87 protein-coding genes, 1 tRNA gene and 2 pseudogenes (1 of these 90 running past the window's edge) are annotated in these 115,343 nt (G+C 68.5%); 52 read left to right on the top strand and 38 right to left on the bottom strand.

Annotated features, from left to right (window positions below):
- The 11 genes and pseudogenes from ACFWZ3_RS00515 to ACFWZ3_RS00565 all read left to right on the top strand — a co-directional run.
- Window positions 1-2,554, top strand: partial view of a TonB-dependent receptor gene (locus ACFWZ3_RS00515; protein WP_439705837.1) — the 3' portion only. It extends 164 nt beyond the left edge of the window; only the last 2,554 of its 2,718 coding nucleotides appear in the window; its start codon lies beyond the left edge, outside the window; the stop codon is at window positions 2,552-2,554.
- 124 nt (window positions 2,555-2,678) lie between these two features.
- Window positions 2,679-5,000: a beta-N-acetylhexosaminidase gene (locus ACFWZ3_RS00520; protein ID WP_439705838.1), complete on the top strand. Its 2,322-nt coding sequence runs from the start codon at window positions 2,679-2,681 to the stop codon at window positions 4,998-5,000.
- Between the two features lie 59 nt (window positions 5,001-5,059).
- On the top strand, window positions 5,060-6,133 hold the full coding sequence (locus ACFWZ3_RS00525; protein WP_439705839.1) for an acyltransferase family protein: 1,074 nt from the start codon (window positions 5,060-5,062) through the stop codon (window positions 6,131-6,133).
- Window positions 6,134-6,214: 81 nt separating this feature from the next.
- Window positions 6,215-6,425 (top strand): annotated as a pseudogene (locus ACFWZ3_RS00530) (glycerophosphodiester phosphodiesterase family protein); the annotation flags it as partial.
- A 286-nt stretch (window positions 6,426-6,711) separates the two neighbouring features.
- On the top strand, window positions 6,712-9,774 hold the full coding sequence (locus tag ACFWZ3_RS00535; protein WP_439705840.1) for a TonB-dependent receptor: 3,063 nt from the start codon (window positions 6,712-6,714) through the stop codon (window positions 9,772-9,774).
- A gap of 174 nt (window positions 9,775-9,948) precedes the next feature.
- Entirely contained in the window at window positions 9,949-11,241 is a 1,293-nt protein-coding gene (locus ACFWZ3_RS00540; RefSeq protein WP_439706197.1) for a sterol desaturase family protein, read from the top strand.
- A gap of 291 nt (window positions 11,242-11,532) precedes the next feature.
- Complete coding sequence (locus ACFWZ3_RS00545; RefSeq protein ID WP_439705841.1) at window positions 11,533-13,086, top strand: amino acid permease; 1,554 nt, start codon at window positions 11,533-11,535, stop codon at window positions 13,084-13,086.
- A 211-nt stretch (window positions 13,087-13,297) separates the two neighbouring features.
- Window positions 13,298-15,196 (top strand): M61 family metallopeptidase, encoded by a 1,899-nt coding sequence (locus ACFWZ3_RS00550; protein WP_439705842.1) that lies wholly within the window; start codon window positions 13,298-13,300, stop codon window positions 15,194-15,196.
- 155 nt (window positions 15,197-15,351) lie between these two features.
- A complete protein-coding gene (locus ACFWZ3_RS00555) occupies window positions 15,352-17,250 on the top strand; it encodes a M61 family metallopeptidase (protein ID WP_439705843.1) in 1,899 nt (632 codons plus the stop codon).
- Window positions 17,251-17,531: 281 nt separating this feature from the next.
- Window positions 17,532-17,608, top strand: a tRNA-Arg gene (locus tag ACFWZ3_RS00560).
- A 405-nt stretch (window positions 17,609-18,013) separates the two neighbouring features.
- Complete coding sequence (locus ACFWZ3_RS00565; protein WP_439705844.1) at window positions 18,014-21,304, top strand: PAS domain S-box protein; 3,291 nt, start codon at window positions 18,014-18,016, stop codon at window positions 21,302-21,304.
- Between the two features lie 64 nt (window positions 21,305-21,368).
- Here ACFWZ3_RS00565 and ACFWZ3_RS00570 read toward each other — a convergent pair whose 3' ends face one another.
- The 3 genes from ACFWZ3_RS00570 to ompR form a co-directional block, all read right to left on the bottom strand.
- Window positions 21,369-23,561 carry an ATP-binding protein gene (locus tag ACFWZ3_RS00570; RefSeq protein WP_439705845.1) on the bottom strand — a complete coding sequence of 731 codons (2,193 nt, stop codon included), beginning with the start codon at window positions 23,559-23,561 and terminating at the stop codon, window positions 21,369-21,371.
- 93 nt (window positions 23,562-23,654) lie between these two features.
- Window positions 23,655-24,971 carry an ATP-binding protein gene (locus ACFWZ3_RS00575; RefSeq protein ID WP_439705846.1) on the bottom strand — a complete coding sequence of 439 codons (1,317 nt, stop codon included), beginning with the start codon at window positions 24,969-24,971 and terminating at the stop codon, window positions 23,655-23,657.
- The gene (gene ompR, locus ACFWZ3_RS00580) at window positions 24,968-25,684 is read right to left on the bottom strand and encodes an osmolarity response regulator transcription factor OmpR (RefSeq protein ID WP_439705847.1); all 717 of its coding nucleotides are present in this window, start codon (window positions 25,682-25,684) and stop codon (window positions 24,968-24,970) included. Before ompR ends, ACFWZ3_RS00575 begins: the two co-directional genes overlap by 4 nt.
- Window positions 25,685-25,880: 196 nt before the next feature.
- On the opposite strand from ompR, the gene ACFWZ3_RS00585 reads away from it, so the two are divergent.
- Window positions 25,881-26,558, top strand: a complete 678-nt coding sequence (locus ACFWZ3_RS00585) for a hypothetical protein (RefSeq protein WP_439705848.1) — start codon at window positions 25,881-25,883, stop codon at window positions 26,556-26,558.
- 18 nt (window positions 26,559-26,576) lie between these two features.
- A complete protein-coding gene (locus ACFWZ3_RS00590) occupies window positions 26,577-27,530 on the top strand; it encodes an alpha/beta hydrolase (RefSeq protein ID WP_439705849.1) in 954 nt (317 codons plus the stop codon).
- On the opposite strand, the gene ACFWZ3_RS00595 is transcribed toward ACFWZ3_RS00590, so the two are convergent.
- Window positions 27,514-28,074, bottom strand: coding sequence for a DUF488 domain-containing protein (locus tag ACFWZ3_RS00595; protein ID WP_439705850.1), 561 nt, complete (start codon window positions 28,072-28,074; stop codon window positions 27,514-27,516). The genes ACFWZ3_RS00590 and ACFWZ3_RS00595 overlap by 17 nt on opposite strands.
- 149 nt (window positions 28,075-28,223) lie before the next feature.
- On the opposite strand from ACFWZ3_RS00595, the gene ACFWZ3_RS00600 reads away from it, so the two are divergent.
- The gene (locus ACFWZ3_RS00600) at window positions 28,224-28,670 is read left to right on the top strand and encodes a PA2169 family four-helix-bundle protein (RefSeq protein ID WP_439705851.1); all 447 of its coding nucleotides are present in this window, start codon (window positions 28,224-28,226) and stop codon (window positions 28,668-28,670) included.
- Between the two features lie 443 nt (window positions 28,671-29,113).
- Here ACFWZ3_RS00600 and ACFWZ3_RS00605 read toward each other — a convergent pair whose 3' ends face one another.
- From ACFWZ3_RS00605 to ACFWZ3_RS00615, 3 genes are all read right to left on the bottom strand, one after another.
- Window positions 29,114-29,707: a hypothetical protein gene (locus ACFWZ3_RS00605; RefSeq protein ID WP_439705852.1), complete on the bottom strand. Its 594-nt coding sequence runs from the start codon at window positions 29,705-29,707 to the stop codon at window positions 29,114-29,116.
- Between the two features lie 99 nt (window positions 29,708-29,806).
- On the bottom strand, window positions 29,807-30,631 hold the full coding sequence (gene queF / locus ACFWZ3_RS00610) for an NADPH-dependent 7-cyano-7-deazaguanine reductase QueF (protein WP_439705853.1): 825 nt from the start codon (window positions 30,629-30,631) through the stop codon (window positions 29,807-29,809).
- A 199-nt stretch (window positions 30,632-30,830) separates the two neighbouring features.
- Window positions 30,831-31,823, bottom strand: a complete 993-nt coding sequence (locus tag ACFWZ3_RS00615; protein WP_439705854.1) for an aldo/keto reductase — start codon at window positions 31,821-31,823, stop codon at window positions 30,831-30,833.
- Between the two features lie 117 nt (window positions 31,824-31,940).
- Here ACFWZ3_RS00615 and ACFWZ3_RS00620 point away from each other — a divergent pair, with 117 nt between their 5' ends.
- Complete coding sequence (locus ACFWZ3_RS00620) at window positions 31,941-32,855, top strand: LysR family transcriptional regulator (RefSeq protein ID WP_439705855.1); 915 nt, start codon at window positions 31,941-31,943, stop codon at window positions 32,853-32,855.
- Between the two features lie 63 nt (window positions 32,856-32,918).
- On the opposite strand, the gene ACFWZ3_RS00625 is transcribed toward ACFWZ3_RS00620, so the two are convergent.
- Entirely contained in the window at window positions 32,919-33,662 is a 744-nt protein-coding gene (locus ACFWZ3_RS00625; protein ID WP_439705856.1) for a glutathione S-transferase family protein, read from the bottom strand.
- A gap of 142 nt (window positions 33,663-33,804) precedes the next feature.
- Here ACFWZ3_RS00625 and ACFWZ3_RS00630 point away from each other — a divergent pair, with 142 nt between their 5' ends.
- On the top strand, window positions 33,805-36,129 hold the full coding sequence (locus tag ACFWZ3_RS00630) for a DPP IV N-terminal domain-containing protein (protein WP_439705857.1): 2,325 nt from the start codon (window positions 33,805-33,807) through the stop codon (window positions 36,127-36,129).
- A 122-nt stretch (window positions 36,130-36,251) separates the two neighbouring features.
- Here ACFWZ3_RS00630 and ACFWZ3_RS00635 read toward each other — a convergent pair whose 3' ends face one another.
- From ACFWZ3_RS00635 to ACFWZ3_RS00650, 4 genes are read right to left on the bottom strand one after another with little or no spacing between them, the layout of a single operon-like run.
- Window positions 36,252-37,868 carry an NAD(P)/FAD-dependent oxidoreductase gene (locus ACFWZ3_RS00635; RefSeq protein WP_439705858.1) on the bottom strand — a complete coding sequence of 539 codons (1,617 nt, stop codon included), beginning with the start codon at window positions 37,866-37,868 and terminating at the stop codon, window positions 36,252-36,254.
- A gap of 58 nt (window positions 37,869-37,926) precedes the next feature.
- Window positions 37,927-38,724 carry a glycosyltransferase family 2 protein gene (locus ACFWZ3_RS00640; RefSeq protein ID WP_439705859.1) on the bottom strand — a complete coding sequence of 266 codons (798 nt, stop codon included), beginning with the start codon at window positions 38,722-38,724 and terminating at the stop codon, window positions 37,927-37,929.
- Window positions 38,721-39,518: a beta-ketoacyl synthase chain length factor gene (locus ACFWZ3_RS00645; RefSeq protein ID WP_439705860.1), complete on the bottom strand. Its 798-nt coding sequence runs from the start codon at window positions 39,516-39,518 to the stop codon at window positions 38,721-38,723. Before ACFWZ3_RS00645 ends, ACFWZ3_RS00640 begins: the two co-directional genes overlap by 4 nt.
- Window positions 39,515-40,720, bottom strand: coding sequence for a beta-ketoacyl-[acyl-carrier-protein] synthase family protein (locus ACFWZ3_RS00650; RefSeq protein ID WP_439705861.1), 1,206 nt, complete (start codon window positions 40,718-40,720; stop codon window positions 39,515-39,517). Before ACFWZ3_RS00650 ends, ACFWZ3_RS00645 begins: the two co-directional genes overlap by 4 nt.
- Window positions 40,721-40,871: 151 nt before the next feature.
- Between ACFWZ3_RS00650 and ACFWZ3_RS00655 the strand changes: the two genes are divergently transcribed.
- Window positions 40,872-41,591, top strand: a complete 720-nt coding sequence (locus ACFWZ3_RS00655) for an ElyC/SanA/YdcF family protein (RefSeq protein ID WP_439705862.1) — start codon at window positions 40,872-40,874, stop codon at window positions 41,589-41,591.
- A gap of 169 nt (window positions 41,592-41,760) precedes the next feature.
- Window positions 41,761-42,678 (top strand): oxygen-dependent coproporphyrinogen oxidase, encoded by a 918-nt coding sequence (gene hemF / locus ACFWZ3_RS00660; RefSeq protein ID WP_439705863.1) that lies wholly within the window; start codon window positions 41,761-41,763, stop codon window positions 42,676-42,678.
- 68 nt (window positions 42,679-42,746) lie between these two features.
- On the opposite strand, the gene ACFWZ3_RS00665 is transcribed toward hemF, so the two are convergent.
- Window positions 42,747-43,391: a hypothetical protein gene (locus tag ACFWZ3_RS00665; RefSeq protein WP_439705864.1), complete on the bottom strand. Its 645-nt coding sequence runs from the start codon at window positions 43,389-43,391 to the stop codon at window positions 42,747-42,749.
- Between the two features lie 135 nt (window positions 43,392-43,526).
- On the opposite strand from ACFWZ3_RS00665, the gene gpmA reads away from it, so the two are divergent.
- Window positions 43,527-44,270, top strand: a complete 744-nt coding sequence (gene gpmA, locus ACFWZ3_RS00670; RefSeq protein WP_439705865.1) for a 2,3-diphosphoglycerate-dependent phosphoglycerate mutase — start codon at window positions 43,527-43,529, stop codon at window positions 44,268-44,270.
- 198 nt (window positions 44,271-44,468) lie between these two features.
- The gene (locus ACFWZ3_RS00675) at window positions 44,469-44,990 is read left to right on the top strand and encodes a DUF1453 domain-containing protein (RefSeq protein ID WP_439705866.1); all 522 of its coding nucleotides are present in this window, start codon (window positions 44,469-44,471) and stop codon (window positions 44,988-44,990) included.
- A gap of 70 nt (window positions 44,991-45,060) precedes the next feature.
- Here the strand turns inward: ACFWZ3_RS00675 and glnK are convergent, their stop codons facing one another.
- Window positions 45,061-45,399, bottom strand: coding sequence for a P-II family nitrogen regulator (gene glnK, locus ACFWZ3_RS00680; protein WP_091338139.1), 339 nt, complete (start codon window positions 45,397-45,399; stop codon window positions 45,061-45,063).
- A gap of 174 nt (window positions 45,400-45,573) precedes the next feature.
- On the opposite strand from glnK, the gene ACFWZ3_RS00685 reads away from it, so the two are divergent.
- The 3 genes from ACFWZ3_RS00685 to ACFWZ3_RS00695 all read left to right on the top strand — a co-directional run bounded on the left by ACFWZ3_RS00685 (window position 45,574) and on the right by ACFWZ3_RS00695 (window position 49,752).
- On the top strand, window positions 45,574-45,831 hold the full coding sequence (locus tag ACFWZ3_RS00685; RefSeq protein WP_439705867.1) for an accessory factor UbiK family protein: 258 nt from the start codon (window positions 45,574-45,576) through the stop codon (window positions 45,829-45,831).
- 255 nt (window positions 45,832-46,086) lie between these two features.
- A complete protein-coding gene (locus ACFWZ3_RS00690) occupies window positions 46,087-47,589 on the top strand; it encodes a YifB family Mg chelatase-like AAA ATPase (RefSeq protein ID WP_439705868.1) in 1,503 nt (500 codons plus the stop codon).
- A gap of 369 nt (window positions 47,590-47,958) precedes the next feature.
- Complete coding sequence (locus ACFWZ3_RS00695; RefSeq protein ID WP_439705869.1) at window positions 47,959-49,752, top strand: cation:proton antiporter; 1,794 nt, start codon at window positions 47,959-47,961, stop codon at window positions 49,750-49,752.
- Window positions 49,753-49,883: 131 nt separating this feature from the next.
- Here the strand turns inward: ACFWZ3_RS00695 and aceA are convergent, their stop codons facing one another.
- Together aceA and aceB are read right to left on the bottom strand one after the other, a co-directional pair.
- Window positions 49,884-51,179, bottom strand: a complete 1,296-nt coding sequence (aceA, locus tag ACFWZ3_RS00700; RefSeq protein WP_439705870.1) for an isocitrate lyase — start codon at window positions 51,177-51,179, stop codon at window positions 49,884-49,886.
- Between the two features lie 94 nt (window positions 51,180-51,273).
- Window positions 51,274-52,893, bottom strand: a complete 1,620-nt coding sequence (gene aceB / locus ACFWZ3_RS00705) for a malate synthase A (RefSeq protein WP_439705871.1) — start codon at window positions 52,891-52,893, stop codon at window positions 51,274-51,276.
- 257 nt (window positions 52,894-53,150) lie between these two features.
- On the opposite strand from aceB, the gene ACFWZ3_RS00710 reads away from it, so the two are divergent.
- Window positions 53,151-54,035, top strand: coding sequence for a LysR family transcriptional regulator (locus ACFWZ3_RS00710; RefSeq protein ID WP_439706198.1), 885 nt, complete (start codon window positions 53,151-53,153; stop codon window positions 54,033-54,035).
- Here the strand turns inward: ACFWZ3_RS00710 and ACFWZ3_RS00715 are convergent.
- On the bottom strand, window positions 54,001-54,738 hold the full coding sequence (locus tag ACFWZ3_RS00715) for a TetR/AcrR family transcriptional regulator C-terminal domain-containing protein (protein WP_439705872.1): 738 nt from the start codon (window positions 54,736-54,738) through the stop codon (window positions 54,001-54,003). The genes ACFWZ3_RS00710 and ACFWZ3_RS00715 overlap by 35 nt on opposite strands.
- A 61-nt stretch (window positions 54,739-54,799) precedes the next feature.
- On the opposite strand from ACFWZ3_RS00715, the gene ACFWZ3_RS00720 reads away from it, so the two are divergent.
- Complete coding sequence (locus ACFWZ3_RS00720; protein WP_439705873.1) at window positions 54,800-55,936, top strand: dipeptidase; 1,137 nt, start codon at window positions 54,800-54,802, stop codon at window positions 55,934-55,936.
- A gap of 202 nt (window positions 55,937-56,138) precedes the next feature.
- Here the strand turns inward: ACFWZ3_RS00720 and ACFWZ3_RS00725 are convergent, their stop codons facing one another.
- From ACFWZ3_RS00725 to ACFWZ3_RS00770, 10 genes are all read right to left on the bottom strand, one after another.
- Window positions 56,139-56,726, bottom strand: coding sequence for a hypothetical protein (locus ACFWZ3_RS00725; RefSeq protein WP_439705874.1), 588 nt, complete (start codon window positions 56,724-56,726; stop codon window positions 56,139-56,141).
- Window positions 56,723-58,162, bottom strand: coding sequence for a T6SS phospholipase effector Tle1-like catalytic domain-containing protein (locus ACFWZ3_RS00730; RefSeq protein WP_439705875.1), 1,440 nt, complete (start codon window positions 58,160-58,162; stop codon window positions 56,723-56,725). Before ACFWZ3_RS00730 ends, ACFWZ3_RS00725 begins: the two co-directional genes overlap by 4 nt.
- Window positions 58,163-58,183: 21 nt before the next feature.
- Window positions 58,184-58,762 carry a hypothetical protein gene (locus ACFWZ3_RS00735; RefSeq protein ID WP_439705876.1) on the bottom strand — a complete coding sequence of 193 codons (579 nt, stop codon included), beginning with the start codon at window positions 58,760-58,762 and terminating at the stop codon, window positions 58,184-58,186.
- Between the two features lie 228 nt (window positions 58,763-58,990).
- Entirely contained in the window at window positions 58,991-59,584 is a 594-nt protein-coding gene (locus ACFWZ3_RS00740) for a 1-acyl-sn-glycerol-3-phosphate acyltransferase (RefSeq protein WP_439705877.1), read from the bottom strand.
- A complete protein-coding gene (gene arfB, locus ACFWZ3_RS00745) occupies window positions 59,581-60,003 on the bottom strand; it encodes an alternative ribosome rescue aminoacyl-tRNA hydrolase ArfB (protein ID WP_439705878.1) in 423 nt (140 codons plus the stop codon). The genes ACFWZ3_RS00740 and arfB overlap by 4 nt, the downstream gene beginning before the upstream one ends.
- A gap of 127 nt (window positions 60,004-60,130) precedes the next feature.
- Window positions 60,131-60,832 (bottom strand): pseudouridine synthase, encoded by a 702-nt coding sequence (locus tag ACFWZ3_RS00750; protein ID WP_439705879.1) that lies wholly within the window; start codon window positions 60,830-60,832, stop codon window positions 60,131-60,133.
- A 146-nt stretch (window positions 60,833-60,978) separates the two neighbouring features.
- The gene (gene ubiB / locus ACFWZ3_RS00755; RefSeq protein WP_439705880.1) at window positions 60,979-62,625 is read right to left on the bottom strand and encodes a ubiquinone biosynthesis regulatory protein kinase UbiB; all 1,647 of its coding nucleotides are present in this window, start codon (window positions 62,623-62,625) and stop codon (window positions 60,979-60,981) included.
- Window positions 62,622-63,269: a ubiquinone biosynthesis accessory factor UbiJ gene (locus tag ACFWZ3_RS00760; protein WP_439705881.1), complete on the bottom strand. Its 648-nt coding sequence runs from the start codon at window positions 63,267-63,269 to the stop codon at window positions 62,622-62,624. The genes ubiB and ACFWZ3_RS00760 overlap by 4 nt, the downstream gene beginning before the upstream one ends.
- Window positions 63,270-63,385: 116 nt before the next feature.
- The gene (gene trmL, locus ACFWZ3_RS00765; RefSeq protein WP_439705882.1) at window positions 63,386-63,853 is read right to left on the bottom strand and encodes a tRNA (uridine(34)/cytosine(34)/5-carboxymethylaminomethyluridine(34)-2'-O)-methyltransferase TrmL; all 468 of its coding nucleotides are present in this window, start codon (window positions 63,851-63,853) and stop codon (window positions 63,386-63,388) included.
- Between the two features lie 61 nt (window positions 63,854-63,914).
- Entirely contained in the window at window positions 63,915-64,121 is a 207-nt protein-coding gene (locus ACFWZ3_RS00770; RefSeq protein ID WP_209620214.1) for a hypothetical protein, read from the bottom strand.
- A gap of 252 nt (window positions 64,122-64,373) precedes the next feature.
- On the opposite strand from ACFWZ3_RS00770, the gene ACFWZ3_RS00775 reads away from it, so the two are divergent.
- From ACFWZ3_RS00775 to ACFWZ3_RS00785, 3 genes are all read left to right on the top strand, one after another.
- Window positions 64,374-67,235 (top strand): M16 family metallopeptidase, encoded by a 2,862-nt coding sequence (locus tag ACFWZ3_RS00775; protein WP_439705883.1) that lies wholly within the window; start codon window positions 64,374-64,376, stop codon window positions 67,233-67,235.
- 135 nt (window positions 67,236-67,370) lie between these two features.
- Window positions 67,371-67,775 carry a DUF4156 domain-containing protein gene (locus ACFWZ3_RS00780; protein WP_439705884.1) on the top strand — a complete coding sequence of 135 codons (405 nt, stop codon included), beginning with the start codon at window positions 67,371-67,373 and terminating at the stop codon, window positions 67,773-67,775.
- A gap of 230 nt (window positions 67,776-68,005) precedes the next feature.
- Window positions 68,006-70,240, top strand: coding sequence for an NADP-dependent isocitrate dehydrogenase (locus tag ACFWZ3_RS00785; protein ID WP_439706199.1), 2,235 nt, complete (start codon window positions 68,006-68,008; stop codon window positions 70,238-70,240).
- A 212-nt stretch (window positions 70,241-70,452) separates the two neighbouring features.
- On the opposite strand, the gene ACFWZ3_RS00790 is transcribed toward ACFWZ3_RS00785, so the two are convergent.
- Both ACFWZ3_RS00790 and ACFWZ3_RS00795 read right to left on the bottom strand, forming a co-directional pair.
- Window positions 70,453-71,406, bottom strand: a complete 954-nt coding sequence (locus ACFWZ3_RS00790; protein WP_439705885.1) for an aldo/keto reductase — start codon at window positions 71,404-71,406, stop codon at window positions 70,453-70,455.
- Between the two features lie 152 nt (window positions 71,407-71,558).
- A complete protein-coding gene (locus ACFWZ3_RS00795; protein WP_439705886.1) occupies window positions 71,559-71,729 on the bottom strand; it encodes a hypothetical protein in 171 nt (56 codons plus the stop codon).
- 132 nt (window positions 71,730-71,861) lie between these two features.
- On the opposite strand from ACFWZ3_RS00795, the gene ACFWZ3_RS00800 reads away from it, so the two are divergent.
- The 6 genes from ACFWZ3_RS00800 to ACFWZ3_RS00825 all read left to right on the top strand — a co-directional run bounded on the left by ACFWZ3_RS00800 (window position 71,862) and on the right by ACFWZ3_RS00825 (window position 77,193).
- Window positions 71,862-72,776 carry a LysR substrate-binding domain-containing protein gene (locus tag ACFWZ3_RS00800; RefSeq protein ID WP_439705887.1) on the top strand — a complete coding sequence of 305 codons (915 nt, stop codon included), beginning with the start codon at window positions 71,862-71,864 and terminating at the stop codon, window positions 72,774-72,776.
- Between the two features lie 71 nt (window positions 72,777-72,847).
- On the top strand, window positions 72,848-73,960 hold the full coding sequence (locus tag ACFWZ3_RS00805; RefSeq protein ID WP_439705888.1) for an S-(hydroxymethyl)glutathione dehydrogenase/class III alcohol dehydrogenase: 1,113 nt from the start codon (window positions 72,848-72,850) through the stop codon (window positions 73,958-73,960).
- Window positions 73,961-74,270: 310 nt separating this feature from the next.
- Window positions 74,271-74,933, top strand: coding sequence for an NYN domain-containing protein (locus ACFWZ3_RS00810; protein ID WP_439700277.1), 663 nt, complete (start codon window positions 74,271-74,273; stop codon window positions 74,931-74,933).
- Window positions 74,934-74,967: 34 nt separating this feature from the next.
- Window positions 74,968-75,846: a class I SAM-dependent methyltransferase gene (locus tag ACFWZ3_RS00815; protein WP_439705889.1), complete on the top strand. Its 879-nt coding sequence runs from the start codon at window positions 74,968-74,970 to the stop codon at window positions 75,844-75,846.
- Between the two features lies 1 nt (window position 75,847).
- Window positions 75,848-76,381, top strand: coding sequence for a pseudouridine synthase (locus ACFWZ3_RS00820; RefSeq protein WP_439705890.1), 534 nt, complete (start codon window positions 75,848-75,850; stop codon window positions 76,379-76,381).
- Window positions 76,382-76,446: 65 nt separating this feature from the next.
- A complete protein-coding gene (locus ACFWZ3_RS00825) occupies window positions 76,447-77,193 on the top strand; it encodes a class I SAM-dependent methyltransferase (RefSeq protein WP_439705891.1) in 747 nt (248 codons plus the stop codon).
- A 1,339-nt stretch (window positions 77,194-78,532) separates the two neighbouring features.
- Here the strand turns inward: ACFWZ3_RS00825 and ACFWZ3_RS00830 are convergent.
- Window positions 78,533-79,318, bottom strand: coding sequence for a TatD family hydrolase (locus tag ACFWZ3_RS00830; RefSeq protein ID WP_439705892.1), 786 nt, complete (start codon window positions 79,316-79,318; stop codon window positions 78,533-78,535).
- 273 nt (window positions 79,319-79,591) lie between these two features.
- Between ACFWZ3_RS00830 and ACFWZ3_RS00835 the strand changes: the two genes are divergently transcribed.
- The 16 genes from ACFWZ3_RS00835 to ACFWZ3_RS00910 all read left to right on the top strand — a co-directional run bounded on the left by ACFWZ3_RS00835 (window position 79,592) and on the right by ACFWZ3_RS00910 (window position 101,534).
- On the top strand, window positions 79,592-81,547 hold the full coding sequence (locus ACFWZ3_RS00835; protein WP_439705893.1) for a S8 family peptidase: 1,956 nt from the start codon (window positions 79,592-79,594) through the stop codon (window positions 81,545-81,547).
- A 299-nt stretch (window positions 81,548-81,846) separates the two neighbouring features.
- Window positions 81,847-83,433 carry a M4 family metallopeptidase gene (locus ACFWZ3_RS00840; RefSeq protein WP_439705894.1) on the top strand — a complete coding sequence of 529 codons (1,587 nt, stop codon included), beginning with the start codon at window positions 81,847-81,849 and terminating at the stop codon, window positions 83,431-83,433.
- Window positions 83,434-83,537: 104 nt separating this feature from the next.
- The gene (locus tag ACFWZ3_RS00845) at window positions 83,538-86,051 is read left to right on the top strand and encodes an ESPR-type extended signal peptide-containing protein (RefSeq protein ID WP_439705895.1); all 2,514 of its coding nucleotides are present in this window, start codon (window positions 83,538-83,540) and stop codon (window positions 86,049-86,051) included.
- 208 nt (window positions 86,052-86,259) lie between these two features.
- Window positions 86,260-87,990, top strand: a complete 1,731-nt coding sequence (gspE, locus tag ACFWZ3_RS00850) for a type II secretion system ATPase GspE (RefSeq protein ID WP_439705896.1) — start codon at window positions 86,260-86,262, stop codon at window positions 87,988-87,990.
- Window positions 87,991-88,220: 230 nt separating this feature from the next.
- A complete protein-coding gene (gene gspF / locus ACFWZ3_RS00855; RefSeq protein ID WP_439705897.1) occupies window positions 88,221-89,438 on the top strand; it encodes a type II secretion system inner membrane protein GspF in 1,218 nt (405 codons plus the stop codon).
- A 38-nt stretch (window positions 89,439-89,476) separates the two neighbouring features.
- Window positions 89,477-89,884 (top strand): type II secretion system major pseudopilin GspG, encoded by a 408-nt coding sequence (gene gspG, locus ACFWZ3_RS00860; RefSeq protein ID WP_439706200.1) that lies wholly within the window; start codon window positions 89,477-89,479, stop codon window positions 89,882-89,884.
- Between the two features lie 101 nt (window positions 89,885-89,985).
- Complete coding sequence (locus tag ACFWZ3_RS00865) at window positions 89,986-90,423, top strand: type II secretion system protein (RefSeq protein WP_439705898.1); 438 nt, start codon at window positions 89,986-89,988, stop codon at window positions 90,421-90,423.
- Window positions 90,420-90,968, top strand: coding sequence for a type IV pilus modification PilV family protein (locus ACFWZ3_RS00870; protein ID WP_439705899.1), 549 nt, complete (start codon window positions 90,420-90,422; stop codon window positions 90,966-90,968). The genes ACFWZ3_RS00865 and ACFWZ3_RS00870 overlap by 4 nt, the downstream gene beginning before the upstream one ends.
- A 119-nt stretch (window positions 90,969-91,087) precedes the next feature.
- Window positions 91,088-91,771 carry a prepilin-type N-terminal cleavage/methylation domain-containing protein gene (locus ACFWZ3_RS00875; RefSeq protein WP_439706201.1) on the top strand — a complete coding sequence of 228 codons (684 nt, stop codon included), beginning with the start codon at window positions 91,088-91,090 and terminating at the stop codon, window positions 91,769-91,771.
- Window positions 91,768-92,616: a general secretion pathway protein GspK gene (locus ACFWZ3_RS00880; protein WP_439705900.1), complete on the top strand. Its 849-nt coding sequence runs from the start codon at window positions 91,768-91,770 to the stop codon at window positions 92,614-92,616. The genes ACFWZ3_RS00875 and ACFWZ3_RS00880 overlap by 4 nt, the downstream gene beginning before the upstream one ends.
- On the top strand, window positions 92,613-93,779 hold the full coding sequence (locus tag ACFWZ3_RS00885; protein ID WP_439705901.1) for a PilN domain-containing protein: 1,167 nt from the start codon (window positions 92,613-92,615) through the stop codon (window positions 93,777-93,779). The genes ACFWZ3_RS00880 and ACFWZ3_RS00885 overlap by 4 nt, the downstream gene beginning before the upstream one ends.
- A complete protein-coding gene (gspM, locus tag ACFWZ3_RS00890) occupies window positions 93,776-94,438 on the top strand; it encodes a type II secretion system protein GspM (RefSeq protein WP_439705902.1) in 663 nt (220 codons plus the stop codon). Before ACFWZ3_RS00885 ends, gspM begins: the two co-directional genes overlap by 4 nt.
- The gene (locus ACFWZ3_RS00895) at window positions 94,435-95,268 is read left to right on the top strand and encodes a hypothetical protein (protein WP_439705903.1); all 834 of its coding nucleotides are present in this window, start codon (window positions 94,435-94,437) and stop codon (window positions 95,266-95,268) included. The genes gspM and ACFWZ3_RS00895 overlap by 4 nt, the downstream gene beginning before the upstream one ends.
- Window positions 95,269-95,271: 3 nt before the next feature.
- Window positions 95,272-97,896: a type II secretion system secretin GspD gene (gene gspD / locus ACFWZ3_RS00900; protein WP_439705904.1), complete on the top strand. Its 2,625-nt coding sequence runs from the start codon at window positions 95,272-95,274 to the stop codon at window positions 97,894-97,896.
- A gap of 163 nt (window positions 97,897-98,059) precedes the next feature.
- On the top strand, window positions 98,060-100,675 hold the full coding sequence (gene hrpB / locus ACFWZ3_RS00905; RefSeq protein ID WP_439705905.1) for an ATP-dependent helicase HrpB: 2,616 nt from the start codon (window positions 98,060-98,062) through the stop codon (window positions 100,673-100,675).
- Window positions 100,676-100,850: 175 nt separating this feature from the next.
- The gene (locus tag ACFWZ3_RS00910; RefSeq protein ID WP_439705906.1) at window positions 100,851-101,534 is read left to right on the top strand and encodes an ArsR/SmtB family transcription factor; all 684 of its coding nucleotides are present in this window, start codon (window positions 100,851-100,853) and stop codon (window positions 101,532-101,534) included.
- Between the two features lie 304 nt (window positions 101,535-101,838).
- Here the strand turns inward: ACFWZ3_RS00910 and ACFWZ3_RS00915 are convergent, their stop codons facing one another.
- The 5 genes from ACFWZ3_RS00915 to ACFWZ3_RS00935 form a co-directional block, all read right to left on the bottom strand.
- Window positions 101,839-102,819 carry an alpha/beta fold hydrolase gene (locus ACFWZ3_RS00915; RefSeq protein ID WP_439705907.1) on the bottom strand — a complete coding sequence of 327 codons (981 nt, stop codon included), beginning with the start codon at window positions 102,817-102,819 and terminating at the stop codon, window positions 101,839-101,841.
- A 128-nt stretch (window positions 102,820-102,947) separates the two neighbouring features.
- Window positions 102,948-104,804, bottom strand: coding sequence for a M1 family metallopeptidase (locus ACFWZ3_RS00920; protein ID WP_439705908.1), 1,857 nt, complete (start codon window positions 104,802-104,804; stop codon window positions 102,948-102,950).
- A 573-nt stretch (window positions 104,805-105,377) separates the two neighbouring features.
- Window positions 105,378-107,990 carry a glycerol-3-phosphate 1-O-acyltransferase PlsB gene (gene plsB, locus ACFWZ3_RS00925; protein WP_439705909.1) on the bottom strand — a complete coding sequence of 871 codons (2,613 nt, stop codon included), beginning with the start codon at window positions 107,988-107,990 and terminating at the stop codon, window positions 105,378-105,380.
- 34 nt (window positions 107,991-108,024) lie between these two features.
- Window positions 108,025-108,936: a hypothetical protein gene (locus ACFWZ3_RS00930; RefSeq protein WP_439705910.1), complete on the bottom strand. Its 912-nt coding sequence runs from the start codon at window positions 108,934-108,936 to the stop codon at window positions 108,025-108,027.
- A gap of 279 nt (window positions 108,937-109,215) precedes the next feature.
- Window positions 109,216-110,076: a 5'-nucleotidase, lipoprotein e(P4) family gene (locus ACFWZ3_RS00935; protein WP_439705911.1), complete on the bottom strand. Its 861-nt coding sequence runs from the start codon at window positions 110,074-110,076 to the stop codon at window positions 109,216-109,218.
- 106 nt (window positions 110,077-110,182) lie between these two features.
- On the opposite strand from ACFWZ3_RS00935, the gene ACFWZ3_RS00940 reads away from it, so the two are divergent.
- Entirely contained in the window at window positions 110,183-111,217 is a 1,035-nt protein-coding gene (locus tag ACFWZ3_RS00940) for an AI-2E family transporter (protein ID WP_439705912.1), read from the top strand.
- 111 nt (window positions 111,218-111,328) lie between these two features.
- On the opposite strand, the pseudogene ACFWZ3_RS00945 reads toward ACFWZ3_RS00940, so the two are convergent.
- The 3 genes and pseudogenes from ACFWZ3_RS00945 to ACFWZ3_RS00955 all read right to left on the bottom strand — a co-directional run.
- Window positions 111,329-111,583: pseudogene (locus tag ACFWZ3_RS00945) on the bottom strand (REP-associated tyrosine transposase); the annotation flags it as partial.
- A 12-nt stretch (window positions 111,584-111,595) separates the two neighbouring features.
- The gene (locus ACFWZ3_RS00950; RefSeq protein WP_439705913.1) at window positions 111,596-111,763 is read right to left on the bottom strand and encodes a hypothetical protein; all 168 of its coding nucleotides are present in this window, start codon (window positions 111,761-111,763) and stop codon (window positions 111,596-111,598) included.
- Window positions 111,764-111,924: 161 nt separating this feature from the next.
- A complete protein-coding gene (locus ACFWZ3_RS00955) occupies window positions 111,925-113,904 on the bottom strand; it encodes a UvrD-helicase domain-containing protein (protein ID WP_439705914.1) in 1,980 nt (659 codons plus the stop codon).
- Window positions 113,905-114,015: 111 nt separating this feature from the next.
- Here ACFWZ3_RS00955 and ACFWZ3_RS00960 point away from each other — a divergent pair, with 111 nt between their 5' ends.
- The gene (locus ACFWZ3_RS00960; protein ID WP_439705915.1) at window positions 114,016-115,314 is read left to right on the top strand and encodes an NAD(P)/FAD-dependent oxidoreductase; all 1,299 of its coding nucleotides are present in this window, start codon (window positions 114,016-114,018) and stop codon (window positions 115,312-115,314) included.
- The last annotated feature ends 29 nt before the right edge of the window (window positions 115,315-115,343 follow it).

Here is a 115,343-nt window from a genome sequence, read left to right on the forward strand (position 1 = left end):
GGTCACTGTCACGGGTATCCGCGGCTCGGTGGAGAAGGCGCTCGATATCAAGCGCGACTCCAACTCCACCATGGAAGTGGTCACCGCCGAGGATATCGGCAAGCTGCCGGCGCACAACGTGGCCGACACCCTGCAGCGCCTGCCGGGCGTGAACATCAGCTCCTCCAGCGCCGACGAGGGCGGTTTCGACGAAGCCGACCGCGTCAGCCTGCGCGGCACCAGCCCCAGCCTGACCCAGACGCTGATCGACGGCCACGGCGTGGGTTCGGCCGACTGGTTCGTGCTGAGCCAGGGCAACAACGTCGGCCGCAGCGTGAGCTACACGCTGCTGCCGTCCGAACTGGTCAGCCGCGTGGAAGTGCACAAGTCGTCCGAAGCGCGCTTCCAGGAGGGCGGCACCACCGGCAACGTCGACATCATCACGCGCAAGCCGCTGGACTTCGAAAAGCAGGTTTCCGGCGCTCTCAGCCTGGGTGGCGTCTATGCCGACGGCCCGGGCAAGACCGACCCGCAGTTCTCCGGCCTGTTCAACTACAAGAACGACCAGAACAACTTCGGCGTGATGGTGCAGGCGTTCAAGCAGAAGCGCCACCTGCGCCGCGAGGCCCAGGAAATCCCCGGCGGCTTCGCCGTGATCGACCCGACCTCCGCGCTGGCGCAGAGCAATCCGGACCTGGCCGGCGTGTCCGTGCCCGGCCTGCTGGGTTCGACCCTGTTCGAGCAGGTGCGCGACCGCAAGGGCGGTCTGGTCGAGGTGCAGTTCCGTCCGAGCGACGACCTGACTATTGGCGCGAGCGGCTTCTACTCGAAGATGGAAGCGAACAACTACAACCGCAACTTCATGTTGTGGGGCGGCAACTTCGCGACCAGCCAGGCGCCCGAGCCCGGCTACACGGTCGAAAACGGCGTGCTGACCAACGCCACCTACGCGGGCGTGCCCGGCACGAATTACGTCGTGTACGACATGATCTACCGCGAGGCCTCGTCCAAGACGCAGTACTACACGCTGGATGCCGACTGGAACATTTCCGACAACGTGACGGCCAAGTTCCAGGCCGGCACCACCAAAGGCGTCGGCGAAACCCCGCGCCAGTTCATCGCCGAAGTGACGGCCGCCAACGGCGGCGGCGCCAGCTGGACCACCCACGGCAACAGCGCGCCGGTGGACTGGAGCGTGGGCGGCGACATCAGCCCGGCCGGCGTCACCGGCTTCGGCACCTGGGGCAACCAGGAAGTGCGCGCGGTGGACAAGGAGAACTGGTTCACCGCCGACTTCACCCAGTACTTCAACGCCGGCGTCGTGCAATCGTTCGATTACGGCGTGCGCTACGCCAAGCATGACCGCGAGGCGCAGTCGCCCGAGGGCGCCTCGCCCGGCGACATCTGGTCGGCACTGCAGAACGGCCAGACCGCCAACTACCCAGGCAACTTCGCCGAGGGCATCGGCGGTACGTTCCCGCGCGACCTGTGGTACTTCACCCCGGATGCGCTGAAGCAGGCGATCATCGCCAACTCCACCTGGTTGTCCGACAACGACGGCCCCACCGGCCGGCACAACTACGGCGCCGAGTGGAGCGTGGACGAGAAGAACCTCGCGGCCTACTTCCAGGTGAACTTCGAGGGCGAGAACTGGAGCGGCAACGCCGGCCTGCGCTACGTCCACATCAAGCAGGGCATCGACACCTACTTCGCCGACACCGTCAACCCCGACGTGAGCAGCCTGTTCGGCGCCTGGGACCGTCGCCACTATGACAACAGCTACAGCCGCGTGCTGCCCAGCGCGAACCTCAAGTTCAACATGGCCCAGAACCTGGTGTTCCGCTTCGCTGCCTCGCAGACGCAGACCCTGCCCGATTACTCCGCGCTGGGTGCGTCCTCCTATGGCTCGGATCTCAATCGGACCGGCGGCGGCGGCAACCCGAACCTCAAGCCGGTGGTCTCGACCAACCTCGATGCCGGCCTGGAGTGGTACTTCATGCCGCGCGGCCTGCTGTCGGCCACCGCGTACTCGATGAACATGAAGGACTACGTCGCCTACGGCGTGCAGACGCAGATGCTGTTCAGCGAGCTGACCCACCAGCTGGAGGCCTACCAGGTGTCGATGCCGATCAACGCCGACGCCAAGGTCACCGGCGTGGAGCTGGCGTACGACCAGCCGATCGGCGAGCACTTCGGCATCAATACGAACTACACCTACGCCGATGGCAGTTCCGACTACACCTGGGCCGATGGCAGCAACCATCTGCTGGGCACTTCGAAGAACACCTACAACGTCGGCGCCTACTTCGAGAACGACACCTTCGGCGCCCGGGTCAGCTACACCCGCCGTTCGTCGTTCCTGATCGGCCTGTCCGGCACCCACCCGTACTACCAGGACAGCTTCGGCACGTTGTCGGCCTCGCTCAGCTACAAGGCGACCGACTGGCTGAGCTTCAGCCTGGATGCGCTGAACCTCAACAACCCGACCATCAAGTACTACCAGAGTGCGGCGATCCCGACCTCGTTCTACGAGAACGGCCGCCAGTACTACCTGAACGCGCACCTGAGCTTCTGATCCACCGATTGAAGCAGGCCACGGATGGCCTGCACTCCCCGCCGGGCCCGGTCTGCATGTTTCGGGCCCTTTTTTTTGCGCAGGCCGCGGCGATGGCATGCTGGGCCGTCGATGGAGCTTGCCGATGTTGCGACGAACCTCCTTTTTCCTGTGCGCCTGCCTGCTGTGGGCCGTCGCCCTGTTGCCCTCGCGCGCGGCGTTCGCCGGCGCCGCGGCGACTCCCTCGCTGATTCCGTTGCCCGCAAAGGTCCAGCTGCAGCCGGGCCACCTCGTCGTGGATGCACGCACGCCGGTGGTATTGGCGAGCGACGATGCGGCCACGCGGCAGACCGCGCAGTACCTCGTCGACCTGCTGGCGCGCACGCGCGGCCTGCACCTGGCCGTTGCCGGGCAGCGCAGCGGCGTGCCGGCGATCGTGCTGCGGCGTGACCCGCGTGCCGCGGTGGCGCAGGAGGGCGGCTATACGCTCAAGGTTTCCGCCCGCGGTATCGAGGTGGCGGCCCGCGACGACGCGGGACTGTTTCATGGCACGGTCACGCTCTACCAGCTGCTGACACCCGACGCCGGGCAAGGCGCGGTGCAGGTGCCTGCGCTCGCCATCAAGGACTGGCCGCGCTTCGCCTGGCGCGGGCTGATGCTCGATTCGGCGCGGCATTTCCAGAGCGTGGCCGAGGTCGAACGCCTGATCGACCAGATGGCCCAGCACAAGCTCGACGTGCTGCACTGGCACCTCACCGACGACCAGGGCTGGCGGATCCAGATCAAGCGCTATCCGGAGCTGACCCGGGTCGGCGCGTGGCGCACGCCTCCACACGCCGGCCAGGACGGCGAGCCCAAACGCTATGGCGGTTTCTACACGCAGGACGAGATCCGCCGCGTGGTCGCCTACGCCGCCGCGCGCCACGTCACCATCGTGCCGGAGCTGGACATGCCCGGGCACGCGCAGGCGGCGGTGGCCTCGTATCCGCAGATCGGCGTCACTGGCAAGCGGCCGGCCGTATCGGTGGACTCCGGCGTCAATCCCTGGCTGTACAACGTCGATGAGGACACTTTCACCTTCATCGACAACGTGCTCGACGAGGTGCTGGCGTTGTTCCCGTCGACGTACATCCATGTCGGCGGCGACGAGGCGATCAAGGACCAGTGGCAGGCCTCGCCCGCGGTGCAGGCGAAGATGCGCGAGCTCGGCATCACCAGCGAGGACGCGCTGCAGGGCTGGTTCATCGGGCGCATCGGGCAGTATTTGGAAAAGCACGGCCGCAAGCTGATCGGCTGGGACGAGATCCTTGAAGGCGACAACCTGCCGGCGGGCGCCACGGTGATGTCCTGGCGCGGTATCGATGGCGCGATCAAGGCGGCGCTGCTCGGCCACGACGTGGTGATGTCGCCCTCGCCGGACCTCTACCTCGACCACGTGCAGAGCGACCTGCCCGGCGAATACGCCAGTCGCTACGGCGTGGAGTCGCTCAGGGACGTGTACGGGCTGCAGGTCGTTCCCGGCGTGCTCGACGCGGCGCAGGCGAGGCACGTGCTGGGGGTGCAGGCCAACGCCTGGACCGAGCACATGCCGACCATGGCGCACGTGGAGCACCAAGTCTTTCCGCGGCTCGATGCGCTCAGCGAGGTGGCGTGGTCACCCGCCGGCCGCTCCGATTGGCCGGGCTTCCTGGCGCGCCTGCCCGCGCAGATGGCGCGCTACCGCGCTCAGCACGTCAATGTGGCCGACGGTGCCTTCGCAGTGGCCATCGACACCGATCGCAACGTGGCGCTGGCGACAGGCAAGGCAACGGTCCGGCTCTCCAACCAGGCCGACTTCGGCGCGATCCACTACACCCTGGACGGCAGCGCGCCGACGCTGGCGTCGCCGCGCTACCAGGCGCCGCTCAACGTGACCCTGCCGACCACCGTGCGCGCCGCCAGCTTCGCCGACGACGGCATCGCGTTGGCCGCGCCGCGCGAGCGCGTGCTGGACCGCGCCAGCCTGCTTTCGCTGCCCGGAACGGCATTGGCGAACTGCCCGGGCAGCGACTTCCGCCTGCTGCTGCAGCCATCGCCCGATGCGACGAGTACCCAGCCGGTGTATGCGGTCAACCTGTTCGACAGTTGCCAGCAATTCCCTCCGACGCTGATGGAAGGCGTCGGCGCGATCCGGGTCGACGCGGTGCGGTTGCCGCGCAACTTTGCGCTGGCGCACGAGCAGAAACTGGTGGTGTCGCGCCCGCACGCCACGCCGTTCGGCGAGCTCGTGGTGCATGCCGATCGCTGCGACGGCCCGGTCCTGGCCAGCATGGCGCTGCCCGACCCGGCGCACAGCCCGCGCCAGTTCGAGCTCGATGCGAAGCTGCCCGCGCAGGCGGGCGAACACAGCCTGTGCCTGGTCTACACCGCGCCCGTCGACGGTCCGCTGTATGCGCTCGGTCGCGTGTCGCTGGAGGCGAAGCCCTGAGCAACCACGGCCGCGACATCACCAGCGGGGCCGCGCCCATGCCGCCGCGGGGCAGCGGCATGCGTGCCCCTGGCGGTCGCTTCGCTTCGCTCGACGCCCTGCGCGGTTGCACCGTGGCGGCGATGCTGCTGGTCAACGACCCGGGGGACTGGGGTCACGTCTACTGGCCGCTGGAGCATGCCGCCTGGCATGGCTGCACGCCGACCGACCTGGTGTTCCCGTTCTTCCTGTTCGTGATGGGCGTGTCCGTGGCCCTGGCGATCCTGCCGCGGCTGGAGCAGGGGGCTGCGCCCGCTCAGCTGCGCCATGCGGCGTTGTGGCGGGCGCTGCGCATCCTCGCGCTGGGCCTGGCGATCAATGCGCTGGCGGCGTGGTGGCTGCCGGGGCGCGAGATGCGCTGGCCGGGCGTGCTGCAGCGGATCGGCGTGTGCTTCGCGGTGGTCGCGGCCTTCGCCATCTACACGCCGCGCCGCGTGTGGTGGCTGGCCATCGCGACGCTGCTGGCCGGCTACACCGTTTTGCTGCTGTCCGGCGACACGCTGGACGAATGGAACAACATCGTCGACCGAATCGACGGCGCGATATTCGGCCAGTACGTCTGGGACCACAACGCTGCCACCGGCCAGGTGCACGATCCTGAAGGCCTGCCCGCGACGCTGCCGGCGATCGCCAGCAGTCTGCTTGGCCTGTGCGCGGGCGTGTGGCTGCGTGCGCGGCAACCGGGGCGGCTGCTCGTCGGCGGTGTGGCGGCGTTGGCGCTCGGAGCGATCTGGTCGCTATGGATGCCGCTCAACAAGAATCTGTGGACGCCGTCGTTCGTAGGGTGGACCGGCGGCTGGGCCATGCTGGTGCTGCTGGGCTTCTACTGGCTCGTCGACGTACGTGGCTGGCCGGCGCTGGGCCGTCGCTTCGGCATGAACGCGATCGCCGCTTACGCCGGCTCCGAGCTGATGCAGGTCGCGCTGCCCGCGCTGGGCTGGCAGGAGCCGCTGTACCGGCACCTGTTCGCCGGCTGGATCACGCCGCTGGCCGGGCCGTGGATCGCCTCGCTGGCCTGGGCGGTCGCCTTCGTGGCGTTGTGGTGGGCGATCGTGTGGGCGATGGACCGGCGCCGGCTCTATCTGAAGCTCTGATCGATCGCGCAGGGTGGCTCCAGTCCACCGTCCCGGATCCGTGCCACGCTGGGCCGAAGCCCGCCCAACGGTCACGCCCGCATGAGTGAAAGTTCCCGCGTCCCGCGTCCCCAGGTCATCGCCCACCGCGGCGCCAGCGCGTACCTGCCGGAACACACGCTCGCCGCCTACGCGCGCCGTCGCCGACGGCGACGACCTGGTCGAGCCGGACCTGGTGATGACGCGCGACGGCGTGCTCATCGCCCGGCACCAGAACGAAATCGGTGCGACCACCGACGTGGCATCGATGCCTTTTTTACCGACGACCCGGCGCTGGGCCGTATCGCAACGCAACAGAAACACCCATACAACAAATATTGAATTTTTGCTGTGGGCATCTTAAGGTTCAGTCAAACGAGCCCCGCTTCCCCACAAAGCCTGTCTCGCCAGCACCGATCCCCCTATGCGGTTGCTGGCTTCTCTCAGGTGCTCCTTGTGAAACCGTTTTTGGACGCGGATGGATGATCGTGCTCGTTGCCACGAGGCATAACGATGGCCTCAGTCCTTCTAATTCCAAAACAGGTTTTGGGGAGTTTTGCATGAGCTTGCAAGTTGCCAATCGCCCGGCCATCCGCCGGACGGCCCTCGCCGTCGCCCTGAGCGTGGGCTTCGCCGGCGTTGCCTTTGCACAGGCGACCACCGGCAGCATCTTCGGTGATGCACCGGCCGCCCAGGGCGAAACCGTCCTGATCCAGAGCAGCACCGGCTTCACGCGCGAAGTCGCGGTCGACGCCTCCGGTCACTTCGTCGCCAACCAGCTGCCGCTGGGCGACTACACCGTCACCCTGCGCCAGAATGGCCAGGACGTCGATTCCCGCAAGAACGTCACCCTGCGCGTGGGTGCCGGTACCCAGGTTTCGTTCGCAGCGGCGGGCGCAGCTGACGCCCAGAACCTGTCCGCCATCACCGTCAGCGCCAATGCGCTGCCGACGATCGACGTGACGGGCGTGGACTCGCGCACCGTCATCACCGCCGAACAGCTGGCCAAGCTGCCGCTGGCCCGCAGCGCCGAAGCGATCGCCCTGCTGGCGCCGGGCGTGGTGGAAGGCAGCGCCCTGTTCACCGGCACCGCCGGTGGCAACGTGGTCTCCTTCGGCGGCTCGTCCGTCACCGAGAACGCCTACTACATCAACGGCTTCAACACGACCGATCCGCTCAGCGGCCTCGGTGGTCTGACCCTGCCGTACGGTGCCATCGACCAGCAGGAAATCCTCAGCGGCGGCTACGGCGCCGCTTACGGCCGTTCTGACGGCGGCGTGATCAGCCAGGTCGGCAAGCGCGGCACCAACGAGTGGCATTTCGGCGGCCAGATCCAGTGGACGCCCAAGTCGCTCAAGTCCGACCCGAAGAACTACTACTACGTGACGGGCGCTTCGGCTGGCCAGATGCGTCAGTACCGCAACGAGAGCAAGTCCTGGGTCACCACCGTCTCCGGTTATGCCGGCGGTCCGCTGATCAAGGACAAGCTGTTCTTCTTCGGTGCCGCCGAGGCCGAGCGCCGTGAAGGCACCAGCGTCGGTTCCAACGCTGCGCCGCAGACCACCCAGTACCGCTACGACAACCCGAAGTGGTACGCCAAGCTCGACTGGAACATCAACGACAGCAACATCCTCGAGCTGACTGGTGCGTCGAGCAAGGAGTCCTACGCGGGCACCCTGTACGACTTCGACTACAGCACGCTCAGCACGGGTGATTTCAACAGCTACGACACGTCGCACAAGTACGGCTCGGACCTGTACTCGGCCAAGTTCACCAGCTACATCACCGACGACCTGACGGTCAGCGCGCTGTACGGCGAGATGAAGGGCACCTTCTACGAGACCGTGCCGGGCTACGACGCAAGCAATGCCTACGTGTTCGGTGGCGACAAGCAGAACCCGGCGATCACCGGCGGCAACCCGATCACCGGTCCGCAGACGGCCAGCTACATCACCGATCCGTCGCACCGCTCGAAGAACACCAACCTGCGCATCGACGTCAGCTACCACATCGGTGACCACACGATCACCGCCGGTATCGACAACCAGAAGATCACCGACGAGAACGATCGGACGATCTCCTCCGGCCAGGGCTATTCGTGGTCCTACGACGCGGGCGACCCGACCAAGTACATCGTCGGCGGCCCGGAGGCCAATGGCCCGAACTGGCAGGCGCAGCCGTGGGTGGTCAACCCCGGTTCGGTCGCCAATGGCCAGAGCGGCTACTTCGTGTCGCGTTACCGCCAGGCCAACGGTGCCACGGTGACCACCGAGCAGCGCGCCCAGTACATCGAGGACAGCTGGCAGGTGAACGACCGCTGGCTGGTCAAGATCGGCCTGCGTAACGACCAGTTCACCAACAACAATGGTGACGGCGTGCCGTACCTGCGCCTGACCTCGCCGCAGTGGGCGCCGCGCGTGGGCTTCTCGTGGGACGTCAATGGCGATTCCACCTTCAAGGTGTACGGCAATGCTGGTCGCTACTACCTCGCCATGCCCGCCAGCGTCGCGCTGCGTGCGGCCGGTTCCTCGCTGCTGGTGGATGAGTACTTCACCTACACCGGCATCGATGCGAACGGTGTCCCCACCGGCCTGACCGCGATCCCGACCAGCACCGGCGGCCCGATCTCGTCCAACGGCGAATATGGCCAGCCGCGCGATCCGCTGACCGCGACCTCGCGCAACCTGAAGTCCGAGTACCAGGATGAGTACATCCTCGGCTTCGACAAGCAGTTCAACGAGTCCTGGACCTACGGCGCCAAGGCCACGTTCCGCAACCTGCGCAACGCCATCGACGACATCGGCGACTCGTTCGCGATCCGCACCAAGATGGAAGCGATGGGCATCGACATGGATGACGTCGGCACCATTCAGGGCAGCTACCTGGTCAACCCGGGTCGCACGAACATCCTGATGATCCCGAATGCGGCGGGCGATGGTTACTACACCGTCCCGATGACCATGGACGACTTCCGCTTCAACACCACGCTGAAGCGCAAGTACTACGGCCTGAACCTGTACCTGGAGCATCCGTTCGACGGCAAGTGGTACGGCAAGATCGACTACCTGTGGTCGCACAGCTTTGGCAACAGCGAAGGCCAGGTGCGTTCGGACATCGGCCAGACCGACGTCTCGGCCACGGTGGACTGGGACTACGCCGAGCTCATGGACTACGCCAATGGCGCCCTGTCCAACGACCGCCGTCACCAGCTCAAGGCGTACGGCGCCTACCAGCTGACCCCGGAGTGGATGCTCTCGGGTAACTTGGTGGTCATGTCCGGCATGCCGAAGACCTGCCTGGGCTACTACGGTGCCGACGAGTCCAACCCGGGCCTGGGTTACGGCGGTGGTTACTACCACTTCTGCAAGGGCAAGCCGTACTCCCCGGGTGACGAGCGTCAGCCGTGGACCTACCGCTTCGACCTGAGCGCCGAGTACCGTCCGGAGTGGGCTGGCAAGAAGCTTGCGTTCAACGTGATGGTCTACAACGTGTTCAACAAGCAGACCACGACGCAGACCTACCCGCTGAGCGGCTTCACCGCCAATCCGAACCCGAGCTACAACCGTCCGTACAGCTCGCAGACCCCGCGCTACGTCCGCTTCGGCGTGTCGTACGACTTCTAAGGTCGCAAGCCATACCCGGGCTGTCCGCAGCCCGGGGTATCACCCCGGGGCCGCAGGTTTACCTGCGGCCCTTTTTTCTGCGCGCATCGCCCGCGGCTTCGCCGCTGGATCCCGCAGCGCGCGGTAGGATGCATGCCTGGACCCACTTCAGGGACGGCATCCGCCGGCCATGCCATGCACGTGCAGGAACTGATCATCACCTGGGCCACGCCGGTATTCTTCGTGCTGATCGGCCTGGAACTGCTGGTGGCGCGCTGGCGCGGCCGCGCGGCCTACGGTGCAGGCGATGCGATCAGCAGCATCGGTCTTGGCGTGATCTCACAGGTCGCGGGCGTGTTCGGCAAGCTGCTCTCGATCGGCATCTACGCCTGGGTGGCGACGCACATCGCGCCCTTCAGCCTGCCCGCCGACAGCATCGCCGTATGGGTTGTCGCGCTGCTCGCCTACGACTTCCTTTACTACTGGCTGCACCGCGCCGGACACGAGGTGAACATCCTCTGGGCCGCGCACGTGGTGCACCACCAGAGCGAGCACTACAACCTTTCCACCGCATTGCGCCAGACCGGCAGCGGCGTGCTGCTGGGCTGGCTGTTCTACCTGCCGATGGCGCTGGCCGGCATCCCGACCGAAGTGTTCGTGGTCGTTGCGCTGATCGACCTGCTCTACCAGTTCTGGGTGCATACCGAACAGGTCGGCCGGCTGGGCTGGTTCGACCGCGTGTTCTGCTCGCCCTCCAACCATCGCGCGCATCACGCGGTGAACGATCGCTACCTGGACCGCAACTACGGCGGCATCCTGATCGTCTGGGACCGGCTGTTCGGCACCTTCGTGGAAGAGGACGACAGTGATCCGCCGGTCTACGGCACCCGTGCCCCGTTGCGCAGCTGGAACCCGTTGTGGGCCAACGCCGAGGTGTACTGGGCGGCCGCGAAGGACGCCTGGTACGCACGGCGCTGGCGCGACAAGCTGCTGGTCTGGCTCAAGCCGCCCGGCTGGCGACCGGCCGACGTGGCGGCGCGCTTTCCCAAGCCGGCTTTCGACATCCATCGCGAGCGCTTCGACCCGCCGGTGTCGCGTGCGCTCACCTTCTACTGCCTGCTGCAGTTCGCGCTGCTGCTTGGCATGGCCACGCACTTCCTCGACCTCAGCACCACTGCCAGCCTGTCGACACTGCTGGTTTACGCGGCCTACCTGGTCGACAGCCTCACCGTGCTCGGTGCGCTGATGGAAGGACGGCGCGCCGCGTGCTGGTTCGAGGCGCTCCGCGTGCTCGCCACGGCTCTGGTGCCATGGGCGACCGGCCGCTGGTTCGGCGTGGCCCAGCTCGAGCCCCGCATCGGGGCCGCGATGCTGGTGGTGTTCGGCCTTGCCGCGCTGGCGTTGCCCTGGGTCGCTCCGGCTCGCCCGTCTGCCGCGGTGCGGGAGGTGAGCGCGAAAGGCCAAACGGCTGGCACCGCGGGGCACTGAGGTCGGACTTGCAGGCAACCTCGAATAACCGCCCGTTCGGGATCCTCTGTAGGAGCGCACCCTGTGGCATGGCGGTCGCGCACGGGGTGCGCTCCTACAGGGCGTCGGAAGCCAACCGGGCTTTCTGAACTCCCGCAAGGTCGCCGTGGCGCTGCTGCCTCGTTGGAATGGGGCCGCGATGCCGTCGGTGCGCTTTCGGAACGGCGCGACGGACGCCACCACCCAACCACGGGTTGCAGCCACTTGCAAGCTCCACGTTATGATCGGCGCTTGTTTTCAAGGGGATACCTGATGGGATTTCTTTCCAGGCTGGTACGCCGCAAGTCGGTTCAGCAACTGCAGTCCGAGGCCGGTGGGTCGAAGGATTTTCGCCGCACCATGGGCGTGTGGCAGCTCACTGCCATTGGCGTGGGCGCCATCGTCGGCGTCGGCGTGTTCGTGCTGGCGCCCAATGAAGCGGCACTCAATGCCGGCCCCGCCATCATCCTGAGCTTCCTTGTCGCCGGCATCGGCAGTGCCTGCGCTGCGCTGGCCTACGCCGAGTTCGCCGGAATGATCCCGGTGACCGGCAGCGCCTACACCTACGGCTATGCCGTGCTGGGTGAGTTGCCAGCATGGATCATCGGCTGGGACCTGTTGGTCGAATACGCGCTGATCGTCGGCGTGGTGGCGGCCGGTACATCCAACTACCTGCAATCGCTGATCATCCAGGTCACCGGTTTGCACCTGCCGGTCTGGCTGCAGGGCGCCTACGACCCGGCACAGCCGGACAGCGGCAAGGTGGTCAACCTCATCGCGGTGATCGTGGCGCTGGGCATTTCCTGGATCCAGATCATGCGCACCGAGATCGGCGCGCGCTTCAACACCGTCGTGGTGACCATGAAGGTGATCGGCGTATTGGTGGTCATCGTGGTGGGCGCGTTCTTCGTGCATGCGTCCAACTGGACTCCCTTCATCCCCGACCTCATCCACGATCCGCTCGCGACGGGCGGCACCCGCTACGGCTGGGACGGCGTGCTGGCCGCGGCGAGCATCGTGTTCTTCGCCGTATTCGGCTACGACACGCTGACCACTGCGGCGGAGGAGTCGAAGAACCCGCAGCGCGACCTGCCGCTGGCGGTGATCGCCTCGCTGGGCATCTCGATGGTGATGTACCTGGCGATCTCGCTGATCCTCACCGGCATGGTGCCCTACAACGGTTGCGTGGATGCCACGCAGGCAGCCGGCCAGTGCACCAGCGGGATGATCCTCGCCAGCCAGGCGCCGGTCAGCGCCGTGTTCGAGGCGCGGGGTCTGCACTGGGTCAGCGGCATCATTGACCTGGCCGCGGTGTGCGGCATCGCCTCGGTGGTGTTCGCCTTCATGCTGGGCGCCGCGCGCATCTGGTTCGCGCTTGCCCGCGACGGCCTGCTGCCGCGCTGGTTCGCCAAGGTGCATCCGAAATACGGCACGCCGTACCGCCCGACCCTGCTGCTGGGCATCTTCACGGCGCTGGCCGCCGGCCTGCTGCCGATCCGCGAGCTGGCCGAACTGGTGAACATCGGTACGCTGTCGGCGTTCATCGTGATCTGCGCCTCGGTGCTTATCCTGCGCATCACCCAGCCGAACCTGGAACGTCGCTTCCGCACTCCGGCGCTGTGGCTGCTCGCGCCGCTGGGCATCGTGTTCTCGCTGTTCCTGATCATCGGCTGGCCGTGGGTCACCGAAGGCCGCTTCCACATGATCGGTGGCCTGGACATGGTCACCATCTGGCGCTTCCTGATCTGGATGGGCATCGGCCTGGTGATCTACTTCGCCTATGGCATGCGCAACAGCCAGCTGGGGCGCGAGAAAGCCGGCGGCTGACACCGCGCCAACGTCGATGCGGGCGAAGGCCTCCGCGAATGCGGGGGCCTTCGCGTATGTGCCGCACCGGCGGTGAGAGGGCGGCGTCCGCCGTGACCTCTGGCAGGGGGAGGGGCGTGACCTTCGTCCTACCATCGGATGGCTGTCACGTTGGTTATCGGGGCGCCATCCGCGCCCCTGGCGTGGCCGTTGTCCGTCAGGGGAAGTGTCCGTGAAGAATGTTCGTTCGAAGCTGCTGGTGGTCGCGCTGGGCGCGGCGTTGTCGTTCGGTGCGCTGGCGGAGAAGGTGCCGCCGGTGGACCAGCCCTATCCGGGCATGCTGACGCTGAAGGTGGACCTCACCGACGCGCCGAAAAAGATCTTCCGAGTGCACGAGACGATCCCGGCCAAGCCCGGCGCGTTCACGCTGCACTACCCCCAATGGATTCCCGGCGAGCACTCGCCCTCCGGCCCGATCGACAACCTTGCCGGCCTGGTCATCACCGCCAACGGCAAGCGCGTGCCATGGCGCCGCGACCTGCGCGACATGTACACGCTGCACCTGACCGTGCCCGAAGGCGCCAGCGCGCTGCAGCTTCAGTTCCAGTTCCTTTCGCCGGGCGAAGGCGGCATGTTCGGCGCCAGCGCCTCCTCCACACCCAATCTGGTGGACGTGGAATTCAACCAGGTGGCCTTCTACCCGGCCGGCTACTACACCCGGCAGATCCAGATCCAGCCGATCGTGACGCTCCCCGCCGGCTGGCAGTTCGCCACCGCGATGGACGTGCAGGCGCGCGACGGCGCGAGCACCACCTTCAAGCCGATCAGCTTCAACAAGTTCGTCGACTCGCCGCTGATCGCCGGCGAGCATTTCAATCGGGTGGACTTGAACCCCAAGGGCGAGGTGCCGGTGCACCTGAACGTGGTGGCCGACGATGCCGATCAGGTGAAGCTCTCCGACGACCAGCTCAAGCAGCACCGCAATCTGGTCGACCAAGCCGGCAAGCTGTTCGGCGCGCACCACTACGAGCACTACGACTTCCTGCTCACGCTGTCCGACCACACCGGCCACTTTGGCCTGGAGCATCACCAGTCCAGCGACGACCGCCTGCCGGCCGACATGCTGACCGACGACAGCTCCTACGCGCTGATGGCCAGCCTGATGCCGCACGAGTACGTGCACTCCTGGTGCGGCAAGTTCCGCCGCCCAGCCAAGCTGTGGGCGCCGGACTTCAACACGGTCGAGGAAGACGACCTGCTGTGGGTCTACGAGGGCCTGACCGACTATTGGGCCGGCGTGCTCACCGCCCGTTCGGGCATGTGGACGGCCGAGCAGTACCGCGACTCGATGGCCAATATCGCCGCGGCCATGTCCGCGCGCACCGGCCGCGCCTGGCGCTCGCTTCAGGACACCGCCGACGCCGCGCCGCTCACCTATTACGGCGGTGGCGGCTGGGGCAACTATCGCCGCGGCACCGACTTCTACCCGGAAGGCCAGCTTTTGTGGCTGGACGTGGACACGCAGATCCGCGAACTCTCCCATGGCAAGCACTCGCTGGACGACTTCGCCCGCGCCTTCTTCGGCATGGACAACGGCAGCTACGTGACCAAGACCTACACCTTCGAAGAGGTGGTCGACACGCTCAACCAGGTGCAGCCGTACGATTGGAAGACCTTCCTGCGCACGCGCCTCGATTACACCGGCGATGAGTTGCCTGAACACGGCATCGAGCGCGGTGGCTGGAAGCTGGTCTATACCGATACCCCCAACGCCGAGACCAAGGCCGGGGAATCGATGCGCCACAACGTCAACCTGGCCTACTCGTTGGGCCTGTCCGTCTCCAAGAGCGGCAACATCTACGACGTGCAGTGGGACGGCCCCGCGTTCAATGCCGGCCTGGTGCCGGGCCTGGATATCGTCGCGGTCAACGGCAAGGACTACTCGCCCGACACGCTGAAGGACGCCGTCAAGGCTGCGAAGACCCGCAAGGCGCCGGTCGAGCTGCTGGTCAAGAACGTGGACGTCTATACCACCGTCAAGGTGGACTACCACGGCGGCCTGAAATACCCGCACCTGGTCCGCGCCGATGGCAAGGATCTGCTGACCGTGATCACCACCCCGCGCAAGTAACTTCAGGCAAATAACCCATCCCACCCTCACCGTTCGTCCCGGCCGCAGGCCCGCAAGGCCGAAGTCGAAGGACCGGCGCGCGGCACATGTCCCTCGCTGCGCTACGCCCCGGGACCAACGGTGAGCTCGAGCACCACCACCGGAGAGCTTCTTCCGTGAAAAACAAACCCCTCGCATCCGCCCTGCTGGCCGCCACCTTCGCGCTGGTCGCCGTGCCCGCCTTCGCCGACGTGCCGCCGCCGCGCGACGTACCCTTCAACGGCACGATCAAGATCAACGTGGATGCGACCGACATCGCCCACCGCGTGTTCCGCGTGCGCGAGACCATTCCCGCCCAGCCCGGCCCGCTGACCCTGCTCTATCCGCAGTGGATCCCCGGCCACCACTCGCCGACCGGTCCGATCGACAAGTTCGCCGGCCTGGTGGTCAAGGCCAACGGCAAGGTGCTGCCGTGGGTGCGCGATCCGCTCAACGTCTATGCCTTCCACGTCGACGTGCCGCAGGGCGCGACCGAAGTCGAAGCCTCCTTCCAGTTCCTCTCGCCGCAGGACAGGAGCCAGGGCCGCATCGTGATGACGCCCGAGATGCTGAACCTGCAGTGGGACGCGATGTCCCTGTACCCGGCCGGCTACGACACCGACCGCATCATGTCGCAGGCCACCGCCACCTATCCGGACGGCTGGAAGGCCGCGACCGCGCTGGAAGTAGCCTCCACCGACGGCAATACCGTCACCTACAAGCCGATCGACTACACCAACCTGGTCGACTCGCCGGTGTTCGCCGGCAAGTACTTCAAGCGCGTGGACCTGGACCCGGGCGCCAAGGTACCGGTGTTCATGAACCTGGTGGCGGATGATCCGAAGTATCTGGAGATCAAGCCCGAGCAGCTCAAGCCGCACCGCGAGCTGATCCAGCAGATGTACAAGCTCTATGGCGCGCACCACTACAACCACTACGACTTCCTGGTCTCGCTCACCGAAAAGATGAGCGGCATCGGCCTGGAACACCACCGCTCCAGCGAGGACGGCCTGCCGGCCGATTACTTCACCGAGTGGGACAAGAACGTCTACGCGCGCGACCTGTTCTCGCACGAGTACAACCACTCCTGGGACGGCAAGTACCGCCGCGGTGCCGACCTCACCACGCCCAACTACAACGTGCCGATGAGCGACACCCTGCTGTGGGTGTATGAAGGCCAGACCCAGTTCTGGGGCAACGTCATCGCCGCGCGCGCGGGCCTGTGGAACAAGGACGAGACGCTGGACATGTTCGCCCTGGTTGCCGCCACCTACGACAAGGGCCGCCCGGGCCTGGCCAGCTGGCGCAACGTGCAGGACACCACCAACGACCCGACCATTGCCCAGCGCAGCCCGCTGCCCTACCGCAACTACCAGTCCAGCGAGGATTACTACTCCGCCGGCGCCATGATCTGGCTCGACGTCGATGGCAAGCTGCGCGAGCTCACCCGCGGCAAGAAGAAGATCGACGACTTCGCGCGCGCCTTCTTCGGCATGAACAACGGTGACTGGAGCGTCAACACCTACACCTTCGAGGACGTGGTCAAGACGCTCAACGACATCGCGCCGTTCGACTGGACCAGCTACCTGCGCAAGCGCCTGGACGACCACGGCCCGCTGATCGGCGGCATCGCCTCGCACGGCTGGAAGCTGGTCTACACCGACAAGCCCTCCAAGGCGGTCAAGGCGATGGAGTCGCGCCGCCACGCGGCCGACCTGACCTACTCGCTGGGCCTGTCGATCGGCAAGGACGGCGGCATCGGCGACGTGCTGTGGGACAGCCCCGCGTTCAAGGCCGGCCTGGCTCCCGCCATGACCATCGTCGCGGTCAACGGCAAGGAATACTCGGCCGACGCGGTGAAGGATGCGGTCACGGCCGCGGCGAAGAACAAGAGCCAGCCGGTCGAACTGCTGGTGAAGAACTTCGACGAGTACAAGACCGTCCGCATCGACTACCACGACGGCCTGAAGTACCCGCACCTGGTCCGCGACGACAGCAAGCCGGACACCCTGTCCGACCTGATCAAGCCGCTCTAACTGCTCTGCTCCCTCTCCCCTCCGGGGAGCGGGCTGGGGTGAGGGGCCAAGGCTTGCCAAGGCCCCCATCGAAGCCAGGCACCAAAGCCCCTCTCCCCTCGGGAGAGGGGTCGGGGAGAGGTTCCGGCCGAGCCTCGATCCCCACTCCGCCCCAAGCCTCACCCGCCCTGCGGGCACTCTCCCGATGGGAGAGGGAACCGCATGAACCTCGCCACCCAACTCCGCTATACTGCCCGTCCGCCGAGGATCGACCGATTCCCGCGCGCATCCCGCAACACCACGCGCCCGTAGCTCAGCCGGATAGAGTAGTGGCTTCCGAAGCCATTGGTCGGGGGTTCGAATCCCTCCGGGCGCGCCATTCTCTCCGTCGACTTGCCGGCTGCTGCGCCGGTGAACCCGATCCGTATCGGACGTGCTCCCACGACAACGGACTGCGGTAACGAAGTCCGCCATGTAATCGCGCCGGTACGCGTCTGCGCCGCTTCCACGATTCGGCATTGGCCTGCCACCCGAGATAGGGTTCTGCCGCGGCTGGATAGTTGCCTGGTTAAGCGCGCACCTGGGGATTCAACGGCGTCGGAGCAGCTTCCGGGGATTTCCCGCAGCACCCGTGTTTTTCACGCCTCAGCGCCTGAACGGCGCACGCACGTTCTGCGTCTCATGATGGTGGCGCGCCTGCGGTCATCCGCGTCGCGCCGGACCCGGAAGCGATGGGGTTGCGGCCTGCCGACGCCCGCCGGGCGAGCAGACAGGAGGCCTGCGCGTGTCCGAGCCACATTCATCCGCGAGCCTGGCGGCCGAGCTGGCTGGTGCCGGCCAGACCGGTGCGCTGATCGCTGCGCGCGACTGGTCGCAGTCGCCGCTGGGGCCATTGGAGAGCTGGTCGTCGAGTCTGCGGGTGGCGCTGGGCATCGTCTTGCGCGCGCCCTCGCCGATGGCGTTGTCCTGGGGCGAGCAGGCGATTCTGCTCTACAACGACGGTTATGCGGCGCTGGCCGGCAGCCGGCATCCGGTGGCGCTCGGCGCGCGGGCGCTGGACGCCTGGCCCGAGGCCGCCGAGCTCAACGCCCGTGTGCAGGCCACCGTGCTGGCCGGCGGTACGTTGAGCTACCGCGACATGGAGATGACGCTCTCGCGCGGTGGGCCACCGCAGCAGGCCTTCTTCCATGTCGATTATTCGCCGGTGTACGACGAGGATGGGCACCCGGCAGGCGTGCTCTGCGTGGCGCTTGAAACCACCGGGCGGGTCGTCTCCGAACGTCGCAACGCGTTTCTGCTGAGGCTGGAGGAAGCCCTGCGCGGGTTGGCCGAACCTCGCGCGATCATGGATGCCACGGTTGACGTGCTGGGTCGCCACATGGGCGCCTCGCGGGTCGGCTACAGCGAGGTGCAGGACGACGACCAGACCATCGTCTGCGAGTCCTGTTATGCCGAGGGTGTCGCGCCGATCCTGGGCACCTTCCAGCTGGACGATTTCGGCGCCGCCAGCGTGGCGCGGCAGCGCGGTGGCGCCACCGAGATCGTCGCTGATGTCACCCGCGACCCGGCACAGGAGCAGGCCACCTGGGCGGCGATCGACACGCGTGCCTTCATCTCGGTGCCGCTGGTGCGTGACGGGCGACTGCAGGCGTCGCTGTACGTCAATGCGCGCCAGCCGCGGAGCTGGTCGCCGGCGGAGGTCGCACTGGTCGAGGACACCGCCGCGCGTTCCTGGGATGCCGTGCAGCGGGCCATTGCCGAGCGTGCCCTGCGCGAGAGCGACGCGCGTTTCCGCGCTGTGGCCGAGCTCAGCCCCGACGCGATCCTGATCACCCGCAACCATGTCTTTGCCTGGGCCAACGCGGCGGCCGCGCGGCTGCATGGCTTGGACAGTGCGCAGCAACTGATCGGCCGCTCGCCGCTGGACTTCTGCGAGCCGGAGGCGCGCCCGGCGGTGATCGAGAACATGGACCGCATCCTGTCCGGCCACCGGCTCGAACGGGCCATGCTGTTGCTGGTGCGTGCCGACGGCACCCGGGTGCCGGTCGAGGGTAGCGCCAGCCTGGTCACATGGGATGGCCAGCCTGCGACCGAGGTGCTGTTGCGCGACGTTACCGAGCGCAAGGCCGCGGAGGACGCGTTGCGTGCCAGTGCACAGCGGCTGCGCCTGGCGATGGACGCGGGTCGGTTGGCCGAAGTCACCCTGCGACTGACACCGCTGGCCATCGTCAGCCATTCGCCCGCATTCGCGCAGTTGTTGGGCCACCCGCCTTCCACGCAACTCACCGTCGAGGACTTCCGCAGGCAGTGCCATCCGGACGATCTCGCTCGGCTTATCGCCGAGCGCGAGGCGTTCCTGGCCAGCGGGGAGGAGTACTACCAGTCCGAACAACGCATCGTCCTTCCCGACGGCCAGGTCCGCTGGCTGTACGGTCGCGGCCGGGTGAGCCGGGATGCCGACGGCCGCCCATACGAGCTGACCGCGGTGTTCCTGGACGACTCCGAGCGCAAGCGGGCGGAACTGGCCTTGCGCGATCTCAACGACACGCTCGAGTACCAGGTCGCCGAACGCACGGCCGAGCTGCGCGCCAACCAGGCACGCATGCGCGCGGCGTTCGAAACTAGCTACGTGCTGCAGGGACTGGTGTCGCCCGAGGGGATCGTGATGGACGCCAACCGCACCGCGCTGTTGGCGATCGGATGCCGGCGTGAGCAGGTGCTCGGCCTGCCGCTCTGGGAGACTGCGTGGTTCACCGGCACGCCCGGCATGCCCGAGGTGGTGCGCGAATGGGTCGCGCTTGCGGCGCAGGGCAATCGCCTGCGTCGCGAGGCGCGGCTGAATCTGGCGGACGGCTGGCGCTGGTTCGATTTCTCCATGCGCCCGCTGGTCGATGCCGATGGCGTCGTCGCCGGGATCATGCCCGAGGCAGTGGAGACCACCGAGCGCCGGCAGGCCGAGGAGGCGCTGCGGCAAAGCCAGAAACTGGAGGCGATGGGCCAGCTCACCGGCGGCGTCGCGCACGACTTCAACAACCTGCTCACGCCGATCCTGGGTGGGCTGGACATGTTGCAGCAGCGCGGGCTCGGCGGCCCGCGCGAGCAGCGCCTCATCGACGGTGCGCTGAAGTCCGCCGAGCGCGCCCGCATGCTGGTGCAACGCCTGCTCGCCTTTGCCCGCCGCCAGCCGCTGAAAGCCTGCGCCGTCGACGTCGGCAAACTGCTGCATGGCATGGCCGAGCTGATCGCCAGCACGCTGGGGCCGCAGATCCATGTGGCCGTCCAGGTGGATGAGCCGTTGCCGGCGGCGCGCGCCGATGCCAACCAACTGGAGATGGCGTTGCTCAACCTCGCCGTCAACGCGCGCGATGCCATGCCCGAAGGCGGCACCTTGCGGCTGGCCGCCACCGTCGTGGACATCGGCCCGGGCCACCGCTCCCGCCTGCCGCCGGCCACCTACGTCTGCCTGTCGGTGGCCGACACCGGTACCGGCATGGACGAGACCACGATGGCCCGCGCGATCGAGCCCTTCTTCTCGACCAAGGGGCTCGGCAAGGGCACTGGCCTGGGCCTTTCAATGGCGCACGGCCTGGCCTCCCAGCTTGGCGGTGCGCTGCTGCTGCAAAGCACGCTCGGACTGGGCACCAACGTCCAGATGTTGCTGCCGCTCAGCAGCGAACCGCTGAGCGCGCCGGCGGCCGCACCCGAGGCTCCGGAGCACGCGCGGACCAGCGACACGGCGCTGCTGGTCGACGACGAGGAGCTGGTACGCGCCAGCACCGCCGCGATGCTGGCCGAACTCGGCTACGCGGTGGTCCAGGCTGGCTCGGCGGAGGAAGCCCTGCGGGTCGTCCATGCCGGCCTGCACCCCGACCTGCTGGTCACCGATCATTTGATGCCCGGCACCAGTGGCACCGAGCTGGCGCACGAGTTGCGGGCCTTGCTGCCGGATCTGCCGGTGCTGGTGATCTCCGGCTATACCGACGTGGCCGATCTGGCGCCCGAGCTGGCGCGGCTGACCAAGCCGTTCCGCAAGTCGGACCTGGCGGCCAGCCTGGAGGCCTTGCTGTCGCGTTGAGCCGGCGCTGCGCACCGCGTGTCGCACCATCGCGCGCAGTGCGGCATGCGCGCCGTGTCCGCCCTTAGCCCGACTGGAGCGTGGCCGCGGCATGGAGCCGGCCGGGCCCGACCTCGGCCAGCCGTTCGCGCAACATCCTGGCGGTGGCCTGCAGTTCGGCTTGCAGCGCAACCAGCGCGGTTTCGATGCCACGGTCCTGGCGTATCGCCTCGCGCAACTGGGTACACAGGCGGACGCCGTCGCTGCGCCCCATCACCAGGAACGCGTTCTGCATGCGATGCAGGCGGGCCGCGACGGCGCCGCGGTCGTGTGCACGCAGTGCGGCGAGGAGCTGGTCGTTATCGTTCTGCAGTTCGCTCTGCCAGCTCTGCAGGTAGGTGCGTCGCTGCTCGGGCGTAGCGATGCGGCAAATCAGGGCGAGCGAGCTCTCGGCGGGGCGCGGGGCGGACTCCAGCGCAGCCGATGGGGTGGGAGCGGCGCTCGCCGTGGCTGGCGCATGGCTGCCGGCCTGGCGCAGCAAGCCGAGCAGGCGCTCGATCGAGACGGGTTTGGTGAGGTAGGCGCTGGCGCCGGTGGCGAGGGCCTGCTCGATGGCTTCCGGGTCGGAGTCGGCGCTCAGCACCGCGATGGTCATGGTGTCGTGCGGGTGGCGCTGGCGGTGGCGGGCGAGCACGTCCAGGCCGGAAAGGTCGGGCATGTGCATGTCCAGCAGCACCAGTTGCGGGCGGTGCGGGCCTTCCATCGCCTGCAGGGCCTCTTCGCCGCTGCCGGCGAAAACCACGCGGTGGCCGGCGCGGCGCAGCAGGTGGCCGAGGGTGTCGCGGCTGGAGCGGTTGTCGTCGACCACCAGGCAGGTGATGGCCGGAACACGGGCGCGATGGGCGTCCAGGGCGCTGACGGTATCCAGCGGTTCGGTGATGGCCTGTTCGGGTGCGGCGCGTTCCAGTGGCATGGCGGCGGTGAAGATGCTGCCGCCGCCAGGGTTGTCGCCGACCGCTACGCGGCCACCCATCTGCTGGCAGATGCTGCGCACGATGTGCAGCCCCAGGCCGGTGCCGTCGTGGCGGCGCACCAGGCCGTCGCTGGTCTGGTAGAACGGTTCGAAGATGCGCGTCTTCATCTCGTCCGGCACGCCGGTGCCGGTGTCGATGACGGTGCACAGCAGGCGCGGCTGGATCAGACCGTTGTCGGCCAGGCGCAGTTCGATCGTGACGTCGCCGCCGGCCGCGGTGAACTTCACGGCGTTGGTGCCCAGGTTGATCAGAACCTGTGCGATGCGGCCGGAGTCGCCCAGCATGGCATCGTCCAGCCCGCGGCCCTGCACGGTGCGCAGGCGCACGCCACGCTGGTGCGCGAGCGGGCCGACCACATCGCGCACCTGGCCCAGCACGTTGGCGACCAGGAAGGGTTCGCGCGCGAAGTGCAGGCGGCCGGCGTCGATCGCCGCCACGTCGAGCACGTCGTTGACCCGCTGCAGCAGTGCGCTGGCGTTGGCGCGCAGGGCGTGCATCAGCTGGCGGTCGGACGCCTCCAGCGTGGCGGTGTCGATCAGCGAGGCGGCGTGCACCACGGTGTTGAGCGGCGTGCGCAGCTCGTGGCTCATGGTGGCGATGAAGCGGCTCTGCGCGTCACGTGAACGCAGCGCCGACTGCGAGATGGCCGAGATGGTGCCGAGCAGGCGGTAGACCGTCAGCGGCAAGCCGATCAACAGCACCAGTGCGAACGGCACGAAGGCCGGCCGGTCGAGCCAGTAATGCGGCGGCGCGGCCATGCCCAGCACCAGCACCGAGCCGGCCATGAAACCGAAGAACATGCGCCGGCCGAAGCGCGTGCCGACCATGATGGTCGCCAGCGGCAGCAGCGTGATCATCGAGATGCACAGGTTCCAGGCCAGGCTGAGCAGCACGCCGATGCCCAGCACGTTCATCGCCGCGCCGATGCCGTCGACCAGCTCGGTGGTGCGCAGCACGCGCATCCGCACCGCACCCATCCAGGCCAGGCTGAGCGCGAAGAACAGCCCGGCCCACGGGCGCAGCAGCAGGGCTTCGCCGGTCAAAACGGTTTTCGAGTGGGACGGGCCAGCCAGGTACTGCCAGTACAGGCACCACAGCAGGGTCAAGGCCAGCAGCAGGGCTCGGCGGACCGAGACGTGGTATTCGCCGTAACTGGCGACCAGCCGCGCCAGGCGGCCATCGCGCAAACGCTGGGCGATGACGCGCAGCGAGCTGGGCGGCGCTTCCGCGGTCCCGGGTTTCATAGGTGGTTCCCCCTGCTTGGCGGGCGTCGGCGAGCCGGTGCCGCTGAAGCGCATTGTACGCGCAGGCCGATGTGGCGACCCCCGGAATGTTTCCTATTGCGCCGACGCCGCGGGCGGCACCGGGGCCCGCGGAATCGGCAGGCGCAGGATGGCGACGAAGCCGCCGCCGGACCGGTTGGCCAGGCGCAACTCGCCGTCGTGCAGGCGTGCGGCGCGTGCGGCGATCGACAGGCCCAGCCCGCTGCCGACGCCGCTACGCGCCGCATCGCCACGCAGGAAAGGCTGGCCCAGTCGCGGCAGCAGTCCCGGGGCGACGCCGGGTCCGTGGTCGGTGACGCCGAGCTCGATGGCATCGGCCTGGCGGGTGAGCGTGACAGTGAAGGGCGGCGCGCCGTAGCGTTCGGCGTTGTCCATCAGGTTACCCAGGGCGCGCCGCAGCAGGGTCGGGCGAATCGGGACAGCCACTTCGGCCGGGCCTTCCAGTTGCCAGTCGTCCGGTTGCAGGCGCAGGGCGAGCAATTGGCCGGCGAGCGTGGTGAGGTCGGTCGGTTGCAAGGCTTCGTCGCGGCCCTCACGCACGAAGGCCAGGCATTGTTCGAGGGCGCGGTCGAGCTCTTCGAGATCGGCGACCATGGCGGCGCGGCGAACCGGGTCACCGGCGTCGCCCAGTTCCATCGCCAGGCGCAGGCGGGCCAGCGGCGTGCGCAGGTCGTGGGATATGCCGGCGAGCATCAGCTCGCGCTCGCGCGCGACCGCACGCAGGCGCTCGCCGGCTTCGCCGATGGCGGCAGCCAGGCGGCGTACCTCGCGCGGGCTGCCGTCGAGGCCGGCGTCGGTGGGTGTGCCCGCGAGCAGCGCCGACGCCTGCGCAGCGAGGCGCTCGAGCGGGCGGGTCAGCAGGCGCGCGGCGAGGCCGGCGGCGGCCAGCGCGATCAAGCCGGCGAGCACGCTGAGCAGCAGCGCCGAATCGAGCAGGCGGGGGCGGTAGCTCGGCGTGCGCAGCACGATCCAGCGTGCGAGGTCGCGCGCGCTGCGCACCCACAGCTGCGAGTCGGGCGTTTGCGTGGCGACCACCCGCGACGGGTCGCCCAGCAGGCTGCCGGCCGTGCGTGCCACGGCGGTGAGCGCCGGCGCGATGCGGCGCACACTCGGCGCGGGCGGCTGGGCATCGCTCACGTGCACGCCGAGCAGGCGCAGCGAGCCGAGCACCTGGCGTGCCGCCGGGTCCTGCGGGCGCGACGCCAGTTCGTCGGTGGCCAGCGCCGTGGCGAGCGCCAGGCGGCTGTAGCTGTCGCTCACCACCTGCCGCCCGAAGCGACGCTGCAAGGCGCTGGACAGCGCCAGCGCCAGCAGCAGCGCGGCGGCCACCAGCACCAGCACGAGCGCGAAGGTCGATGGCGCCCGCCTCATGCACGGCCGCCGTCGGGCACGAACACGTAGCCCTCGCCCCACACGGTCTGCAGCCAGCGCGGCTGGCGCGGATCGTCCTCCAGGCAGCGGCGCAGGCGCGACACCATCACGTCGATGCTGCGGTCGAAGGCCTCGTGGCCGCGCCCGCGTGCCAGCGCGATCAGGCGCTCGCGGCTCAAGGTCTGGAACGGGTGCGCGACCAGCGCGGCGAGCACGGCAAACTCGCCGCTGGTCAGCTTCACCGGCGCCTCGCCGTCGAGCAACTGGCGCGTGGCCGGATCGAACACGAAGCGGCCAAACGACACCGCCGCCTGCTCGGCCTGCGGCGCGCCGATCGCCTCGCGCGGGCGACGGCGCAGTACGGCGCGGATGCGTGCGACCAGCTCGCGCGGGTTGCACGGCTTGGGCAGGTAATCGTCCGCGCCCAGCTCCAGTCCCACGATGCGGTCGACGTCGTCGCCCTTGGCGGTGAGCATGATCACCGGCGTATCCACGCCCTCGGCGCGCAGGCTGCGGCAGAGTTCCAATCCATCAGCGTCGGGCAGCATCAGGTCCAGCACGATCAGGTCGACGTGGTGCGCTGCCAGCGCGCGACGCATGCCCGCGGCGTTGGCGGCGCCGAACGCGCGCAGGCCCTGCTGCTCGAGGTAGCGCTCCAGCAGGTCGCGCAGGCGCAGGTCGTCGTCGACGACCAGGATGTGGGCCGGGTCCATGGGCGCGGACTATCGCGTGGGCGCTGCCCGGGCGGCAAGCGGGCGGGGGATGGATGTGTAAACGGATGTTTCCGTAGCGGGCAGGCGCAACACTCGCTCACATCGGCGTGCGTACGCGACACACCTGCGGCGCGCGGAGCGAGGGAGGATCGCACCACGTCCAGCCCGGACGCTTCGAACCGAAAAGGAATCCGCCATGCGCCTGTCGATCGCGTCGCTCGGTCTAGCCTGTCTGCTTGTCGCCCCGCCATCCCCGGCCAGCGTGCGCCACCGTGCAGCGGCCCACCGCACGGCCGACGGTGGCGCCACGCGCGTGCACGGCACCCTGGCCAGCGGCCCGGAAGGCCGCCGCGCCTGGCACGCCGGCGGCACGGCGCGTGATGGCGAGGGCAACCTCAGCCACGCGCGCGCCAGCGGCGTGGTCGGCCCCGGTGGCCGCATCACGGGCGGCCACCGCACCACCAAGAGCAGCGACGGTACGATCACCCGCCAGGGCGGTGTCGTGGCCCAGGGGGCCGACGGGGGAACGGTGCGGAGCAGACGCAGCGTGCAGCGCAATCCGGATGGCTCGATGCAGACCGGCTACCTGGTGAACGGGCAGGGCGCGGCCGGTGGCAGCGTCAGCCAGAGCGGCACCCGTACGCGCCGCGCGGACGGCGAGCGCATGGCGAGTCGGCAGACCCGGGCCAGCGGCGCGCGCGGAAGCTACGAAGGCAGCACCACCCGCGCCGACGGTACGCTCGAGCACGCCAGCACGATCACCGGCGCCAACGGCAACCGCTACGAAGGCCAGACCAGCCTCATCCGCGGCGAAGGCCTCAGCCACACCGGCACCTGCACCAACGCGCAGGGCCAGACCTTCGACTGCAAGTGACCTAAGGGAGCGGATGCGATGAAACCGACGAAAGCCACGCTGTACACCGGCCTGCTGACCGTGTTGCTGGCCTCCCTCTGCCTGCCCGCGACGGCCGGCAACCTGCGCGAGCGCCTGGCCCAGCGCCGCGCCGCGGCCGGCCTGGATGCCGTGGACACCACGCCCGCGACCATTCCGCCCGGCGTGCGCGTGCTGCGCGACGTGCCCTATGGCGGCGATCCGGCCCAGCGGATGGACGTCTATCTGCCGGCGCAGGGCGCCACCCACGCGCCGGTGATCTTCATGGTGCACGGCGGTGGCTGGGCGCGCGGCGACAAGGCGATGCGCAGCGTGGTCCAGAACAAGATCGCTCGCTGGGTGCCGCGTGGCTTCGTGCTGATCTCGACCAACTACCGGATGCTGCCGGGCACGCGTCCGATCGAGCAGGCGCGCGACGTGGCGCGCGCGCTGGCGGTGGCGCAGGGACGCGCCGCCGGCTGGGGTGCCGATCGCGACCGCTTCGTCCTGATGGGCCACTCCGCCGGCGCGCACCTGGTCGGGTTGCTGGCAGCCGAGCCTGCGCTGGCCTACGACCGCGGCGCGTTGCCGTGGCTCGGTACCGTGTCGCTGGACAGCGCCGCGCTGAACGTCGTGGCGATCATGCAGGGCCCGCACCTGCCGCTGTACGACGCCGCGTTCGGCGACGATCCGGCGTACTGGCGTGCGGCCTCGCCGCTGCAGCAGCTGACGACCCGCGGCGTACCGTTCCTGGCGGTGTGTTCGACGCGTCGGCAGGCGTCCTGCCCGCAGGCGCGCAATTTCGCGGCGAAGGCCAACGGCCTGCACATGCGCGCGCAGGTGCTGGGCGAGGGCCTCACGCACCGCCAGATCAACGAGCAGTTGGGTACGCCTGGCGACTACACCGCGCAGGTGGAAACCTTCCTCGCCACGCTCGATCCGGTGGTGGCGCGACGACTCAACGCTCGTCGCTAGGCTCCGGCGGATAGATCAGGTGATCGCTGGCGCGCCTGGCCGCCGGCGTCATCTTCGCCGCATCGGCCCGGCCGTTGCCGTCGATGTGGCAGGCGGTGCGGCCGGCGTCGAGCAGGTAGTCGATGATGATGCGGCGGTGGCAACGCCACCACAGCACCTCGGCGCACATCAGCGTGCAGCGCTTTTGCGAGGAGAGTTCGAGCAGCTGTGCGAAACCGGTATGGAAGTCTTCGCCCATGGCGTAGTCGGCATAGCGGCGGAAGCTCGCGTTCTGCCAGAAGCCGTTGGGCGACGTCCCGGCCGGCAGGCTGCGGCCGCGCCGGCCACCGAGCGGGGTCAGGTGCAGGTAGTCGATACCCAGCGGCTTCAGCGAGGCGGCAAGTTCAGGCCCGTCGAACTGCGGGAAGCGCCGTGAGCCGGGCAGGCGCCGCACGTCGACCACGCAGTCGATCGCGTTCGCCTGCAACAGCGCGACGAACGCCTCCAGCGTGTGCGTGGAATGGCCGATGCCGAATACCGGCGGGAGCGGTTCATGGGCGCGCATGGGCCAAGCATGCACCCGCGCGTGTGGCTGCCACGCGATGGCGCGGCGCTTCACGGTGCCATCGCCGCGGGTTCTTACGATGGCCTCGCGGCGTCCCCGTCGTTCATCGACCGCCCGCACCGCCCACAACGATGACGAGAGTTGTTCCCATGCAGAACCACGACATCCGCGTACTCAATGACCTGATCGAAACCACTATCGACAGCGCCGAAGGCTATGCCGAGGCCGCCCGGGAAACGCAGAGCCCGCGTTTCAGCGTTACTTTCCGCGAGCGCGCCAGCGAACGCCGCCTGGTAGCCACGCGCCTGCAGCAGAAAGTCGAAGAGCTGGGCGGCACGCCCGAGGACGACGGCAGCGTGCTGGCCTCTGCGCACCGCATGTTCACCAACCTGCGCAAGAGCCTGCACGATGAAACCGCGGTGATCGACGAGGTCGAACGCGGCGAGGACCACATCAAGCACAAGTTCGAGGATGCACTGGAGGATGGCGACGTCAGTCCGCCCATCCATGCGCTGATCGCCGATACGTTCCGCTCGGTGCGCTCGGGGCATGACCAGATGCGCAGTTTCAAGCGAGCGGCGCATCGAACGCACTGAGGGTCCGCGTCCCTCTCCCCCGGAGAGAGGCGTGGGCGGCGGATCAGTCTTGCGGTGGTGCTTGATCGGGCTGGCGACCTGCTCCCTCTCCCCTCCGGGGAGAGGGCTGGGGTGAGGGGGCGCTCTAGCGGTGAAGCTTGATCGGGCTGGCGACCTGCTCCCTCTCCCCTCCGGGGAGAGGGCTGGGGTGAGGGGGCATTCCAGCGGTGATGCTTGATCGGAGCTTGGCTCCGATGGGGTTCCCCGCGAGCCCCGGCCCCTCACCTCAATCCTCTCCCCGGAGGGGAGAGGAAGCGAACGCAAAGAGCCATGCCTAATGCCCTCACCTCAATCCTCTCCCCGGAGGGGAGAGGAAGCGAACGCAAAGAGCCATGCCTATGCCCTCACCTCGATCCTCTCCCCGAAGGGGAGAAAGTGAACGCAAAGAGTCGTATCTGTTGGCCTCAGGCCGCCTTCACCTCGAACGTCTCGCTCGTCACCGGCTTGCCATCGATGGCGATCTCCACCTTGTACTTGCCAGCCGGCCAGTCGTTCGGGTTGCGCAGCTTGAAGGTGGTGGTGGCGGGGCCGTCGGTGGCGATGGTCTGGCTGATCGTGGTGACGTCCTGGCCCTTGCCCTCCAGGTAGCTGAAGTGCGCGCTCAGGGTGGCGCCGGTGGTCGTGCCGGTGGTCGCGACGCTGGCGTAGATGGTGTTCTGCGAGGCGTCGAAGGAGGTCATCGGCTTGGCGATCTTGTAGCCGGCGGTGACGGCCTCGCCCATCTGTACCTGGTCGACCTTGAACACCTCGGTGGCGGCTGGCGTAACGGCAGCGCTGGTGCCGGCGGCCGCGGGTGCAGCGGCCGTGCCGGCGGCGGCCGGGAGTGGCGCGGAGGTAGCCGGCGTCGGAGCGGTATGCGCCACCGCCGGCGCCGGGGCGGTGCTGGCGGCCGGTGGCGTGGTGGCCGTTTCGTTTTCGTGCTTGCCGCAGGCGGCGAGCAGCAGCAGGCCGGCCAGGGCCATGCCGTGCAGGGCGAGCGAGCGGGTCTGGATCGTCATGGCGGGTATCCCGTGGTCTTCGATGGCCGCAGGGGCGGCTTTCGAAAAAGGCTAGCGCCGCCGATCTGAAGCGCCGATTACCGGGCGCGCGCCTGTGTACTACTGGCGCGCGGCACGCAGGTTGGCCGGTTCGGCGGCCGCATCGGTACTGCGGAACGGGTTGATATCCAGCCCGCCGCGGCGGGTGTAGCGCGCGTAGACGGCCAGCCGTTCGGGCGCGCAACGCGCGATCAGGTCAACGAAGATGCGCTCCACGCATTGTTCGTGGAACTCGTTGTGCGTGCGGAAGGACACCAGGTAACGCAACAGCCCGGCGTGGTCGATCGGCGCGCCGCGGTAGGCGATCTGCACGCTGCCCCAATCCGGCTGGCCGGTGACCGGGCAGTTCGAGCGCAGCAGGTGCGAGAGCAGGGTTTCTTCCACCGGCGCGGCGTTGTGGTTGGCGCTCAGGTAACCGGCGTTGGGCGGGCCGTAGTCGTCGATCTCCAGCGGCTGGTCGTCGAGGAGCTCACCGGGGAGATCGGTGATCGCGTGGCCGCCTGCGGTCGGGGCGCTCAGCGTGACCGAGACAGGCGCACCGGCGGCGGCGGAAAGATCGCGCACCAGCGTGTCGTGCAGGGCGGTGGCGTCGATCTTCTCCTGCGAGAAGCCGTTCAGGTACAGCTTGAAGGACTTCGATTCAATGATGTTCGGCGAGCCGGCGGGCACGCGGAATTCGGCCAGCGCCACCTGCGGCTTGCCGCGGGCGTCGAGCCAGGAGAGCTCGTAGGCGTTCCAGATGTCCACGCCGCTGAAGGGCAGCGGCTCAAGGACGCCGATCTCGACGCGCTTCTGTTCGCGCGGGATCGGAAACAGCAGGGACGGGTCGTAGCGGTCGGCGTAGATGGTGGTCTTGCCGAGGGGGGAGTGTTCGGGGGTGCTCATGGCGGCAAGTGTAGCTTTTAGCTGCCTCGCCCCTGCACTTATCAGGGATGGGGGAGAGAGCTGGGGTGAGGGGGCGCGCTTGCGGGGAACCCAACTATTGCAAGCGTGCGCGACAAGCGTTTCCGCGAGCCCCGGCCCTCACCCCAACCCTCTCCCCCATCTCTGATAAGTGCAGGGGGAGAGGGCTTCAAAGCGTGCGTCAGGCGTTGACCATCTGCATCGACGGACCGGCGTAGCGGTCGCCCGCCGCCGCGTTGGGCGGGAACACCGCATCGATCGCCGCACGCTCGGTGGTGGAGAGCCTCACGTCCAGTGCGCCCAGGTTCTCGTCCAGCCGCGAGCGGCGGCGGGTGCCGGGGATGGCCAGCACGTCCTCGCCCTGCGCCAGCACCCAGGCCAGCGCCAGTTGTGCGGGCGAGCAGCCCTTGTCGGCGGCCAGCTTCTTCACCTCGTCCACCAGCGCCAGGTTGCGGGCGAAGTTCTCGCCCTGGAAACGCGGGTTGTGGCGGCGGAAGTCGTCGGCCTCGAAGTCGTCCGGCGAGCGGATCGCGCCGGTAAGGAAGCCGCGCCCCAGCGGCGAGTAGGCAACCAGGCTGACGCCGAGCCGGCGGCAGGCGGCAAGCATGCCGTTCTCCTGCGGGTCGCGCGTCCACAATGAGAACTCGCTCTGCAGCGCGGCGATCGGGTGCACCGTGCAGGCGCGCGTCAGGGTCTGGCCGGAGGCCTCGGACAGGCCCAGGTAGCGCACCTTGCCGGCCTTAACCAGTTCGGCCATGGCGCCGACGGTTTCCTCGATCGGCACGCTGGGATCGACGCGGTGCTGGTAGTAGAGGTCGATCGTCTCGACGCCGAGGCGTTTCAAGCTGCCATCGCAGGACGCGCGCACGTATTCCGGACGGCCGTTGACGCCCCGTGCCGACGGATTGGCCGGATCGCGCACGATGCCGAACTTGGTGGCGATGAAGGCCTGCTCGCGGCGGCCCTTGATCGCACGGCCGACCAGTTCCTCGTTGGTGTGCGGGCCATACATGTCGGCGGTGTCCAGCAGCGTGAGGCCGCGGTCCAGTGCGTGCTGGATGGTGGCGATCGACTCGGCGTCGTCGTGCGCGCCGTAGAAGTCGCTCATGCCCATGCAGCCGAGGCCGAGGGCGGAAACCTGGGGGCCGTTGCGGCCGAGCGTGCGCATTTCCATGGGACTACTCCTGGTGGGATGGCGAAGCTACGCCGTGGAAGGTGTGCGCATCGTGCGTTCGGACAGCGATCCGATAAATACTCAATAATCGGTAACAACTTTCCATTTGGAACAACAATGGACCGCCTGCATGCCATGCGGCTGTACACCCGCATCGTGGAGCTGGGCAGCTTCACCGCCGCAGCCGATGACCTGGACCTGCCGCGCGCCACCGTTACCCACACCATCAAGGCGCTGGAAGCGCGGCTGGGCGCGCAGTTGCTGCAACGGACCACCCGCCGCGTACGGGTCACCTGCGAGGGCAAGACCTACTACCAGCACTGCGTGCGCCTGCTGGCCGACGTGGACGAGGTGGAGACGAACTTCCGCGAGGCGGCGCTCGTGCCGCGCGGCCGGCTGCGCGTGGACCTGCCGGCGGCGCTGGGACGGCTGCTGGTGATCCCCGCTTTGCCCGAGTTCCTGGCGCGCTTTCCGCAGATCGAACTGGACGTGGGCACCGGCGACCGCTTCGTCGACTTGGTGCGCGAGGGCGTGGACTGCGCGCTGCGCGTGGGCGATCCGGGCGACACCGGCATGGTTGGCCGGCGCATCGCGACGCTGCCGCAGATCACCGTGGCGAGCGCGGACTACGTGCGCCGACACGACAAGCCGAAGACGCTGGCCGATCTCGAGGACGGGCACTATGCCGTGCATTGGGCCTCGCCGACCACGCGCCGGCCCGAGCCGCTGGAGTTCGTGGTGGGCCGGCGCCGGCGCGAGATCACGTTGCCGGGACGAATCACCGTGAACGGCGCCGATGCCTATCTGGCGTGCTGTCGTGCGGGGCTGGGGATTGCGCAGTTCTCGCATTACCGCATCGCCGACGAGCTGGCCGACGGGCGCATGTGCGAGTTGTTGCCGGAGGTCCGGCCGCCGGCATTGCCGATGACGGTGCTGTATCCACCGCAGCGGCAGATGCCGGCGCGGTTGCGGGTGTTCATCGACTGGCTGGTGGAGCGGGCGGCACTGCAGTTCGGGAGCCGGGGTGCGTAGGGTGGGCTGCAGCCCACCATCGATCCCGCGGCGGTGGGCTGAAGCCGTCCTTGCGATGGCTTCTTACATGCGCGGCAAACCGTGCCGCGGTACCGACGTGCCGAATGTCTCCGCGGTCAACGGCGCCCCGGCCGCCGCAAGCGCAGCACGCTGCTCCGAAAGCGGCTGGCGCAACATCGCGTCCTCCAGCCGGGCCAGCTTGCAGAACGGCTCCAGCGCCAGCACGCGCGCCACGAACGCCGCACTGCGCGGCCAATGCGCCGCATCGATCGCAAAGCGCACGAACGCCGCCGTCCTGAACATGCAGGCGATCGCGATGTCGGCGATCGACACCGCGCCGAAAAGGAATCCCCCGGCCGGCAACTGCGTCTCCAGGTAGTCCAGCGCGCGCGGGATGTGCCGCTCCAGCGTTTCCTGCACCACCGTCTCGTCGGTGGCCTCGCCGAACACGTAGCGGCGGATCGCCTTCTGGTAGAACAGCCGCCAGATCAGCGCGTCGGCTAGCGCGGTATCGGCGTATTCCTCCAGCCAGCGCGCCCGCGCGCGATCGGCCGGATCGGCCGGATAGAGCGACGGTTGCGGGCGAGTGTCCTCCAGGTACTGGCAGATCACCGACGAATCGTTGAACACGCGCCCGTCCTCGATCAGCACCGGGATGCGCCGCAAGGGACTCATGTGCTCGAACGCCTCGTTGCCGATGAACGGCGCGATCGGGTCGATCGCATAGGCCAGGCCTTTGAGTTCCATGCACACCAGCACCTTGCGCACGTAGGGCGAGACATAGTTGCCGATCACGGTGAGGGCCATTGGCGCACTCCGGGGAAGGGAAGCGCGAGCGTGCCGTTGCGTCGTCCGCACCGTCAACGCCCCCCACTAATGGCATGGGTCCCATGACTTTAGGCAGGGTAGGATCGATCCGGTTCGCAAGTCCTGAAAAAGGGGAAACACGATGGCATCGATGATTGGCAGCTCGCGCCTGGCGGGCGCGCTGGCACTGGCCCTGGCGGCCACCGGCGCAATGGCGCAGGGCCACACGCTGACCAGGGACGACTATGCACGCGCGGAGCGCTTTCTGGGCAACAACACCGCACCGCTGGTCGACCACGCGATCGGACGCGTGACCTGGCTGGATGACGGCCATTTCTGGTACGTCGACCACGATGCCAAGGGCGATCACTACCGCGTGATGGACGCGGCCACGGGCAAGGTCTCCGACGCGTTCGACCAGCCGCGGCTCGCCGCTGCGCTGGGCAAGGCGCTGGCCAAGCCGGTGAAGGCCGACAAACTCGGCATCCGCGAGTACGTGGTGGCCGCCGACGGCCGTCTGGACATCCAGCTCAATGGCAAGCACTACCTGTGCGACCTCAAGCCCGCACAAGGCGAATGCGTGGTCAAGAAGGCCGGCAAGGAGCCGGGCGTGCTCTCGCCCGACAAGAAGAACGAGGCCTTCATCCGCGACTGGAACCTGTGGTTGCGCGACGTCGCCAGCGGCAAGGAGACCCAGCTCACCACCGACGGCGTGAAGAACTTCGGCTACGCCACCGACAACGCCGGCTGGAAGCACACCGACAACGCCATCCTGGTGTGGTCGCCCGACTCGAAGCAGATCGCCACCTTCCAGCAGGACGAGCGCAAGACCGGCGACATGTATCTGCTCAAGACGCAGGTTGGTCATTCCGAACTCGACCAGTGGAAGGGTCCGCTGGCCGGCGACAAGAACGTGACCATGATCGAGCGCGTCGTGATCGACGTGCCCTCGAAGAAGGTCGTGCGCCTGAAGATGGCGCCGGACCAGCACCGCTCGACCCTGTGCGACGACATCAGTTGCGGCCCCGAGGGCGGCTGGGATGACGTGAAGTGGTCGAGCGACGGCAAGTCGGTGGCCTTCGTCTCCACCTCGCGCTACCACAAGGACGAATGGTTCCGCATCGCCGATCCGAAGACCGGCGAGGTGCGCACCGTGTTCGAAGAGCACGTGCCGACCTACTACGAGAGCGGCAATGGCCAGGTCAATTGGTTCTACCTGCCCGAAAGCCACGAGGCGATCTGGTTCTCCGAGCGCAACGACTGGGGCAACCTGTACCTGTACGACCTTCAGACCGGCAAGCTCAAGCACGCCATCACTACCGGCGAGGGCAACGTCACCGAGGTGCTCAAGGTCGATCCGAAGACGCGTACCGTGTGGTTCCGCGGCGTCGGCCGCACGAACGGCGTGAATCCCTACTACCAGCAGTTCTTCAAGGTCAGCCTGGACGGTGGCAAGCCGGTGCTGCTGACGCCCGAGGCGGCCAACCACGAGATCACGCTCTCGCCGGACGGCCACGCCTTTGTCGACAGCTACTCCACGCCGACCGACGCGCCAGTGACCGTGCTGCGCGACAGCGGCGACGGCCACACGCTCGCCACCGTCGCCAAGGCCGACATCAGCCGCCTGCGCGCGGCCGGCTGGGTGGCGCCGACGCCGATCACGGTGAAGGCGCGCGATGGCAAGACCGATCTCTACGGCATGCTGTTCAAGCCGACGAACTTCGACCCGCACAAGAAGTACCCGGTCATCGACTATATCTATCCCGGTCCGCAGACCGGTTCGGTGCGCGGGCGCAACTTCCTGTCCGCGCGCGGTGACAACCAGGCGCTGGCGGAGCTGGGCTTCATCGTGGTGGCGCTCGACGGCATGGGCACGCCGTGGCGCTCGAAGTCTTTCCACGACACCTGGTACGGCAACATGGGCGACAACACGCTGCCCGACCAGGTCGCCGGCATCAAGGAACTGGCCAAGCGCTACAGCTGGATCGACCTCGATCGCGTCGGCATCTGGGGCCACTCCGGCGGCGGCAACGCCACGGCGGATGCGATGTTCCGCTACCCGGACTTCTTCAAGGTCGGCTGGTCCGAGAGCGGCAACCACGACAACCGCAACTACGAGGACGACTGGGCCGAGAAGTACCAGGGCCCGCTGGTGGTGAACAAGGACGGCACCACCAACTACGACGACCAGGCCAACCAGAACCACGCGGACAAGCTCAAGGGCAAGTTGATGCTGGTCCACGGCACGCTGGACGACAACGTGCCGCCGTCCAACACGCTGCTGGTCGCCGATGCGCTGATCAAGGCGAACAAGGACTTCGACCTGCTGCTGATCCCCAACGTGCACCACGGCTACGGCAAGGAGAAGGGCTCATACGCCATGCGCCGGCGCTGGGACTACTTCGTGACCAACCTCGCCGGCAACACGCCGCCGAAGGACTACGCGATCACGGTGCCGAAGGACTGAGGCTCGATGGGCGCGACCAGGCATTCTGGTCGCGCCTCTGGCGGAAGCCTTGTAGGAGCGCATCCTGTGCGCTAACGGATGTCCCAAGGTCGCGCACAGGGTGCGCTCCTGCAGGAGATGGGCTAGGCGGCCGAAACGACGCCCTCGACCGGCGCCAGGTCGAACAGCGCCGGCGGTGGCCCGCTGCACTCGGGCAGGCCATCGACGGGTGCACCATCGCGCGCCGCCAGTGCGGCGATCGCCCCGGCCACTTCCTGCAGCAACGCCAGGTTGGTTTTCAGCCGCGCCCGCACGCCCGCATCGTCCAGTGACTCGTGCATGCCCTCGTTGAGCTCACGGAACCAGCCAAGCTTCCGCTGGTCGAGCATCTCCGCCGGCCGCTCCACCGGCGCCGTGGCGTGCCAGTCGCGGAACAGCGCCTGTACGCGCTCGTTGAGCTGCTGCACTTCCATCAGCGCCGGCCCCAGCTCGGCGAACAGCGCCGTGTCGACCAGTCGCCGCTGGAACACCAGCTGGCACAGCACGCCCCAGTAGAACGCCTGGTCCCACACGATCTTGCACGCCATCACCGCCGCGTTGCCGAACAGCGGGTACTGCTGGCGGAAGATCGCCAGCATGCTGTCGTAGAACGACTGGTAGAGCCGCTCGCTGTGGCGCACGCGCGGAGCCAGCGGCTGGCCCGCGCGGTCGGCGCGCACCAGCTCGCAGATGAAGGTGTTGGCCAGCGCGATGAAGTCGCTGCCCGGCGAGTAGAACGGATCGAGGAAAGCGCCCGCCTCGCCAGTGAGCGCCCAGCGGTCGGCGCTGAACACCTGCTTGCAGCCGTGCGAGTAGCTGCGCAGGAAGCGGAAGTCGAGCAGCGTGTCGCGATGGCGCGCCACCTCGCGCGCGACCTGCGGCTGGTGGCGGGCCAGCCATGCGAGTGCGCGGTCGAAGTCGCGATAGGTGTCCAGCGGATGCATGGCGGCGTCGGCGACGATGCCCACCGAGTGCGCACCCGAAGCGAGCGGAATCAGCCATACCCAGTAACCGGGCCCGCACAGGTGGTTGGTCGAGCGCCATCGCTCCGGCGGACGGCAGCGCGTGCGCCAGGTGGCGTCGTCGCACCAGTCGTCGATCGCCAGGCGCGCGTCCAGCCGGAACCAGGCGGCGTTGACGTGGTGGCCGTCGTCGCGCGTCAGGTCGAAGCGCCGGCGCAGCAGCGCCGCGCGGCCGGAGGCATCGAGCAGCCAGCGCGCCTGCAGGTCGTGCTGCGTGCCCTCGGTGTCCGTGTAGCGCACCGCGTGCAGCGCGCCGTCCTGGCCGACGTCGAGCTGGCGCACCACGGTGCCGGTGCGCAGGTCTATCCCGCGGCGGCGGGCTTCCTCGCCCAGGAAGGTTTCGAACAGGCCGCGGTCGAGCTGGTAGCTGAGCGCGGGAAATGCCTCGCTCAGGCCAAGCTCGGTGGCGCGGCCGATGTCGCCGCAGCCATCGGAAAAGAAGTAGCGCAGGCCGAACTTGTAGATCTGCGCATGGTGCAGGTAGTCGCGCAGGCCCAGGGTTTCCCGGAAGTAGTGCGCGCCGATGTCCACCGTCGACTCGCCGACTTTGTGCGCCGCCGGCGGCAGCGGATGCTGCTGGCGCTCGAGCACGACCACGTCCAGATCCGGAAACTCGCCGCGCAGTTGCAGCGCCAGGCACAGCCCGGCCAAGCCGCCGCCCAGGATGACGGCGTCGTGCACGGCGTGGGTTTCGGACATGCATCTCCCCTGCGGTTGGATGATTCCGGCAGGCCGCCCCCCGACGGCCGGTGGCGCCTCAACGACTGGCGCGCGCCGGTTCGCCCGCCTCGATCGCGAGCAGCCCCTCGTCGTCGATCACCGTGGGCGGCGCCTCGTGCGAGCGGCGGTAGCTGGCCAGAATGTCGCCGTAGTGCATCACGCGGGCGATGGTGTAGAGCGTGATGCGCACCACGTCGCGCACCGGGCTGAAATGGCTCAGGCGGAACTCGTTTTGGTAGCGCGAGGCGATCGGCACCGAGATCACGCCCTGACCCTTCTCGCGGCAGGCCGCAATCAGGATCGCCGCCTCGAACACGAAGTTCTCCGCCGGCAGGTCGACCAGCTCCAGCGCGGCGCGCGGGTACCAGCGCTGGCCGCTCTGCGTGTCGGCCACCGGCACGCCGCAGCCCCAGGAGATGCCCCAGTCCGCGACCGCATTGGCGCGCCGTCGGCCCTTGGGCTGCTGCTCGCGCTCGAGCAGGCGCGCGCCGATCACGATGTGCCCCGGGTAGCGCTGCGCCGCGGCGACGATGCGCGGGATATCGCTGGCCAGGTGCTGGCCGTCGCCGTCCATCGTCACCACGGCATCGAAGCCCTGCTTGAGGGCCTCGCGGAAGCCGTGCCGCAGCGCCTCGCCCTTGCCGCGCCGCTGCGGATGGCGCAGCAGCGTGACCGGCAGTGCGCTCACGATGTCCGGGGTGCGATCGTCCGAACCGTCGTCCACCACAATCACCGGCACGTTCAGCGCCAGCGCCGATTGCACCACCTGCTGGATCGCCGCCTCCTCGTTGAGGCAGGGGATCAGCACGCACCAGCGCGGCGGGTTGGGTTTCACGCACGTTCCTCCAGGTGGACATCCATGCCGAGCGAACCGGCGGCCATCAATTGGCAGCGTCCGGCGCCTTGCGCGAGCAGCGCCAGCAGCGGCAACGCCACGGCCGAAGGGCTGCTTGCGATCCATTCGGCTGGCACCGGTGATGGAACCGGTGCGTCGGCGATGCTACCGGGACAAAGGTGCAGAACAAGTCGGCCCAGCGTGGACGCGCCGGGCTGGGGGCTGAGCACCAGCGCACAGCCGAACGGCGCCGCACTGGCGGTCACCTCGGCCAGCGGGCCGCTGCCGGCGGTGTCGCTGCACACCAGCAGCACCGGCCGCGCGTCGGCCAGCGCGAGGCTGACCGCCTCCAGCAGACCGGCGCCGAAACTCGCACGTTGGGCGCATACCGCGTTGGACGGCGCATGGCAGTCGGTGGCGATGGTCCAGTAGCCGGCCGGCGCGTTGTGCACCGAATTGTGGAAACGCGTGGGCGAGAGTTCCGACGGCGCGCTGGCCAGCACCGCGCACATGTAGTCCATGATCGGCTGGTCGCCATGCGAAGAGGCGAACACGCAGGGCAGCGAGGCCGGCACGTGGCCGCTCATCGCGACCGCCTGGCCGGCCACCTCGACCGCCAGCAGCACGCTTTCCGGTGCGCGGCGACGTTCGCCGGCCGGCAGCAGGGTGGCGGCCGGCCGGGCGGGCGGCGGATCGGGGGCCTGGCCCTGCAACGCGCCACGCAGGGCGGCAAAGTCGGCCAACTGCGGCGACCACAGGCCCACGCCTTCCACGTAGACAGTGAGCGCGCTCATGCGGAACGCCCCGCCCGGGCGAAGGCCAGGCAGGCATTGTTGCCGCCAAACCCGAACGAGTTGCTGAGCGCCACGTCGACCCGTCGCGCCTCGTTGCGCCAGGCCAGCTGCGGGCCGCAGGCCGGGTCCGGATCCTCGCCGCCAAGGTTGCCGGGCACCAGACCGTGCTCGATCGCAAGCAGGGTGATAACCGCCTCCAGGATGCCGGCGGCGCCCAGCGTATGGCCGGTGAAACCCTTGGTGCTGCTGGCGCGCGTGCTCGGCGGGAAGGCGCGGGCGATGAGTGCGGCTTCCACTTCGTCGTTCTTCAGGCTCGCCGTGCCGTGCAGGTTGATGTAGTCGACCTGCGTGGGTTCCAGCCCCGCGCGCGCCAAGGCATCGCGCAGCGCCAGCTCGGCGCCCAGGCCTTCCGGATGCGGCGTAGACATGTGATGGGCGTCGCTGGCCTCGCCGTAGCCAAGCAGGCGCGGCGCCTGTGGCGCAGCGTCGACGCGCTCGAGCAGCGCGAAGCCGGCGGCCTCGCCGATCGAAATCCCGCTGCGCGCGCGGCCGAACGGGCGGCACGGCGCGCGCGAGACCAGTTCCAGTGCGTTGAAGCCGAACAGCACGCTCTCGCACAAGGTGTCCACGCCGCCGACCAGCGCAGCATCGACCACGCCCAGCCGGATCAGCCGTTCGGCACTGGCGAACACCTTCGCGCTGGAGGAGCAGGCGGTGGAGATGGTCAGGCATGGGCCTCCCAGCCCCAGCGCCTCGGCCAGGAAACCCGCCAGCGAGTGCGGTGCGTGAATCGGCGGGCGCAGCATGTCCTGGGGAAAGCCGCCGTCCGGATCGAGCCGGCGGTAGGCCTCCTCGGTCGCGCCGATGCTGGCGGTGGACGTGCCCATGAGGAGCGCCACGCGAGTCGCGCCGTAGCGCGCACGTGCGGCGTGCACGGCGTCGAGCACGCCGTCCTGGTCGAGGCCCAGCCAGGCCAGCCGGTTGTTGCGGCATTCCCACACCGCCAGCGGGGCCGGCAAGGGGGCCTGTTCGACGCCATCGACGCGCCCGACCCAGCACGCCAGCGGCGCCAGGCTGAAATCGTTGGCGCGCAGCCCGGTGCGGGCCGCTTCGAGGGCGCGACGATGCGCCTCCCGGCCGCGACCGAGAGCGGAAGTGGCGGTGTAGGCGCTGACCGCCAGGGGAGTGATGGGTTGCAACATCGAATCAGCCTAGCGGCGGCCCGCGGGCTTGCCTAGCCTTGCTTTCAGGTGGCCAAGCCCCGGTTCATGCTTTCGTGGGCGATGCCATTGGACCGGCGTTCGAGCACGGTGCGATTGCAGCGATACGGCCGGCTGCGCACACTGATTGTTTATGGTTCGCCGACTCGCCGTGCCGCAGCCCTTCTCCCAACGCAATCCGTGGCGCTACCTGCGCGATGCCGACGTGCTGCATGCGGCCCTGGTGACGCTGCTTGCGGTGGCGCTGAGCGCGGGCACCGTCTGGCTCGGCTACGTGGTGCACGTATGGCGGATCGCGCGGCGTGCGCCGATCACGCTGCCCGGACGCTGGGTGGTACTGGTGTTCGGGCAGCAGCTGGTCGCCGATGAACCCGGGCACGATTACCGCGGCCGGCTGGCTCGGGCACGCGTGCTGCTCCGTGAAGGTGCGGCCGGCCGGGTGCTGCTGCTCGGCGGTTGCAGCGGCGGCACGCGCAGCGAGGCCGAAGCCGGCCATGCCTGGCTGCGCGGGCAGGGGGTGCCGGCCGATGCCCGGATCGAGCTGGAGCAGGAATCGGTCGACTCGCTGGAGAACCTGCGCCATGCGCGCGGCCTGCTGCAGGGCGGCGACCGGTCCGACGTGATGCCGCCGGTCGCGCTGCTGACCAGCCGCTATCACCTCGCACGCTGCCTCCTGCTGGCGCGGCGGCTGGGCTTCGACGGCCATGTGCTGGCCGCCGAGGACATCTTGCCGCGCACGCCGCGCTACCTCGCACGGCTGCTGATGGAGGCGACCTACCTGATGTGGATCGACCTCGGCGTGCGTTGGGCGCGGCTGGTCGGGCACCGCCGCATGGCCGCGCGGATCAGTTGACGCGCCTTGTGTGCTGGATGCAGCGCCTCGCCGGCGACATCGACCGCACCTGGAGTTGATTTCGGCCACGGCGAGCTGATCGCTCAAGCGCCCGCGTCGACGCGCCACAGCGTCGGCGCGGGCCCGCTTGCTAAGCTCTGCGGCAGTCACGACCGCACGATCCTTGACCATGAGCCAGCAAGCCGACCAGGCCGAAACTTTCCTGCAGGAAGCGCAGGACCGCATCTGCAGCGCGATCGAACGACTCGACGGCGGCGCGCGCTTCGTCGAGGATCGCTGGACCCGCGAGGCTGGCGGCGGCGGGCGCACCCGCGTGCTGCGCGACGGCGCGCTGTTCGAGCAGGCGGGGGTGAACTTTTCCCGCGTGCACGGCCATACCCTGCCGCCCAGCGCCACCGCACACCGGCCGGAACTGGCCGGCGGCAGCTTCATCGCCACCGGCGTGTCGCTGGTGCTGCATCCGAAGAATCCATACGTGCCGACCACGCACGCCAACGTGCGCTATTTCGAGGCGAGCAAGCCGGGCGTGGAGCCGGTCTGGTGGTTCGGCGGCGGTTTCGACCTGACGCCGTTCTATGCGTTTGATGAGGACGTGCGCCACTGGCACGCGGTCGCGCGCGACCTGTGCGCGCCTTACGGCGAGGACGTCTATCCCCATTACAAACACTGGTGCGACGACTACTTCTACCTCAAGCACCGCGACGAGACTCGCGGCGTGGGCGGGCTGTTCTACGACGATCTGAACGAAGGCGGCTTCGAGCGCTGCTTCGCCTTCACCCGCGACGTGGCGCAGGGCTTCCTGGATGCCTACCTGCCTATCGCCGAGCGCCGCCGCGACATGCCCTACGGCGAGCGCGAGCGCGAGTTCCAGTTGTACCGGCGCGGTCGCTACGTGGAGTTCAACCTGGTGTGGGATCGCGGCACGCTGTTCGGCCTGCAGTCGGGCGGGCGCACCGAATCGATCCTGATGAGCCTGCCGCCGCGGGTGCGCTATGAGTACGGCTACGTGCCGGAGCTCGGTTCGCCGGAGGCGCGATTGCAGGACTACCTCAAGCCGCGCGACTGGCTGTCGGCAACGGACCTGTAGGGTGGGCTTCAGCCCACCGCAATCTCGCAGCGAGCTGCCGGTGGGTTGAAGCCCACCCTACGAGAGCCTTACGGCTGGTTGCCGCTGAACTTCACCGGCGTGGCGCCTTTCACCGGGCCGATCTGCGCGCTGTCGCTGACCTGCAGCACGACTTCGTGGCGGAACTCCAGCGTGCCCTGAACGACGGCGTGCGGGCCGATCACGACGTGCGGCGTGCGGTTGTTGTGGAACCAGCCGCCGTTGGGCTTGTCGACCAGGATGCCGCCCTCGACGCGCGAGTTGGCGCCGATGTCGATGTCGCCGTCGACGGTCTCCACGCCACCGCCCACGTGCGCCGCATCCAGTTCGATGCGGCCGTTGACGTTGGACACCTGGCCGCTCACGTCGGCGCCGCGGGCCAACTCGATGTGCCCGTTGACCGCTTCGATTTCCCCGTTGACCTTGGCGCCGCTGCGCAGCTCCACGCCACCGTTGACCGTGTTGACCGAACCGACCGTGGCGCGCTCGCCCAGGGTGATTTCGCCGTTGACCGTATCGGCCTTGCGCGCGCTGGCGCCGTCGGCGAGCGTGATATCGCCATTGACGGTGCTGAGCTCGCCGGCGCTCTGGCTGGCGTCGATCTGGATGTCACCGTTGACCTTGTGGATGTCGTTGTCGGAGGCGACCGCCGCCAGCGGCATGGCGAGGGCGAGGGCGATGAGCAGATGGCGCATGGTGGTGCTCCTTTGTGGGAATGGTCGTCAGATGCGTGGCCGGCCGCCGCGGTTTAGCGTGACCTTCGGCAGGGGCCGATTTGACGCCGCCGCGGGGCCGCCCCACCATTTCGCGTTTTCCGCCAGGTTACCGCCATGCACAAGCTCGTCCTGATCCGCCACGGCCAGTCCCAGTGGAACCTCGACAACCGCTTCAGCGGCTGGGCCGACGTCGACCTGACCGCCCAGGGCATGGCCGAGGCCAAGGAGGCCGGCCGGCTGCTGGCGGAGGCAGGCTACACCTTCGACGTAGCGCACACTTCGGTGCTCAAGCGGGCGGTGCGCACGTTGTGGGGCGTTCTCGATGCGATGGACTTGATGTGGATCCCGGTGATTACCGATTGGCGCTTGAATGAGCGTCACTACGGCGGCCTGACCGGTCTCAACAAGGCGGAGACGGCAGCGAAATACGGCGAGGACCAGGTCAAGATCTGGCGCCGCAGCTACGACATCCCGCCGCCGCCGCTGGATCGTGCCGACAATCCCTCGCTGCGCGATCCGCGCTACGCGCTGCTCGACCCGTCGATGATCCCGGACACCGAGTGCCTGAAGGACACCGTCGCCCGCGTGCTGCCGTACTGGCACGATGTGCTGGCGCCGGCGGTGGCCTCCGGCCAGCGCGTGCTGGTGGCCGCACACGGCAATTCGCTGCGCGCGTTGATCAAGTACCTGGACAACATCTCGGACGAGGCCATCGTCGAGATGAACGTGCCCAACGGCGTGCCGCTGGTGTACGAGTTCGACGAGCAGATGAAACCGCTGCGCAGCTACTACCTGGGCGACGCGGACGCAATCGCGGCGAAGATGGCCGCCGTGGCCAACCAGGGCAAGGCGAAGTAGGGCCGCGGTTTCTCACCTCCGGGGGCCGGTATTCCCGTCGACGGAAGGTCCCCGACTGGCAGGTTCGCTGCAGATGCCTCTCGGCGTTGCGGTGGCCGGCTTCAGGTCCTGATCGGCTCACGCAGCAGGCGCCGACAGACCATCGCGCCTGCCTTCGGACCCGGCTAGGCTTGGCCAACCAACCCGAGGGACCGAGTCATGGCGCCGAACCTCCTCATGCCCACGCTGATGTCGCCGTTGCTGGCCTTCATGGTGTGGCGCCGCGTGCGCCGCCAGTTCGGCCGCCAGCCGGTGCGGCGCGGCGCGATGATCACGCGGGTGGCGGTCCTGGTCGTCCTGACCGGCCTGCTGTCGCTCGCCGGCCTGCGTGACCCGCGACTGCTCGAAGGCCTGGCCGGCGGCCTGCTGGGTGGCATCGCACTGGGCCTGCTTGGCCTGCGCCTGACCCGGTTCGAACGGGGTGCCGACGGCCGCGACCTGTACCTGCCCAACCCCTGGATCGGCGCCACCATCACCGCATTGCTGGTCGGCCGGCTGGCCTGGCGCCTGGTGCTGGTGCCGCACGCCGGCACCGTCGCCACGATAATGGCCCCGACCACGCTGCAGCTGGGCAACAGCCCGCTGACCCTGCTGGTGGTCGGCCTGATGATCGGCTACTACGTCAGCTACTACGCCGGACTGCTGGTACACCACCGGCGGTTCGTGCGGGCTCAGGGCTGAAGAAACCGGGTAAGGGTGGGCCTCAGCCCACCTCGGCGCGAGGGGAAGGCAGGCTGACGCCCCCTGCTGGTTACAGCGCGTCGTTGTCCAGCTCGCCAGTGCGGATGCGGATGACCTGTTCGAGCGGGCTGACAAAGATTTTGCCGTCGCCAATCTTGCCGGTGCGGGCCGATTGCTGAATGGCCTCGATCACCCGCTCGAGCTGGTCGTCGGCCACCGCCACCTCCAGCTTGATCTTGGGCAGGAAATCGACCACGTACTCGGCGCCGCGATAAAGCTCGGTGTGGCCTTTCTGGCGACCGAAACCCTTGACCTCGGTCACCGTAATGCCCTGGACGCCCACCTCGGCCAGCGCCTCGCGCACGTCGTCCAGCTTGAACGGCTTGATGACCGCCACGACCAGCTTCATGGATGCTCCTCGCTCGCTCTTGCCTTCGTCCGCACCATTGTGCCTGCCGCCTCGCGGCCTGTCGCCCCGGCGGAGCGTGTAGGACAATTCCTACATTCTCTGGCGGAGCCGGCCGATGGTGCACATGCGTTCACGTTACATAGACTTCCTTCCGACCCGTTCGAGGCGCCGTCCATGATGGATCGGCAGGAAATCGACCGAATTGCCCTGCGACTTGTGTCGCTGGTACCGCCAGGGTTGGCACAGGCGCAGCAGGATTTGCGAACCAACTTCCACGATGTCCTGATGCAAGGATTGCGTCGCCTCGAACTGGTCACCCGCGAGGAGTTCGAAGTCCAAAGCCAGCTGTTGGCGCGCACACGTGCCAAGGTCGACGAACTGGAAAAGCGCATCGCCGAAATGGAGGCCGATGCGGCTGCCCGCGGACTCTAGCTGCCAGCTCCCGGGAGCCGCCCCCGATCCGTCACCCTCACCCCGAGAGCGATCGGGGGCGGTTATTTTTTGCCTGACGTCGATGGGGTCGCGTTCCACCATGCATTCTGGCGACTCCATCGCTCACGGCCGGCGCGCTTCGCGCGTGAGCGCGCGACTGGCCTGCCGCCGGATTTCAAGGCGGTACCCCACAACCGTGTTTCTCCAGCCGTTGCGGTCAGGGACGACCGCGTCCTGGCCCGGGCGGATGGTGCAGTGAGCCTGGCCGTCACCCTGAGCCGTGCCCAGGAAGGCGTTGCCGCGCCGCAGGTGATGGTCGAGGTACACCTTTCGGGCGGTCTGCCGGGCACGCATATCGTTGGCCTGCCCGAAGCGGCAGTGCGCGAGGCGCGCGATCGCGTCCGGGTGGCGATCCAGAACGCCGCGTTCGAATACCCCAACCGCAAGGTGACCGTGAACCTGGCGCCGGCCGAGCTACCCAAGGACGGTGGCCGCTTCGACCTCGCCATTGCGCTGGGGATCCTGGCCGCCGGCGGACAGGTGCCGCGTGAAAAGCTGGACGAATGCGAATTCCTGGGCGAACTGGCGCTCTCGGGTGACCTTCGCGGCGTTTCCGGCGTGTTGCCGGCACTGCTGCGAGCGCGGGCGCGCGGCCGGCGCGTGGTGGTGCCGCGCGACAACGCCGCGGAGGCCGCGCTGGTGCCGGAAGCGGACGTGCTGGTTGCCGATACGCTGGCCGATGTCTGCGGTTGGCTGCGCGATGCGCGTGAACTGGCCTTGCCGGGCCGGGCCAACGACGGACAGACGGTCGATCCGCGCGTACCCGACCTGGTCGACGTGCGTGGCCAGCTTCAGGCCCGGCGCGCGCTGGAAATCGCAGCCGCGGGCGGCCACCACCTGTTGCTGATCGGTCCGCCCGGCACCGGCAAGACCATGCTGGCCGAGCGCCTGCCCGGCATCCTGCCGCCGCTGGGGGAAACCGAAGCGCTGGAGACCTGTGCCGTGCTGTCGGTCGCCGGACAGCGCGTGGATCCGACGCGCTGGCGCCAGCGGCCGTTCCGCGCGCCGCACCATACCGCCTCGGCGGTGGCGCTGGTCGGTGGGGGTTCGCACCCGCGGCCGGGCGAAATCTCGCTGGCGCACAACGGCGTGCTGTTTCTGGACGAGTTGCCCGAGTTCAGCCGGCACGTGCTCGAAGTGCTGCGCGAACCGCTGGAGTCCGGCCAAATCCTGGTGTCGCGGGCCGCGCGACAGTCGACCTTTCCGGCCCAGTTCCAGTTGATCGCGGCGATGAACCCATGCCCTTGCGGCTATGCCGGCGACGCCCGCGAACGGTGCCGCTGCACGCCCGACCAGATCCAGCGCTACCGGGGGCGCATCTCCGGCCCGCTGCTGGATCGGATCGACCTGTGCGTGGAGGTGCCGCGTGTCCCGCTGGCCGAACTGGGTGCGCCGCGCAGCGTGTACGACGAGGATTCGGCCACCGTCCGTGCGCGCGTGGTGCAGGCGCGGGAGCGCGCGCTGGCCCGCGCAGGCCGGGCCAACGCCGAAATCAACACGCGTGAACTGGAGCGCGATTGCGCGCTGGGCGAGGCCGAGCGACGCTGGTTCGAGGCGGCGCTGGAGCGGCTTGGGCTGTCGGCGCGCGCTTATCACCGGATCCTGCGGGTGGCCCGGTCGATCGCCGATCTCGACGGGGGCGCGGCCTTGCTGGACCGGGCGCACCTGGCCGAAGCCCTGCAATACCGCCGTTTCTGAGATTTTCTGAACTCGCGGGTATTGACTTCCTCAGGGCTGCATCTAATATCTGCACTCGCCGGTTCTTAAATGCATCCGGCCTGCCGCCCCGGTATCGGTACCCCTCCCTCCCCCGCCCGATACCGGGGCTGGCCTCTTCCCTCCCCGGCAAACTTTCCTGAAGGCGCAATCGCCTTGCAGGAGGCCACGTGCGGGCGGTCCTCTTCGACCGACATGGCCACGGCTGGGCCCACAGAAGACTGCCGTGCGCAGGTGCTCGCCAAGCCAGGCCGCTCCCGCCCCCAGGAAAGGAGGCAGGCAGCGGCACGTGGTTTCGATTCGGCGGTAGCTCTCGGGCAGAATGGGCGCCCCGGAAGCGAAGGACGGCGGATGACGCTACAACCCGGGCTGATGCTGGCGTGCATGCTGGGTATCGGCTTCCTCGCGCAGTGGCTCGCCTGGCGGGTGAAGCTGCCGGCGATTCTGTTCCTGTTGCTGGCCGGCATCGTGCTGGGGCCCGTAAGCGGTGTGTTCCGGCCGGACGCGATGCTGGGGGATCTGCTGTTTCCGCTGGTCTCGCTGGCAGTGGCGCTGATCCTGTTCGAAGGCAGCATGACGCTGCGCTTTCACGAGTTGCCGGGCATCGGCCGTGCCGTGCGCGGCCTGGTCAGTTATGGCGCCATCGCGGCCTTGCTGCTGCTGGCGTTGTCGGCGCATCTGATCGCCGGCCTGGGTTGGGATGTGGCCTTGCTGTTCGGCGCGCTGACCTGCGTGACCGGGCCGACGGTGATCGCGCCGATGCTGCGCACGCTGCGCCCGAACGCGCGCATCGCCAACACGTTGCGCTGGGAAGGCATCGTGATCGATCCGCTGGGCGCGCTGTTCGCGGTGCTGATCTATGAGGCCATCGTGTCCCATCAGGAGGGCCACACGGTGGGCGTGTTCCTGGGCACGATCGGCTGCGGTGCGGTCATCGGCGCGTTGGCGGCCTGGGCGCTGGCCTGGTTGCTCCGGCGCCAGCTGATTCCCGAATACCTGCAGAATTTCGGCGTGCTGGCGACGGTGCTGCTGGCCTTCAGCCTGTCCAACACGATTGCGCATGAATCGGGCCTGCTCGCCGTGACGATCATGGGCATCGCACTGGGCAACATCCGCAACGTGCACATCGACGACATCCTCGACTTCAAGGAAAACCTGACCACGCTGCTGGTCTCCAGCCTGTTCATCCTGCTGGCCGCGCGGCTGCAGTGGCCGCTGCCGGACGGGATGTTGTGGGCGGGCATCGCGGTGTTCCTGGTCGCGCAGTTCCTCGTCCGGCCGCTGACGGTGCTCTTTGCCAGCGTGGGCAGTTCGCTCAGCTGGCGCGAACGGGCGCTGATCGCCTGGGTGGCCCCGCGCGGCATCGTGGCCGCATCGGTGTCGGCGTTGTTCGCGCTACGCCTGCAGGAGTTGGGCGTGGCCGGCGCGGATGCGATGGTGCCGCTGGTGTTCATCCTGATCATCGGCACGGTGGTGCTGCAGAGCGCGACGGCGCGACCGCTGGCGCGCTGGCTGGGGGTGGCCGAGCCCGAACCGCGCGGCGTGCTGATCTACGGTTCGGATGAGGTGGCGCGCGCGGTCGGCAAGGCACTGGCCGACGCCGGCTTCCGCGTGGTGCTGGCCGACGATGCGTGGGATGGCGTCCGCCACGCGCGAATGGAAGGGCTGGCGACCTTCTTCGGCAACCCGGCCTCGCCGCATGCCGAGCGCAACCTCGATCTCACCGGCCTGGGCCGGCTGCTGGCCATGTCGACCCATCGCGAGCGCAACTCGCTGGCCTGCGTGCACTACCGGCGCGAGTTCGGTCGCGAGAAGGTCTACCGGTTACGCAATTTGGCGCCGCACGAGGCCACCGATCGTGCGGCCATCGCCGGCAACCTGCTGGCGCCGCCGCTGTTCGGCGAAGAGATGACGCATGCGCGCTTTGGCGAGTTGCTGGCGACCGGCTGGCGGATCAAGTCGACGCGCCTCACGCCGGCGTTTGGCTGGAGTGATTTCACCGAGCGCAACGGTGCGCAATCGGTGCTGCTGTTCGGCGTGGACGAGAAGGGCAACCTGCGGGTGGCGTCGGCCAAGCGGCTGCTGGAGCCGAAGGCTGGGTGGCTGGCGATCGCGTTGACGCCGGTGGCGGAGTCGGCGGGCTGAGGCACGGTTGCCCCCATCCGCCCTTCGGGATCCTTCCCCGTCGGACGGGGGAAGGATCCGAACGCTCCCCTATCGAGCCTTCCCCCGTTCCACGGGGGAAGGTGCCGACAGGCGGATGGGGGTGATGTGCCTCAAGCCGCCGACGCGCGCTGGAACTGCGCTTCCTCGGTCGAGCCCTTCAGCGCCACGGTGGAGGACTGGCCCTGCTGGATCGCCTGGGTGACCTGGTCGAAGTAGCCGGTGCCGACCTCACGCTGGTGCTTGACCGCGGTGAAGCCACGCTCGGCCGCAGCGAATTCCTTCTCCTGCAGGTCCACGAACGCGCTCATCTGCCGACGCGCATAGCCATGTGCCAGCTCGAACATGCCGTAATTGAGGCTGTGGAAACCGGCCAGCGTGATGAACTGGAACTTGTAGCCCATCGCGCCGAGTTCGCGCTGGAACTTGGCGATGGTGGCGTCGTCCAGGTTCTTGCGCCAGTTGAAGCTCGGCGAGCAGTTGTAGGCCAGCAGCTTGTCCGGGTACTTGCCGCGGACGGCCTCGGCAAAACGGCGCGCATCCTCCAGGTTCGGCTTGCTGGTCTCGCACCAGACCAGGTCCGCGTAAGGCGCGTACGCCAGACCGCGGCTGATCGCCTGGTCCAGGCCCGGCTTGACCCGGAAGAAGCCCTCGACCGTGCGCTCGCCGGTGAGGAACGGCTTGTCGTTGTCGTCGACGTCGGAGGTAAGCAGGTCGGCGGCGTCGGCGTCGGTGCGCGCCACCAGCAGCGTCGGCACGCCGCAGACATCGGCGGCCAGGCGCGCGGCGGTCAGCTTGTCGATGGCCTCGCGGGTCGGCACCAGTACCTTGCCGCCCATGTGGCCGCACTTCTTCACTGCGGCGAGCTGGTCCTCGAAGTGCACGCCGGCCGCGCCCGCCTCGATCATCGCCTTCATCAGTTCGAACGCGTTGAGCACGCCGCCGAAGCCGGCTTCGGCATCGGCCACGATCGGCGCCAGCCAGTCGATGTCGTCGCTGCCCTCGGCGTGGTGCAACTGGTCGGCGCGCAGCAACGCGTTGTTGATGCGCTTGACCACCTGCGGCACCGAATTGGCCGGGTAGAGCGACTGGTCCGGATACATCTCGCCGGCGACGTTGGCGTCTGCCGCGACCTGCCAGCCGGAGAGGTAGATGGCCTTCAGGCCCGCCTTCACCTGCTGCATCGCCTGGTTGCCGGTCAGCGCGCCGAGCGCGTTGACGAAGTCTTCCTTGTGCAGCAGGTGCCAGAGCTTCTCGGCGCCGTGGCGGGCCAGCGAATGCTCGATCGGCACCGTGCCGCGCAGGCGCGCGACGTCCTCGGCGCTGTAGTTGCGGCGCACGCCGGCCCAGCGCGGGTTGTTGGTCCAGTCCAGGGTGATCTGTTCGGCGGTCGGCAGGTTGGTTTTCATGTCTCAGGCTCCGTGAGGTTTCCTGTAGGAGCGCACCTGTGCGCGACCGGGATGCATGGCGGTCGCGCACAGGTGCGCTCCTACAGAGGGGCGGTCAGGCCAGTTGCGCGTAGGCGGGCAGAGTGAGGAAGGCGCCGAGCTGTTCGGCGTGGGTCAGTTCGCTGAGCAGGCGGGCGGCGTCTTCGGCACGGCGGGCGCCCGGATGCGTGCTTTCGCGCAGGCGATGGGTGTGCGCGGCGAGCGCCTGGTCGAACAGCGCCATGTCGATCGGCGCACCGTCGGGGAACTCCAGCGGCACGCAGTCGGAGACGACGTCGCCGGCGTAGTGCAACCATTGCCACAGCTGCGCGCGGGCGATCTCGGCCGTGGCCGCGTCTTCCATCAGGTGATGGATCGGCACGCAGCCCAGACCATCGAGCCAGGCGGCGGTATAGCGCAAGGCGACCTCGACGTTGTTGTCGAAGCCGGCGCGGGTGATCGTGCCGCAGGCGGGCGCCAGCAACTGGTCGCGGGTGACGTGGACGTCCTCGCGCAGCACGTGCAACTGGTTGGGCTCAGGCATGTAGCGGTCGAAGATCGCCTGCGCTACCGGCACCAGCGCCGGATGCGCGACCCAGGTGCCGTCGTGGCCGGCGTGCACCTCGCGCAGCTTGTCGGCGCGGACCTTCTCCAGTGCCGCTTCGTTCGCCGTGTCGTCGCCCTTGATCGGGATCTGCGCGGCCATCCCTCCCATGGCGAAGGCGCCGCGGCGGTGGCAGGTCTTGATCAGCAGTTCCGAGTAGGCCTTCAGGAACGGGACGGTCATCTGCACCTGGCCGCGCTCGGGCAGCAGGCGGTCGTGGTGGCCGCGCAGGGTCTTGAGGTAGGAAAAGATGTAGTCCCAGCGGCCGCAGTTGAGGCCAACCACGCGCTCGCGCAGGGCGTGCAGGATCTCGTCCATCTGGAACGCCGCAGGCAACGTCTCGATCAGCACGGTTGCCTTCATGCAGCCGCGCGGCAGGCCGAGTTGGCTCTCGGCGTGCACCATGACGTCGTCCCACAGCGCCGCCTCCTCCATCGCCTCCAGCTTGGGCAGGTAGAAGTACGGGCCGCGATCGCGCGCCTGCAGTGCGCTGGCGTTGTGAAAGGCGAACAGGCCGAAGTCCACCAGCGCGCCGGCCATCGGCTCGCCGTCGACCTCGAAATGCCGCTCGGGCAGGTGCCAGCCGCGCGGGCGCACGACCAGTACCGCCGGGTTCGCGCCGAGCTTGTAGTCGCGCCCGTCGGGCGAGCGGTACGCGATGCTGCCAGCAACGGCGTCGATCAGGTTCTGCTGGCCGTCGAGCTGGTTGGCCAGGGTCGGCGTCGAGGAATCCTCGAAGTCCGCCATGAACACTTTGGCGCCGGAATTGAGCGCGTTGATGATCATCTTGCGCTCGACCGGCCCGGTGATCTCCACGCGGCGGTCGCGCAGCGCGGCAGGGACAGGGGCGACCTGCCAGTCGCCTTCGCGGATGGCCTGGGTGTCGGCGCGGAAGTCAGGCAGGGCGCCGGCATCCCAGCGGGCCTGGCGCTCGGCGCGCGCGGCCAGCAGTTCGCGTCGGCGGGCATCGAAGCGCTGGTGCAGGTCGGCCAGGAAAGCGAGTGCTTCGGGGGTGAGCAAGCTGGCGTAGGCGGCGGTGTCGCTGTGGACGGTCAGCGGGCCGGGGTCGAGTCGTTCCTGCGGGACGGCCATGGTCGAGCTCCTTGGAGGGGTGCCATCCACGCTAGGCCCGCATGCCAGCCTTTGACAAAGCGAATGTTTCAATCTTTCTTATTGAGAAAATCAAAGTAGTATGTAAAAGTGCGTCGAAATGGCCCTCAAGGAGGACTACGGCAGTGAACCGGAAAGTTCAGGGGCGCCGGGCGAAGCCAGCAAAAGCGGCCGCGAGGGGCCAGGAGGCGGTCGAAGCCGCCGAGCGCTACTACTACAAGGGCAACCGCCACAAGCAGCTGCGCGCCTTCGTCAGCATCGTCAAGCTGGGAACCCTCACCCGGGCGGCCGAGGCGTTGTTCCTCTCCCAGCCGACCGTCACCCTGCAATTGCAGGCCCTGGAGCGTGAACTGGGCGTGCCGCTCCTGGAACGGCGGCGACGACGTATCAACCTCACCGACGCCGGCGAGGCGCTGTACGAACTGGCGCGCCCGCTGATCGAGGGCTGGGAGAACCTGGACCGCGACTTCCAGGCACGCGTCAAAGGCCTCACCGCGGGCCGGCTGACCATTGCCGCCGGTGCCTCGACCATCCAGTACCTGCTGCCTGATCTCGTGCGGCGCTACCGCGAGGCCTATCCGGCGGTGCATCTGCAGCTGGCCAACGTCACCGGCCGCGACGGCCTGGCGCTGCTGCGCGCGGACGAAGCCGACTTCGCGGTGGGTTCCATGCTGGATGTGCCCAACGACATCGCCTGGGCGCCGCTGCGCCACTATGACCCGATGCTGATCACCCCGCGCGATCACCCGCTGGCGCGCAAGGCCGAGGTCGCGCTGGAGGACCTCTCGCCCTACGGCCTGATCCTGCCGCCGCAGCGGCTGTCGACCTACCGGCTGGTGGACCTGGTATTCCAGCAGCGCCAGGTGCCCTACCAGGTGGCGATCGAGGTCGGCGGCTGGGAGGTGATCAAGGAATATGTCGCCTCAGGCCTGGGCATCTCGATCGTCACCGGTATCTGCATCACCGAAGCCGACCGCGCGCGCCTGGCGGTACGCAACATGAAGCGCTTCTTTCCGCAGCGCAGCTACGGCGTGGTGATGCGCAAGGGCAAGTTCCTGAGCCCCGAGGCGCGAGCGTTCGTCGACCTGGTCAAGCCTGGCCTGCTGGCCCGCGCCGAAGGCTGAGGCGCCGCTCCAGCCCGTCCAGCAGGATGTCGAGCCCCAGCCCGAACAGCGCCTCGGGCTCGATGTCCCGGAGCACCTCGGCGGCACCGGCCAGATGGGGGCAATCGGCCAACGGCCCGGTGCCGGAAATCTCGGCGCCGAGGACCTTCGAGGGGCTGGGGATTCCGGCATCGCCGGATCGGCACTGGCGGGCCTCCTCGGTGATCATGCCCAACAGGTAGTGGCGGAGAAAGGTTGCCAGTGCCACGGCCTCGGAGGGCGCGCAACCGGCATCGAGAAACGCGCCTACCGCAGCGTCATACAGCCGCATGCGATGCGGGCCGGTCGGCGCCAGCTCCGCGAACAGCCGCGTTGCGTCGGGCCAGGCGAGCAGCACGCGGCGGTACTCCCAGGCAATCGCCTCGATGCGCGCCCGAAAGGGCAGGCCGGGTGCGGGCAGCGCCATCCCTGCACAAAGTGCATCGACCACCAGCCCCAGCAGCTCGTCCTTGTTGCGTACGTGCCAGTACAGCGCCGGTGATTTGACCCCAAGGCGTTCGGCCAGGCGCCGGGTGCTCAGCGCCGGGAGTCCGCCCTCCCGCAGCAGATCCAGCGCCGCATGCACCAGTTGGTCACGCGCCAATCCCGCCCGGCTGCCAGCGGTCGCGGTCTCGCCAGGTGAGCGCACCCGCTTGCGGCCTGGTTCGGGGTTGTACCTCTGCATGCTTGAACCTCAGGTCATCCGGCAGTAATTTAACACCGATAAATTAAGGGAGCACGTCATGATGGACCCGTCCGCCTCACGTCGCCGGTTCCTAGGTCTCTCCGGGGCCGGCCTGCTGGCGACGGCGCTTCCGGCCGCGCGTGGCCGTACGCAGGCGCCGCCCGGCTCGCGCGGCAGGGACGCGACCGCGTCCGCCGAGCTCTACCGGCGCACGCTGGTCGTGGATGCCAACACGCTCGCTTCGATCGGTTATCAATGCGCGGATCAGGCGGCGATCCAGGCGTTGCGCGACTCGGGCATCACCGTGCTCAAAAGCACGCTCGGTGGCGCCGCGGGCTCGTTCGAGGAAACCGTCGCCGACATCGGTGCCGCCCAGGCGTTGATCGAACACCACCCTGAGACCTTCCTCAAGGTCCGGCGCCACGACGATCTCGCACGCGCCAAGCGAGAGGGAAAGGTGGGGGTTATCCTCTCCTTCGAGGCCGCCTCGATGCTGGAGGGGCAGCTCGATCGGATTGACCTCTTTCGCCGGTTCGACGTCCTGGTGATGGGACTGACCTACAACACGGCCTCCCCCTTCGGCGAGGGTTGCCTGACCGTCGGCGGTGGCGGCGTCACGCCGCTTGGCCGCCAGGCCATCGCCCGGATGAACGCCGCGGGTATCGCGCTGGATCTCAGCCACGCCAACGCGCCCACGACCGCCGATGGCATCGCGCTCTCGGCCAAACCGGCCGTGATCACGCACGCAGGCTGCCACGCGGTGTACGCGCATCCGCGCAACAAACGCGACCGCGAGATGAGAGCGCTGGCTGAAAGGGGCGGGGTGATGGGCATCTACATGCTGCCATTCCTGACCGACGAACATCGCCAGCCGATGCTCGAGGATTACCTGCGCCACATGCTGCATGCACTGGACGTGTGCGGCGAAGATCACGTGGGAATTGGCACCGATTCGTTGTTCTTCACCGCAACCGACGATGACCTTAAGGCCATGGCGAAACTGGAAGCCCAGCGGATCAGCGCTGGCGTGGCGGCGCCCGGGGAAAACCGACCGCCCTACATCCCCGACCTCAACACGCCCCGCAAGCTAGAGCGGGTCTGCGACGCGTTGGGACGCAAGGGATATGGCGCGCGCGTGGTGGAAAAGGTGCTGGGTCTGAACTTCAGCCGCGTCTTCAACGAGATCTGGCTGGCCTGAGCCGGTAGAACTCATTCCGTATCGCGATGCTTGCCGCGGTAACCGCGAAAAAGGCTGCGGATGTGGACCATGTCCGCATCCGGATCATCGGTCGCGTGCTGCGGCGTGCCCAGGTGAAGGTCTTGGTGGGATAGTCCAGGGAACACCGGCAGGATCATTCGTGATCAACCAGGACAGCGCACTACGTCGCTTGCGAGGCGCATCAGTGGATGCGCCGATACTCGCCGTGCGTGCCGTAATGCGGCGCATCGGTGGCGAGGCGCGCGCACAAGCCGTCGCCGCAGGGTCGAACAGCACCCGAGCGAATGGCCTCCAGCAGGTCCGCGGAGAACTGCGCCCGCTCGATCGCTTGGTGGTTGCGCCAGGCCAGGTAGCCGCTGCCGCCTGCGGCGAGGACGGCGCCTACAAGCAGGGCAAGGCCGCTCCTCCAAAGAACCGACCGCGACAGTCGGCGCATACGGTCCAGTTCCCGTTCCATGGCGCTAGCCGCGCGTGTGGCCGCATCGCAGGCCGATTGCAGTCGCTCGCCGCCTTGGCGCATCCCCGCTGACACGTTCCGTTCGATACCGGCACGGACCTCCTGGCCAACGCTCGCGGCCAGTTCCCGTGCAAGCTGGCCGGCCTGCAGGCCAAGTCCCTGAGCGGTCTCTTTGAGGGTTTGCGTGCCGCGCGCGGTTTCCGCCACCAAATGTTCGGCATGTTCGCCCAGCACATTGGCAAAGGCGCTCAAGCGCAACGCAAGCTGCTGCAGGTCCTCCGCCGCGACACGCTCTTTCGCCTCACCGGTCACGCGCGCATACCCGGACTCTGTGTCGCCTGGATCGACGCCATGGCCGCTTGCGCCGCCTGCACCTGCGTCGCCTGGTCAGCCAGTAGACCTTGTTGCAGCCAGATTTGTCCTTCCGTTGTCTGGGTGAACTGCCGACCGGATTCAAGAACGCCGTGCGCGTTGCGATCGAGGGCCGCATCGCTCATCTGCAGGAACATCTGGTTCCAGTCCACCTTCATCGGCGGTGGCGGCGCCGGCGCGCGTGGCCGGGTTTCGAAAAATGCCGGTAGCGCGGATTCTTCCCGCTCGGGCGGGACCGGAACGAACCGGTGACGAAAGCGCGCGTCGAGCGCCTCGTTCATGGGCTCGGCATCGCGGGTGTTGGCGAACAGACTCTGCAGCTCGTTCACGACCGGATCAGGCGAAATGGGTGCAACCAGCCGGTCGACCGTTGTGCGGTGTCCCAGCGTGGCATCCATGGCCGTGGTGTAGAACCACTGGTGTTGTTCGCTGCGGTGGATGACATTCATTGCCGGTGCGTTCGGGACGGCCTGCTCCTGAAGGAATGGAACGTCGCTGAGGGCGTTGAGATACGCCACCATCATGTTGCCGTTGCGCACGGACAACCCGTTGAGCAGGTAGGACCCGCCGATGTCGCAATGCGCTCCGTTCACCCGCGCGTTGAAGAATCGGCCGTTCGCCGACATGCCCGGGTCGATGATCTGCTTGGAGGCAAACTCGTCACGTCGTTCGTCCAGCGCAGTGATCTGGAAGCCTGAAATCACCGACGGCGGCAGGCGCACGTCCACCTTGTTCATCACGCCAGTGGCGACCGGATCGAACAGACCCACGACCTGGGGTGTCTGTCCCGGCGGGACCAGTGGTGGGCGGGTGGGCGTGAGGCTGATGATCCGCCCTTCGTCGTCGCGTTCGATGATCATGTCCGCGGGATCCTGGATACCGCGTTCCTCGACCATGCGTGCAAACATCGCGGCAGTGACGGCGCCGCGGCTGAAACCGATCGAAGCCAGACTGATGACCGCGTCCGGATCTTCGGCTCGCCAAGCCCTGGCCTGGTTGATGAAGAGCAAATACATCTCTTCGAGGCGCGGCCCGTAACTGTAGCCGACCGCTCCATCCAGATTCTTTTCGAAGTCCCCGATCTGGGTCCCTACGCCCGGGACGTACCCGGCGCGAATGTTAGTGTTCTTTGCCTCGTTGACCTGATCGTAGATGCGCGCCACGTTGGTGGCGTGTGCGGGGTCCTGGTATTTGTCGTTGCCGGTTCCATCGAAGTCCGCCATGTAAAGCCTGGAATGCGGGCTATCCGTGCCGACCAGCAAAGGTGCGCCGAAGCGCGAGAGCTGCTGGCGTCGCAATGCGTACCCTTCCAGGGCTTCCTTGCCAGCCTGGCGCACCTCGACGCCATCTGGCCAACGAGACGGGTCATTGGACATGTGTCCTTCCTTGGTCGCGGATCAATACGTCTTGCTGTACGCAAGTATCAAATCGTTCCGCATGTCGCTATAGGGGTTCTCGGGGTTCTGGAGAACCGTGGTGAAAACCATGGCGCGCATGTAGACGTTGATCGTCCTGTCATTCACTTCGAGAATGATTTCCGGACTTATGGTTGCCTTGAGTACGGGCGGCAGCTGGTCCCGGGGTACTTTGTGCAGTACCACCTGTTCCTTGAAAATCGAGGCGATGTCGACATCGGCCTCGTGGCGTTGCCCGTCCTTCGATTGCCATGTCACATGGGCCGGACGCGGAAAATTGCGTATGCCGATCCACCCGGCGTACATGCTGTCCGGATATTTGGTACCCCAAGACGCCGACGAAACCTGCTTGACGTCGTCCGGGTCATGACTGTCGTAGCGGCCGTTGTACAAAACCCTGCAGCCGTAGGTGTCGAAGCAATACGAACCGAAGCTGTGCTCATCGAACGGGATCGGCTTGCTCGTATCGATGTGGACGATGTGATGTTCGTCCAGCGGAATGTGTGCCGGAATGACGCCCGATGGCGAGGGCGGGCGCGACGGGGCGGGCGCCTGGCTCATCGGCGAGCATCCTGCGAGGAGGAGGGCCAGTGCGCACAGGCGCGCGTTGGCGGGCGACGGCCTGCGGCCGACGGAAGAGATGGGACCTTGGGTCATGTCCGTTTGACGCAGTCGGGTGTGCCGGCGACGTTATCACGCGGCAACGGGCCGGACGGCGGCACGGGTAGAACCCTGCCGTAGGCTCTGACTGATGGGGCGCGTAGGGCTTTGCCCCACGCCCACGCCTGCCTACTCGGTATTGCGGTGCTTGCCGCGGTAGCCGCGGAACAGGCTGCGGATGTGCGCCATGTCGGCGTCCGGATCATCGCTGGCGTGTTGCAGTGTGCCCAGGGTGAAAGTCCGGGTCGGGTAGTCCAGGCATACCGGCAGGATCGGCACATCGGCCTCGCGGGCGATGCGCAGGAAGCCGCTCTTCCAGTGCGTGACGTGCTTGCGCGTGCCTTCGGGGGTGATGCCCAGCCACATGCGCGGGTGGTCGGCGAAGCGGCGCACCATCTGGCCCACCACGTTGAGCGCGGCCTTGCGGTTGATGCCGATCATGCCCAGCGGCCGCAGGATCAATCCGAGCGGGCTGTCCAGCACCTCGCGCTTGATCATCACCTTGATGTCCGCGCCCAATGCGACCTTCATCATCAGCCCCCACACGCCGTCCCAATAGGAGGAGTGCGGTGCGCCGATGATGATCAGTTTCGGCACGTCCGGCAGTTCGCCGAGCAGGCGCCACCCGGAAAGACGCAGCAGTCCGCGCATCAGCCAGGGCCAGAAGCGGTTGTCGATCCGCGGTGCCTGTGGCGGCAGCGGCGGCAGGATGGGCTCGCTCACTCACCGCTCCAGTCGCGCGAGCGGCCCTGCTTGAGCTTGCCCCGCTGCTGCTTGCCGGCCAGGCGGCGCTCCTTCGAGGCGCGCGTGGGGCGGGTCGCCACGCGCTTCTTCGGCGCGACCAGGGCGCCGCGCACGATCTCGGCCAGCCGATCGCGCGCGTCGTCGCGGTTGCGCGCCTGCTCGCGGAACCGACGTGCCTGGATCACCAGCACGCCCTCTTCGGTCATGCGCCGGTCGCGCCGCGACAGCAGGCGTGCGCGCACCGGTTCGGGCAGCGAGGGCGAGGTCGCCACGTCGAAACGCAGCTCCACCGCGCTCTCGGTGCGGTTGACGTGTTGCCCGCCGGGACCGTCCGCGCGCAGGAAGCGTTCGGTCAGTTCGGTGTCGGGGAGGGCGAGGGTGCGGCTGATCTGCAGCATGGCGCCAATGTTAAGGCAAGCCGATGAATAAAAAGGCCCCCGGTTCCTTTGTAGGAGCCCACTTGTGGGCGATGCTCTTGGGCCCGCGGACGATCAGCGCGCAGGAGCATCGCCCACAAGTGGGCTCCTACAAGGACGGGAGGGGCCAGGCGAAGCGGGCGAGCAGTGCTGCGAAGGCGGGATCAAGGGGCGCGCTCAGGGTCATCGGCTGCCCGTCCAGCGGATGGGTGAACTGTAGCCGCCAGGCGTGCAGCAGCATGCGGTGGCAGCTGAAGTACTGCTTGTACAGGCGGTTGTGATCGCTGCGGCCATGCTGGCAATCGCCGATCACTGGGTGGTGGATGTGTGCCATGTGTTTGCGGATCTGGCGGAAGCGGCCGGTCTCCGGCTCGGCGAGCACCAGTGCGTAGCGCTGTTGTGGATAACGGCCGAGCGCGATCGGCACCTCGACCGTGGCCATGCGCCGGTAGCGCGTGCGCGCCTCGCGCCGCGGGCCGGTCTCACGCGAGCCGGGCAGCGGATAGTCGACCAGGCCCTCGTCCGGTTCGGGCCAGCCGCGCACCACCGCCAGGTACTGCTTGTGCACTTGGCGGCCCATGAACTGCTCGCCCAGTGCCGCGGCCACGGCGGCCGAGCGGGCGACCAGCAGCACGCCGCTGGTGGCACGGTCGAGGCGGTGGGCGAGGAACAGCTCGCCACCGATCTGTTCGCGGAGCAGGTCGATCAGGAAGGCGTCGGCGGGGCCGATCAGCTTCGAACGGTGCACGGGCAGGCCCGCGGGCTTGTTGACCGCGAGCAGGGCGTCGTCCAGGTAGAGGATCTCGAGCATGGTTTCTCTAGGAGCTCACCAACTTCATTGAACCCTTGTAGGAGCGCACCCTGTGCGTGACCCCACGGGGCTGGCCGCCGCGCGGTCGCGCACAGGTGCGCTCCTACAGGGCGCTGCGGCGATCCGGGACTTGCTGCAGCTTCGGCTCAGCGGCGGGCGCTGGTCAGGAAGGCGAGCAGGGCGGCGGCAAGGCAGCCCAGCGCTACCCAGTCCGAGCCGATCGGTCCGCCGGCGATCCACAGCAGGGTGGCGCAGCCGAGCAGCGCCGTGCCGAACAGGCCGCCGAGCAGCGCGCGCCGCCGTCGCAGGGCGAGTTCCGCGTGCAGCGCCAGCTCCACCGGGTCAGCCAGTCGCCGCTGCTCGCCGCTGGCCGTCTGGCGCAGTGCATCGCGCACCAGCTCGGGCAGCTGCGGCGCCGCGTGCAGCCACTCGGGCAGCCGCTGGCGCACCGCGCGCAAGGTACGCCGGGCGCTGTAGCGCTCGCGCAGGATGCGCTTGAGTACCGGGTGGGCCACCGCCCAGATGTCGATGTCCGGATCGAGCATGCGCCCGACCCCCTCGATGTTGAGCAGCGTCTTCTGCAGCAGGATCAGTTGCGGCTGCAGGGTCAGCTCGAAGCGCCGTGCGGTCTGGAACAGCTTGACCACCACCTCGGCCAAGGAGATCTGCGACAGCGGGCGGGTGAAGTACGGCTCGCACACGGTGCGGATGGCCGCTTCCAGTTCGTCCAGCCGCACCGTCGAGGGCATCCAGCCGGCGGCAACGTGGAGCTGGGCGATGCGTGCGTAATCGCGCTCGAACAGGGCAATGAAGTTCTGCGCCAGCCAGTACTGGTCGGCCTCGGGCAGCGACCCCATGATGCCGAAGTCCAGCGCCACGAAGCGCGGTTCCTGTCGTCGCTGCAGGTCCACCCAGATGTTTCCCGGGTGCGCGTCGGCATGGAAGAAGTTGTCGCGGAACACCTGCTCGTAGAACACCCGCACGCCCTTGGCGGCGAGGGCCTTGCGGTCGATGCCGGCCGCGTCGATGGCGACGATATCGTCCGCGCTCACGCCGTGCACGCGCTCGAGCGTGAGCACTCGCTCCGAAGTGAAGTCCCAGTGGACGGCCGGCACGTACAGGTCCACGCCGCTCTCGAAGTTGCGCTTGAGCAGGCTGGCGCTGGCGCCTTCGCGCTGCAGGTCCAGCTCGTTCTCGAGCATTTTTTCCACTTCGGCGACGACATCGAGCGGGCGGATCTTGTCGGCGTTGGGATGCCAGCGCTGCGCCAGCTCACCCAGCGAACGCATCAGTGCGATGTCGCGAGCGATCTTCTGCGCGATGCCGGGACGCAACACCTTCACCACCACGGCGCTGCCGTCGTGCAGGGTGGCGGCGTGGACCTGGGCAATCGAAGCGGAAGCCAGCGGCGTTTCGTCGAACTGGGCGTATAGCCGTCCGATCCGCGCCTTCAGCTCGTTCTCCACGATGGCGCGCGCTTCGCCGCCGGGGAACGGCGGCACCTGGTCCTGCAGCTGCGCCAGTTCGTCGGCGATGTCCGCAGGGATGAGGTCGCGCCGGGTCGACAGCACCTGGCCGGCCTTCACGAAGATCGGTCCCAGCTCGGTCAGCGCCATGCGCAACCGCGCGCCGCGCGGCAGTTCGCGGGCGCCGGGGCGCGAGCGGGCCAGCAGCGGTCGCAGCAGCTTGAGCGGGCGGTACAGGTGCGCGGCGTCAACCAGGTCATCCAGGCGCCAGGCGAGCAGCACCGAGGCCACCCGCAGCACGCCCGGCACCACCTTCAGCGGCGTCATGCGCGCGGCCCCATGCGCTGGCGCAGGCGCACCAGGCGGGCCTCCAGCCGTTCGCTGCGCTCGCGCAGCGCATCCACGCCGTCGAGGAAATCGTCCACCTCGCCCATTGCCGGAGTGAGCCGGGCTTCGTCGCGCAACCAGTCGGCCCCGTCCTCGCCCAGGTGCTGCGCACTTTCGCGTGCATGGCGCAGGCCCTTGGCGATCGCCTGCGCAAGCGGCACGCCGAGTACGTCGCCGAAGCTGCGCGCGAAGGCTTCCTCGAAATCCGGCTGGAACGTGCTGGCGAGCTTTTCCAGGCGGCGCGCGAGGTCGGCGTCGCCGGCGATCTCGACCTTGCCCGGGGACACGCCCTCGTCGCCGCGACGCAGCGCCATCGCCAGTAGGCTGCCGGGGCTGGCCGCCACGCGCAGTTGGCTGGTGTCCTGCGGCGGTCCCACTTTCAGATGTTCGCCTTCCACCGTCACGCTGAGCGCCAGCTCCGGACCGCGCAGATGCAGCTGGATGCTGCGGCCGGCGAGCGCCGCCAGCTTCTGCTGCGTGTCCGGATCGAGCGACAGCGTGTGATTGAGCGCGGTTTCCAGCGCGCGGCCGGCGAGCTTGCGCAACGGCTGCGGGAGCCAGGCGTTTGGGGTGGGGGCATTCATCCGGCGATTGTAGCGGCCACCAGCGCCACCCCGGCTCCCCCCTTGCAAGCGCCCGCTTGCGGGTGGTGCCTTGGCCTTGACGCCACCGGATCTGAGCATCGCCCGCAAGCGGGCTCCTACAGCAGCGCGCCCGCAAACCCCAGCTGGCGCCAGGCCTCGTAGACGGCCACGGCCACGCTGTTGGACAGGTTGAGGCTGCGGCTGTCCGGTCGCATCGGCAGGCGCAGGCGTTGCTCGGGCGGGATGGCGTCCAGCACCTCGGCCGGCAGGCCGGCGGTCTCGCAGCCGAACAGCAGGGCGTCGCCTTCCATATAGCGGGCATCCACGTGGGCGACGCGGCCGCGGGTGGAGAAGGCGAACACGCGCGGCTGGCCCAGCGCCGCCAGGCAGGCGGCAAGATCGTCATGCACCGCCACGCGGGCGTACTCGTGGTAGTCCAGGCCCGCGCGGCGCAGCCGGGCGTCGTCCAGTTCGAAGCCGAGCGGGCGGATCAGGTGCAGCGAGGCGCCGGTGTTGGCGCACAGGCGGATGGCGTTGCCGGTGTTCGGCGGGATTTCGGGGCGGAAGAGAATGACATGCAGCATCCGGCCATTATCCGCTGCGCGGGCCGTCGATGGCGCCGGCAGGGGCAGGCTCGCGCGTCGATCAGCTTTCCTGCCGCGGGCAGACCACGCCGTCCGGCGGCAGCATGCAGGCACCAGGCACGGCCAGCATCACACCGAGCTGGGCGCCATCGCCGCTGCCGGCCAACTGCACCGGCCCGGGCGTGAACACCATCGAGGCCATGATGCATCCGCATACCAGCAGGCAGGCGGCGAACAGGCTGCGCAGCAAATAGGTTTCAAGTTTCATGGCTTCGGTTCCTTGGGCAGGGGTGGGGTCCTGTAGCCAGTGTGGCAAGCCCCGTGCCAGCCATGCAGTGGCAGCAAACCCCTTGATCTACTGACGTTTGTCAGATCGGCCGCCGTGCGCGTGGGTTGTCCGCGGACACTGTGCGGTCCGCGGGCGGACACCGTCCGGACAGCGCGCTCATTCGGGGCGCTTGTGCTCGCTTGTCCCGGACCGATAGCCTCGGGCTTCTTTCGTGAGACAGGAGGTTGCACCGTGGCAAAGCGTTTCCCACCCAAGACCGCGCTGGCGCTGATCGCCGCCAGCCTGCTCGCCGCACCGGCCCTGACGCCGGTGGCGCAGGCCGCCGATGCGCCGGCGGCGCAGGCCTCGAAGATCCCCGAGCTGAAGTACGAACGCTTCACCCTGCCCAACGGCCTGACCGTCGTGGTGCACGAGGATCACAAGGCGCCGGTGGTGGCGGTGAGCGTGTGGTACCACGTGGGCTCCTCCTATGAACCGAAGGGCAAGACCGGCTTCGCGCACCTGTTCGAGCACCTGATGTTCCAGGGCTCGGAGAACCACAAGGACGAATACTTCAAGCCGTTCGAGCTGGCCGGCGCCACCGACCAGAACGGCACCACCTGGCTGGACCGCACCAACTACTTCGAAACCGTCCCGACCACTGCGTTGGACATGGCGCTGTGGATGGAGTCCGACCGCATGGGCCACCTGCTCGGCGCGATCGGCCAGAAGGAGCTGGACGAGCAGCGCGGCGTGGTGCAGAACGAGAAGCGCCAGGGCGAGAACCAGCCCTATGGCCGCGTCAGCGAGCTGATCCAGGCCGAAGCCTTCCCGGCCAACCATCCTTACCACCACGACACGATCGGTTCGATGGCCGATCTGAACGCCGCGTCGCTGGCCGACGTCAAGCAGTGGTTCAAGGATTACTACGGCGCCGCCAACACGGTGGCGGTGCTGGCCGGCGACATCACGCCGGCGCAGGCGAAGCAGAAGATGCTCAAGTATTTCGGTGACATCGGTTCGGGGCCCGCCGTGCCGCGCCCGCAGGTGTGGATCACGCCACGCGACAAGTCGACCCGCGGCACGATGACCGACAACGTGGCGCAGACGCGCATTTACCGCGAGTGGAACGTGCCCTCGCGCAACGACCAGGAACTCAACCAGCTGCAGCTGGCGGCGGCGGTGCTCGGCGGCGGCAAGACCTCGCGCCTGTACCAGCGCCTGGTCTACCAGGACAAGCTCGCCGACGACGTCTCGGTCGACATCGAGCAGCACGTGCTGGCCAGCCTGTTCGAGCTGCAGGTGGACGTGAAGAAAGGTGCCGACCCGGCCAGGGTCGAGGCCGCGGTGGCCGACGAGTGGGCGAAGTTCCTCAAGGACGGTCCCACCGCCGACGAACTCGAGCGCGTCAAGACCGGCATCCGCGCCTCTTTCGTGCGCGGCCTGGAACGGGTCAACACGCAGGCGATGATCCTCGCCGAGGGCCAGCTCTACCAGCAGGACCCGAGCGCGTACCAGAAGGACTTCGCGACGCTGATGGCGGCCACCCCGGCCAGCGTCAGGGCCTCGGCCAACCAGTGGATCGCCAAGGGCGACTACACCGTCACCGTCACGCCGGGCAAGGTCGAAGAAACCGATTTCGCCACCTACGGCGGCCGCCCCGCGCTGCCAGGCAAACCCGAACCCGAGCTCGCCGCCAAGGGCGACTTCCACACCACGCCCAGCCCGGTCGACCGCAGCAAGGGCGTGCCGGACGTGACCGAGTTCCCGGGCCTCACCTTCCCGACCCTGCAGCACGGCAAGCTCGCCAACGGCATCGAAGTCACCCTGGCCGAGCGCCACGAGGTGCCGGCGGTGCAGGTGCAGATGCTGTTCGACGCCGGCTACGCCGCCGACCAGGGCCGCAAGCTGGGTACCTCCAGCTTCACCATGGCGATGCTCGACGAAGGCACCAAAGCGCTGGATTCGATCGAGATCGCCAAGCGCGAACAGCGCCTGGGCGCGGTCATCGGCAGCGGCTGCAGCCTGGATTTCTGCAATACCTCGCTCAATGCGCTGAACGACAAGCTCGAGCCCTCGCTCACGCTGTTCGCCGACATCGTGCGCAACCCGGCCTTCCGCACCGATGACGTCAACCGCCTGCGCGGCCAGTGGCTGGCACGCATCGCGCAGGAAAAGAGCCAGCCGATCGGCATCGCGCTGCGCACGCTGCCGCCGCTGCTGTACGGGCAGGGCCATGCCTATGCGATCCCGTTCACCGGGTCGGGCACCGCCGAGTCGATCACCGCGCTCGACGTCAACGACATGCGCCGCTTCATGGGTGATTTCATCCGCCCGGACAACGTGCAGATCCTGGTCGCCGGCGACACCACGCTGGACAAGATCATCCCGCAGCTGGACAAGGTGTTCGGCGACTGGAAGCCGGGCGCAGGCAAGCTGCCGGCCAAGAACGTGGCCCAGGTGGCGGCGCCCGAATCCTCGCGCGTGTACCTGATCGACCGCCCCGGCGCGCAGCAGAGCCTGATCCTGGCCGGCAGCCTGGCGCCCTCGACCAAGGTCGACAACAACCTGGCGATCGAGACCATGAACGGGGCCTTCGGCGGCACCTTCACCTCGCGCCTGAACATGAACCTGCGCGAGGACAAGCATTGGGCCTACGGCGCCTACAGCTTCATGCCCGATGCCCTGGGTCAGCGCCCGTTCCTGATGTACGCGCCGGTGCAGACCGACAAGACCGCGCCTTCCGCCGAGCAGATCCTGGCCGAAGCCCGCGGCGTGATTGGCAAGCACCCGCTGACCGCGAAGGAAATCGCCAAGATCAAGGAAGGCGACGTGCGCAGCCTGCCTGGCGAGTACCAGACCACCTCGTCGGTGATGGGTGCGCTCGGGGACATCGCCCAGTACGACCGACCCGACAACTGGATCCAGACCGAGAAGGCGCGCATCCAGGCGCTGAAGGACCCGCAGGTGCAGGCGGCAGCGGACGAGGTGATCCATCCGGATCACCTGACCTGGGTGATCGTGGGCGACCTCAAGAAGATCGAGGCGCCGGTGCGTGCGTTGAACCTGGGCAAGGTGCAGGTGCTCGACGCCGACGGCAAGCCTGTGAAGTGACTGGCACTCCCCCGGCGCGGCCGGGGGAGAGGGTCGGGGGGAGGGGGCGTCCGGGCTTCCTCTCCCCTTCAGCCGACCCCTGTGCCGCCACGGTACGATGGGTCCTTTCCTGATCGCCCGTTCGGAGTTCCACCCATGCGCAAGACCCTGCTGCTGCTTGCTCCCGTCCTGCTCCTCGGCGCCTGCACCTGGGGCATCACCCTCAACGATGCGGGCAAGCAGGTACGTACGGCCTGGAACAGCGACGTCTCGCAGTGCCGCGACCTGGGCAAGGTCACCGTGTCGGTGATGGAGCGCGTCGGCCCGGTCGACCGCAACGACATCAAGGTGCGCGACGAACTGGAAGTAATGGCTCGCAACGAGGCCGCCAAGATGGGCGCCGACACGGTCAAGCCGCTGGGCGAGCCGGTCGATGGCGAGCAGGCCTGGGGCGCCTACCAGTGCGGCAACGCGCGTGCATCTTCGGCCACCCGCCCGGCAGCCCAGCCGGCACCGGCCTCCAGCGGCGGCCTGCAGACCTATCCGATCAGCGGCGGCTGAGCGCGCTCTTCGTTGCTTGTGCGCCTCGGTGACGAACCGGGGCGCTTCGCTGCGTCCGCCGTTCGTGCCCATGTACCGACCCGCGTGCGCCGGCCCTCCGTGCGCCCGCGTATGCGTCTGCGATAGCCAGGGCGGGCCATTCGGGCGAAAATGGCCGTCTTTTCCTCGCGGCGCGGCTGCCTCCAGCTCGCGCTTCCCCGCACGCCTTTGCACGAGAGGTCATGCAGACGATGTCCGAAGCTCCGAAGATTCTCTACACGCTGACCGACGAAGCGCCGTTCCTGGCCACCCAGTCGCTGCTCCCGATCGTGAAGGCCTTTGCGCATACCGCGGGCATCGACGTGGAGACGCGCGACATCTCGCTGGCCGGGCGCATCCTCTCGCAGTTCCCTGAGCATCTGAAGGAAGACCAGCGCATCGCCGACGACCTGGCCGAGCTCGGCCAGCTCGCCACCACGCCGGATGCCAACATCATCAAGCTGCCCAACATCAGCGCCTCGGTGCCGCAGCTCAAGAGCGCGATCAAGGAACTTCAGGCCCAGGGCTACGCGCTGCCGGATTACCCCGACGAGGTCCACGGCGACGTCGAGCAGTACAACATCAAGGCGCGCTACGACAAGGTCAAAGGCAGCGCGGTCAACCCGGTGCTGCGCGAGGGCAACTCCGACCGCCGCGCACCGGCCTCGGTGAAGAACTACGCGCGCAAGCATCCGCACAAGATGGGCAAGTGGAGCGCCGACTCGAAGACCCGCGTGGCGCACATGGACGCCGGCGACTTCTATGGTTCGGAGCAGTCCGCCACGATGGACAAGGCCGGCAGCCTCAAGATCGAGCTGGTCGGCAAGGACGGCAGCACCACGGTGCTCAAGGAAAAGGTCGCCGTGCAGGCCGGTGAAGTGGTCGACGCGGCGGTGATGAGCCGCGCCGCGCTGGCGCGCTTCGTCGACACGGCGATTGCCGAGGCCAAGGCGGCCGGCACGCTGTTCTCGCTGCACCTGAAGGCCACCATGATGAAGGTCTCCGACCCGATCATGTTCGGCGTGGTGGTGCGCGAGTTCTACAAGGATGTGCTCGCCAGGCACGCGGCCGAGCTCAAGCAGATCGGCTTCGACGCCAACAACGGCATCGGCGATCTCTATGCGCGCCTCTCGCAGTTGCCGCAGGACAAGCAGGCGGCGATCAAGGCCGACATCGAGGCCGAATACGCCAAGCGCCCGGCGCTGGCGATGGTCAATTCGGACAAGGGCATCACCAACCTGCACGTGCCCTCCGACGTCATCGTTGACGCCTCGATGCCGGCGATGATCCGCGATTCGGGCAAGATGTGGAACGCCAAGGGCGAGCTTCAGGACACCCTGGCGCTGATCCCGGACCGCAGCTACGCCGGCATCTACCAGGCGGTGGTCGAGGACTGCAAGGCACACGGCGCGTTCGATCCGGCCACCATGGGTTCGGTACCCAATGTCGGCCTGATGGCGCAGAAGGCCGAGGAATACGGTTCGCACGACAAGACCTTCGAGATCGCCGCCGACGGCACCGTGCGCGTGAGCGACCAGGACGGCCGCAGCGTGTTCGAGCACAAGGTCCAGGCGGGCGACATCTGGCGCATGTGCGAAACCCGCGACGCGCCGATCCAGGACTGGGTCAAGCTCGCCGTCACCCGCGCGCGCCTTTCCGGCACCCCGGCGGTGTTCTGGCTGGATCCCGAGCGCGCGCACGATGCGCAGCTGATCGCCAAGGTCGAGCGTTACCTGAAGGACCACGACACCCGTGGCCTGGAGATCCGCATCCTGTCGCCGGTCGAGGCGATGCGCTTCTCGCTGGAGCGCATCCGCAAGGGCCAGGACACCATCTCGGTGACCGGCAACGTGCTGCGCGACTACCTCACCGACCTGTTTCCGATCATGGAACTGGGCACCAGCGCCAAGATGCTCTCGATCGTGCCGCTGATGGCCGGCGGCGGGCTGTTCGAGACCGGCGCGGGCGGTTCGGCGCCCAAGCACGTGCAGCAGTTCGTCGAGGAGGACTACCTGCGCTGGGACTCGCTGGGCGAGTTCCTGGCGCTGGCCGCGTCCTTCGAGCACCTGGCCGAGCGCTATGGCAACAAGCGCGCCGCCGTGCTGGCCAAGGCGCTGGACGAGGCCAACGGCAGGATCCTGGACAACAACAAATCGCCCGCGCGCAAGGTCGGTGAACTGGACAATCGCGGCAGCCACTTCTATCTGGCGCTGTATTGGGCGCAAGCGCTGGCCGAGCAGGACGAAGACGCGGGCCTGAAGGCCACCTTCGCACCGCTGGCCAACGCGCTGGCCGACAACGAGTCGACCATCGTCGCCGAGTTGAACGGCGTCCAGGGCAAGCGTGTCGACATCGGCGGCTACTACCATCCGGACCTCGCCCGCACCCGTGCGGCGATGCGGCCAAGCAAGACCTTCAACGACGCGCTGGCCACGCTGAAGGGCTGAACGGAAAGGGGCGCCTCGGCGCCCCTTTTTCCTGAACGCCGACACGGACGGCGCACCATGCGCACGACGGCTGTTGCTGCCCGGGACGTTCGCCACGGCAGCCATCGGCCGGCAGGCGATGCCCGTGCCCGCCGCCTCGGTCGCCACCCTGGCACCGGTGCCGGTCCGCGGCGAACAGCCTGGTTCCCGCGAACGCCTGCCGCCGGTCCGCGTCAGGCCGGCTTGGCGCTGGCCTGGTCGAGCAACGTGATTTCATCCGGCGCCAGCGCGAGTTTCACCGCATCCAACAGCTCATGGAGTTGCTCCACGCTGGTCGCGCTGGCGATCGGCGCGGTGAGGCCCGGGCGGGCGATCAGCCAGGCGAGCGCGATCTGCGCGGGCGTGGCCTGGTGGTTGGCGGCCACGCGGTCGAGCGCGTCGAGGATGTTCAGTCCGCGCGCATCCAGGTACTTGCGCACGCCTGCGCCGCGCGCGCGGCTCTTGGCCAGGTCCGCCTCGCTGCGGTACTTGCCGGTCAGGAAGCCGCTGGCCAGCGCGTAGTAGCTGATCACGCCGACCTGCTCGCGCCGGATCAGCGGTTCCAGCTCGCGCTCGTAGCCGGTGCGGCGCAGCAGGTTGTATTCCGGCTGCAGCGACTCGTAGCGTGGCAGACCGTGTTCGGCCGACGCCCTCAGCGCCTCGGCGAAGCGGTCGGCGGTGTAGTTGGAGGCGCCGATCGCGCGCACCTTGCCCTGCTCGATCAGCCGTCCAAACGCTCCCAGCGTATCGGCCAGCGGAACCGAGGCGTCATCCTCGTGCGCCTGGTACAGATCGATGCAGTCGACCTGCAGACGCTTGAGCGACCCATCCACCGCCTGCTGGATGTTGACCGGCGACAGGCCGGGCTGTTCGGCCCACTTGGCCACCTTGGTCGCGATCAGCACCTTGTCGCGCTTGCCGCTCGCCTTCAGCCAACGGCCGATGATGGTTTCGGATTCGCCGCCGCGATTGCCCGGCACCCAGGCCGGATAGACGTCCGCCGTGTCGACCAGGTTGAAGCCGGCGTCGACGAAGGCGTCCAGCAACCCGAAGGAGCGTTTCTCGTCCGCGCTCCATCCGAAGACGTTGCCGCCAAAGACGAGCGGGGCGATGGCAAGCGGCGAGCGGCCGAGTGGGCGCAGTTGCATAGGTTTCCTCCAGGCATGGAATCCTAGGGAAATGGAGCGCGCTTGCGATGGAATCAACTGTAGGAGCGCACCTGTAAGCGACCGGAAGCCTCACGGTCGCGCACAGGTGCGCTCCTACAGTCCGGCACGTGGGTTTCGGCGAGGACGTGCGGCTAGCCGATCAGCGCCGCGCGCAGCACCTCGCGCCAGCGCAGCATCGGCGGCACCGGCTTCACGGTCGCGACACGGCGACCGCGGGCCGCTGGCGCATCCGCGCGCCAGTTGAGCTCGGTGGGCAGGGCGTGGCCATGCAGGTAAAGCAACTGCTTCCAGAACGGTTTCACGAGAACCTCCGGTGGGGGGTGTTGCCTTGGGGAGCGCTCAAGGTACGCCGCGTTGGTAGCGCCCAAAAGCGATATATTCGCAAGCCAGCCTTGAGTGGATTTCAAGTCGCCATCGCCTCGGAGGCCGACCTCGTGAGCCATGTTCCGCTGGGTCTGTTGCAACAGTTCGTGCGGGTCGCGCGCGTCGGCAACCTGTCGCGCGCGGCGCTGCAGGCCAACCTCACCGTCAGTGCGCTGAGCCACCAGATCCGCCAGCTGGAGGATCGCCTCGGCCGGCGCCTGTTCGAACGCGGCCCGCGCGGCGTCACGCTCACCACCGAGGGCTGCGGCCTGCTCGAAGCGGTCGGCGAACACTTCGACGGCATCGAGCACGCGCTCGCGCGCTATCGCGAGCGACGGCACGATTCGCTCACCCTGAGCGCGAGCTCCGGCATCATGTCGAGCTGGCTGGTGCCGCGGTTGCCCGGACTGGTGGCCGCGCACCCGGAACTGGAGCTCAACCTGCAGTCGGCCACCACGCTGGTGGATTTCGAGCGCGAGCCGGTCGATGCCGCCCTGCGCTACGGCCGCGGCCAGTGGCCGGGGCTCACCAGCGAGCGGCTGTTCGGCGAGTGGCTGGCGCCAGTGGCCACGCCCGAACTGATCGCGCGCATGGGCGACGCCGATCCCGGCCAGCTCGGCGACTGGCCGTTGCTGGGCGACCCGGGCGACCGCTGGCGCGAGTGGTTCGCACAGGTGGGTGGCACACCGCCGAAGCGATACGTGGCGCATTTCGACAGCACCGACGCGCTGCGCCACGCCGCGCTGGAGGGCCTGGGCGTGGGCCTGGGCCGCATGGTGAGTTCGCGCTCGCTGATCGAGGCTGGCCGGCTGGTGGTGCTGGGCCAGCGCTACCTGCCGATCCAGGAGGCCTACTGGCTGGTCTACCCGCCGCGCTCGCAGGAACACCGGGGCCTGCAGGTGTTCCGCAAATGGCTGCTGGGCGAGGCGCAGGCCTATTGCGCGCAGATGCCGCAATTGCACGAAGGCCAGGCGACGCCCGCCTGAGCTGAGCCGGCCGGTTTTCCCGCCATGCCGCGCGCGGCATCATGGCGGCTTCCCTACCTTGGAAGTCGCCCATGAAATCGCGTGCCGCCGTCGCCTGGGAAGCAGGCAAACCGTTGTCGATCGAGGACGTGGAGGTCGCCGGGCCGAAGGCCGGCGAGGTGCTGGTGCGCATCGTCGCCACCGGCGTCTGCCACACCGACGCTTTCACGCTCTCCGGCGCCGACCCGGAAGGCTTGTTCCCGGCGATCCTCGGCCACGAGGGCGGCGGCATCGTCGAGGAAGTAGGCGAGGGCGTGACCACGCTCGCCGTGGGCGACCACGTCATTCCGCTGTACACGCCCGAGTGCGGCACCTGCGAATACTGTCGCTCGGGCAAGACCAACCTGTGCCAGCGCATCCGAGCCACCCAGGGACAGGGGCTGATGCCCGACGGCACCTCGCGGTTCTCGAAAGACGGCCGGATGATCCACCACTACATGGGTACCAGCACCTTCAGCGAGTACACCGTGCTGCCCGAGATCGCGGTGGCGAAGATCAACAAGGCCGCGCCGCTGGAGAAGGTCTGCCTGCTCGGCTGCGGCATCACCACCGGCATCGGCGCGGTGCTCAATACGGCGAAGGTCGAGCCCGGCGCCAGCGTGGCCGTGTTCGGGCTGGGCGGCATCGGGCTGTCAGTGGTGCAGGGCGCGGTGATGGCCGGGGCCGGGCGCATCGTGGTGGTCGACACCAATCCGTCGAAGTTCGAGATGGCCAGGCTGCTGGGCGCCACCGATTGCATCAATCCGAAGGACTACCCCGATACGCCGATCCAGCAGGTGATCGTCGAGCTCACCGGCGGCGGCGTGGACTATTCGTTCGAGTGCATCGGCAACGTCGACGTCATGCGCGCGGCGTTGGAGTGCTGCCACAAGGGGTGGGGCGAGTCGGTGATCATCGGCGTCGCCGGCGCGGGGCAGGAGATCCGCACGCGGCCGTTCCAGCTGGTGACCGGACGCGTATGGCGCGGTTCGGCGTTCGGTGGAGTCAAGGGCCGCTCGCAGTTGCCCGGCTACGTCGACCGCTACATGGCCGGCGAAATCAGGATCGACGAGATGGTCAGCCAGGAGCTGCCGCTGGAGCGCATCAACGAGGCGTTCGACGCGATGCACGAAGGGCGTGTGATCCGTTCGGTGATCCGCTACTGAGCCTTTTCCTGCCCCTGCGTTAGCGGGGGAAGGCCCGCAACCTGGCGCCCTGCTGGAACTCGTCGCTCTTCGTTCCCCCGTTGACGGGGAAGGTGCCCGCAGGGCGGATGGGGGAAGCCTTGCGAAAGGCCCACCCGAGCATCCCGCCAAAAGCGCCCCCATCCGCCTGTCGGCACCTTCCCCCGCGTTCGCAGGGGAAGGCTCGCAACCGGTCGGTCGGCTGGAATGCGTTCCTCTTCCTTCCCCGGTTACGGTCGGGCGCGCTCGGCTAGAATGCGCCCGCCTCTCCGGCACTCCCCAAAGGACCCCCATGCAACGCACCGCCATCCTCGTCGACGGCGCTTTCTTCCTTGCCCGTTACCGCAAGGTGTGGGGCGAGCGCGACGCCAACGACGCGCGTACCGTGGCCAAGACCGTGTTCGGCATGGCGCTGGAGCACTTGAAGGCCCTGGATCGCCCGCGCGAGCAGCTGTACCGGATCTTCTTCTACGACTGCCCGCCGCTGGACAAGGTGCTGGTACGCCCGCTCAGCGGCGAGGCGGTGGACTTCTCGCGCACCGGTGCGGCCGCTTTCCGCCGCGAGCTGCACGACCAACTGCGGCGTCAGCGCAAGATGGCGCTCCGGCTCGGCCGGCTGGCCGAGCGCGGTGAATGGAAACTCCGCTACAACGCCTACCAGCAGCTGCGCGAGGGCACCCTGGCGTGGGAGGATCTGGGCGACGAGCATTTCGAGCCGGACATGCGCCAGACCCAGGTCGACATGAAGATCGGTATCGATATCGCCGCGCTGACCTACAAGAAGCTGGTCGATCAGATCATCCTGGTCGCCGGCGATGCGGATTTCATCCCGGCGGCGAAACTGGCCCGCTACGAGGGTATCGACTTCATCCTCGACCCGATGTGGCAGGGTATAGCCCCGGACCTACACGAGCACATCGACGGATTGCAGTCGGTCTGCCCGCGTCCCTTCTGAAACATTCCGTCCCGCGTGGTCGTAAGGAGACACCATGAAGACCCTGCTGCTTTCCGCTTTCACCGCCGCCGCCCTGCTGGCCCTGCCGGCCATCGCGCAGGACCAGCCCACCGACGCGCTGGTGCCGCCGACCTCGGCCAGCGACTACACCGCCACCCAGCTTGCCCAGGTCATCGACAGTGACTGGCGCCCGGCCAACCAGCGCGCGCGCGACACCTACCGCCATCCGAAGGAAACGCTCACCTTCTTCGAGTTGCGTCCGGACCAGACGGTGATCGAGATCACCCCGGGCGGCGGCTGGTACACGCAGATCCTGGCGCCCCTGCTGCGCGACAACGGCCATTACATCGCCGCCGAAAAGCAGCCGTCCGCCGACAGCGAGGCGCGCGGTGACGACAGCGCCCTGCGCAAACTCTTCGTCGCGCACCCGGCGCAGTTCGGCAAGGCTGCCATCGTGGCCTTCGATCCCAAGGCGCCGGTGCTCGGCCCAGCCGGTTCGGCCGACCGCGTGCTGACCTTCCGCAACGTCCATAACTGGGCGATGGACGGCAGCGCGCCGGCGATGTTCAAGGCGTTCTACACGGTGCTCAAGCCCGGGGGCGTGCTCGGCGTGGTCGACCATCGCGCCGACGCCGGCGCCACGCTGGACGAGGTCAAGCGCAGCGGCTACCTGCCGGTCGATTACGTCGTCAAGCTCGCGACCGATGCCGGATTCGTGCTGGATGGGCGCAGCGAGATCAACGCCAACCCGAAGGACGACCACGATCATCCCGAAGGTGTGTGGACGCTGCCGCCCACGCTCGCGCTGGGCGACAAGGACAAGGACAAGTACCTGGCGATCGGCGAGTCCGATCGCATGACCCTGCGTTTCGTGAAGCCGGAGGCGCCCGCCCACGCGGCCTCCTCGCCGTGACGTGCTGATCGCGCTCAACAAGCCCTATGGCGTGCTGTGCCAGTTCTCCGGCGACGGCAGCCGGCCGACCCTGGCCGGCTACGTGCGCGAGAAGGACGTCTATCCGGCCGGACGGCTGGACCACGACAGCGAAGGCCTGCTGTTGCTGACCGACGACGGCCGTCTCGCGCACCGCCTCACCGATCCGCGCCACAAGCAACCCAAGACCTACCTGGTACAGGTCGATGGCGCCATCACCGATGAGGCGCTCGCCGCATTGCGGCGTGGCGTCACGCTCAACGACGGCCCCACGCTCCCGGCGGGTGCCGAGCACGCGGCCGAGCCGGAGTGGCTATGGCCGCGCGATCCGCCGGTGCGCTTTCGCAAGGCGATCCCCACCAGCTGGCTCACGATCACCCTGCGTGAAGGACGCAATCGCCAGGTGCGGCGGATGACGGCAGCGGTGGGGTTTCCTACCCTGCGGCTGATCCGCGTGCGCATCGGCGATTGGGCGCTGGACGGCCTGCCCCCGGGCGAAACCCGCCGGCTCCTGTAGGTGGTTTCGGCCCACCGGTTCCGGCGGCGGCACGGCGGGATGAAGCCCCCTTACGGTTTCCAACCATGCCTACCTTCAAAGACCACTTCTCTGGTCACGCCACGCTCTACCGCGATGCGCGACCGCTACCACCCGCCGACTGGTTCGACTGGCTCGCCGGCCAGGCGCCGGACCATGCGCTGGCCTGGGATGCCGGCTGTGGCAACGGCCAGGCCAGCCTGGGGCTGGCGGCGCACTTCGAGCGCGTGGTGGCGACCGACCCGAGCGCGACGCAGATCGCCCAGGCCAGCGCCCATCCGGCCATTGACTACCGCGTGGAGCCGGCCGAGCACAGCAGCCTGGCGGCGGGCAGCGTGAGTCTGGTCAGCGTGTCGCAGGCATTGCACTGGTTCGACCTGGACGCGTTCCACGCGGAAGTGCGCCGGGTGGCCAGGCCGGGGGCGCTGCTGGCGGTTTCCGGCTATGGCAACTGCAGCGTGGATCGGGCGGTGGATGCGATCGAGTGGAAGCTGTACTCCGACACGCTCGGCGGCGATTGGCCGCCCGAACGCGCGCTGGTGGATGAGGGTTATCGCGGGTTGCCCTTTCCGTTCGAGCCGGTGGCCACGCCGAGTTTCGCCATGCAGGCGCGCTGGAATCTCGCGAAGTTCCTCGCCTATCTGCGTTCCTGGTCGGCCACGCAGCGTTATCTGGAACGCACGGGTGTCGACCCGGTGGAGGCGGCGGCACCTGCGCTCGCAGAGGCTTGGGGCCAGCCCGACAGGGTGCGTACTGTCCGTTGGCCGTTCTTTACCCGCGTAAGCCGCCTCTGACCAAGCTCTCTCTTCCCTCCGGGGAGAGGACTGGGGTGAGGGCCCACGGCTTGCTGGGATGCCCGCGAGAGCGCTGCCTTGCTTGTCGTTCTAGCGTGGCCTCTTCGCGACTGGGCTCGCCTGTGGCGGGCTTCCGATCGCCTGTCGGCGGCCTGCTAAGCACGGTGAGGGATAAGAGCTAGGCCTTCTCGCCTTGCTTGGTGGGTCGCTTGCTTTTAGAGGAGCTGCCGCCGCTTTGCCGCGGGCGCTCGGGAGCTGAGGCACGAAGATTGCGGGGTCATGCGCGTTGCGGTACGTGGCTCCCTCTCCCCTCCGGGGAGAGGGTTGGGGTGAGGGGCCGGGGCTCGCGGGGATGCCCGCAGTAGCGCTGCCTTGTTTGTCGTTCTTGCGTGGTCTCCCCGCGACTGGGCTCGCCTGCCGCGGGCTTTCGATCGCCTGCCGGCGCTCGAGTCACTTTTCTTTGCTGGCCCAAAGAAAAGTAACCAAAAGAAATGGCCTGCTAAGCCCGGTGAGGGATAAGAGCTAGGTGCCGCCTCGCCTTGCTGGGTCAGTCGCTTGCTCTTAGAGGAGCTGCCGCCGCTTTACCGCGGGCGCTCGGGAGTTGGGGCAAGGGTGGGTTTGCGGCGGCGTGGAGCGGCTACCGATGGCGACTTCAGAGCGGCCGGTGGCTCTGGCGCACCGGCATGACCTTTTGGCTCGACGGCACGCTGTTCGTTTCGTTTCGTGATTGCGAGCCCTACGGGCAACCAACGCCGAATGTCCTCTTCGCGCGAGAGAGAGTCACAAAACGCGGATACCAGCCAACCCGCGAAATGCCTCCCTTGCCTCAACTCCCGAGCGCCCGCGGTAAAGCGGCGGCAGCTCCTCTAAGAGCAGGCGACTGACCAAGCAAAGCTCACTGGTACCTAGCTTTTTAGTCACCCCGTGCTTAGCAGGCCATTTCTTTGGTTACTTTCTTTGGGCCAGCAAAGAAAGTGACCCGAGCGCCGACAGGCGATCGGAAGCCCGCGGCAGGCGAGCCAAGTCGCGTGGAGGCCGCGCAACGGCGACAACCAAAGCACCCTCCGGACGAAACATCCCCGCGAGCCCCGGCCCCTCACCCCAACCCTCTCCCCGGAGGGGAGAGGGAGCAGAGTGCGGCGGACGTGCACAACCGCGCGCTCTTCCTGCCTCAGCTTCCGAGCGCCGTCAGGCGATCGGAAGTCCGCGGCAGGCAAGCCAAGTCGAGGGAAGAACCCGCAAGAACGGCAGCCCAGACATCCCACATGCAGGAGACATTCGCGCGAGCCCCAGCGCTTACAGCCCGGTTCCTTCTCCTCCGCAGGTAACAGGACGCCCGCTACCGCCCGAAGAACGCCATCGCCGCAGCCGTGCTGTTCGCCGCCGTCACCTCGACCGGCTCGCCGCGGTCGCGCGCCACTTCCTCGCAGATGTGCTTGAGGTACATCGGCTCGTTGCGACGGTGGCTGGGTTGCGGACGCACGGTGCGCGGCAACAGGTAGGGTGCGTCGGTTTCCAGCATCAGCCGCTCCGCCGGGATCTCGCGCACGAATTCGCGCAGGTGCGTGCCGCGCCGCTCGTCGCAGATCCAGCCGGTGATGCCGATGTGGCAGCCCAGCGAGAGGTAGTCGTGCAGGGCCTCCCGGGTATCCGTGAAACAGTGCACCACCGCCGCCGGCACGCGGTCGCGGTAGCGCTTGAGCAAGGCCAGGAAATCCGCGTGCGCGTCACGCTGATGCAGGAACAACGGCTTGCCCAGTTCCGCCGCGATCGCCAGTTGCTGCTCGAACACGCGCAGCTGCACGTCGCGGGGCGAGTAATTGCGGTGGTAATCCAGCCCCGTCTCGCCGACCGCGCGCACCTCGGGCAGGCAGGCCAGCTCGCGCAGGCGGGCGTCGGTGGCCTCGTCGTAGTCGATCGCGTGGTGTGGATGCACGCCCGCGGTCGCCCACAGCACGCCGGGATGTTCGTGCGCCAATGCCAACGCCTGCTCACTGCCTTCGCGCGAGGCGCCGGTCACCACCATCCGCGTGACGCCCTGCACGGCGGCCCGCGCAAGCACGTCGGCGAAGTCGTGGCGGAAGGATTCGTGCGTGAGATTCGCGCCGATGTCGACCAGCTGCATGGCTTGCCCGCAAAAGCGCGCATTGTTGCAGAGCAGGCCGGATTGGCAAGGCGTGCAGCCGTCCAGCCCGCTGTCACATCGAGGCGACAAACGACCCCCTAGCTTGCGAATCGACGACGGCAGGGAAGCAGTGGGGCGTGGGTGATGCAGTCACGCGACAGCCGGCAGGATGCGTCCAGGGCGACCGTCGTCGACGGAAGCGGAGTTTCAGGACTTCGTGCAGTACTGCCCGCCGTGCAAGGCGGCGGGTGCTCAAAACCGGGGAATCACTTCATGTCAAATTGTATGCGGATCGGGGCGCTGCTCGGCGCTTCCATGGCCTTTGCCTTCTCGATGGCGGCGCATGCCGCTGCCCCTGCCGGGGGATTGGGCGACGCCCACTACAACATCAGCTCACTCAAGAGCGACGGCCATTACGACCGCTTCATCGTCACCTGGCGACCGGGCAGCGCGGAGCGGGCCAATCCTTCGCTGATGCGCCAGAGCATGGGCGCGGCGCTTTCGCGCGCCGGCCTGGTGCGTGCCACGCTCAGTCCGCAGGGCATGATGCAGGCGCCGGTGCAGGCGAGCTACGGGCGGCGGCTGGCGATCGGCGCCGACGTGCTGCGCACCTCGCGCAAGCTCGACCGCAATGAAGCGGCCGCGCTGATGGCACAGATCGCCAGCGACCCGGCGGTGCTGCACGTGGCGCCGGACGTGCTGCGCCATGCCGTGCGCGACATCGCCGCGCCGTCCTCGCTACGCCCGAGCGCGTTCAAGCCCAGCGACACCGAATTCCGCCAATACCAGTGGGACCTCAAGGCGCCCAGCGGCCGTGCCACCGCGTTCGGCGACCGCAACTACGGCGGCTCGCACGTCAACGCCGCGTGGGACCTGGCCGACGGCAAGGGCGTCGTGATAGCCGTGCTCGATACCGGTATCACCACGCACGTGGACGTCAACACCAAGCTGGCTGGCGCCGGCTACGACTTCATCACCGACGCATTCCTTTCCGGCCGCAAGAACGACGGCCGCATCCCCGGCGGCTGGGATCCGGGCGACTGGACGACCGGCAGGCCGTGGCAGTCGATGTGCACGGACGAGTTCAATCCGCCCCAGCCCAGCTCGTGGCACGGCACCCACGTGGCCAGCACGGTCGGCGCCGAGCGCACCAACAATGGCATCGGCCTGGCCGGCATCGCCTACCGCGCACGGGTGCTGCCCATCCGCGTGCTCGGCCACTGTGGTGGTTACGACAGCGACATCAGCGACGCGATCATCTGGGCCGCCGGCGGCCACGTCGATGGCGTGCCGGACAACACCCACCCGGCGCAGGTGATCAACCTGAGTCTGGCCGGCTACGGCCAGTGCACCGCCGACGACCCGATGGGCCAGGCGATCGCCCTCGCCAACAAGCGTGGCGCGGTGGTGGTGGTCGCGGCGGGCAACGACAACGACAACGCGAAGTACTTCTCGCCCGCCAGTTGCCCGGGCACCATCACGGTAGCCGCCACGGGTGTGACCAGCCGGCGCGCCTATTATTCCAACTACGGGCGCACGGTCGACCTGGCCGCGCCGGGCGGCGGCATCTTCGCAGGCGACCGCAGCAGCGGCGAGCAGGTGTCCGACGGCTTCGTCTGGCAGGCGATCAACAGCGGGACCACCAAGCCGGTCGCGGACGATTCCAACTACGCCGGTTACGCCGGTACCTCGCAGGCAACCCCGCACGTCAGCGGTACCGTGGCGCTGATGCAGGCCGCGCGGCTGGCCCGCGGACTCAAGCCGCTGTCGCCCGCCGCGGTGCTGGACATTCTGCAGCGCACCGCCGCCACCCCCAAGGTGGCGCCCGACCATCGCATCGGCGCAGGCATCCTGGACGCCTACGCGGCGGTGAACATGGCCATCAACACCGGTGGGACGACCAACCAGGCGACGCTGCTGGGCAACGGCGTGGCGCTTTCGGATCTGTCGGGGGCCAAGGGCAGCCGCACGGTGTATCGCATCGACGTGCCCGAAGGCACCGCCAAGTTGAGCCTGCGCACGAGTGACGGCAGCGGCGACGTCACCCTTTACGTGAATCGGGGCACCCCCGCCACCCCGGACGACTATCACTGCCGCTCGGCCCACACGGGCACCAGCGAGTCGGTGGTGCTCGATCACCCGGCCGCCGGCAGCTGGTTCGTCACGCTGGTGGGCCGCACCGGCTACCGCGGCGTGAACCTGGTGGGGAAGTACCTCGCCTCACGCTGATCCGGGACAGAGGCCGGCGGCGCATGTCGCCGGCCTTGGTACAGTGGTTCGCCAGACAGGCTGCACCGTCGAGCCGGCCCACCCCGGAGGCGATGCGCAGAGCTGCTTCGCGCATCCGCGAAGTGCGGCCAAACCTGTGAGTGATAGCACAGGCCGACAGCCACGGCTCTTGGAAAATTTCCCGGTTGACGCTCCTGTCAACCCTTCCTACTGTGACGAAGTCGTCGTTTTTCTGATATGGCGACGTTATTGAAGCCCTGCTGCGCCAAGCCGGGGCTACCGTCCGCAAGGGGAAAAACATGTTTCAGAAGAAGCTCGTCGGCGCCATGCTCGCCGCGCTGGGGTGCGCGTCGGCTTCGCTCTGTGCCGCCACGCCGGTGCATATTCACGCCGGTCGCCTCGGCCAACTCGCGCCGGCCACCCTGGCCGGTCGCCTGGGTCTAGGCCAGGGCAGCACCTTCGCCGCCGGTGCGCACGCGAAAACGGTGCGCGGCACCATCAAGACGCGCGAGCGGCAGACCTTCCAGGGCGTCCCGGTGTACGGACGTAGCCTGGTCGTCGAACGCGACGCCCGCGGCAACGTGGTGAGCGCCCACGGCGAGGCCGAGGCCAGCCTGTCCGGCCAGTTGCATTCGGTGCGTCCGCGCCTCAACGGCGCGCAGGCGCAGACCGCCCTGCAGGCCAAGCTGGGCCAGCGCGGCCTGGTCGCCAGCAATGTGCGCAGCGAGCTATTTGTCTATCCGCAGGCCAAGGGCAACGCCCGGCTGGCTTACCGCACCTCGTACCTGGTGACGTCCAACGGCCGGATCTCGCGTCCGACCGCGATCGTCGACGCCAACACCGGCGAGGTCCTGCGTCACTGGGATGGCCTGACCACCGGTCGCCGTCCGCCGGGCACCGGCACGCCGACGCCGGTCGACGCCAATGGCCCGGGCGGCAACGAGGTGACCGGCCTGTACCACTACGACGGTTCGGGCGCCGGTCTGGAGCTGCTCAGCGCCACACGCATCGGCAACACCTGCTACCTGCAGGACGACAAGGTCGCTACCTACAACGTGGCCGGCGGCCAGCGCGTGACCTTGTGGTCGTTCGGCTGCGCGGGCACCAATCCGGCTGGCTGGACCAGCATCGGCGACGCGATCAACGGCGCCTATTCGCCGATCAACGACGCGCACCACTTCGGTGGCGTGGTGTACGACATGTACAACAGCTGGTTCGGCGCACCGCCGCTGAAAAATGGCGATGGCAGCCCGATGCAGCTGCACATGTGGGTGCATTACGGCGCCAACTACGAAAACGCCTTCTGGGATGGCTCCGAAATGGTCTTCGGCGACGGTGACCAGTACTTCTACCCGTTCGTGGTGCTCGACATCACCGGACACGAAATCAGCCACGGCTTCACCGAGCAGCACTCGGGCCTGGAGTACGTCGGCCAATCCGGCGGCATGAACGAGGCGTTCTCCGATATGGCCGGCGAGGCGGTGAAGTACTTCGATCGCGGTAGCAACGACTTCATGACCGGTGCCGACATCGTCAAGCCGGACACCGTGCCGCTGCTGGGCATGGCCGCGCTGCGCGACATGTGCACGCCGAGCAACGACGGCTACTCGATCGACAACGCCAGCCAGTACAACGACCGGCTCGACGTGCATTACTCCAGCGGCGTCTACAACCGCGCCTTCTGCACCCTGGCCAGCACCGCCGGCTGGAACACGCGCATGGCGTTCGAGGTGTTCCACGACGCCAATGCGCTGTACTGGCAGGCGGACGAGACCTTCGACACGGGCGCCTGCGGCGTCGAGCAGGCGGCAGCCGACCGCGGCTATGCCGGCTCCGACGTGGTGGCCGCGTTCAATGCCGTGGGCGTGACCTGCCCGGCCAGGTAAACCTCCCGGGGCCCGCCGCGCCGCAGCAGGCCCCGCGTTTCCTATTCCATCCCGAGCCGTCCACGGCGGCTCTGGCGCGCTCTTGCGCGCCTCCAGGAGCAAGCATGAACACGATTCACAGCAAGATCTGGAACCGCACCCTGGGCGCCATGGTGGTGACCAGCGAACTGGCCCGTCGCGGCCGCCGCCATGACCGGCGCCCGCTCGCGGCCGCCATCGCCGCCACGCTGGCGGCCGCGGTACTGCCGTGGGCGCCGGTGGGCGTGACCCACGCGCAGCAGGCGCCCAGCGCCTGCGTTCTCACCACCGACGGCAGCACCTCCACCTACACCGCGGTCCCGACCGACGATGACGCCACGGCCTGCGGCCAGGGCGCCACCGCCACCGGTACCGGTGCCACCGCGACCGGCGCCAACGCCGTCGCCACCGGTGCAGACGCCACCGCCGTCGGGCAGGGCAGCAGCGCCACCGGCGACTCGACCACGGTGCTCGGCGGCAACTACACCGACTTCGACGGGACCGTGTACGGCACCGAGGCCAGCGCCTTCGGCGCCACCGCGCTGGGCGCCGGTGCGGGCGCCGACGGCACGGACAGCACGGCGGTCGGTTCGCTGTCCTGGGCGACCGGCCAGGGATCGTTCGCCGGCGGTACCAACGCGGGCGCCGATGGCTACGAGAGCGTGGCGCTGGGCGCCAATGCGCAGGCCTCCGACCGCGGCACCATCGCGATCGGCGGCGGCGATCCCGACCCGATGTCCGGCGAAGCCACCACCGCCTCGGGCGAGGGCGCCATCGCGCTCGGCTCGCTGGCCTACGCCTCCGGCACCGGCGCCATGGCCAACGGTTACCAAGCCACTGCGCTGGGCAACTTCGCTCTGGCCAGCGGCAATGGCGCCTGGGCGCAGGGCACGGGCGCATCGGCGATGGGCAGCAGCGCGCTTGCGGCCGCCGACAAGGCCACTGCCGTCGGCAACAACGCGCAGGCGCTCGATGCTTCGGCCACCGCGGTCGGTGCGGACGCCTTCGCGCAGGGCACCTACAGCATCGCCATCGGTTCCCAGGCCGATCCCAATACCGGCGCCTTCGGCAGCCAGTCGATCGCCATCGGCCTGGACAGCTTCGCCGCCGACGACTACGCCAACGCGCTGGGCAGCTTCAGCGTGGCCGCCAAGTTCGCCAGTGCCTATGGTTATGGCGCCAGCGCCCTCGGTTTCGCGAGCCTCGCTTCGGGTGTGCAGAGCACGGCCTCGGGCGACTTCTCGGTGGCACTGGGCGTGGGCGCGGTCGCCTCGAACGCCGACAGCGTGGCTGTCGGCGACAGCAGCGAATCGGACGGCGCGGCCGCGGTGGCGTTGGGCGCGGGCGCCTATGCTCCGGCCGACAACAGCGTGGCGTTGGGCACCGGCTCGGTCGCCGACCAGGACAACACGGTGTCGGTCGGCGCGACGGGCAGTGAGCGCCGCATCACCAACGTGGCCGATGGCACCGATGCCACCGACGCGGTGAACAAGGGCCAGCTCGACGCGGTGTCGAGTCGTGTGGACACCAACGAGCAGGCGATCGGCGACCTGGCCGGCCGGATGGACACCAGCGAGCAGGCGATCGGTGACCTGACCGGGCGGATGGACACCAGCGAGCAGGCGATCGGTGACCTGACCGGGCGGATGGACACCAGCGAGCAGGCGATCGGTGACCTGACCGGCCGGATGGACACCAGCGAGCAGGCGATCACCGGCCTGACCCAGCAGGTGACCGACATCGACGGCCGCGTAGGCGGGCTCGAAAGCCAGCTTGGCGACCTGCAGGCCGATACCGCCGAACTGACCTACCTGAGCGTGGACGGCGATACCGCGGCCAGCGTCGGCACCGGCAGCAAGGCCGTGGCGCTGGGCTCGGCCGCGTCGGCGCAGGGCGACCACGGTACCGCGATCGGGGGCGACAGCTATGCGGCCGGACCGAACGATACGGCCATCGGCGGCAACGCCCGCGTCAATGCCGATGGCAGCACGGCGGTTGGCGCCAACACCACCATTGCGGTCAACGCGACCAACGCGGTGGCCGTGGGCGAAGGTGCGAGCGTCAGTGCTAGCGGTGCAGTCGCCCTCGGCCAGGGTGCGGTGGCCAATCGCGCCAACACCGTCTCGGTTGGCACGGCCAGCCAGCAACGGCAGATCGTCAACGTCGCGGCGGGTACGCAAGCCACGGACGCCGCCAACACCGGGCAGGTCGACCAGGCGATCGCCACGGCCAAGACCTACGCCGATGCCGGCGACCGCCAGACCCTCGCCCGCGCGCAGGCTTATGCGGACCAGAAGCTGGCCAACGTGGCGCTGGACCTGGGCAGCTTCCGTCGCGAGGTCGATGACCGCTTCCGCAACGTGAACACCCGTCTGGACCAGGTCGGTGCGATGGGTTCGGCGATGGCGCAGATGGCGTTCAGCACGCAGGGGATCAACACTCCGAACCGGCTGGGTGTGGGCGTGGGTGGGTACCACGACCGCGGCGCGCTGGCAGTGGGCTATTCGCGCCAGTTGTCCTCGCATGCCAGCCTGACCTTCGGCGCCGCGGTCAGCGGCGACGAAACCTCCGGCGGCGTTGGCCTGGGCGTGGGCTGGTAAGCCCCGAGGCAAGCCCGGAAACGGCCGGCGCACATGCAGGCGCCGGCCGTTTCACGTTGCGCTGAACTTGTGCGCGTGATGTTAGTCGGAAGTTCCACGGCATCTCCCGCCGCGCGCTCGCGCCCGGGCCGGGGGATGTGCTACCAATGGTGTTTCTCGTCGACGCGGGGGGTGTTGACGGGTTGACGTGACTGGCGGGAGATACTGCATGTCGGCAGTTCCAACGCCCGCGGCCACCTGGGCGCTCTCCGTGGACGACCGTGAAACGGCGGTCTGCGCACTCCTGGTGTCGCGCGGCAACCTCAAGGACAGCGACCTCCATCGCGCGCGCCGCCTCCACGAGGAGGCGCCCGAGGGCACCCTGACCGCGCTGCTGGCGCGGCTGGGGCTGGTGTCCGAGCGCGACCTGGCGGAAGGCTGGTCCGAGCTGCTCGGCGTGCCGTTGCTGGCCGCGCGCGACGCGCCGGAAATGCCGCCGGCCGAACCCGAACTGTCCCTGCGCTTCCTCAAGCAGCAGCACGTGGTGCCGGTGCGCGAGGGCGAAGACGACCTGGCGCTGGTGGTGGCCGATCCGGCCGATCCCTATCCGCTGCAGGCGGTCGAGCTGGCCGCCGGCCGGCCGGTCGCGCTGCGCATCGGCCTGCGCTCCGAAATCGACGACCTGATCGAGCGCTACTACGGCAGCGGCCGTTCGGCGATGGGCACGATCGTGGAAAACCTCGGCGGCGAGGCCAGCGAGGAGGACGACGTCGAGCACCTGCGCGATCTCGCCTCCGAGGCCCCGGTGATACGCCTGGTCAACCTGATCCTGCAGCGCGCGGTTGAGCAGCGCGCCTCCGACGTGCATATCGAGCCGTTCGAGAACCGCCTGAAGGTGCGCTACCGCATCGACGGCGTGCTGCACGAAGTGGAAGCGCCACCATCGTCATCGACCGCCGCGGTGATCAGCCGCGTCAAGATCATGGCGAAGCTCAACATCGCCGAGCGCCGGCTGCCGCAGGACGGGCGCATCCAGTTGCGCGTGCAGGGCAAGGAGCTGGACCTGCGCGTGTCCACCGTGCCGACCGCCTATGGCGAATCGGTGGTGATGCGCATCCTGGACCGCGAATCGGTGGTGTTCGATTTCGAATCGCTGGGCTTCACGCCTGCGTTCGAGAAGCGCTTCGTCGATGTGCTCGAGCGTCCCAACGGCATCCTGCTGGTGACCGGCCCGACCGGCTCGGGCAAGACCACCACGCTGTACACGGCGCTCTCGCGGATCAATACGCCGGACGTAAAGATCATCACCGTCGAGGACCCGGTCGAGTACCAGCTCGAAGGCATCAACCAGATCCAGGTCAAGCCGCAGATCGGGCTGGATTTTGCCAACGCCTTGCGCTCGATCATGCGCCAGGACCCGGACGTGATCATGATCGGCGAGATGCGCGATCTGGAAACCTGCCGCATCGCGATCCAGTCCGCGCTCACCGGCCACCTGGTGCTCTCCACGCTGCACACTAACTCGGCTGCCGGCGGCGTGACCCGTCTCCTTGATATGGGAGTGGAGGATTACCTGCTCGGCTCGACCGTCAACGCGATCCTGGCCCAGCGCCTGGTGCGCCGGCTGGATCCCGAGACGGCGGTCCCTTACGAGCCCACGCCCGAAGTCATCGCCGAATTCGAACTTGAGAAATTCACCGACGAACGTCCGATCCGGCTATGGAAGCCCGGCAGCAGCCAGGCCAACCCGACCGGCTATCGCGGCCGTCGCGCCATCGTCGAGTTCCTGGTGATGAGCGAGCCGTTGCGCCGGCTGGTGATGCAGCGCGCCGACGCCAGCGAGATCGAGCGCGTTGCGCGCGCCGAGGGCATGCGCACGATGTACGAGGACGGCATCGCCAAGGCGGTGGCCGGCGTCACCACCCTCGAGGAGGTGCTGCGTGTCACGCAGGAGGGCTAATGCCGAACGACTCCACGCCCTTGCTCCCTCTCCCCTCCGGGGAGAGGGTTGGGGTGAGGGGCGGGGGCTCGCCCGAAATTCCCTTGGAACGGCTGTTCTTGCCATGAAGAGCAAGGGCGCGCGCGGCTCCGCCTCCCCTTTCCTGCAAGCCTTGGCCACTCATCTCAACCCTCTCCCCCTGCATCTATCAAAGATGGGGGAGAGGGAGCCGTGCGCGCGGAGCCTTTGACATGGCTCAGTTCCGCTACCGCGCCATCAGCGCCGCCGGCGAGATGCTGCAGGGCCAGATCGAGGCTCCCAGCCTGGAGGAGGCGATCGGCCGTCTGCAGGACCAGGGCCACACGCCGCTGGACGCCAGGCCCGCCGACGCCATGGGCGAAGGCTCGGCGTTCGCCGCGCTGTTCAAGCGCGGCCCGTTCACCGGCGACCAGTTGGCGCAGTTCACCCACCAGCTGGCCACGCTGCTGGGCGCCGGCCAGCCGCTGGACCGGGCACTGGGCATCCTGATGGAGCTGCCCGAGGCCGAGCGCGCCAAGCGGCTGGTCGAGCGCGTGCGCGATCGCGTGCGTGGCGGCACCACGTTGTCGCAGGCGCTGGAGGAAGAACACGGCGTGTTCCCCAAGCTGTACATCTCGCTGGTGCGCGCCGGCGAGGCCGGCGGTTCGCTGGAGGACACCCTGCGCCGCCTGGCCGAATACCTCGAGCGCGCCCAGCAGCTGCGCGGCAACATCATCAACGCGCTGATCTACCCGGCCTTCCTGCTGATCGGCGTGCTCGGTTCGCTGGTCTTGCTGCTGGCCTACGTGGTGCCGCAGTTCGTGCCGATCTTCCAGGACATGCAGGTGCCGATCCCGCTGATCACGCGCGTGGTGTTGTTCATCGGCCAGGTGCTGCAGACCTGGTGGTGGCTCCTTCTGATCGCGCTGATCGTCGGCATCGCCGTGTGGCGCGCGCGTCTGCGCGACCCGGCGCTGCGCATGGCCTGGCACGCGAAGCTTTTGACCCTGCGCGTGATCGGTCCGCTGCTGCTGAAGGTCGAGACCGCGCGCATCGCGCGCACGCTGGGCACCTTGCTGAAGAACGGCGTGCCATTGCTCACCGCGATCGGCATCGCGCGCCAGGTCACCGGCAACACCGCGCTCGATGACGCACTCGCGCAGGCGTCCGAGCAGGTCAAGGGCGGCGGCGGCCTGAGCGCCGCGCTGGCGCGCTCGCAGCGCTTTCCCCGGCTGTCGCTGCAAATGGTGCAGGTCGGCGAGGAGGCCGGTCAGCTCGACAGCATGCTGCTGAAGGTCGCCGACACCTTCGACCTCGAATCCAAGCGCGCGATCGACCGCCTGCTGGCCGCACTGGTGCCGGCACTGACGATCGTGATGACGGTGCTGGTGGCGATCATCATGGCGGCGATCCTGCTGCCGCTGCTGAGCCTCACGGCAAATATTCAATGAGTGTGGAGAGTGCAATGAAACACCAACGGACCGGCTCGATGCGCGCACGACGCGCTCGCGGCTTCACCCTGCTGGAAATGCTCGCCGTAATCGTGCTGATCGGCATCATCGGCGCGATCGTGGTGCGCCAGGTCGGCAGCAGCGTCGACAAGGGCAAGTACGGCGCGGGCAAGGCGCAGCTGATGACACTGGGGCAGAAGATCGAGAACTACTCGCTCGACAACGGCTCGCCGCCGGCCGGCCTCGATGCGTTGGTCAAGAAGCCGCCGAACGCGGCGAACTGGCAGGGCCCGTACGCCAAACCTTCGGACCTGGTCGATCCGTTTGGGCATGCTTTCGGCTACAAGGCACCGGGCGAGCACGGCAGCTACGACCTGGTCTTCTACGGCCAGGACGGCAAACCCGGCGGCGACGGCTACAGCAAGGACATCGGTAGCTGGCAATGACCTGGGGATCTGGAATTCGGGATGGGGGATTCGGGAAGGCGCGCAAGCGCCGGCCGCCCGCGTTTGCGAATCCCGAATCTCGAATTCCGAATCCCGGACGTGTGCGCGCCAGGGGCTTCACCCTGCTTGAAATGCTTGCAGTGATCCTGCTGATCGGCATCGCCGCGGCGGCGGCCGCCGTGTCGGTGACCCAGGGATTGGCCAGCGCACGCACGCGTGCGGCCAGCGTCGAACTGGCCGCTGCGCTGCGCGCCACGCGCGCGCAGGCAATCGTCAAGGGCAAGGAACAGACCTTCGAGCTGGATACCCGGTCGGCCAGCTACCAGGCGGCGGGCGGCAGGGAGGTGGCGTTGCCCAAGGGCATGCGCCTTTCCATCACCAGCGCGCGCGAGGATCAGCCGGACACTCACACCGGCCGCATCCGCTTCTTTCCCGACGGCAGTTCCACGGGTGGCCATATCACCCTGCAGCGCGGCGAGCGACGCTGGCAGGTCAACGTGGCCTGGCTGACGGGCGCAGTGAACGTGGTGACGTCATGAGAGCGGGGAACGGGGCACGGGGAACCGGAACCATAGGGCACAACGCGTCCCCGGGCTTCGCCCGCGCGCGAAGCACACAGCCCGATGCCTGCGCCACGCCTGCACGTTCCCGGCGCGCATCGCGCGCCAGGGGCTTCACCCTGCTCGAAGTGATCGCCGCCGTGCTGCTGCTGGCGATCACCTTTGCCTCGCTCATGCGCGTGGCCGGCAGCTCGCTGAACCTCACCGCGCGTTCGGCCGAACGCAGCGAGGCGGCGATGTGGGCGCGCAGCCTGCTCGACAGTGCGTTCGTGCTGGAGCCGATCCGTGTCGGACGGAGCAGCGGCCGTTTCGATGAGCGCTATCGCTGGCAACTCGACGTGCAACCGTTCCAGCCGCCAGCCACCGCGCAGGCGAGCGGCCCGCAACCGCGGGCGCCGGCTTCGCCGCTCAAGCTTTACCGGCTTGACCTGGACGTGATGTGGAAGAGCGCGGGGCACGATTACAACGCGCGCTTCAGCACCTTGCGTGTCGGCGGTCCACAGCCGCAGGGAGCGGGCACGTGAAGACGGGGAACAGACAACGGGGAACGGGGAGCGCGCCAGCCGCGCAGGCCCGGTGCTCTGTGCCGCCTCGCCCCCTGCAGTCCGCGGTCTCGCGTACATCCACCCCCTCTCCGTTCTCCATTTCCCGTTCCCGCTACGCACACGGCTTCACGCTGCTCGAAACACTCGCCGCGATGGCGCTGCTTGCGCTGTTGCTGGTTGGGGTCTATTCGGGCATCCGAGCTGCCTCGCACAGCGTGCGCTCGGGCACCGCGGCGGTGGAGCGGCTGGATGCGGTGCGCTCGGCGCAGCAGTTTCTGCGCAACGAGCTTGCGCAGGCGATGACCCAGCAGCTCGGCCGGAACCCGGACAACGACGAGGCGATCTTCTTCCGCGGCGAGCCCGACACCATGAGCTTCGTCGCTCCCTTGCCCGGCTACCTCGGCAAACTCGGACCGCAGGTGCAGACGCTCGAACTGGTCGACAACGGCAAGGGTGGCCAGCGCCTGCAGGTCCGCTTCGCTTTGCTGCCGCCCAGCGGCGAGCCGCTCAAGCCCGGTCCGCCGCAGGTGCTTCTGGAGGACGTGCGCGACGCCGCCTTCCACTACCGCGGGGTGGACGAGCGCGGCCGTGCCGGCCCATGGCGCAACGACTGGCGCCAGGGCGACCGCCTGCCGCAGCTGGTGCGCATCGACCTGAAGCTGCCCGGTGCCGGTTACTGGCCGCAACTGATCGTGCCGCTGCGCGTGGACGCCTCGGCCAACCAGCGCCAGTTCGCGATGCTGGATGCCGCGGGCACCGCCATTGCCTGGAGCCAGCCATGAGCACTCGTCGTGGCCAGCGTGGCGTCGCGCTGTTGCTGGTGCTGTGGGCCTGCACGCTGCTGGCGATCATGCTGGGCGGCTACGCCATGACCGCGCGTACCGAGGGCCTGCAGGCGCGTTTCCAGTTCGCCCAGACGCAGGCGCACTACGCGGCGGAGGCAGGCCTCTCCCGCGCCGTCTACAGTCTGCAGGACCCGCGGCTGGCCGAGCGCTGGCAGACCGACGGCCGGCCGTACACGTTCCGTTTCGGTGGCGCCACCGTGCAGGTCAGCGCGGTCGACGAGGGCGGCAAGGTGGATTTGAACAGCGCCTCGCCGATCGTGTTGCAGGGACTGTTCCGCGCCGCCGGCCTGCGTCCGGACGAGGCGCAGAAGATGGCCGCTGCGGTCGTCGACTGGCGCGAGTTCAGCGCTGGCCAGAAAGTGGGCGCGCAGGTGTATGCGGCCAACGGCTACCAGCCGCGCCACTCGCCGTTCCTGAGCATCGAGGAGCTGCAGCAGGTGGCCGGCATGACGCCCGCGCTGTACCGCACGATCGCCGGCGCGATCACCATCTGGTCCGGGCGCGAAAGCCCCGATCCGAACACCGCCCAGCCGCTGGCGCTGGGCGCGATCCCGGGCATGACGCCTGAGCGGGTCGCGCAGGTGCTGGCCGCGCGAAAGAACGCGCGGCCGGGTGTGGCCGCCCTGTTCGCGGGCAATGGAGTGACGCATAGTATTCGCTCGGAGGCCACGATGGCCGACGGCACGCGCGCCGTGCTGCATGCCACCGTACGCCTGCAGGGCGTTCGTCCGGGGGCGCAGCCTTACGCGGTGTTGCACTGGCGGGAGGGTGACCGCGAATGATCAACGCAACGCAATCGCTGCGGCCGCAGCTGGACCGCGCGCGCCGTGCCTGGCGCGCCTCGCCGCTGCCGCGTTTCTTCGCCTGGTGGTTCGCCGAACTCGGCGCACTGCTGCCGGCCTCGTGGGGCCGGCTGTTCGGCGGCGGCGCGCAGTGGTACCTGCTGCAGCGCACCGACGGGCGCTGGGAGCTGCGCCGCACCGGTGAGTCGGAAGTGCGCGCGCAATGGCCGCGCGGCAGCGAGGCGGCGATCGAACAGGCCGCCCTGTCGGCGGCCGTGCGTGAAACCGACCGCGAAGACCTGCGCCTGGCGCTGCTGTTGCCGGCGAGCGCGGCGCTGCGCCGGCGCCTGCTGCTTCCTCGCGCGGCGGCTGACAACCTGCAGCAGGTCGGCGCGTTCGAGATGGACCGGCAGACGCCCTTCCGCGTCGAGCAGGTGTATTACGCCGTGCTCGAACTGGACACGCCGGCCCCGGCCGGTCGCTTCTTCGCCGAACTGGTGGCGGTACCGCGCGACACACTCGACCCGCTGCTGACCGAGCTCGAAGGCGCCGGTATCCGCGTGGACGCCGTCGACGTGGCCGAAGGTACCGGCCGGCTCGGCGTGAACCTGCTGCCGCCGGCGCGCGTGCCCTATCGCACCAATCCGCGCCAGCGCCTCAACCTCGCGCTCGCCGCCGCGGCAGTGCTGCTGCTGGTGCTTGCGCTGGCGCAGTGGCTCAACAACCGCGAGCAGGCCCTCGCCGCCATGCAGGCGCAGGTACAGGACATGCAGGCCGAGGCGCAACAGGTGGCCGCGCTGCGCCAGGAGCTGCAGGACAACGCCGGCGCGGCCAGCTTCCTGGTCCGGCGCAAGCAGAACCGCGTGACCATGCTCGACCTGCTGCTCGACCTCACCCGCCGGATGCCGCAGAGCGCCTGGCTGGAGCGCCTCAGCGTCGACCCGAGCGGGCAGGTGGGCTTCCAGGGCCAGGCGCCCCAGGCCGCGGCGCTGATCGATGCGCTCAAGGATTCGAAGATCGTGCGCGACCCCAACTTCCAGGGCAGCATCCAGCCCGACCCCGCCAGCGGCAAGGAGCGCTTCTACATGGTGGCGCAGTTGCGCCAGGCCGGTAGCGCCGCGCCGGCGACGCCGGCCAGCGCCGCCTCGGAGGCGCAGCCATGAGGCAACTGGAACTCAAGCCGCGCGACAGCCGTATCGCCGCCGTGCTGCTGCTGGTGCTGGCATTGGTGCTGGTCTACTTCCTGTTGATCCACTGGTGGTTCGTCGCGCCGCTGCGCGCGGTCGACGCGCAGATGGGCGACCTGCGCGACACCCAGAGCCGCTACGCGGCCGCCATTGCCGAGAAGCCGGCGCTGGAAAAGCGCATCGCGGAACTTGGCGCCGGTCAGGCGGCCAGCGCGGCGTTCCTGCCCGAGAGCGATCCCAACGCCGCTTCGGCCGGGCTGATGCAGCGGGTGGTCGACGCCGTCGGCGCGCACACCGCCGGCGGCGCCTGCGAAGTCACCCAGAAGATGCCCTTGCCCAACCCGCCGGACGACGATGCCAGCCCCTATCGAAAAGCGGCGGTGAGCATCAGCCTGCGCTGCGACATGGAGCCTCTGGTGGCGGTGCTCAACGCGCTGGAGCAGGGCACGCCCTACCTGTTCGTCGACGACCTGAGCATCTACCGCAACCCGGTCGCTGCGCAGCAGGGCAACCAGCCGGTGCTGGAGATCCAGTTCACCCTGTCCGGCTACGTGCGCCCCTCGCACGGGCAGGCGATCGCCGCGCCGGTACCTGCCCAAAGCACGGTCGGCGCCGATAGCGGGGAGGAGCCATGAACGCCGCCGCGCAACGTCGCCTGACCGTGCCGCTGGTCGCCGCCACGGTGGTGCTGGGCGTGCTGTTCCTGGCGCTGCTGGCCGGCATTGGCCGCGGCGTGCACTGGGCCCCGCCGCGTGCGCCGACGCCGCTGCCGGCCCAGCACGCCGCCACGCTGCCGCCGCCGGTGCCGCTGGACCACTACGCGCCGGTGTGGCAGCAGCCGCTGTTCAATCCCGACCGCAAGCCGGTGGCGCACGCCGCCAGCGGCAGCAGCCAGCTGGGCGACATGCAGCTGACCGGCATCATCCTCACGCCGACCCTGCGCATGGCGCTGCTGCGCAACAAGCGTGAAGCGGAGAAGAACCAGGAACTGCGGGTGAAAGAGGGCGCCAGCCTGCCCGATGGCAGCTGGACGCTGGTCGAGGTGAAACCCCGCTCGGCGGTGTTCGATTCCTCCAGCGGCCGCGTCGAGCTGCAGCTGCCGGCCGGCGTGCCGATCGACCAGGTGCGTGCCAACCCCGCGGAGGCCTCGTCCGTGCCCGAACTGCCGGACGAAGTGATCGACCGCTCGCACCACCTGCAGGCGCCCGAAGAGGACGATCAGAACGGCAACCCGCAGGACCGGCCAGGTGCCGACACCGGCGCGCCGCGAGACAACGGTGACGATGAAGACAACGCCCCGCCCGGCGGTGGCGCGGCCATCCAGGGCCTGCGCGGTGGCGCGCCGGCCCGCATGGATATGTCCAACGACGAGCGCCAGGCCGAACGCCTGCGCCAGCTCAAGGCCGCCATCCAGAAGCGCCGCGCCGAACAGGCAGCCGCGAAGGCTCACGAAGGAGATCGCTGAACCATGTTCCCCAACGCCCTGCACCGAATGTCCCGGATCGGCGCCATTGCGCTGACGGTCTGGCTTGTCGGCTGCTCCAGCATGCCGCAGCCGCGCGACGACTACGCGCTGCAGCGCGAGGCCGTGGCCGGTACCGAGAAGCCCGCGCCCGCGCCGCTGCCGCTCAACAACAACGTCGGCCCGGCCGAAGCGGCCAGCTCGCAGCCGCAGATCGACAGCGGCACCGGCCAGTTCATCCACCCGCAGCCGCTGGCCAGGCCCCGACCGGCGGCGCACGGCGAGGGCGCGGTGACCTTCAACTTCGAGAACCAGCCGGTGCAGGCGGTGGTCAAGGCGATCCTCGGCGACTTCCTGAAGAAGAACTACACCATCGTGCCGGGCGTGCAGGGCAACATCTCCTTCTCCACCTCCGAGCCGATCGACGCCAGCCAGGCGCTGCCGGTGCTGGAGACACTGCTGTCCTGGACCGGCAACGCGCTGGTGCGCCAGGGCAACAGCTACGTGGTGATGCCGGCGAAGAATGCGATCGCCGGCAGCGTGTCGCCCAGCCTCGGCGCGGTGGCGCCGCAAGGCGGCATGCAGGCGCGGCTGTTCCCGCTGCATTACATCTCCGCGGCGCAGATGCAGAAACTGATCAAGCCGTTCGCCCGGCCCGACGCGATCCTGTTGGCCGATCCGGCGCGCAACGTGCTCGTGCTCGCCGGCTCGCCGCAGGAGCTGGACAACTACGCGCGCACCATCCGCACCTTCGACGTCGACTGGTTGAAGGGCATGTCGGTGGGCGTATTCAGCCTGCAACGGGCCAACGTGTCCGAATTGATGCCCAAGCTCGACGCGATCTTCGGCAAGCAGGGCGACAGCCCGCTGGCCGGCATGCTGCGCTTCATCCCGATCGAGCGCACCAATGCGCTGGTGGTGATCAGCACCCAGCCGGATTACCTGCAGGAAGTGGGCGACTGGATCGCGCGCATCGACCGCGGCGGCGGCAACGAGCCGCAGCTTTACGTCTATGACGTGCGCAACATCAAGGCGTCGGACCTTGCCAAGTACCTGGCGCAGATCTACACCAACGCCTCCGGTGGCGGCAGCAGCGGCGGCGAGGTCGGCCCGGGCCTCAGCTCCGGCACGCTGGGCAACGCCGACAACGCCAATGGCACCGGGATGGGCAGCACCGCGGGCAGCTTCGGCAACAGCGGCGGCATCGCCGGTGGTTCGGGCAGCTTCAAGGGTGGCAACGATACCGGCAGCAGCGGCGGGCTGTCGGGCGGCAACGACAATGGCGGCATGGTCGGCCAGGGCAGCAGCTTCGGGGGCAATGGCAGCGGAGGCTTCGGCAACAGCGGCGGCCTCGCGAACGCCACCAGTTCGGCCAACGATCAGCAGTACAGCTCCGCCGATGGCTCGATCAAGATTTCCTCGGTCGATGCCAACAATCAGTTGCTGGTGCGCGCGCGGCCCTCGCAGTGGGCGGAGATCGAAGGCGCGATCCAGCGGCTGGACAACGTGCCGCTGCAGGTTCAGATCGAGACACGCATCCTGGAAGTGCAGCTGACCGGCGCGTTCCAGTTCGGCGTGCAGTGGTACCTCGAAGGCCTGGTCGGAGGTACGCCCAACAGCAGCGGCGGCATCACCCCGGGCCAGCCGGGCAACCAGCAGCAATGGGCGCTGGGCAAGGGCGGCGTGACCTTCAACCCGACCGGCGACTCGTTCTTCTACTCCTTCCTCAACAACAACCTGCAGGTGGCGCTGCACGCCCAGGAAACCAATGGCAACGTCAAGACGCTCTCCGCGCCGTCGCTGGTGGTGATGAACAACCAGGTTGCGCATATCCAGGCGGGCGATCAGATTCCCGTCAATCAGACCTTTTTCACCCCAGGCCTGGGCACCAGCGGCAATGGCGATTTCCCGACCACCGTCGGCCAGGTGACTTACCTCAACACCGGCGTGATCCTCGACGTGCAGCCGCGCATCAATCCAGGTGGCCTGGTCTACCTCAACATCAAACAGCAGGTCAGCGTGCCGGGGCAAAAGGACCAGAACGGGAACTACCGCATTCAGCAGCGCGAGATCGCCACCCAAGTCGGCGTGCAGAGCGGCCAGACCGTGTTGCTGGGCGGCCTGATCCAGCAGGACGAAGGCAACACCGATACTGGCATTCCCGGTCTCAACCGCATTCCGCTGATCGGTCGACTGTTCGGCAGCACCGACCGCCATCGCAACCGCTCCGAGCTGATCGTGCTGATCACGCCGCGGGTGATCGGCTCTAGCGACGACGCCAAGCGCATTACCGACGAATACCAGGCCAAGTTCGAGTCGCTTGCGCCGCTGCAGGCCGAGCGCGCGAAGGAGCCGCCGGCCCCGGCCGCCTCGCCGGCCGACGTGCCTCTGCCCACGCCGCCGGCCTCGCCCGAGCAGCTCAACCAGCAGGCCGAGGCGGCGCTCAAGCAGACCGACTACGCCGCCGCGCAGCGGCTGGCGCTGCAGTCTTGGCGCGATGGTCCGCAGCATGGCGAACTGTGCGCCCGCAACTGGCAGATCATCGCCAGCGTGCGGACACACCTGGGCGATACCGAGGGCGTGGACACGGCGCGCAACTGGGTGGCGCAGTGCATGGCGGGCGGGAAGTAGTTTCCCCGCAGGGCGACCCCCATCCGCCTGTCGGCACCTTCCCCCGTAAACGGGGGAAGGCCCGGTAGGCAGGCTCCTGCGGCTGTTCCTTCCCCCGTCCCACGGGGGAAGGTGCCCGGAGGGCGGATGGGGCAGCCTGCCTCAGCCCTTATCATCCGCGGGAATGACGCAAGCCGACTTCCCCATTACCCCGCTTCTCCCGGAGTTGCGCACGGCGCTCGACGCCCACCCGCGACTGGTCCTCGAAGCCCCGCCGGGCGCGGGCAAGACCACCCAGGTTCCACCCGCACTGCTCGACGCCCCATGGCTCGAGGGGCGGCGCATCGTGGTGCTCGAGCCACGGCGCATCGCCGCGCGCGCGGCCGCCCAGTTCATGGCGGCGCAACGAGGCGAGGAGGTCGGCCAGACCATCGGCTACCGCATCCGCTTCGAATCCCGGGTGAGCGCGGCCACCCGGATCGAGGTCGTCACCGAAGGCATCCTCACGCGGCTGATCCAGGACGACCCGGAGCTGTCGGGCATCGGCGCGATCCTGTTCGACGAGTTCCACGAACGCCACCTGGCCGGCGACCTGGGACTGGCCCTCGCGCTGGACGTGCAGGCGACCCTGCGTCCCGACCTGCGCCTGCTGGTGATGTCGGCCACGCTCGACGGCGAGCGCATCGCGCGCTGGCTGGACGCGCCGCGGCTGTCCAGCCCCGGCCGCAGCTTTCCCGTGCGCGTCGAACACCCGCCCGCGCGCGCGCAGGAGGCCGTCGAACACCACCTGGCGCGCGTCACACGCCAGGCGCTGGAGGAGAACCCCGGCGACGTGCTGATATTTCTCCCCGGCCGCCGCGAGATTGCGCGCGCTCACGCGCTGCTCGAAAACACGCTCTCCTCTGCGTTCGGGAGCGGGCCCGGGGGTGAGGGTTCAGGCGAGGCGCACCGCCGCGCGCCGCCCCGACCTTCCGCCGCCCCCGCCGAGCTGGAGATCCTCGCCCTGCACGGCGAGCTCTCGCTGGCCGAACAGCAGGCCGCGCTGGCTCCGGCCGAGCCCGGCACGCGACGGGTGATCCTCGCCACCAATGTGGCCGAATCCAGCGTGACACTGCCTGGCATCCGTGCGGTGATCGACGCGGGCCTGGCGCGCGAGCCGCGTTTCGATCCCAACTCCGGCTTCGCCCGACTGGAGACGGTCGTGATCTCGCAGGCCTCGGCAGATCAGCGCGCCGGTCGCGCCGGTCGCGTCGCCGAAGGCACCGCCTACCGCCTGTGGCCGCAAAGCCGGCGGCTGGAGGCGGCGCGCACGCCGGAAATCGCGCAGGCCGAGCTGTCGGGCCTGGCGCTGGAGCTGGCTGCGTGGGGCGTAAGCGCCGACGGCGATGATGCACTCCGCTGGCTGGACCCGCCGCCTTCGGGCGCGCTGGCGCAGGCGCGCGAGTTGCTGGCCGCGCTGGGCGCGCTCGACGCCGATGGGCGCATCACGCCACTGGGGCGGCGCATGCTCGAACTCGGCGCGGCCCCTCGGCTGGCCGCGATGGCGCTGCGTGCGCCGCTGGAACTGCGTCCGCTGGCCGCCGATCTGCTTGCCCTGGTCGAGGCACGCTCGCCGCTGCGCGGCGAGCAGGCGCGCAGCGACGACTTCCGCGCCCGGGTAGCCGCCTTGCATGCCTGGCGCGACCGTCGCGTCGCCTCGGGTTCGTCCAGGGGCGCCAGCGCGCGCGGCGGCTTCGACAGCGGCGCCATGGCGGCCATCGAGCAGGCGTCCAAGGGCTGGCGCAGACGTCTGGACGTCCGTACGGCCGCCAGTGGCGTGCCCGACAGCCATGCCATCGGCGACCTGCTGCTGCACGCCTGGCCTGACCGCATCGCCCGCCAGGACGAGGCCAACCCGCGCCGCTACACGCTCGCCAACGGCCGTGGCGCCAGCCTGCACGAGTCCAGTGCGCTGTTCGGCGAACCGTGGCTGGTGGTGCTCGACCTCAGGCTGGAGGCGCGCGACAGCCTGGTGCTCGCCGCCGCGCCGTTCGACCCGCGGCGCCTCGACGAGGACTTCCCGCAGCACTTCCTGCGCGAGCGCGCGCTGCGCTGGAACGATGGGCGTGGCGCGGTGGAGGCCTTCGAGGAGCGGCGCTTCGGCGCCATCGTGCTGGAACGGCGCAGCGTGCCGGTGCAGCCGCAGGACGCGCTGCCTGCACTGCTCGCCGCCGTCCGCAGCCGTGGCATCGACGCGCTGCCGTGGAGCGACACCGCGCGCCGCCTGCGCGCGCGGATGCAGGCGCTCGCCGGCTGGATGCCCGAGCTGGGTCTGCCCGACGTCTCCGATCCGGCGTTGCTGGCATCGCTGGAGCACTGGCTCGGGCCGTACCTGCAGGGCAAGCGCAAGCTCGACGCGCTTGGCGCCGACGAGCTCTCCCAGGCGCTCGCCACGCTGTTCGACTACGAACAACGCCGCCAGCTCGATCAGTACGCGCCGGAAAGCCTGACCGTGCCCAGCGGCCAGGCGCGCAAGCTCGAATACGCGCCGGGCGAGCCGCCGGTGCTGGCGGTGAAACTACAGGAACTGTTCGGGTTGGCCGACACGCCGCGCGTGGCCGGTGGCCGCGTGCCGGTCACCCTGCACCTGCTCTCGCCGGCCGGCCGCCCGATCCAGGTCACGCAGGACCTGAAGGGCTTCTGGGAGCGCACCTACCCGGAAGTGAAAAAGGAACTGAAAGGCCGCTATCCACGCCACCCATGGCCGGACGATCCGTGGTCGGCCACGCCGACCCACCGGGCCAAGCCGCGCGGGGCGTAGTCCACATGGGGCCCGGAAAAGGCGCCCCCTTGCCTCGCCCAAACGCGAGTGGATCCTTCCCCCCGTTCCACGGGGGAAGGTGCCCGAAGGGCGGAGGGGGGCAACCTTGCGGCACGCGCCATCCCTTCGCTCGCCATCGAAAGATCCCCGTCAGCGCCGGTACTAGACTCGGCGCATGCCCGCTTCGCTCACCCCGCACCAGCTCGCCGAAATCGGCTCCCTGCTCGCCGAACCCGCGCGCGCGTCGATGCTGCTCGCCCTGGTCGACGGCACTGCACGTCCCGCCGGCGAGCTGGCCAGGGCAGCCGGCGTCGGCGCGCCGACCGCGAGCGCGCACCTCAAGCGCCTGCTCGAAGGCGGCCTGCTCGCCGTGCAGGTGCAGGGGCGCCACCGCTACTACCGCCTGGCGGGCGACGAGGTGGCGGGCTGGCTCGAAGCGCTTGCCCTGCCGCGCCGGCCGGTCGCGTCGCCGACGGGGGATGCCGCGCTGCGGCGCGCACGCAGCTGCTATCGGCATCTTGCCGGCGAGCTCGGCGTGGCGTTGTGTGCGCAGCTGCTTGATAGCGGCCATCTGGCAACCACCAGTGACGGTCTCGCATTGCGTCCGGCCGGCGCCGCGGCGCTGGCCGAGGCTGGACTCGACCCGCAGGCCACGGCGCGCTTGCCGACCCTACGCGGTCGCGGCTGCCTGGACTGGACCGAACGGCGCCTGCACGTAGGTGGACCGCTGGGCGTGGCGCTCACTGGCGCCATGCTCGACGCGGGCTGGCTGCGCCATGCGCCGCACGGACGTGCGCTGCTGCCCAGCGTGGAAGGCCTGCGACGGTTCGCTCTGCTGGGTGTGCGCTTGCCTGGCTGAACCGGTCGCGGCTTTGGCTCCCTCTCCCCTCCGGGGAGAGGGCTGGGGTGAGGGGTCAAGGCTGGCGGTGACGTCCGGCCGAGCCCGACAGCCAGGAGCCATGCAGTGTGTGGGAGCTTCCGGCGAGCCCCGGCCCCTCACCCCAACCCTCTCCCCGGAGGGGAGCAGGAGCATGCGGCGCATGGCTGGCGGGGAGGGTGCCGGGGCCGGAACGAGAGCGACGCAGTGATGAGAGCTTCGGGCGAGCCCCGCCACTCACCCCAACCCTCTCCCGGATAGGAGAGGGATCAGCAGCGCGCGGTGGCTAACGTCCCAGCACGAACCCGGTCAGCACCTGCGCGGTGGCCTCGGGCTTTTCCATCATCGGCATGTGGTTGCAGCCGTTGAGCAGGCTGGAGCTGATCGCCGGCGCCTGGACCAGGCCGTTGCGCAGGCTGTCCAGCGCGGACGGATCGATCATGCGGTCTCCGCTGCACCAGAGCCCCAGCACCGGCATGCTGAGCTGGCCCAGGCGCTGCTGCAGCGAGAGGTGATTTTCGGGTTTGCGCAGTTGGGCGAGCGTGCGCTCGATGAAGGTGCGGTCGTGGCGGTTGCGCGCGACGAAGACGTCCTCGATCCGGCCGGGCACTTCAGGCGGATGCAGGAAGGCGAGCGCGAGTGCGCGTTCGAAACCGGCGCGGTCGTCATAGGTGAAAGGATCCTGGCCAGCCAGGATCGCGCGGTCCAAATCGCTCGGGTTCGCCTTGAGGCCATACGCATCGACCAACGCCAGCGCCGCCACGCCCTGCGGGTGCTCGGCTGCATAGACGCCGGCGATCGCGCCGCCCATGGAGTGGCCGACCAGCACCAACCGCTTGAGGTTCAGCGCAGCGAGGAAAGCCTGAAGGCGCTGCGCCTGCGCCTGAACGCCATAGCTCGCGTCGGGGTCGCGCGAGGACTCGCCCCAGCCCGGCAGGTCCGGGATCACCACGTGGAAATGCGGCGTGAGTTGCTCGGCCAGCGGCAACCAGATCGTCTTGTCCGCGGCGAAGCCGTGCAGCAGCATCAGCGTCGGCCCCTGGCCACCTTCGTAGTAACTCCAGGTGGTGTCGCCCGCGCGCAGCGTGTGTTCCTCCACGTGCGCGGTCATGGCCTGGCGCATCAGGTGCGCGCGCAGCAGCCATTGCGGCGCGAACAGGTAGCTGCCGCCGAGCACGATGACCACCAGCGCCAGCAGCACGCCGAAGAACTTCAGGCGACGAAACAGCATGCGCTGCCAAAGGGGGCGGGTGGCGGGTGGGTTCATGCGTGGATTCCTGGCGTTCCGAAAAACCGGCTCTCCCCCGGCGTGGAGGGAGGTGGGAGGGCGGAGCCGGTTCAGGCGAGCGCACCCCTCCCGAGCCCTCCCCCGCACGGCAGGGGAGGGGTCAAAGGCTACTTCTTGCCCTGCCTGGCCTTGCGCAGGATCGACTCGATCGCGCCCTGGGTCATCGGGTGATAGCCGTCCTTCGCCCTGGCGTAGGCCGCCTCGGCGTAGGCCAGGCCCTCGGGCGTGGCGGCGAAGGCCTTGTACACCGGCAAGGTCAGGTACATGCGGCCGATCCGGGTCATGTGCTCGCGCGCGTCTTCCCAGACGTTCCGGTCGCCTGCGGCGATGGCGTGGCTGTACCAGCGCATGCCGATCTCGGCGTTGGGCGTGCCGGTGAGGTGCCAGGCGGCGTCGAGCTGCTTCATCTTCGACAGCGGCGGCGCGTCGGGCAGGCGGTCGAGGAAGTACATCCACTCCTGCGTGTTCCAGCCCTTCGCATCAAGCTGCGCCGCGTCCAGCGTGCCGTCCAGGAACGCCGCGCGCTCCTTGTCGATCGCCTGGAAGCGGGCGGAGGTCGGCAGCGGCGCGTCCTTGGGGATGCCGCTCTGGTAGACCCAGGCCCTGGCCTGGTCCCAGCTCATCTTGCCCGGATGCGCGTCGACCAGGTTGGTCTTCATGTCCGCCAGCATCTGCTCGGTGGTGATCGAGGTGAAGGCGTGGCGGTGGAAGTAGGCCTTCAGCCACTCGTCGAAAGTGGCGCGGCCGAAGCGCTCCTCCAGCGTGCGCAGGAACCACGAACCCTTGTCGTAGGCGACGTCCGAGAGCGAATCGTCCGCACCCACGCCGCGCGGATCGGGCGCGAGCTTCTGCGAGTTCTCCGGCATCTCCCCGATCGACTTCTGCAGCGCGCGCGCCGACAGCAGCGCTTCCTCGTCGGCCAGCGCCTTGCCGTAGACCGCCTCGGTGATGCGGCCCTGGACGTAGGTGGTGAAGCCCTCGTTGAGCCAGATGTCGCGCCAGCTCGCGGCGGTCACCAGGTTGCCCGACCAGGAGTGAGCCAGCTCGTGCGAGACCAGCGAGACCAGGCTCTTGTCGCCAACCAGCACGGTGGGCGTGGCGAAGGTCATGTCCGGGTTTTCCATGCCGCCGTAGGGGAACGAGGGCGGCAGCACCAGGATGTCGTAGCGACCCCAGGCGTAGGGCCCGTAGAGCTTCTCGGTCGCCTCGATCAGCTTCTCGGTATCCTCGAATTCGTGTGCCGCCTTGCCCACCACGGACGGCTCGGCATAGACGGCCGAGCGCGGGCCGGTCTCCTTGACCGCGATGTCGCCGGCGGCGATCGCCAGCAGGTAGGAGGGGATCGGGTGCGGCTGGTCGAAGCGGAAGTCGCCATCGAGCGGATGCTTGGCGTCGTTGAGCGCGCTCATCACCACGCGCACGTCCTTCGGCGCGGTCACGTGCGCCTTGTAGGTGAAGCGGATCGCCGGGGAGTCCTGCAACGGCACCCACGAGCGGGCGTGGATCGACTCGGACTGCGAGAACATGAAGGGCAGCTTCTTGTCCGCCGTCTGCGCGGGCGTGAGCCACTGCAGGCCCGAGGCCTGTGGCGAGGTCGCGTAGACGATGCGCACCTTGCCCGGATGCTTCGGCGCCTGGATGGTGAGCTTGCTGCCGAGCTCCTTGTCGCGCGGCGCCAGCGCGAACTTCAGCGCGGTGGCGCGGCCGGCGGCATCCAGGCCCTCGACCTTGGCGATCTTGAGGTCGCGCGTGTCCAGCACCAGCGCGGGCGCCTTCGGATTCTTCCAGTCCAGGCTCAGCGTGGCGGTGCCCTCGAGCGCCTTGTGCGGGAAGTCGACCGCCAGGTCGAGATCCAGATGGGTCACGCGGACCTGCTCCGGCTGCGCGTACGAATGCGGGTCCGCAGCGAGCGCGGACAATGGCAGGACGAGGGCGCCGAGGGCGAGGGCGGGGATTGCACGCATGCGGACATCTCTGCGGGGATGGAAGCGGCGAGTATGCCATTGGGTCAGGAAGCGGCGCCCGTGACGGAAGGGCCGGGAGCAGGAGCGTCCTCCGAGCGGGAGAGAACGTAAGTGAGGGCCGATGTTCGCGGGAAGGTGGCGGATGCGAGGCCCGAATCGGGATCGTGGCGAGCCCCGGCCCCTCACCCAACCCTCTCCCCGGAGGGGAGAGGGAGCCAAGTGCGGCGCTCGCCCACACAAGCCCGCAAGTCCTCTTGCCCCAACTCCGAGCACCCGCGGTAAAGCGGCGGCAGCTCCTCTAAGAGCAAGCGACCCGCCAAGCAAGGCGAGGCGGCACCTAGCTCTTATCTCTCACCGGGCTTAGCCAGGCCAGTTCTTTGGTTACTTTCTTTGGGCCAGCAAAGAAAGTGACCCGAGCGCCGTCAGGCGATCGGAAGCCCGCCGCAGGCGAGCCAAGTCGCGGTCAGACCACCATCGAAAGCGAACAAAAGCATACGAGGCCCAGCTTCGGGGCTTAGCGCCATCTTCTTCAAAGTTCGTCGCTCATAACCGTCTTCTTGGAAGGAAGGGCGGTCAGGCATCCTTGCTCGAGTCGCGCTCGTGCTCATGGTGCTCGGCCTCGACGTGGCGCCGGTGCAGGTCTTCGCTGCTACTGTCCTCGGGCACGTGGTTGACCGCCTTCGGCGGCGCGGCGTCCATGTCGCCGTCCACGCCGGTGATCTTCAGGATCGAATGCCGCACCTCGCGCGCCAGGATCACCCGCGCATCGCGCACCATGTCCTCCAGCGCGCGGTCGTAGTCGAGCTTGCCGCCCTCGTCGGTCCACACGATCTTCTGCTCGCGCAGCTTCTGGATGAAGCCGCGGAACAGCGCCTTGTCGAAGAACTCCGGCGCCGACTGCTCGTTGAGCAGCGACAGCCGCTGCGCGGTGAGTGCGCAGGCGTTCTCCAGCTCGGCGGCGCTGGTGGTGTGCGGACCGTTCTTGGCCAGCGCGGCGATGGTGATGTAGTAGCGCTCGAAGGCCTGGATCAGGCTGCGCGCGATGGTCTTGAGCTGGAACGCGGCATCGTCCTGGCCCGGCCCGCGCTCCAGCACGCGGCCGTCGCCGGAGGCCTCCAGCAGGCCGCGCCGGACGAAGAAATCGATCGTGCCCTGCATCTGCGCCACGAAGCCGTCCGTGTCCCACGGCAGGAACAGCTCGCCCTGGATGAACGGGTAGATGATCCGGCCCAGACGCAGGATCGAGGCGCGCGTCATGCGCCGGTTGTTCAAGAAACAACACGACACCCACGCCGCGGTGGCGGTCAGGTGCAGCACGTTGTTGCGGAAGTACGACAGCAGCACCGCCGGCTCGTCGTCGGCCTTGAGGACGTCGCCCAGCGAATGGCGCACGCGGCGGATCCAGCCCATCTGCTCGCCGTAGGCGATGATCGAGGGCGGGTCCATCGGGGTGACGGTGACCCGATCGGAATAGGGCAGCTCGACCAGCAGCGCGCGGGTCAGTTCCAGCTGCGCGAGCAGGTCGCTCTCGGCCATCGCGTGCTTGGGCGTCGCCAGCAGCGCCAGCGCCAGCAGGTTGATTGGATTGACGTCGGCGGCGCGGTTGATGTTGACCTGGATGCGCTCGGCCAGGTCGTCGACCGCGCGTCCCAGCCACTCGGGCTTGGCCTCCGGGTCGCCGGTGGCGGCGCGCCAGTCGGGACTGGCGGCGTCCAGCAGCGGGGTCAGCTCGATCGGCTCGCCGAAGTTGAGCGCCACGTGGCCGTAGCGCTGGCGCAGCACCTTCAGGCCCTTGAGCAGGCCGAGCAGCGATTCCTTCTCCTTCGGTTTGCCGGAGAGCTCGCCGATGTAGCTCTTGCCCTCCATCAGCTTCTCGTAGCCGATGTACACCGGCTGGAACAGCACCGGCCGGCGCGGCGCGCGCAGGAACGCGCGCACGGTCATCGCCAGCAGGCCCGCGCGCGGCGCCAGCAGCCGCCCGGTACGCGAGCGGCCGCCCTCGATGAAGTACTCCATCGGCACGCCGCGGTCGATCAGCTGCGCCATGTATTCGTTGAACACCACCGAGTAGAGGGCGTTGCCCTTGAAGCTGCGGCGCAGGAAGAACGCGCCGCCGCGGCGCAGGATCGGCCCGATCACCGGCAGGTTGAGGTTCACGCCCGCGGCGATGTGCGGCACCACCACGCCGGAGACGTGCAGCTGGTAGCTCATCAACAGGTAGTCGGCGTGGCTGCGGTGGCTGGGCACGTAGACCACTTCGTAGCCCGGCGCGGCAGCGCGGGCCTTGTCGAAGTGGTGCATGGCGATGCCGTCGTACAGCTTGTTCCAGAAGTTCGACAGCAGGAACGAGGCCGAACGCACCACCGGGTGCGAATAGTCCGCGGCGATTTCCATCACCAGCTTGTGCGCGCGGCGCCAGGCCTTGGCGTAGGAGATGTGTTCCTTGGCCGCGGTGGCGGTGATCGCGGCACGCACCGGCTCGGCGTTGAGCACGGCGTCGGCGACAGTGCGCTTGTGCGACAGGTCCGGCCCGATCACCGCGGCGCGGATGCGGTGGAAGTGCGTGCGCAGCACCCGCGCGATCTTGCGCGCGAAACGTTCGGGCCGCGCCTCGCCGGCCTCGTCCAGCACCTGGCGCAGCGATACCGGCGCGGAGAAGTGCACCACCGTGTCGCGGCCGTTGAGCAGCAGCGCGAGCAGGCGGCGGAAGCGGCCGACCATCACCCAGTTCTCGGAGAACAGCACGCGGAACCAGCCGGTGTCGCGGCTGGGGGCGCGGCCGACATAGATCGACACCGGCACGATCTGGATGTCGCGCTCGGGCTGTTCTTCCAGCGAGCGGACCAGCTGGTCGAGCGTCTCGTACGGTGCGCGCTGGCGGCTGCGGCCGAACAGCCAGCCATCGCGCCGCGCCAGCGCGAACACCGAACGGCGCCGGCGCGTGCCGGCGAGCGGCTGCATGGGCGCGGGCAGGCCGGCCTCGCGGCAGGCGCGTTCGAGGATCAGCGCATCGGAAAAGCCGTCGCGTTCGATCACGTAGCACACCGGTGCGCCGGCCTTGAGCAGGCTGGCAGGTTCGGCCGGGTCGCGCCGGATGCGCACCCAGGGTTCGAGCAACTGGCCGGCGAGGCTGAACCACCAGGGCGCGCGGCTGCGGGCGGGGGAATCCGCGGTCATATTCTGCATCGGCGGATTGTAGCCGGTGGGCCACCGGGACCGCTCAGGGCGCTGCGGCGACCGTTCCCGCCGCAGCCGGGGCGGTCAGGCGCCGATGTGCCTGGCGCACGCTTTCGAGCAGGTCCTGGTCGTACCAGCGGCCGTTCTGCTGCACCAGCGTCGACTCGATCGACAGCGGGGTGCCCATCAGCAGGTACTCCACGCGCACGCGCGCATAGGGCGGGTGGTATTCCAGTGGCACCACCCGCGCGGAGGCCAGCGCCTCGTCCAGCGGCAGCCCGTAGATCGCGAGCATGCGTTCGAGGCCGTGGAACGCGATCGCGTAGCTGCGCATGGCCTGGTCGAAGTCCATCGCACGCAGGCTTTGCGCGTCCTGCAGATCCAGCTCGCGCGCGGTGGCCACCACCACGCCGACCGCCCGGCGCGCCCGGGCCGGATCGAACCACGGTGCCTGTTGCGCCCACGGGCCGAGCGCATCGACCAGCGCCGAGGCATGGCGTTTCTGGGTGTCGGTGAGGCGCGCATCCTCCTCGATCGCCTTGCCGGCCAGCGCGCGGCCGATGCCGACCAGCAACGGCAGCTGGTCGCCGTAGCGGACCTGGGCGTCGGCCAGCCAGGGCTGCAGCCGGGCATCGAGCGTGGCCGCGGCGTCCGGCGCGGCCAGTTGCTGCAAGGCGCCGTCGATGCGCGAGCGCTCGGCGTCGGTCAGTGGCGTCTCGCCAGCGCGCGCCTGGCCCCAGTCCTCGCGCAACATCGCGTAGTCGTGCGGCGGCAGGGCGTGCTGCCAGAAGCCGGCGAAGTCGCCGGCTCGCACCAGGGCGATCGACTGCTGCACGGCCGCCTCGGGCGACTGGCTGGGCGCGTCGGCGGCAGGCGTGTGCTCGCCGGACCGGCAGGCGGTCAGCGCGAACAGGGCAAGGCATGGCAGGAGGCGACGGACGAAGGACGGACGCATGGACCTCATCTTGCGGAGGCGTGGGGTGGGGAGGCACAAGCATGGCCCCACGGGCGTACGCGGCCTGTCGAACTGGCGGCAAGCGGATGTCTGTTCGCCAGGGCGCAAAAGAAAAACCCCGCGGGCCTGAAGCCGCGCGGGGTAAATCCGGCCGGGCCGGAAGGGAAATGGCCTTGCCCGCGATTAGGAGGTCAGCAGGTTTCGGCGGGACAGAGCTTACGCGGGCTTAGCTTTTAAGGCAATGGTTTTGTTTTGTGTTACAAGTCATTGATTTCTATATCACTCTACACGAAGACTTTCGATCTTGCGCTTGCGCCGGTCCTCTGGCGGGAGCCGCCAGTCGTTGCCGAACAGCGCCGGCTCCCAGCTGCCGTAGGTGGGGTTGGGCAGCACGAACCAGCGCTGGCCGATCCAGTCCAGATACGGCTTGACCGCCGACTCGCGGCCCGCGGGCGTGTTCTGCGCGATATCCAGGAAATCGCCCAGCTGGTCGCCGAACTGCATCAGCACGCGGTAGTGCCGGCTGACCCATTGCCGCCGGCAGCCCTTGTCCGAACCGTGCGCGGTGCAGCCGGGCACGGTCGTGCCCAGGCCGAGCAGGGCATCTGGCCCGGCCACCGGCACGCCGACCTGGCGCAGGTTGGCCAGGGTCGCCTCGTCCAGCGCCTTGTCGCGATTGGAAATGAAGATCACCTTGACCCCGTGCGCAGCCGCGTCACGGGTGAAGGCCACCACCCCGGGTACGGCACGGGCGCGCGCCTCGCGACACCACGCGTCCCAGCTGGCCTGGTCGAACGGGGCGTGCGTGCGGACCAGGCGCGCCTGGTAGGGCGAGTTGTCCAGCACCGTCTCGTCCACGTCCAGCACCACCGCCGGCGGCAAGCCGCGGACGGGCCGGGTGCGATCGGCCGGGGTCAGCGCGTCCCACTGGGCGTCGGCCAGCGCGGCGGCAAGGTGTTCCCGGGCGTCGCGGTAGGTCTGCAGGTAGATCAGGTCGTGCTCGACCGCGTTCTGCACCCAGGCGGTGGCGTTGAGGTTGTCGTCCGCGGGCACTGCCGCAGCCATCGGCCGGGGCGTCGGCGCGGCCGTGCAGCCGGCAAGCAGGAGCAGGGCGGCCAGGGCGGGCAGACGCGAGGTCATCGCTTTGGAATCCTTGTGCGCACGAACGGCCCGCCAGTGTACGCCAGGCTGGCAGGCGGGCCGGCCTGCTGCGAGACTGGGGCTCCCCTCCCCAAAGCCGTGGCCCATGGCCCCCAACCCGTCCCTGCTGCGCGAACCCTCGCGCGCCACCCGGATCGCCAGTTACGTGCTGGCCGGCATCGCGCTGGTGCTGGTGATGGAGCTGCACCTGCTCTCGGCATTGCTGGCCGGGCTGTTGGTGTACGAGCTGGTGCAGACGATCAGCCCGCTGCTGGAGCGGCGCCTGTCCGGCCGGCGTGCCCGCGTGGTGGTGGTGGCACTGATCGGCGCGGTGGTGGTGGGGCTGCTGATCCTGCTGGCGCTGGGCGCGATCAGCTTCTTCCACAGCGAGATCGGCAACCCGCAGGAGCTGTGGGACAAGCAATTGATGCCGCTGGTAGAGAAGGCGCGCGAGCAGTTGCCTGCCGCGCTGGTCGGCTCGCTGCCGGACAGCGTGGACGAGCTGCGCGTGATGGCCGGTGAGCTGACCCGCAAGCACGCGGCGAGCCTGCAGCTGGCCGGCAAGGACACCGCGCGCGGCTTCGCCCACGTCATCATCGGCCTGGTGCTGGGGGCGATCGTGGCGCTCAGCCACAGCGCCGGCCCGAGCCACCAGCCCGGCCCGCTGGCGGCGGCGCTGGGCCAGCGTTGCAACCGCCTCGCTGATGCTTTTCACAACATCGTGTTCGCGCAGATCAAGGTTTCGCTGATCAACACCATGTTCACCGCGATCTTCCTGATCGGCGTGCTGCCGCTGATGGGCATCCACGTGCCGCTGGCCAAGACGCTGGTGGTGGTGACCTTCGTGGTCGGTCTGCTGCCGGTGATCGGCAACCTGATCTCCAACACCGCTGTGACCATCGCGGGCCTGTCGGTGTCCCTGGGCGTGGGCATTGCCGCGCTGGTATTCCTGATCCTGATCCACAAGCTGGAGTACTTCCTCAACGCGCGCATCGTCGGCACCCAGATCCGCTCGCGCGCGTGGGAGCTGCTGATCGCCATGCTGGCGATGGAGGCGGCCTTCGGCCTGGCCGGCCTGGTCGCCGCGCCGATCTACTACGCTTACCTGAAGAGTGAGCTGGAAGGCGAGAATCTCTTGTAGGAGCCCGCTTGCGGGCGATGCTCTTGGATACGTCGGGCGGAGGCATCGCCCGCAAGCGGGCTCCCACAACGTGGTTGGCCCGCCCAGCCAGATGGCATTCCAATAGGGGTAGGCGAGGACGTGGTTGGCCAAGCCCGCACGCACCGGGTTCGCCACGAGATACCGGGCGGCCTGCCGCACATTCTCCTCCGCGCGCAGCGCGTGGTCGCGGAAGCCGCGGTCCCAGACCGGCCCCTCGACCCATCGGGCGTCATGCAGGGCGCGGCTGAGGACGCCCTTGAAGCGGTTCATCACGCGCTCCAGCGGTTCGTCGCCCAGGCGCAGCAAGCCATGCCAGTGGTCGGGCATCAGCACCCAGGCCAACATCTCCGCATCGGCTCAGGTCGGTTGTGCGGCGATAACGCGGCAGGCGGTGCGTGCGGGTTCGGTTTCGGCGAACCTGGGTTGGCGGCGGCAGGTGGTGGTCGTGAGCAGGTAGACCTGACCGGGAATGGATGTGCGGCCGCGGCGCAAGGCACGGCGGCCGGTGGTGGGGAATGCAGGCATGAGTGCAGCGTGGCGCATCGGCGTGACTTGGGCCGAGAGCCGCGGCTGTCAACAAGGGTGGGCGACGCACTCGTGCTTTTGTAGGAGCCCGCTTGCGGGCGATGCTCTTGTGCGACTGACCGAAAAGCATCGCCCGCACGCGGGCTCCTACAGGGGTCGGCCTATTTGCCGGCGAGCATCGCGGCGATCTTCGCCATGTGCGACTCGGCAGTCTCGCGCACGATTTCCTTGTCCGCTTCGGGGTCCTTGCCCTGCCAGTGCAGGTCGGCCTGCGGCAGTTCGTGCAGGAAGCGGCTGGGCTGGTTGGTGTGGATCTCGCCGTAGCGTTTGGTGCGTGCGGACCAGGACAGCGTGAGCAGCTCCTTGGCGCGGGTGATGCCGACGTACATCAGGCGCCGCTCCTCGTCGATGCGGCCCTCGTCGATGGCGCCCTCATGCGGCAGCGTGCCCTCCTCGCAGCCGACGATGAAGACGAAGCGGAACTCCAGGCCCTTGGCCGCGTGCATGGTCATCATGCGCACGGCGTTGCCGGGTTCGTCGCGGTCGGCGTGACTGAGCAGGGCCAGCTGCGCGGCCAGGTCGCCGGCGCTGTTGCCCTTCTGCATGGCGCGGAACCAGTCGGCCAGTTCCTGCAGGTTGGCCAGGCGGCGGTCGCGCAAGCTCGCGTCGGGCGTGCTGGCGGCGATGTGCGCGGCGTAGCCGGTGCGCTTGAGGATGCGCTCGACCAGATCCGCGGCGCTTTCGTGCAGCGAGGCACTGCGCAGTTCGTCGAGCAGATCGGAGAAGCCCGCCAGCGCGGCGGCCGGGCGCGGCGTGAGCTGGCGCAGCACCGCGTCGCTGCGGGTCGCTTCCAGCAACGAGCAGTGTTTCGACTGGGCGAGCTGGCCGAGCTTCTCCAGCGTGGTCGCGCCGACTTCGCGCTTGGGCACGTTGACCACGCGCAGGAAGGCGGCGTCGTCGCTGGGGTTGGTCAGCAGGCGCAGGTAGCAGAGCAGGTCCTTCACCTCGGCGCGGTCGAGGAAGGACAGCGCGCCGGTCAGGTGGTAGGGAATGCGTGCCAGACGCAGCGCCTTTTCCAGCGGACGGGCCTGGAAATTGCCGCGATAGAGGATGGCGATGTCGTGCCAGCGCGCCTTGTGCTTTTCCGCGAGCGTGGTGGCGATGGCGGCCACCTTCTCGGCCTCGTGCTCGGCTTCCTTGCACTCCAGCACGCGGATCGGCGCGCCCTCCGGGTGCTCGCTCCAGAGCTTCTTCTCGTGCAGGTGCGGGTTGTTGGCGATCAGCTGGTTGGCCGCGCGCAGGATGCGCTTGCCGCAGCGGTAGTTCTGCTCCAGCTTGATCACGCGCAGGTTCGGCCAGTCTCGGCCGAGCTGGTCGATGTTCTCCGGGTTGGCGCCGCGCCAGGCGTAGATCGACTGGTCGTCGTCGCCCACGCAGGTGATCCCGCCACGCTCGCCGGTCAGCGCTTTGAGCAGCCGGTACTGCGCATCGTTGGTGTCCTGGTATTCGTCCACCAGCAGGTAGCGCAGGCGCTCGCGCCAGGCGTCGCGGCACTCGGTGTCGGACTCCAGGATGCGCAGCGGCAGGCGGATCAGGTCGTCGAAGTCGACTGCGTTGAAGGCGGCCAAACGCTGCTGGTACATCTGGTAGATCGTCGCCGCCTCCAGCTCGCGCGGAGCGCGTGCGGCGGCCAGCGCATCCTCCGGCGTCAGGCCCGCGTTCTTGGCGCGGCTGAGCAGGTTGCGGATGCCGAACAGCACGTCCGGCTTGGCGCCCTTGGGGGCCAACTCCTTGACGATGCCCTCGCTGTCGTCGGCGTCCAGCACCGAGAAGCCGCGGCGCAGGCCTGCGCGGGCGTGCTCGATCTGCAGGAACTTCAATCCCAGCGCGTGGAACGTGCACACGGTGAGCGACGCAGCGTCCTCGCTGCTGACCAGCTTGCCCACGCGCTCGCGCATTTCGCGCGCAGCCTTGTTGGTGAAGGTGATCGCGGCGATGCGGTTCGCGGCGAGCTTACGCCGCTGGATCAGGTGGGCGATCTTCTGCGTGATCACCGAGGTCTTGCCGGAGCCGGCGCCGGCCAGCACGAGCAGCGGGCTGTCGCAGTGTTCGACGGCGGCCAGTTGTTGCGGATTGAGCATGGAGCGAACGGCGGTGCGGGCGGAGACCGATGGTAGCAGAGGCCCTCTGGCGCCCCGGGGCGCATCGGCCATAATCGGTCGGCAATCACAGATACGCCCGGGGGAGCGCGGATGGAGCGGGAAACGGCAATCGAGTCATGCGACGTGGCGATCATCGGCGGCGGGCCGGCGGGTAGCACCGCCGCGGCGCTGCTGGCGCGGCGCGGATACAAGGTCATCGCCCTGGAGAAGGAGCGCCACCCGCGCTTCCACATCGGCGAATCGCTGCTGCCGATGAACCTGCCGGTGCTGGAGCGCCTGGGCGTGCTGGACAAGGTGCACGCCATGGGCGTGTTCAAGGCCGGCGCCGACTTCGAGGCCGACAACGAGCGCGGCTACAACGTCTTTTCCTTCGGCCGCGCGTTGTGCAAAAGCCCGCCGCACAGCTACCAGGTGTGGCGGCAGGACTTCGACAAGATGCTCTACGACCACGCGCGCGAGTGTGGCGCCGATGCGCGCGAAGGGCAGCAGGTGGTCGCCGTCGACCCGGCCGGTCCGCGGCAGACGCGCCTGGAGGTGAAGAGCGACGAGGGCGAGCGCTACACCATCGAGGCGCGCTACCTGATCGACGCCAGCGGCCGCGACGCATTCCTTTCGACCAGGAAAAAGCTCAAGCGCAAGAACCGCCAGCACCAGAGCGCGGCGCTGTTCACCCGCTTCAGCAACGCGGCGCGGCGCCCCGGCGAGGATGCAGGCAACGTCAGCATCTACCGCTTCGAGCACGGCTGGATGTGGATGATCCCGTTGCCCGACGGCAGCATGAGCGTCGGCGCGGTGTGCTGGCCGGAGTACCTCAAGCGCCGCCGCGGCGACATCCGCGAGTTCCTGCTCGACACGCTCCGGCAGAACGCGCAGCTGTGGCAACGGCTGGAAGGCGCCGAACCGATCGACGAGATCCGGGCAGCCGGCAACTACTCCTACGATTCGACGCAAATGGCCGGTCCCGGCTGGATGCTGGTCGGCGATGCCTTCGCCTTCCTCGACCCGGTGTTTTCCTCCGGCGTGTTCCTGGCGATGGACGCGGCCGAGCGCGCGGTCGAGGTGGTCGATGGCGCATTGCGCGAACCCAGGCGCGAGGCGGCGCTGCAGCGCGCGCTGGAAAAACGCCTGCGCAAGGGCATGGCGCGCTTCGCCTTTTTCATCTATCGCTTCAACGAGCCCGTGATGCGGCGCATGTTCGCCTCGCCGCGCAACACCTGGCAGCTCGAACAGGGCGTGATCTCGATGCTGGCCGGCGACCTTTTCGACCCGCCGCCGGTGCTGCTGCGGCTGCGCGTGTTCAAGATCGTCTACGGCGTGACCGTAATGAAGAATCTGCGCCAATGGTGGGCCGGCCATCGCTACCGCCTGGCGCAGGCGCGCGCCGAATAGTCGCCTACAATGCGCCGTTTCCGCTGACC

This window comes from Frateuria sp. GZRR35, assembly GCF_051900415.1.
In the GTDB taxonomy this organism is placed as follows: Bacteria; Pseudomonadota; Gammaproteobacteria; order Xanthomonadales; family Rhodanobacteraceae; genus Frateuria_A.

Coding starts and splice junctions, on each gene's coding strand:
- ACFWZ3_RS00535 (WP_439705840.1), top strand. CDS start 6,712: ATGAGCTTGCAAGTTGCCAATCGCCCGGCCATCCGCCGGACGGCCCTC.
- ACFWZ3_RS00545 (WP_439705841.1), top strand. CDS start 11,533: ATGGGATTTCTTTCCAGGCTGGTACGCCGCAAGTCGGTTCAGCAACTG.
- ACFWZ3_RS00920 (WP_439705908.1), bottom strand. CDS start 104,804: ATGCGTGCAATCCCCGCCCTCGCCCTCGGCGCCCTCGTCCTGCCATTG.
- gspF (WP_439705897.1), top strand. CDS start 88,221: ATGGCTCAGTTCCGCTACCGCGCCATCAGCGCCGCCGGCGAGATGCTG.
- ACFWZ3_RS00930 (WP_439705910.1), bottom strand. CDS start 108,936: ATGCGTCCGTCCTTCGTCCGTCGCCTCCTGCCATGCCTTGCCCTGTTC.
- ACFWZ3_RS00675 (WP_439705866.1), top strand. CDS start 44,469: ATGGCGCCGAACCTCCTCATGCCCACGCTGATGTCGCCGTTGCTGGCC.
- arfB (WP_439705878.1), bottom strand. CDS start 60,003: ATGCTGCAGATCAGCCGCACCCTCGCCCTCCCCGACACCGAACTGACC.
- ACFWZ3_RS00625 (WP_439705856.1), bottom strand. CDS start 33,662: ATGGCCCTCACCGTGATCGGCAACTATGTCTCGCCCTACGTGCGCAAG.
- ACFWZ3_RS00730 (WP_439705875.1), bottom strand. CDS start 58,162: ATGTCCAATGACCCGTCTCGTTGGCCAGATGGCGTCGAGGTGCGCCAG.
- gspD (WP_439705904.1), top strand. CDS start 95,272: ATGTTCCCCAACGCCCTGCACCGAATGTCCCGGATCGGCGCCATTGCG.
- ACFWZ3_RS00960 (WP_439705915.1), top strand. CDS start 114,016: ATGGAGCGGGAAACGGCAATCGAGTCATGCGACGTGGCGATCATCGGC.
- ACFWZ3_RS00620 (WP_439705855.1), top strand. CDS start 31,941: ATGGACCGCCTGCATGCCATGCGGCTGTACACCCGCATCGTGGAGCTG.
- ACFWZ3_RS00525 (WP_439705839.1), top strand. CDS start 5,060: ATGCGTGCCCCTGGCGGTCGCTTCGCTTCGCTCGACGCCCTGCGCGGT.
- ACFWZ3_RS00575 (WP_439705846.1), bottom strand. CDS start 24,971: ATGAGGCGGGCGCCATCGACCTTCGCGCTCGTGCTGGTGCTGGTGGCC.
- ACFWZ3_RS00840 (WP_439705894.1), top strand. CDS start 81,847: ATGTTTCAGAAGAAGCTCGTCGGCGCCATGCTCGCCGCGCTGGGGTGC.
- ACFWZ3_RS00895 (WP_439705903.1), top strand. CDS start 94,435: ATGAACGCCGCCGCGCAACGTCGCCTGACCGTGCCGCTGGTCGCCGCC.
- ACFWZ3_RS00630 (WP_439705857.1), top strand. CDS start 33,805: ATGGCATCGATGATTGGCAGCTCGCGCCTGGCGGGCGCGCTGGCACTG.
- gpmA (WP_439705865.1), top strand. CDS start 43,527: ATGCACAAGCTCGTCCTGATCCGCCACGGCCAGTCCCAGTGGAACCTC.
- ACFWZ3_RS00830 (WP_439705892.1), bottom strand. CDS start 79,318: ATGCAGCTGGTCGACATCGGCGCGAATCTCACGCACGAATCCTTCCGC.
- aceA (WP_439705870.1), bottom strand. CDS start 51,179: ATGAAAACCAACCTGCCGACCGCCGAACAGATCACCCTGGACTGGACC.
- ACFWZ3_RS00750 (WP_439705879.1), bottom strand. CDS start 60,832: ATGCTCGAGATCCTCTACCTGGACGACGCCCTGCTCGCGGTCAACAAG.
- hrpB (WP_439705905.1), top strand. CDS start 98,060: ATGACGCAAGCCGACTTCCCCATTACCCCGCTTCTCCCGGAGTTGCGC.
- ACFWZ3_RS00735 (WP_439705876.1), bottom strand. CDS start 58,762: ATGAGCCAGGCGCCCGCCCCGTCGCGCCCGCCCTCGCCATCGGGCGTC.
- ACFWZ3_RS00935 (WP_439705911.1), bottom strand. CDS start 110,076: ATGACCTCGCGTCTGCCCGCCCTGGCCGCCCTGCTCCTGCTTGCCGGC.
- ACFWZ3_RS00815 (WP_439705889.1), top strand. CDS start 74,968: ATGAAGACCCTGCTGCTTTCCGCTTTCACCGCCGCCGCCCTGCTGGCC.
- ACFWZ3_RS00655 (WP_439705862.1), top strand. CDS start 40,872: ATGGTTCGCCGACTCGCCGTGCCGCAGCCCTTCTCCCAACGCAATCCG.
- plsB (WP_439705909.1), bottom strand. CDS start 107,990: ATGCAGAATATGACCGCGGATTCCCCCGCCCGCAGCCGCGCGCCCTGG.
- ACFWZ3_RS00635 (WP_439705858.1), bottom strand. CDS start 37,868: ATGTCCGAAACCCACGCCGTGCACGACGCCGTCATCCTGGGCGGCGGC.
- ACFWZ3_RS00695 (WP_439705869.1), top strand. CDS start 47,959: ATGACGCTACAACCCGGGCTGATGCTGGCGTGCATGCTGGGTATCGGC.
- ACFWZ3_RS00715 (WP_439705872.1), bottom strand. CDS start 54,738: ATGCAGAGGTACAACCCCGAACCAGGCCGCAAGCGGGTGCGCTCACCT.
- ACFWZ3_RS00665 (WP_439705864.1), bottom strand. CDS start 43,391: ATGCGCCATCTGCTCATCGCCCTCGCCCTCGCCATGCCGCTGGCGGCG.
- ACFWZ3_RS00910 (WP_439705906.1), top strand. CDS start 100,851: ATGCCCGCTTCGCTCACCCCGCACCAGCTCGCCGAAATCGGCTCCCTG.
- ubiB (WP_439705880.1), bottom strand. CDS start 62,625: ATGACGCCGCTGAAGGTGGTGCCGGGCGTGCTGCGGGTGGCCTCGGTG.
- ACFWZ3_RS00955 (WP_439705914.1), bottom strand. CDS start 113,904: ATGCTCAATCCGCAACAACTGGCCGCCGTCGAACACTGCGACAGCCCG.
- ACFWZ3_RS00885 (WP_439705901.1), top strand. CDS start 92,613: ATGATCAACGCAACGCAATCGCTGCGGCCGCAGCTGGACCGCGCGCGC.
- ACFWZ3_RS00870 (WP_439705899.1), top strand. CDS start 90,420: ATGAGAGCGGGGAACGGGGCACGGGGAACCGGAACCATAGGGCACAAC.
- aceB (WP_439705871.1), bottom strand. CDS start 52,893: ATGGCCGTCCCGCAGGAACGACTCGACCCCGGCCCGCTGACCGTCCAC.
- ACFWZ3_RS00770 (WP_209620214.1), bottom strand. CDS start 64,121: ATGAAACTTGAAACCTATTTGCTGCGCAGCCTGTTCGCCGCCTGCCTG.
- gspE (WP_439705896.1), top strand. CDS start 86,260: ATGTCGGCAGTTCCAACGCCCGCGGCCACCTGGGCGCTCTCCGTGGAC.
- ACFWZ3_RS00605 (WP_439705852.1), bottom strand. CDS start 29,707: ATGACGATCCAGACCCGCTCGCTCGCCCTGCACGGCATGGCCCTGGCC.
- ACFWZ3_RS00825 (WP_439705891.1), top strand. CDS start 76,447: ATGCCTACCTTCAAAGACCACTTCTCTGGTCACGCCACGCTCTACCGC.
- trmL (WP_439705882.1), bottom strand. CDS start 63,853: ATGCTGCATGTCATTCTCTTCCGCCCCGAAATCCCGCCGAACACCGGC.
- ACFWZ3_RS00570 (WP_439705845.1), bottom strand. CDS start 23,561: ATGAAACCCGGGACCGCGGAAGCGCCGCCCAGCTCGCTGCGCGTCATC.
- ACFWZ3_RS00540 (WP_439706197.1), top strand. CDS start 9,949: ATGCACGTGCAGGAACTGATCATCACCTGGGCCACGCCGGTATTCTTC.
- ACFWZ3_RS00915 (WP_439705907.1), bottom strand. CDS start 102,819: ATGAACCCACCCGCCACCCGCCCCCTTTGGCAGCGCATGCTGTTTCGT.
- gspM (WP_439705902.1), top strand. CDS start 93,776: ATGAGGCAACTGGAACTCAAGCCGCGCGACAGCCGTATCGCCGCCGTG.
- ACFWZ3_RS00760 (WP_439705881.1), bottom strand. CDS start 63,269: ATGAATGCCCCCACCCCAAACGCCTGGCTCCCGCAGCCGTTGCGCAAG.
- ACFWZ3_RS00585 (WP_439705848.1), top strand. CDS start 25,881: ATGCGCCTGTCGATCGCGTCGCTCGGTCTAGCCTGTCTGCTTGTCGCC.
- glnK (WP_091338139.1), bottom strand. CDS start 45,399: ATGAAGCTGGTCGTGGCGGTCATCAAGCCGTTCAAGCTGGACGACGTG.
- ACFWZ3_RS00950 (WP_439705913.1), bottom strand. CDS start 111,763: ATGCCTGCATTCCCCACCACCGGCCGCCGTGCCTTGCGCCGCGGCCGC.
- ACFWZ3_RS00600 (WP_439705851.1), top strand. CDS start 28,224: ATGCAGAACCACGACATCCGCGTACTCAATGACCTGATCGAAACCACT.
- ACFWZ3_RS00615 (WP_439705854.1), bottom strand. CDS start 31,823: ATGGAAATGCGCACGCTCGGCCGCAACGGCCCCCAGGTTTCCGCCCTC.
- gspG (WP_439706200.1), top strand. CDS start 89,477: ATGCGCGCACGACGCGCTCGCGGCTTCACCCTGCTGGAAATGCTCGCC.
- queF (WP_439705853.1), bottom strand. CDS start 30,631: ATGAGCACCCCCGAACACTCCCCCCTCGGCAAGACCACCATCTACGCC.
- ACFWZ3_RS00835 (WP_439705893.1), top strand. CDS start 79,592: ATGTCAAATTGTATGCGGATCGGGGCGCTGCTCGGCGCTTCCATGGCC.
- hemF (WP_439705863.1), top strand. CDS start 41,761: ATGAGCCAGCAAGCCGACCAGGCCGAAACTTTCCTGCAGGAAGCGCAG.
- ACFWZ3_RS00780 (WP_439705884.1), top strand. CDS start 67,371: ATGCGCAAGACCCTGCTGCTGCTTGCTCCCGTCCTGCTCCTCGGCGCC.
- ACFWZ3_RS00785 (WP_439706199.1), top strand. CDS start 68,006: ATGTCCGAAGCTCCGAAGATTCTCTACACGCTGACCGACGAAGCGCCG.
- ACFWZ3_RS00685 (WP_439705867.1), top strand. CDS start 45,574: ATGATGGATCGGCAGGAAATCGACCGAATTGCCCTGCGACTTGTGTCG.
- ACFWZ3_RS00650 (WP_439705861.1), bottom strand. CDS start 40,720: ATGTTGCAACCCATCACTCCCCTGGCGGTCAGCGCCTACACCGCCACT.
- ACFWZ3_RS00645 (WP_439705860.1), bottom strand. CDS start 39,518: ATGAGCGCGCTCACTGTCTACGTGGAAGGCGTGGGCCTGTGGTCGCCG.
- ACFWZ3_RS00845 (WP_439705895.1), top strand. CDS start 83,538: ATGAACACGATTCACAGCAAGATCTGGAACCGCACCCTGGGCGCCATG.
- ACFWZ3_RS00880 (WP_439705900.1), top strand. CDS start 91,768: ATGAGCACTCGTCGTGGCCAGCGTGGCGTCGCGCTGTTGCTGGTGCTG.
- ompR (WP_439705847.1), bottom strand. CDS start 25,684: ATGGACCCGGCCCACATCCTGGTCGTCGACGACGACCTGCGCCTGCGC.
- ACFWZ3_RS00590 (WP_439705849.1), top strand. CDS start 26,577: ATGAAACCGACGAAAGCCACGCTGTACACCGGCCTGCTGACCGTGTTG.
- ACFWZ3_RS00810 (WP_439700277.1), top strand. CDS start 74,271: ATGCAACGCACCGCCATCCTCGTCGACGGCGCTTTCTTCCTTGCCCGT.
- ACFWZ3_RS00595 (WP_439705850.1), bottom strand. CDS start 28,074: ATGCGCGCCCATGAACCGCTCCCGCCGGTATTCGGCATCGGCCATTCC.
- ACFWZ3_RS00720 (WP_439705873.1), top strand. CDS start 54,800: ATGGACCCGTCCGCCTCACGTCGCCGGTTCCTAGGTCTCTCCGGGGCC.
- ACFWZ3_RS00940 (WP_439705912.1), top strand. CDS start 110,183: ATGGCCCCCAACCCGTCCCTGCTGCGCGAACCCTCGCGCGCCACCCGG.
- ACFWZ3_RS00520 (WP_439705838.1), top strand. CDS start 2,679: ATGTTGCGACGAACCTCCTTTTTCCTGTGCGCCTGCCTGCTGTGGGCC.
- ACFWZ3_RS00790 (WP_439705885.1), bottom strand. CDS start 71,406: ATGCAACTGCGCCCACTCGGCCGCTCGCCGCTTGCCATCGCCCCGCTC.
- ACFWZ3_RS00805 (WP_439705888.1), top strand. CDS start 72,848: ATGAAATCGCGTGCCGCCGTCGCCTGGGAAGCAGGCAAACCGTTGTCG.